Origin of the sequence: Rhizobacter sp. Root1221, from assembly GCF_001425785.1 — a bacterium.
Classification (GTDB): Bacteria; Pseudomonadota; Gammaproteobacteria; order Burkholderiales; family Burkholderiaceae_C; genus Rhizobacter.
In genome coordinates, this window is sequence record NZ_LMDI01000021.1 from 1 (window position 1) to 88605 (window position 88605).

General features: G+C 67.7%; 67 protein-coding genes. 33 read left to right on the plus strand and 34 right to left on the minus strand.

Annotation, left to right across the window (positions count from 1 at the left end):
- Nucleotides 1–114: 114 nt before the first annotated feature.
- The 6 genes from ASC87_RS15825 to rpmH form a co-directional block, all read right to left on the minus strand.
- The gene (locus ASC87_RS15825; protein WP_056663817.1) at nt 115–582 is read right to left on the minus strand and encodes a cyclic nucleotide-binding domain-containing protein; all 468 of its coding nucleotides are present in this window, start codon (nt 580–582) and stop codon (nt 115–117) included.
- 123 nt (nt 583–705) lie between these two features.
- Nucleotides 706–2094 (minus strand): tRNA uridine-5-carboxymethylaminomethyl(34) synthesis GTPase MnmE, encoded by a 1389-nt coding sequence (mnmE, locus tag ASC87_RS15830; protein ID WP_056663820.1) that lies wholly within the window; start codon nt 2092–2094, stop codon nt 706–708.
- A gap of 100 nt (nt 2095–2194) precedes the next feature.
- Nucleotides 2195–3871: a membrane protein insertase YidC gene (gene yidC, locus ASC87_RS15835; protein WP_056663822.1), complete on the minus strand. Its 1677-nt coding sequence runs from the start codon at nt 3869–3871 to the stop codon at nt 2195–2197.
- Complete coding sequence (gene yidD, locus ASC87_RS15840; protein ID WP_056663826.1) at nt 3868–4209, minus strand: membrane protein insertion efficiency factor YidD; 342 nt, start codon at nt 4207–4209, stop codon at nt 3868–3870. The genes yidC and yidD overlap by 4 nt, the downstream gene beginning before the upstream one ends.
- A gap of 19 nt (nt 4210–4228) precedes the next feature.
- Entirely contained in the window at nt 4229–4705 is a 477-nt protein-coding gene (locus ASC87_RS15845; RefSeq protein WP_235582183.1) for a ribonuclease P protein component, read from the minus strand.
- A gap of 46 nt (nt 4706–4751) precedes the next feature.
- A complete protein-coding gene (rpmH, locus tag ASC87_RS15850) occupies nt 4752–4886 on the minus strand; it encodes a 50S ribosomal protein L34 (RefSeq protein WP_047486751.1) in 135 nt (44 codons plus the stop codon).
- A gap of 357 nt (nt 4887–5243) precedes the next feature.
- On the opposite strand from rpmH, the gene dnaA reads away from it, so the two are divergent.
- From dnaA to gyrB, 3 genes are all read left to right on the plus strand, one after another.
- Entirely contained in the window at nt 5244–6659 is a 1416-nt protein-coding gene (gene dnaA / locus ASC87_RS15855) for a chromosomal replication initiator protein DnaA (protein WP_056663830.1), read from the plus strand.
- A 233-nt stretch (nt 6660–6892) separates the two neighbouring features.
- Nucleotides 6893–8008, plus strand: coding sequence for a DNA polymerase III subunit beta (dnaN, locus tag ASC87_RS15860; RefSeq protein WP_056663833.1), 1116 nt, complete (start codon nt 6893–6895; stop codon nt 8006–8008).
- Nucleotides 8009–8101: 93 nt separating this feature from the next.
- Nucleotides 8102–10600: a DNA topoisomerase (ATP-hydrolyzing) subunit B gene (gene gyrB, locus ASC87_RS15865; RefSeq protein ID WP_056663836.1), complete on the plus strand. Its 2499-nt coding sequence runs from the start codon at nt 8102–8104 to the stop codon at nt 10598–10600.
- Between the two features lie 388 nt (nt 10601–10988).
- On the opposite strand, the gene ASC87_RS31910 is transcribed toward gyrB, so the two are convergent.
- Both ASC87_RS31910 and ASC87_RS32755 read right to left on the minus strand, forming a co-directional pair.
- Complete coding sequence (locus ASC87_RS31910) at nt 10989–11363, minus strand: hypothetical protein (RefSeq protein ID WP_157604074.1); 375 nt, start codon at nt 11361–11363, stop codon at nt 10989–10991.
- An 18-nt stretch (nt 11364–11381) separates the two neighbouring features.
- Nucleotides 11382–11807: a hypothetical protein gene (locus ASC87_RS32755; RefSeq protein ID WP_200954367.1), complete on the minus strand. Its 426-nt coding sequence runs from the start codon at nt 11805–11807 to the stop codon at nt 11382–11384.
- Between the two features lie 359 nt (nt 11808–12166).
- Here ASC87_RS32755 and ASC87_RS33250 point away from each other — a divergent pair, with 359 nt between their 5' ends.
- Nucleotides 12167–12337, plus strand: a complete 171-nt coding sequence (locus ASC87_RS33250; protein WP_235582184.1) for a hypothetical protein — start codon at nt 12167–12169, stop codon at nt 12335–12337.
- Nucleotides 12338–12663: 326 nt separating this feature from the next.
- Here ASC87_RS33250 and ASC87_RS15885 read toward each other — a convergent pair whose 3' ends face one another.
- From ASC87_RS15885 to ASC87_RS15915, 7 genes are all read right to left on the minus strand, one after another.
- Entirely contained in the window at nt 12664–14547 is a 1884-nt protein-coding gene (locus tag ASC87_RS15885) for a hypothetical protein (RefSeq protein WP_056663845.1), read from the minus strand.
- On the minus strand, nt 14498–18412 hold the full coding sequence (locus ASC87_RS15890; RefSeq protein ID WP_157604076.1) for a lipopolysaccharide assembly protein LapB: 3915 nt from the start codon (nt 18410–18412) through the stop codon (nt 14498–14500). The genes ASC87_RS15885 and ASC87_RS15890 overlap by 50 nt, the downstream gene beginning before the upstream one ends.
- 847 nt (nt 18413–19259) lie before the next feature.
- On the minus strand, nt 19260–19628 hold the full coding sequence (locus tag ASC87_RS15895; protein WP_056663852.1) for a hypothetical protein: 369 nt from the start codon (nt 19626–19628) through the stop codon (nt 19260–19262).
- A 27-nt stretch (nt 19629–19655) separates the two neighbouring features.
- Nucleotides 19656–20933 (minus strand): TRAP transporter large permease subunit, encoded by a 1278-nt coding sequence (locus ASC87_RS15900; RefSeq protein WP_056663854.1) that lies wholly within the window; start codon nt 20931–20933, stop codon nt 19656–19658.
- Entirely contained in the window at nt 20930–21544 is a 615-nt protein-coding gene (locus tag ASC87_RS15905) for a TRAP transporter small permease (protein WP_056663861.1), read from the minus strand. Before ASC87_RS15905 ends, ASC87_RS15900 begins: the two co-directional genes overlap by 4 nt.
- A gap of 28 nt (nt 21545–21572) precedes the next feature.
- The gene (locus ASC87_RS15910) at nt 21573–22787 is read right to left on the minus strand and encodes a fumarylacetoacetate hydrolase family protein (RefSeq protein WP_056663865.1); all 1215 of its coding nucleotides are present in this window, start codon (nt 22785–22787) and stop codon (nt 21573–21575) included.
- Nucleotides 22788–22838: 51 nt separating this feature from the next.
- A complete protein-coding gene (locus ASC87_RS15915) occupies nt 22839–23858 on the minus strand; it encodes a TRAP transporter substrate-binding protein (RefSeq protein ID WP_056663868.1) in 1020 nt (339 codons plus the stop codon).
- Between the two features lie 147 nt (nt 23859–24005).
- On the opposite strand from ASC87_RS15915, the gene ASC87_RS15920 reads away from it, so the two are divergent.
- From ASC87_RS15920 to ASC87_RS15940, 5 genes are all read left to right on the plus strand, one after another.
- The gene (locus ASC87_RS15920; protein WP_056663990.1) at nt 24006–24989 is read left to right on the plus strand and encodes a LysR family transcriptional regulator; all 984 of its coding nucleotides are present in this window, start codon (nt 24006–24008) and stop codon (nt 24987–24989) included.
- Between the two features lie 535 nt (nt 24990–25524).
- Nucleotides 25525–27270, plus strand: a complete 1746-nt coding sequence (locus tag ASC87_RS15925) for a glycosyl hydrolase family 18 protein (RefSeq protein WP_082568666.1) — start codon at nt 25525–25527, stop codon at nt 27268–27270.
- Nucleotides 27271–27427: 157 nt separating this feature from the next.
- Entirely contained in the window at nt 27428–28501 is a 1074-nt protein-coding gene (locus tag ASC87_RS15930; protein WP_082568667.1) for a PAAR-like domain-containing protein, read from the plus strand.
- Nucleotides 28502–28517: 16 nt separating this feature from the next.
- Nucleotides 28518–29435, plus strand: coding sequence for a hypothetical protein (locus ASC87_RS15935; RefSeq protein ID WP_056663874.1), 918 nt, complete (start codon nt 28518–28520; stop codon nt 29433–29435).
- A 90-nt stretch (nt 29436–29525) separates the two neighbouring features.
- Complete coding sequence (locus ASC87_RS15940) at nt 29526–31496, plus strand: gamma-glutamyltransferase family protein (RefSeq protein ID WP_056663877.1); 1971 nt, start codon at nt 29526–29528, stop codon at nt 31494–31496.
- Between the two features lie 59 nt (nt 31497–31555).
- Here the strand turns inward: ASC87_RS15940 and fusA are convergent, their stop codons facing one another.
- On the minus strand, nt 31556–33619 hold the full coding sequence (gene fusA / locus ASC87_RS15945) for an elongation factor G (RefSeq protein WP_056663879.1): 2064 nt from the start codon (nt 33617–33619) through the stop codon (nt 31556–31558).
- Between the two features lie 280 nt (nt 33620–33899).
- Here fusA and ASC87_RS15950 point away from each other — a divergent pair, with 280 nt between their 5' ends.
- On the plus strand, nt 33900–36047 hold the full coding sequence (locus ASC87_RS15950) for an RICIN domain-containing protein (protein ID WP_056663882.1): 2148 nt from the start codon (nt 33900–33902) through the stop codon (nt 36045–36047).
- On the opposite strand, the gene rtcR is transcribed toward ASC87_RS15950, so the two are convergent.
- Nucleotides 36037–37665 (minus strand): RNA repair transcriptional activator RtcR, encoded by a 1629-nt coding sequence (gene rtcR, locus ASC87_RS15955; protein WP_056663885.1) that lies wholly within the window; start codon nt 37663–37665, stop codon nt 36037–36039. The genes ASC87_RS15950 and rtcR overlap by 11 nt on opposite strands.
- Nucleotides 37666–37865: 200 nt before the next feature.
- Between rtcR and ASC87_RS15960 the strand changes: the two genes are divergently transcribed.
- The 4 genes from ASC87_RS15960 to ASC87_RS15975 all read left to right on the plus strand — a co-directional run bounded on the left by ASC87_RS15960 (nt 37866) and on the right by ASC87_RS15975 (nt 42456).
- A complete protein-coding gene (locus ASC87_RS15960) occupies nt 37866–39440 on the plus strand; it encodes an RNA-binding protein (RefSeq protein ID WP_056663999.1) in 1575 nt (524 codons plus the stop codon).
- Nucleotides 39441–39825: 385 nt separating this feature from the next.
- Nucleotides 39826–41052: an RtcB family protein gene (locus ASC87_RS15965; protein ID WP_056664002.1), complete on the plus strand. Its 1227-nt coding sequence runs from the start codon at nt 39826–39828 to the stop codon at nt 41050–41052.
- 36 nt (nt 41053–41088) lie between these two features.
- Nucleotides 41089–42123: an RNA 3'-terminal phosphate cyclase gene (rtcA, locus tag ASC87_RS15970; protein WP_056663888.1), complete on the plus strand. Its 1035-nt coding sequence runs from the start codon at nt 41089–41091 to the stop codon at nt 42121–42123.
- A gap of 12 nt (nt 42124–42135) precedes the next feature.
- Entirely contained in the window at nt 42136–42456 is a 321-nt protein-coding gene (locus tag ASC87_RS15975; protein ID WP_056663890.1) for a nucleotide pyrophosphohydrolase, read from the plus strand.
- Here the strand turns inward: ASC87_RS15975 and ASC87_RS15980 are convergent.
- Together ASC87_RS15980 and ASC87_RS15985 are read right to left on the minus strand one after the other, a co-directional pair.
- A complete protein-coding gene (locus tag ASC87_RS15980; RefSeq protein ID WP_200954369.1) occupies nt 42446–43276 on the minus strand; it encodes an oxaloacetate decarboxylase in 831 nt (276 codons plus the stop codon). The two genes, ASC87_RS15975 and ASC87_RS15980, sit on opposite strands and share 11 nt — an antisense overlap.
- Before the next feature lie 19 nt (nt 43277–43295).
- On the minus strand, nt 43296–43892 hold the full coding sequence (locus ASC87_RS15985) for a GNAT family N-acetyltransferase (protein WP_056663894.1): 597 nt from the start codon (nt 43890–43892) through the stop codon (nt 43296–43298).
- Between the two features lie 96 nt (nt 43893–43988).
- Between ASC87_RS15985 and ASC87_RS15990 the strand changes: the two genes are divergently transcribed.
- Nucleotides 43989–45473 carry a PLP-dependent aminotransferase family protein gene (locus tag ASC87_RS15990; protein ID WP_056663897.1) on the plus strand — a complete coding sequence of 495 codons (1485 nt, stop codon included), beginning with the start codon at nt 43989–43991 and terminating at the stop codon, nt 45471–45473.
- A gap of 201 nt (nt 45474–45674) precedes the next feature.
- The gene (locus ASC87_RS15995; RefSeq protein WP_235582185.1) at nt 45675–47786 is read left to right on the plus strand and encodes a hypothetical protein; all 2112 of its coding nucleotides are present in this window, start codon (nt 45675–45677) and stop codon (nt 47784–47786) included.
- Between the two features lie 24 nt (nt 47787–47810).
- Here the strand turns inward: ASC87_RS15995 and rbsD are convergent, their stop codons facing one another.
- The 6 genes from rbsD to ASC87_RS16025 are packed head-to-tail and all read right to left on the minus strand — an operon-like array spanning nt 47811 to nt 53696.
- Nucleotides 47811–48206, minus strand: a complete 396-nt coding sequence (rbsD, locus tag ASC87_RS16000) for a D-ribose pyranase (RefSeq protein ID WP_056663901.1) — start codon at nt 48204–48206, stop codon at nt 47811–47813.
- Nucleotides 48203–49114, minus strand: a complete 912-nt coding sequence (rbsK, locus tag ASC87_RS16005) for a ribokinase (protein ID WP_056663904.1) — start codon at nt 49112–49114, stop codon at nt 48203–48205. Before rbsK ends, rbsD begins: the two co-directional genes overlap by 4 nt.
- Nucleotides 49111–50133 (minus strand): LacI family DNA-binding transcriptional regulator, encoded by a 1023-nt coding sequence (locus ASC87_RS16010; protein WP_056663907.1) that lies wholly within the window; start codon nt 50131–50133, stop codon nt 49111–49113. Before ASC87_RS16010 ends, rbsK begins: the two co-directional genes overlap by 4 nt.
- Before the next feature lie 40 nt (nt 50134–50173).
- Complete coding sequence (locus ASC87_RS16015) at nt 50174–51196, minus strand: ABC transporter permease (RefSeq protein WP_056663910.1); 1023 nt, start codon at nt 51194–51196, stop codon at nt 50174–50176.
- A 6-nt stretch (nt 51197–51202) separates the two neighbouring features.
- Nucleotides 51203–52747, minus strand: coding sequence for a sugar ABC transporter ATP-binding protein (locus ASC87_RS16020; RefSeq protein ID WP_056663913.1), 1545 nt, complete (start codon nt 52745–52747; stop codon nt 51203–51205).
- A 7-nt stretch (nt 52748–52754) separates the two neighbouring features.
- Nucleotides 52755–53696, minus strand: coding sequence for a sugar ABC transporter substrate-binding protein (locus ASC87_RS16025; RefSeq protein WP_157604077.1), 942 nt, complete (start codon nt 53694–53696; stop codon nt 52755–52757).
- Nucleotides 53697–54018: 322 nt separating this feature from the next.
- Here ASC87_RS16025 and queE point away from each other — a divergent pair, with 322 nt between their 5' ends.
- From queE to ASC87_RS16045, 4 genes are all read left to right on the plus strand, one after another.
- Nucleotides 54019–54657 (plus strand): 7-carboxy-7-deazaguanine synthase, encoded by a 639-nt coding sequence (gene queE, locus ASC87_RS16030; protein ID WP_056663917.1) that lies wholly within the window; start codon nt 54019–54021, stop codon nt 54655–54657.
- Nucleotides 54654–55034: a 6-carboxytetrahydropterin synthase gene (locus tag ASC87_RS16035; RefSeq protein WP_056663920.1), complete on the plus strand. Its 381-nt coding sequence runs from the start codon at nt 54654–54656 to the stop codon at nt 55032–55034. The genes queE and ASC87_RS16035 overlap by 4 nt, the downstream gene beginning before the upstream one ends.
- Nucleotides 55035–55137: 103 nt before the next feature.
- A complete protein-coding gene (locus ASC87_RS16040; RefSeq protein ID WP_056663923.1) occupies nt 55138–55515 on the plus strand; it encodes a hypothetical protein in 378 nt (125 codons plus the stop codon).
- Entirely contained in the window at nt 55512–55961 is a 450-nt protein-coding gene (locus tag ASC87_RS16045; RefSeq protein ID WP_056663925.1) for a DUF2846 domain-containing protein, read from the plus strand. Before ASC87_RS16040 ends, ASC87_RS16045 begins: the two co-directional genes overlap by 4 nt.
- A gap of 42 nt (nt 55962–56003) precedes the next feature.
- On the opposite strand, the gene ASC87_RS16050 is transcribed toward ASC87_RS16045, so the two are convergent.
- Nucleotides 56004–57524, minus strand: a complete 1521-nt coding sequence (locus ASC87_RS16050; RefSeq protein ID WP_200954370.1) for a CoA-acylating methylmalonate-semialdehyde dehydrogenase — start codon at nt 57522–57524, stop codon at nt 56004–56006.
- A 110-nt stretch (nt 57525–57634) separates the two neighbouring features.
- Between ASC87_RS16050 and ASC87_RS16055 the strand changes: the two genes are divergently transcribed.
- Nucleotides 57635–58570 carry a LysR family transcriptional regulator gene (locus ASC87_RS16055; RefSeq protein ID WP_056663928.1) on the plus strand — a complete coding sequence of 312 codons (936 nt, stop codon included), beginning with the start codon at nt 57635–57637 and terminating at the stop codon, nt 58568–58570.
- Here the strand turns inward: ASC87_RS16055 and ASC87_RS31915 are convergent.
- The 5 genes from ASC87_RS31915 to ASC87_RS16080 are packed head-to-tail and all read right to left on the minus strand — an operon-like array spanning nt 58524 to nt 62143.
- Entirely contained in the window at nt 58524–58937 is a 414-nt protein-coding gene (locus ASC87_RS31915) for a hypothetical protein (RefSeq protein WP_157604078.1), read from the minus strand. The genes ASC87_RS16055 and ASC87_RS31915 overlap by 47 nt on opposite strands.
- Before the next feature lie 12 nt (nt 58938–58949).
- The gene (locus ASC87_RS16065; RefSeq protein ID WP_056663935.1) at nt 58950–59699 is read right to left on the minus strand and encodes a thioredoxin family protein; all 750 of its coding nucleotides are present in this window, start codon (nt 59697–59699) and stop codon (nt 58950–58952) included.
- Between the two features lie 28 nt (nt 59700–59727).
- Complete coding sequence (locus tag ASC87_RS16070) at nt 59728–61074, minus strand: SDR family oxidoreductase (RefSeq protein WP_082568669.1); 1347 nt, start codon at nt 61072–61074, stop codon at nt 59728–59730.
- Nucleotides 61071–61532, minus strand: a complete 462-nt coding sequence (locus ASC87_RS16075) for a thiol-disulfide oxidoreductase DCC family protein (protein WP_056663940.1) — start codon at nt 61530–61532, stop codon at nt 61071–61073. The genes ASC87_RS16070 and ASC87_RS16075 overlap by 4 nt, the downstream gene beginning before the upstream one ends.
- A gap of 59 nt (nt 61533–61591) precedes the next feature.
- Nucleotides 61592–62143, minus strand: coding sequence for a GbsR/MarR family transcriptional regulator (locus tag ASC87_RS16080; RefSeq protein ID WP_056663942.1), 552 nt, complete (start codon nt 62141–62143; stop codon nt 61592–61594).
- A gap of 157 nt (nt 62144–62300) precedes the next feature.
- Between ASC87_RS16080 and ASC87_RS16085 the strand changes: the two genes are divergently transcribed.
- The 7 genes from ASC87_RS16085 to ASC87_RS16115 all read left to right on the plus strand — a co-directional run bounded on the left by ASC87_RS16085 (nt 62301) and on the right by ASC87_RS16115 (nt 80949).
- Nucleotides 62301–63020, plus strand: a complete 720-nt coding sequence (locus tag ASC87_RS16085) for a response regulator transcription factor (RefSeq protein ID WP_056663944.1) — start codon at nt 62301–62303, stop codon at nt 63018–63020.
- Nucleotides 63017–64651, plus strand: a complete 1635-nt coding sequence (locus ASC87_RS16090) for a FecR domain-containing protein (RefSeq protein WP_056663946.1) — start codon at nt 63017–63019, stop codon at nt 64649–64651. The genes ASC87_RS16085 and ASC87_RS16090 overlap by 4 nt, the downstream gene beginning before the upstream one ends.
- Entirely contained in the window at nt 64651–66945 is a 2295-nt protein-coding gene (locus tag ASC87_RS16095) for a CHASE2 domain-containing protein (RefSeq protein ID WP_056663949.1), read from the plus strand. Before ASC87_RS16090 ends, ASC87_RS16095 begins: the two co-directional genes overlap by 1 nt.
- A gap of 202 nt (nt 66946–67147) precedes the next feature.
- On the plus strand, nt 67148–74980 hold the full coding sequence (locus ASC87_RS16100; protein ID WP_157604079.1) for an SdrD B-like domain-containing protein: 7833 nt from the start codon (nt 67148–67150) through the stop codon (nt 74978–74980).
- A gap of 12 nt (nt 74981–74992) precedes the next feature.
- A complete protein-coding gene (locus tag ASC87_RS16105) occupies nt 74993–79210 on the plus strand; it encodes an OmpA family protein (RefSeq protein ID WP_056663957.1) in 4218 nt (1405 codons plus the stop codon).
- A 17-nt stretch (nt 79211–79227) separates the two neighbouring features.
- A complete protein-coding gene (aqpZ, locus tag ASC87_RS16110; protein ID WP_056663960.1) occupies nt 79228–79932 on the plus strand; it encodes an aquaporin Z in 705 nt (234 codons plus the stop codon).
- Between the two features lie 96 nt (nt 79933–80028).
- A complete protein-coding gene (locus ASC87_RS16115; protein ID WP_162255170.1) occupies nt 80029–80949 on the plus strand; it encodes a LysR family transcriptional regulator in 921 nt (306 codons plus the stop codon).
- Here ASC87_RS16115 and eutC read toward each other — a convergent pair.
- Genes eutC through eat form a run of 3 tightly spaced genes read right to left on the minus strand, consistent with a single transcriptional unit; the run spans nt 80938 to nt 84477 of the window.
- Nucleotides 80938–81687, minus strand: coding sequence for an ethanolamine ammonia-lyase subunit EutC (eutC, locus tag ASC87_RS16120; RefSeq protein WP_056663966.1), 750 nt, complete (start codon nt 81685–81687; stop codon nt 80938–80940). The two genes, ASC87_RS16115 and eutC, sit on opposite strands and share 12 nt — an antisense overlap.
- A complete protein-coding gene (locus ASC87_RS16125) occupies nt 81684–83090 on the minus strand; it encodes an ethanolamine ammonia-lyase subunit EutB (RefSeq protein ID WP_056663967.1) in 1407 nt (468 codons plus the stop codon). Before ASC87_RS16125 ends, eutC begins: the two co-directional genes overlap by 4 nt.
- Before the next feature lie 16 nt (nt 83091–83106).
- Nucleotides 83107–84477, minus strand: coding sequence for an ethanolamine permease (gene eat / locus ASC87_RS16130; protein WP_056663968.1), 1371 nt, complete (start codon nt 84475–84477; stop codon nt 83107–83109).
- Between the two features lie 266 nt (nt 84478–84743).
- Here eat and ASC87_RS16135 point away from each other — a divergent pair, with 266 nt between their 5' ends.
- From ASC87_RS16135 to ASC87_RS16155, 5 genes are read left to right on the plus strand one after another with little or no spacing between them, the layout of a single operon-like run.
- Entirely contained in the window at nt 84744–85526 is a 783-nt protein-coding gene (locus ASC87_RS16135; protein WP_235582186.1) for a GntR family transcriptional regulator, read from the plus strand.
- On the plus strand, nt 85523–86326 hold the full coding sequence (locus ASC87_RS16140) for a transporter substrate-binding domain-containing protein (RefSeq protein WP_056663973.1): 804 nt from the start codon (nt 85523–85525) through the stop codon (nt 86324–86326). The genes ASC87_RS16135 and ASC87_RS16140 overlap by 4 nt, the downstream gene beginning before the upstream one ends.
- Nucleotides 86327–86346: 20 nt before the next feature.
- On the plus strand, nt 86347–87006 hold the full coding sequence (locus ASC87_RS16145; protein WP_056663976.1) for an amino acid ABC transporter permease: 660 nt from the start codon (nt 86347–86349) through the stop codon (nt 87004–87006).
- A 10-nt stretch (nt 87007–87016) separates the two neighbouring features.
- On the plus strand, nt 87017–87667 hold the full coding sequence (locus ASC87_RS16150) for an amino acid ABC transporter permease (RefSeq protein ID WP_056663979.1): 651 nt from the start codon (nt 87017–87019) through the stop codon (nt 87665–87667).
- The gene (locus ASC87_RS16155; protein ID WP_056663982.1) at nt 87654–88436 is read left to right on the plus strand and encodes an amino acid ABC transporter ATP-binding protein; all 783 of its coding nucleotides are present in this window, start codon (nt 87654–87656) and stop codon (nt 88434–88436) included. Before ASC87_RS16150 ends, ASC87_RS16155 begins: the two co-directional genes overlap by 14 nt.
- Nucleotides 88437–88605 lie beyond the last annotated feature (169 nt).

Here is an 88605-nt window from a genome sequence, read left to right on the forward strand (position 1 = left end):
CTTCAAAGTCCGGATGTACGGGTGCAACTCTCTTCCTGCCAGCCAGACCATGCCAACAAAGTGCTTGCGAAACAGGGGCGTCCATGTACGGGATGACGCGAGGCTGCGCCCGCGTCAGCTGATCGGCATCTGCTTCGTGAGGTTGGCCCGCATGCGGGCAGCCATCACGCCGCCGGCGGCGCGCACGATCTCCAAGGCCAGGCCCGGCGAGCGCTGGGCCAGCTCTTCCAGGCGCGGGCCGCGCAGGGCCCACACGATGCACGGGGTCATGGCTTCCACGTTCGCGGTGCGCGGGCCGTCGATGAACATGCCGGGTTCACCCACCACCGAACCGGGGCGCAGGATGGCCACGCGGCTGCTGCCCGGAGGGCCGCCGGTCATGAACACCTGCAGCGAACCGCGGCCCAGGAAGTACATGCTGCGGTCGGTGTCGCCCTGCTTGATCAGCAAGTCGCCGCTGCGAATCTCGTGTTGGGTGAGGTACGGGCCGATGATTCGCCACTGCTCCAGGTTGAGCCGCGCGCGGAAGGCGTCTTCCGTGTTGAGCGTCTGGATGGCCTGGACCAGTTCGGAAAATTCCATGGTGGGGAAACCTGAAGTGAGGGGTCGATTATCGGCAGGGGGTGACACGGGCACAACGGGGTAGGCCACGCAAGGCACCACTCGTCCAGGGGATACCTGCACGTGTCCGTCACGGCGCACGTGTCATTTGCCGATGCAGAACCGGCTGAAGATTTCACCGAGCAGGTCATCAGGCGTGAACTGCCCGGTGATCTCGGACAACGCATCGTGCCCCAGTCGGAGCTCTTCCGCCAGCAGGTCGAGCGCCGGGTCGTCGCTGCCCAGCAGCGACTGGGCCGTGTGCAGGTGGGTCTGCGTGCGCTGCAGCGCCGTCACGTGCCGCGCCCGCGCGATGAACACGCCCTCGGGTTGCGCGTGCCAGCCGGCCAGCTCGAGCAGGGTGCTACGAAGCCGGTCGAGGCCGCTGCCCGTTTGCGCGGAGATCACCACGTGCCGGCCCGCCACCTCGCCGCTGCGCGGCGGCGCCGCCGCATCCCGCTTGTTGAACACGTGCACCAGCCGGTCGGGTGACGGCAGCAGGGCCAGCAGGCGCTCCGCGATGAGATCATCACCCACGTCGTAGCTGAACTCGCCCACACGCGTGAGGTCGTGCAGGAACAGCACCGCATCCGCCCGTTCGATCGCATCCCAGCTGCGCGCGATGCCGATGCGTTCCACCTCGTCGTTCGCTTCGCGCAGCCCCGCGGTGTCGGTCACGTGCACCGGGATGCCCTGGATCTGGATGGTCTCGCTCACCTTGTCGCGTGTGGTGCCCGGCACCGGCGTCACGATGGCCAGCTCGGCCCCCGCCAGCGCGTTGAGCAGCGAACTCTTGCCCACGTTGGGTTGCCCGGCCAGCACCACCTGCATGCCCTCGCGCAACAACGCGCCTTGCCGGGCCCGCTCCAGCACCGCCGCCACCGCGGTGGCGATGGTGTCGAGCTGCCCGCGGGCGTCGGCCTTCTGGAGGAAGTCGATGTCCTCCTCGGGGAAATCGAGCGTGGCCTCGACCAGCATGCGCAACTTCACGAGGGCATCGCGAAGGCCATGCACCTCGTGCGAAAACACGCCGGTCAACGACCGGCCTGCCGACCGCGCGGCTGCTTCGGTGTTGGCATCGATCAGGTCGCTGACGGCCTCGGCCTGGGCCAGGTCCATCTTGTCGTTCAGGAACGCGCGTTGCGTGAACTCACCCGGCTCGGCAAGCCGCAACCCCGTGCCGCGCCCCGCCTCGAGGCACCGCGCGAGCAGCAGCTGCAACACGACCGGGCCACCGTGGGCCTGCAATTCGAGCACGTCCTCGCCCGTGTACGAGTGCGGGCCCGGGAAGTACAGCGCGATGCCGTGGTCGATGGGTTGGCCCGAGGCGTCCGCAAACGGCAGGTAGCTCGCATGGCGGGCTTTCAGCACCTGGCCGCACACCGCGGCCATCACCGCCGACACATCGCGTCCCGACACCCGCACGATGCCCACCGCGCCGCGCCCTGCAGCGGTAGCGATGGCAACGATGGGATCGGCGTGACGGGACAACATGGGTGCGATTGTCGAACAGTTGGGCCCCAAACGCACGAAGGGCCCCGGGTGTTGCCCGGGGCCCTTCGCATTGGCGCAACGCCAGTGAGCGGTCAGCCGGCTACTTGTTCAAGCCCAGCTGCCGGTTGATCAGGTACTGCTGCGCGATCGACAGGATGTTGTTCGTCAGCCAGTACAGCACGAGGCCGGCCGGGAAGAAGAAGAACATCACCGAGAATACGAGCGGCATGATCCACATCATCTTGGCCTGCACCGGATCCGGCGGCGTGGGGTTCAGCCAGGTCTGCAGCAGGCTGGTGGCGGTCATCAGCAGCGGCAGGATGAAGAACGGGTCCTTCGCGGAGAGGTCGGTGATCCAGCCGATCCACGGGGCATTGCGCATCTCCACGCTCGACAGCAGCACCCAGTACAGCGCGATGAAGAACGGCATCTGCACGAGGATGGGCAGGCAACCGCCGATCGGGTTCACACCCTCCTCGCGGTAGATCTTCATCATCTGCTGCTGCAGTTCCTGAGGCTTGTCCTTCAGGCGTTCGCGCAGTTCCATGATGCGCGGGTTCACGGCCTTCATCTTGCCCATCGAGCGGTAGGCATAGGCGTTGAGCCAGTAGAACGCCGCCTTCAGCACCACGACCAGCGCCACGATGGCCCAGCCCCAGTTGCCCAGGAACTTGTGCAGCTGCGTCAGCAGCCAGAACAGCGGCCGGGACAACACGGCGAACATGCCGTAGTCCTTGACCAGGTCGAGGCCCGGCGCCAGCGCCGACAGCTTGTTCTCTTCCTGCGGGCCCACGAACAGGCGCGCGTCGAGCGTCTTCGTGGTGTTGGGTGCGATGCTGCCGAGCGGCACCACCATCGACACCGCGTACAGGTTCTCGCCCACCTTCTCGGTGCGGAACTCGCGCTGTTCCTTGCCGTCCAGCAACCACGCGGTGGCGAAGTAATGCTGCACCATGGCAACCCAACCGTTGTCGGCCGTCTTGTCGTGCTCGGCCTTGCCCTTTTCGATGTCCTTGAAGTCGATCTTGTGGAACTTCGAGGCGTCGGTATAGATGGCCGGGCCCGTGAACGTGAAGTAGAAGCTCGACTCGCCCGGGGGCGGGCTGCCGTCACGCAGCAGGCGCAGGTACAGCTGCGGGCTCACCGCCTCGGCCGACGTGTTGCGCACCTCGTGCTTCACGCCCACCACGTAGTCACCACGCTTGAACGTGTAGGTCTTGACCAGCTGCACACCGCCCACGGCCGGCGATTCGAACTTCACCTGCAGCTCGTTCTGGCCTTCCTTCAGCGACGTGTCGCCCGGCACCCGCGTCATCACGGTGAAGTGGTTGGGCAGCGCCTGCGCGCCGCTCGACGGGATCAGTCCGGTCTGGGCGAGGTACACGCGGGTGGCGGGCGTGTTGTCGAACACGACCACGTTCTTCTTCGGGTCGAACGGGTCGGCCTGCAGCAGCAGTTCGGTGTGGTTCACCGACGCGCCGTTGCCGTCGATCGTGACCTTCAGCAGATCGGTGGTGACAACGACCTTCTCGGCCGGTGCCGCCACGGTGGCGGCAACCGGCACCGCACCGGCTGCGGGCACGCCGGACGCACCCACGCTGGCCGGTGCCGGCAGGGCCCCCGGGGCGCTGCCAGCTGCCGGGGCCGAAGCCACCGTGGGCGCAGGCGCCGGGCTGAACATCGACGGGTTCCCGTTGTGCTTTTGCCAGCCGTCCCAGATCAGGACGAGCGACATCGAAAACACCACCCACAGCAGGGTGCGGCGAATATCGGTCATGGACGAGTCTTCTCGGGGTAAGTGAAAGGGGAGGAATCGGAGCGCAGTGTGGCGTCGTCAGGTGACGGCTTGCCCACCCAGCGTGTGAACAGGCGGGGCGCGTGTGCCGGCACGGGATCGTGTCCACCACGGCACCACGGGTGGCAGCGCGCGAGGCGGTGCACCGTCAGGTAACTGCCGGCCACCGCGCCATGGTCCTGCAGGGCCTGCAGCGAATAGGCGCTGCAACTGGGCGTGAAGCGGCACACACTGCCGATCCACGCACTGAGGAACAGCCGGTAGCCCTTGACCAGCAGGATCAACAGCCGCTGCGGGGCGTGGAACAACCAGGCACGCATGGCGGCAAAGGGCAGGGGATCAGCCGCGGGCGCGACGAGCCGCGTGGGCCATCACGACCCCGAGCTCTTCGGCCGCAGCCGCACACAGCGCGTCGGATGACGCGCTGGGAAACAACTTGCGATCGAAGCCCGTGCGCAGGCGCACCACCCACAAGCCGCACGGCAGACCCGACGGGTCGACCGACTGGGCCTGGTCGCGCACGGCGCGGTGGATCTGGCGCTTGAGCAACGTGCGGGTGACGGCACGCCGGGCATGCCGTTTTGGCACCACGGTGCCCACCCAGAGACCGGCTGGCGGCGATTCATCCACAAGGGAGGTCACCGTTGGCGTGGCCCCTGTTGACAAGTCAGCCGGATCGGCGGCCTTGCGGCGCGGTGCCACGGGCACGCTCGGGACGCTGGCCAGGTAATGCACGGCAAAGTGAGCGCTGCGTGCGCGGGTGGGTGTACCCAGGACACGTTCGAAATCGACGGCCCGAAGGATCCGACCGATCACGGCACCAACCGAAGGCGGCCGGGCACGGCGCTCGCCTGCGTCAGCCTCAGACGGCCAGGCGCTTGCGGCCCTTGGCGCGGCGTGCGTTGATGACGGCACGGCCACCGCGGGTCTTCATGCGCACGAGGAAACCATGGGTGCGGGCGCGGCGGGTCTTCGAGGCTTGGTAGGTACGTTTCATGATGGATCTCTGCTTGGAAAGGCCGTCGGTCGCGCACGCGGCAAGCGTGCTGAACTAACTCGTGGCCAAGGGCCCCTCGAGCGCTGCCAGGCAAATTGCGCACAGATCTTGCGCGCGCCCTGCTGAACGCCCCTCCCACGCACCAGCACGAAGCCAAGGCGAGCGAGAAGAGCCGATAGGCCTTCGGGAAACCCACTATTACACCGTAAACCTCCTTCAAAGTCAAAGACTTGCACCACACCCCATGCCTTTCCCGGCGTCGAACCCTGTGAGAAAAACTGTGGATAACCCTGCGGAAAAGAGCCCCGGACGACGTAGAATCCGGCCGCTCCAAGAAAAGTTTTCCACAACCACGACATGAGCGCCGACCTGTGGCAGCGCGGCTGCGAGCGACTCGCCGCCGAACTGCCCGAACAACAATTCAACACCTGGATCCGCCCCCTGCCGGCGGCCAGCGTCACCGATGCCGGGCCCGAAGGCGCCGTGGCCTCGCTGCGGGTGCCCAACCGCTTCAAGCTCGACTGGATCCGCAACCAGTACGCCAGCCGCATCGAGGCGGTGCTGACCGAACTCGCCGGCAAACCCGTGCGGCTCGACCTCTCGCTCGCCCCGCGCGACATGCCGCCGCCCATGCGGCACGCCGAACCCCAGCGAGCCGACGCCCCGGCCCCGGTCATCCACCTCCTCAACAACGGCCCCCGCGATGGCGTGGCTCCCGGCCGCTCGCGTCCCGACGCGCCCCCGTCGCTGCCGCGCCACCGCCTGAACCCGGTGCTGACGTTCGACACGCTGGTGGCCGGCCGCGCCAACCAGATGGCCCGCACCGCCGCGCTGCACGTGGCCGGTGCCCCGGGGCAGATGTACAACCCGCTGTTCATCTACGGCGGCGTGGGCCTCGGCAAGACCCACCTCGTGCATGCCGTGGGCAACGCCCTGCTGGCCGACCGGGCCGACGCCCGCGTGCTGTACCTGCACGCCGAGCAGTTCATCACCGACGTGGTGAAGAACTACCAGCGCAAGACGTTCGACGAACTGAAGGCCAAGTACCACCAGCTCGACCTGCTGCTCATCGATGACGTGCAGTTCTTTGCCGGCAAGGAGCGCACCCAGGAGGAGTTCTTCAACGCCTTTGAAGCGCTGCTGGCCAAGAAGGCCCACATCATCATGACCAGCGACACCTACCCCAAGGGGCTGGTGGACATCGACGAGCGGCTCACCTCCCGCTTCGACGCCGGCCTGACCGTGGCCATCGAACCGCCCGAGCTCGAGATGCGCGTGGCCATCCTCATGCGCAAGGCCGATGCCGAAGGCACCCAGATGCCGGAGGACGTGGCCTTCTTCGTGGCCAAGAACGTGCGCGCCAACGTGCGCGAGCTGGAAGGTGCGCTGCGCAAGATCCTCGCGTACTCGCGCTTCTCGCTGAAGGACATCAACATCCAGCTCGCCCGCGAAGCGCTGAAGGACTTGCTGTCCATCCAGAACCGCCAGGTCGGGGTCGAGAACATCCAGAAGACCGTCGCCGATTTCTACAAGATCAAGGTCGCCGACATGTACAGCAAGAAGCGGCCGGCCAGCATCGCCCGCCCGCGCCAGATCGCCATGTACCTCGCGAAGGAAATGACCCAGAAGAGCCTGCCCGAGATCGGCGAGCTGTTCGGGGGGCGCGATCACACCACGGTGCTGCATGCCGTGCGCAAGATCGCGGGAGAGCGCCAGAAGAACTCCGAACTGAACCAGCAGTTGCATGTGCTGGAACAGACCTTGAAAGGCTGACCACAGGGAATGGCAGACTGTCAAACAACAACGCTGGGGACAACTTCGGAACAACTCCGTACTTGTCCACAGGTTTTGGCGGTTCTGGAAAGTTGTGGGTCGCGAGTCCCGCGAAACCATGCCTTCCGCCCACAAGGTTTGAAGTGAGCTAAGCGGTTGATAGAAAAGAAGAAAATGACGTTCTCCACAGAAAACGTCCGACTCTACTAAGACGACTAAATTAAGAGGTTGACATGATTGTCTTAAAAGCAGCGCAAGAAAAAGTGCTCAGCGCTCTGCAAGCGGTGTCCGGGATCGTCGAACGCCGGCACACCTTGCCGATCCTGGCCAACGTGCTGATTCGCAAGACGGGGAGCCAGATCGAGCTCACCACCAGTGACCTCGAGATCCAGGTGCGCACCACGGTCGAGCTCGACGGGGACGCATCGAACTTCTCCACCACGGTCGGTTCGCGCAAGATGATCGACATCCTTCGGGCGTTGCCGTCGGACCAGGTCGTCACGCTGAGCGCCGCGCAGAACAAGCTCACGCTGCAAGGCGGCAAGAGCCGCTTCACGCTGCAGACCCTGCCCAGCGACGATTTCCCGCTGGTGCAGGAGGCGGCCGACTTCGGCCCGATGTTCAGCGTGCCGCAGAAGACGCTGAAGCAGCTCATCAACCAGGTACACTTCGCGATGGCGGTGCATGACATCCGCTACTACCTGAACGGCATCCTGTTCGTCGCCGAAGGCAAGAACCTCGCGCTCGTGGCCACCGACGGGCACCGGTTGGCACTTGCCCAGGCCACGCTCGACACCGAAATCCCGAAGCAGGAAGTCATCCTGCCGCGCAAGACGGTGCTCGAACTGCTTCGCCTGCTGAACGACGACAAGGATGGCGACAGTGCCATCGAGATGCGTTTTGCCGGCAACCAGGCCAAGTTCACGTTCAGCGGCATGGAGTTCGTGACGAAGCTGGTCGAAGGCAAGTTCCCCGACTACAACCGCGTGATCCCGAAGAACCACCGCAACAGCTTCGTGCTGGGCCGGGCCCCGTTGCTCTCGAGCCTGCAGCGCGCAGCCATCCTGACCAGCGACAAGTTCAAGGGCGTGCGTGTCAACATCGAACCCGGCGTGCTGCGCATCGCGTCGAGCAACGCCGAACAGGAAGAAGCGAAGGAAGAACTCGAGATCGACTACGGTGGCGACGCCATCGAGATCGGTTTCAACGTGACCTACCTGATGGACGCGTTGTCCAACATGAGCGTCGAGATGGTCAAGCTCGAACTCCAGGACACCAACTCGAGCGTGCTGATCACGGTGCCCGAACAGGCCGGGTTCAAGTACGTGGTGATGCCGATGCGCATCTGAGTGCCATCCCGCTGCCATTGATTCGACAAGACACCGGCGGACCGCCCTTCGGTCCTCCCGGTGTCGGATCCATTTCCAAGAGACACTAGCGCCATGAGCGACGACGACACCAACAAGTCCCAGGAACATGCCAACGCCAGCGCCGCTTACGGCGAAGGCAGCATCCAGATCCTCGAAGGCCTGGAAGCCGTGCGCAAACGCCCCGGCATGTACATCGGCGACACCTCCGACGGTACCGGCTTGCACCACCTCGTCTTCGAGGTGGTCGACAACTCGATCGACGAGGCACTGGCCGGGCATTGCGACGACATCGTCGTCACCATCCACAGCGACAACTCCATCAGCGTCGTCGACAACGGGCGGGGCATCCCCACCGGCGTCAAGATGGACGACAAGCACGAGCCCAAGCGCAGTGCCGCCGAGATCGCGCTCACCGAGCTGCACGCCGGTGGCAAGTTCAACCAGAACAGCTACAAGGTGTCGGGCGGCCTGCACGGCGTGGGCGTGAGCTGCGTCAACGGCCTGAGCAAGTGGCTTCGCCTCACGGTGCGCCGCGATGGCAAGGTGCACTTCCTCGAGTTCAAGCAAGGCATTCCCCAGGACCGCCTGCTGGAGCAGCGCGGCGGTTTCGAGGTGTCCCCGATGAAGATCATCGGCGACACCGAAAAGCGCGGCACCGAGGTGCACTTCCTGCCCGACCTCGAGATCTTCTCGAACATCGACTTCCACTACGAGATCCTCAGCAAGCGCCTGCGCGAACTGAGCTTCCTGAACAACGGCGTGAAGATCCGCCTCGTGGACGAGCGCAACAACCGCGAGGAAAACTTCGCGTTCGCTGGCGGCGTGAAGGGCTTCGTCGATTTCATCAACACCGGCAAGAAAACCCTGAACCCCACGGTGTTCTCGGCCACCGGCGAAAAGATGAGCGACCAGGGCACGCTGATTACCGCCGAGGTGGCCATGCAGTGGAACGACGGCTACTCCGAGAGCGTGCTGTGTTTCACCAACAACATCCCGCAGCGTGACGGTGGCACCCACCTGACCGGCCTGCGTGCCGCGATGACCCGTGTCATCAACAAGTACATCGAAGAGAACGACTACGCCAAGAAGGCGAAGGTCGAGGTCACCGGCGACGACATGCGCGAAGGCCTGTGCTGCGTGCTGAGCGTGAAGGTGCCCGAGCCCAAGTTCAGCAGCCAGACGAAGGACAAGCTCGTCAGCAGCGAAGTGCGGGGCCCGGTGGAAGACGTGGTCAGCAAGGCCCTCACCGACTACCTGCTCGAGAACCCCAACGACGCGAAGATCATCTGCTCGAAGATCGTCGATGCGTCACGTGCCCGCGAAGCCGCGCGCAAGGCCCGCGAGATGACCCGCCGCAAAGGCGTGCTCGACGGCATGGGCCTGCCGGGCAAGCTGGCCGACTGCCAGGAGAAGGATCCCGCGCTCTGCGAGATCTACATCGTGGAGGGTGACTCCGCCGGTGGTTCCGCCAAGCAGGGCCGTGACCGCAAGTTCCAGGCGATCCTGCCGCTGCGCGGCAAGATCCTGAACGTGGAGCGAGCCCGTTTCGAGCGCCTGCTCACCAGCAACGAAATCCTCACGCTGATCACCGCGCTTGGCACCAGCATCGGCAAGGAAGAGTTCAACCCCGACAAGCTGCGTTACCACCGCATCATCATCATGACCGACGCGGACGTCGACGGCGCGCACATCCGCACGCTGCTGCTGACGTTCTTCTACCGCCAGATGCCCGAGATCGTCGAGCGTGGCCACATCTACATCGCCCAGCCGCCGCTCTACAAGGTGAAGCTCGGCAAGGAAGAGCAGTACCTGAAGGACGGCACCGAACTCGATGCCTACCTGCTCAAGGTGGCCTTGAAGGACGCCAAGCTCGACACCGGCGTCAACGGCCGCGTGCTGGCCGGCGAGGAACTCGAGCAGCAGGCCCGCCTGTACGTCACCGCCAACAACGTCGTCGACCGCCTCAGCGCGTGGATGGACATCGAGGCCCTGCGTGCCATGGCCAACGGCCTCGTGCTCAACCTCGACACCCTCGAAGCCGCCGAAACCTCGGCCACCGACCTGAAGGCCGCGTTGCACAACGCCGAGGTCACCGCCGAGTTCGACGCGCGCACCGACAAGCACATCCTGCGCATCAGCCGCATGCACCACGGCAACGTGAAGAGCAGCATCATCAACGCCGACTTCGTGCACGGCGCCGACTACGAGGCCCTGAGCACCGCTGGCACCACCTTCAAGGGCCTGGTGAGCGCGGACGCGGTCATCAAGCGTGGCGAAGGCGAAAAGCAGAAGGAAGCCCGCGTGGGCGACTTCCGCCAGGCCATGGCCTGGCTCATCACCCAGGCCGAAAACGCCGTGGGCCGCCAGCGCTACAAGGGCCTTGGCGAGATGAACCCCGAGCAGCTGTGGGAAACCACCATGGACCCCACCGTGCGGCGTTTGCTGCGGGTGCAGATCGACGACGCCATCGAAGCCGATCGGGTGTTCACGATGCTGATGGGCGATGAGGTGGAGCCTCGGCGCGAATTCATTGAGGCGAATGCGTTGAGGGCGGCGAACATCGACGCTTGATGATGGTGGAATTGAGAGGGCCGGGAATCTGGCGGACCGGAGCGAAAGCGCTGGCCCAGTTTTCGGGATCTCGTTGGACTTTCTCTGAACTGCGCGACGCGGCGGTCTACCGCAAGGAACTCTACGCCCATGAGGCGTTGGTCCTTAAGCCCTTGGCCGACGCCAAGGTCAGGGCGTACGCGGGGATGGGCTTCTTGGCTCGAGCGCGGGCACTGCTGTCGCCTCCCGAGGTGACGGCGGCCATCCCAGCGGCCCCTGTAAAGCCGAAGCCCGTTCGGCAGTCTCAAGTGCAGCCGGAGAACGCAGCCTGATCTAGCGTCGGCTACGCGGCGGACGTCGCCTGCCATACAGCGCATGGGGCTGCCGGAAGGCGCCCCACTCCTTCTGTCTATCGAGTCGAACCGGCCTTCAAGCGCCGTTGAATCAGTGCATTGAGCCCGGACGTGATGCTCGATGAGGGATCATCTGCACACCATTTGTCGAGCCACGCGGTGTACGTTTCCAAGTCAACAGCGAGGTTCGTTTCCCTTCCGGGTTTCGTGTACGCCGCGCTGTATCCAGCGAAGTAGCCGGCGGCCCATTGCTGGAACATCGGTGTCATCGTTTCTGGATCGGACTTCCTGTAGGCGAGATAGCGGCCGCATTCAAACGTCCCTACCCCGTTCAGGCTGACGGTGGAGACCTTGCCTGCAGTCGCATCGATGGCGGTGCCGAGCAGTGATCCACAAACCAGGACAAGTCCGACGGATTTCATCTTCAGCATTTGTTCTGCCAATGGGTGTCAGAGAAAGAAGCTCACACGCTTCGGAGTGGCATCGTAGATCTGCTTAGCCTTCGTCAGATCGATTTTGTGCGCGCCGTGCGGGGTCACGGTTAGGAACTGCCTGATCTCCGCGGGGGCGAACGAGAAGGTCTTTGGGAGCTTCAAACTCCGCTTCGCATTGCCATCTGACGCGTTGCAGGGGTCACACATCACTGTGGGTTGAAAACGCGGCGTCAAAGACCGGTCGCAGTCGATCTCGTGATCGTGGTGCTCATGCAGTCCGGTGTGCCATCCCCAGAACGGTTCGCATCCGCCAGGCGTTCGCTTCACCCATCTGAGAATCTGAAATTTGCTTCGACCGCAGCCAGGACAAGTCCAGTTGGGCCCGACCTTGGCCCACAGCTGATGGCAGTGCGCTCCGGTGAAGCCGGCGAAGTCTTCCATCGTCGGAACTCTTGGTGTCCCCATGTCGTTCGGTCTCCCCTCGAGCGAGGTTGCAGCAGCATTAGACTTCCGCACTCGAAACTCGTCCTGCTTGTATGCGCCTTCTCTTCACCGCATCCACTGTCGCGATCTTGGTGGGCTGTGCTACGGCCCCCACTGGACCGGATGGTAGCGAATTGACGCTCGTCGACGCTGGACTCCCGCCTAAGGGCGCTCTCGAGCTGGTCAAGGCACAGCTTGAGACTCGCTTGAAGGATCCGGAATCAGCGCGTGTCAAACTGGTTGGCAACCCTCGGCCCGTTGTCTTCGCCAAGACGTCATTTCATCCCGGCGGCGCCGGGTGGGAAATCTGTGCGAGCGTGAACGCCAAGAACAGTTTCGGTGCGTACACCGGCTACAAGAACGTCTTCCTCCTGTGGAACAGCGGGTGGACGGTGATGTACATCGACGGCGACGTTGGCAGCGCATACTGCAACGAGAACAACAACTTCCGGCTGCTCAAAGGTGACCGGCAGATCGTTGCCGAATAGGCAAATCGCACGACGTCTGTGATCGACGATCGACCTAAGCAACTACGGTGGGACCCAACCCTTCATTCCTGAAGTCCAGGCGTTCATGCGCGCCTTGGACCATGATGGCTTCGATGTACAGTGACGGCGCCAGGCGAAAGCGAGTCCCAGACCGCGGATCCGCTCACACGCAAGAGGCTTGTCGATGCGCGCCTCAAGCAGGGGGAGTTCCGTACGGCACTGCTTGAAGCCTTCCACAGAAAGTGCGCTGTCACAGGGCTGCCGGTGACTCAGATGCTGATTGCCTCTCACATCGTCGGCTTCGAGCCTCTCCTCCGGGCACCACACTATGCGAGTGCAGATCGCGCGATGTGCGCAGGACGCAGCCAAGACTGTTCACCAAGTCGGGTGAACCTCTCCATGAGTTCGCAGTGCTCCGCGAGAGATGCACATGCATCGCCGCGAGGCAGCTCGTACGCAAGTCCGATGAGTTGTTCGAGCAGCCATGATCTACTTGCCTGCGCGTCCCTATACGCAGCTGCGGCGGTGCAGAGCGTTGCCCAGGCACCATGCGCGAGTGACCACGTTGAAATCTGTGCAGCGCCCTCCCGAACCTTTCGCGCAAGCGCGTTGGCCATGCCGTCCGACCCTTGCGCAACAGCGACCAACGCAGCCATACGAAGGGTCGTGAAGTCGTCGGCGGTTTGGCAGACCTTCAATGAACCGATCGCGTCGCCGAGGGTTCTGGTTTTCTGATCCTCAAACTTGATCAGGCGGGCCAGAAGAAGCAATGCATTCCACGTGTTGGCAGACACGCCATTGATCGAGGCATCGGCCATTACCTCATCGATGAGGGTTTCGGCGGCGCTTCTGAACGGAGAGTCGCTCGACGGATCACTTCGTCCTTGCAAAAGGTCCGGAAGCCCGCTCCAGACGCGCAGCAAATCAGCAGACAACTCCAGCTCGTGCTGGCCCAAGTCAGGAAGAGGTTCGCCACTCTCGCTCGAATCATCGATTAGGGTACGTGCTAGGCCAACCGCAAACAATTCACCAAGCCGAGCATGCTCCATATTCGGAAGATGGAGTGGGTCGGTCTGGAGGTCGAACATGTCGATCACGTCTCCGGCCAAAGGAAGCTGTGATTCAAGCCAAGTAGTAAAGCCCTTTGGATCCAGCTGCTCGAACGAGACTTGGTCTAGGAGGATGTGCGCGTGAGCCCACGCTGCCAGCCTACGCCAATAGGCTGGGCGGCTCCATGTCTCGGTATCGGTATTCAGGCAATGCAAAGTCGCGCGGTAAAGGCGCGAGAAAAGCGCCGACTCGGGGCGTCGCCGTTGGTCGGCGCCAGCTCGTCGGACGATCTCCGTGAAAGCGTCCAGTGCCTCGCGCTCAAAGCGCTGATCCGATCGGCGCGATGTCGCTGCAGCAACAACACCAACTGCCGCCAACGGACTTCCTAGGTTCGGAGTGCGCGTCTTCAGCAACTCAAGAAGCACATCATCGGAGAGTGCGCTGATGACACGTGCAACGTCAATCGACGGGCCACTGTACGCCGCCAAGGTACAGCGCCATCCCCATTCGCTGTCGCGTTCGAGGACCTCGGACAGATGCGGCAGCAAGACTTCACCGAAGTATCGGTCGGCCGTCACGCCATCGCGCGCTGCTCCGACCAGGCACTCGAAGTAGCCTCGACCAGACGGAATCAAGTCTTTGATCCACACGCTTTGATTCGTCAGGCTCCGACGAACCCTCTGCAGTCGAATGGAGGGGATGTCGTCTAGCTCGCGATGGAACTGGGCGAACTCGGCGTCAGACAGAGGGCCACGTTCCAACTTCTCATACCAGGCTTGAGCATCTATTGGCCCTGGTCGCAACCCCTCCAGAATCGATCTCAGTCCGGATTTCCGTGCCGCTGCGTCCGCGCAGAGAAGAAGTAGATCGCGATAGATGACGAGGGGCCCGTCTTCGGAGCGGAGTGCTACGCCGTCTTCCCTCTGAGTGAGCTTCCAGCTCGACGCTCCGTTTTCGGTGGCGATGGCCTGCTCTACGCCGAGCACGGCCCCCACTAGCGCCCTTCGCACATCCTTGTGAAGCAAAAACTCCGTGCCATGGTGACTGCCTCCGTACATCGCCGCCGCCTGAGCAATGTCCGGACGCTCGCAAAGTCTGTCTGCTACGGACTCAGGCGGCAGCCGTAGGGCCTGTCGCATCGCGATCGTGGTCAATTCCATTGATTACCTTCTTTGCTTGAACCAGGAACGTATCCGCCATGGCGGATACGGTCCGATCGATGACGACGGTTTTGGCTGGCTGAAGCGCATCAAGAACCATGCGCTCTGTCCAATCACGCTGAGCATCGCGCCGCTCCTCTGACGAGCTCAATGGAAGGAGTCCAACGCTCGTTCTAGCAGCCATGATTGAAAGCGCGGCGGTGACATCGCCACGCACTGCTGCGCCGATCTCGCTTGCCGATGGCATCACGTGGCTGACAAGCCAGCTGCACTTCGCAACCGCATCGGGTATCGGGATGCTTTCGTCCAGCCACAGCGCGCGAATGGTAAGGGCTGCGGTGCGCCACAACGCATCCGAGAACACGAAGTCGTCGGGCGACCTGAAGAGTTCGAGCGAACGAAGGCGGGCCAAGTACTCCCTCAGCCCACGGAGATGCGCAGTTTCTTGAACTTTGCCATCGCTTAATACGTTCGATCGACCCAAGATCGATAGCAGCTGAGCTTCGTCGACGGGAACGAAGTACAAGCACCACGACCGAAGCTTGTGCATGTCCTCGTAGAAATCAGCAATCGAAATGGTGCCGTCTGCAACGAGCGCATTCAGTAGATCTATGCTGCAGAGCAACGGAACCGTCGAGCCGGACGCATTCTCTACATGCGCCGCCCCATTAAGCGCTCGATCATCAATCGCAATTGCGTCCGCCTGCGTCGGGTGCGCGAAGAGATCGTGCAGCGTCGCCGCCTGCGGCCCGAGCGAGTGGTCCTCGTTTGAACTGTTCGTCTCCTGGAGCTTGAGCTTGCCGCTGGAGAGATGACGACGCAACTCGATTCTCAGATCGTCAATGAACTCTTGAACTGGCTCCAACGACGCAGAAGAGTCCGTCGTTTGCTTCCATAGTTCTACTGCGTTGGGATGTACCCACACGGCTCGTGCCGCGGTTATCAGTGCCTGAAGGATATTGGCACGATGCAGCGCCTCGGCCGCTCCGATGTTGAGGAACACTTCACCCGGTGAAGTCGTGCTTGTGGGCGTAGGTGAATCGGCTTGTCTCAATGACTGCAGAGCGTCTGCGTACGCACCATCGCTGATGATCCCCATGTGGTGCAACATCCAGGCGATCGACTCGGGTCCGACAACGCGGCTCTGCATTTCGCCCAGGTCGACGACAACATCCATGTAGGAGTTGACGTCAAAAACCGATCCAAGGTGCACAAACAGTCCATCACGGCTCACGGCGGCAGAAAGGAGTGCCGCGCCTTCGTCGCCCATCGATGCAGACAGAGGTGTTGGTGGGGGCGGGTCGATGCTCTTCACCGAGCCCATGTTGACCAAACGCAGCAGCGCACGAGCTTCAGTCACCTTCGACGGCTGGTGAAAGCGGCTCCGTTGGTTCTCCTCCAGAAGCGCGAGGAACAGACCTGACGGAACGACTACACAATCAAGCAGACCGAACACCGCGCCCAGGCGGTCTAACCGATGGAGGACGATCAGCGTTGTGATGTCGAACGCGACAAAGCGAATCTGTCCTAGTTGGGCTGGTTGCCTCCTTCCGCTTCGAAAGGGCACTGGCCGCCTCTTGCGCGCGTCACCCTGCTCAGCATTCTCCATCGGGACGGCTACCAGCATGTGCATCAACGTCGTGTTGAGTGCAGCCGCGGCGAGGTGGAGCGGAAGGCTACCCGAGCGAAGATCTTCATTCCGCTTAGCCAACGTCTCGTGTTGGGACGCAAGCATCTCCACGGTCTGACGGAATGTGAAGGACTGGATCGACGTTGATCTGTCCCGGGCTTGCATCGCACCCTGCAAGAACACGCTGCCCGCTGCCTCACGCCCCAGTCGGACCGAAACCACATAAGCGCCCAACAGGATGTCTGGATTGTCCGGGGCCTTCGCCACCGCCTGCCTTAGAAGGTCGACTGCGTGCTCCGTGTCCGACAGACTGACCACGTTGGCCATCGTCAGCAGCGTTGACGAATGAAACGCAGCCTGGTGCCTGATCGTGCGTTCGGAGATGGATGAAAACCTCGACCAATCACCGGACTGGATTGCCAAGTTCATGTCCAGAGAAATGACCTCGGGTCCGTCGCTCGTTCGAACCAGGTCGTCGACAATGACTTGAGCTTCAAGACATCGACCGAGCGCGAAGAGGTTCCAAGCCTCTTCCAACCGGAACGCGTCGTCCTCGTCCGGCAGGTGTACTGACTCAATGAAAGCGCTGATTTCGCGAGGTGGTCTGGATGCTTTCCTCAAGCAACGCAGGTGATGAATCGCGTTGACAATTCTGGGTTCGCGAGTGAATAGTTGACCCGAAAACTCGACAAGGTCACCCCACCGCTCAGCCCTCGTGAATGCAACGACGAGGTTGTGTAGGTCTCCGAGTTCGTCGGTCTCCCGAAACAGCTTGAGCGCTTGCTCTGAAGGGTCACTGCCGCGGCGATCGGCCAGCATCAATCTGAATCGCCGCAACTCGGCCTCGTCCAGATCGGCACTCAAGTCCGCCAGCAGGTGTTCGGCTTGTTCGAGGTCCCCGATGGCGATATTGGCCGTCAGGCATATGTGAACCACTGCCGAGGGAATCATTGCCTTCCTCAGCTCGTTCCACTGAGATCGGGCGAAGAGAAGTAGGTCCTGGTGCGCCCCACTAACTTTGAGAAGAAGCAGTTTGGCAACGCGTTCGTCAGAGGAAAGTCCACCGGCAACCTCCCGCCGAGCCAGATGCCGGGCGAGAGGCTCCGGGTCGAATTCAACCTCCGACAAGAAGCAAAGCTCTACCAAGTCGATCGCCTGGAGGGGATCCTTCATTGCAACTTGAATGCGGGTGATCTCTTGGGCCCTCATCGTGGGACTCGAAAGCCGAAGCGCAGCCAACCAGAGTTCCGCACCCTCAGAGCCTTGCCGGCAATGAAGCCGTCGAAAGTTCTCGGCCGCTTGGGTGAAAAGTTGAAGCGCTTCCTCACGAGCGACGGGTGTCCGCGAAGAATCCACAGTTCCGAGGAGCACGAGACGATGGCCCGCATCGAGAACCGCGCGGTGTCGCTCCTTCGGTATGAGCTCCAGCGCTACCAATACCGCCCTGAGATGGCTGAGGGCCGGCGCCGCTTGATACTGGTCGGTAGAGAGCGCCGTCAAATGCGCGAGCGCTTCTTGGTACCTTTCCCACCGTGTGAGCGCCTGCGCCGCATTAAACCACCCGGTAGCGGTGAACGCGCGAATTCCGAGCGACCTCACTCCCTCAAGATACTGCCGGGCGGCAGCTTCGCGCTTGTTGTTGAGAAGCAGGGCAAAAAGAATCGTGCGCGACTCTGCCGTGCCTAGTGTGTCCAAGGCGCCCAGGGCCTGATCTAACTTGCCAGTTGCCGCATCCAAGAATGCGCGAGGGATGGTCTCCACATCGTGGCCGAGTTCTTCGAGCTGACGCAGCGCAGCTTGAGCCTCGTCGACTTTTCCATGAGCCGCGTAGAGGCGAATCGCCCAGTTCAGTGCCGTGATGCGAGTTCTCGTAGAAGCAAGGCCGAGGCGCTGCTCGTTTGGCAAACCTGTTAGCAAGTCCCCTAAGGCCTGCAGCGTGGGCTCGCCTACGAGGTGTCGGCGCTCGATGATCTTTGTCAGTTCGCGATCGGCCGTCTCCTCTGACAGCAGCTCGGCAGCTTTGAGGCGTGACCCTTGATCAATCTTCTCAGTGATCTCGGAGATTCCAGCTTGAAGCATCGCGGCTGTACCGCCGTCCTTGATCTGGCTCACCTGCCCGCTGTAAATGGCCCCCAGTGCTCGATCAATCACGGGCACTGCATGTCTCGCATCCTCACCGGATACGTTCGAGTAGAGGTCGCAGAGGCGTGAACGGATCTGGGAATCCACGTCCATGCCCGCGAGTTGCCGCCTATTCGCTTTTGCTAGTAGTTCCCTTACTTCCTGGATGCTAAGGAACTCTTGCACGTGAGGCCGCCGTAGCACCTCGTCCTGGACGAATGGGCCCATTGAACTAGCAACCCGGTTCCCTTTCGGTCCCACCCAGGAAGTCGCTGCGAGACGCTCCACCGTCTCCTCAGCCATGCGTTGATGCAGCGGCGACTGCGTGCGGTCTGGAGTTCTAACCGCGCTTCGCTCCGCTCGAACACGCTTGGCGAAGGGGAACACCACCCGGAGGACGGACAGGGCAGCTTTTCCCACCATCGCAAGTAACGACATCGTTCCTCCCAATTTGTTGAGGGAATGTTACGGGATGGAGCTATGGTGATGTCCCAGATCTGAGCGATCGAGGCCGGCTTCAGCTCGGTCCACACGGCTTGGTTGAAGAGCAATCGCGCGACACCAACCGCTTGTGACACCCGATGCGGGTTTCGCAACCTTCTGCTTCTGCGAGAATGTCCAGCGCTATCGGCATCAGGCCTGAGGATGTCCAATGAGTTCGAAGAAGCGTCCGTTAAGGAGCTACGAAAAAAGTTGGACGAGCGTTGACGCTCCGAGACCATCGATCCACTGAGCTCGAAGTCCTCTCAAATCCGCAGGGCGCCAAGCCGGTTCTTCACGAGCCCAGTCGCGCCGGCATTTCGCTGCCACGGCGAGCCGCGTCATCACGTTGGTGCCCGCGGCGCCCATGCGCTGGACGACCACCCGGTCACGAACACGCCAGTGATCCGCAGCGGTCACCGTCCACCACGCGGGCGCCCTGCCCGGTGCCGACCTGCCGGTCGGCGCGTGTCCGGACGGATCATCGGCACTGCATGCCTGCCGGCAGCAGGTGCCAGATGACAACCACGTCGCGCATGTCGACGACGCCGACCTGATCCAGGTCCGCGTTGCGGAGGACGCCGGCTTCACCCGCGCGCCTCCCGAGCGAAGCCGTCGCAGCCCACACATCGCTGCACGTCAGCTCGGCGTCGCCGTCCACGTCGCCCGGCACGTACGGCTCGATGTCGTTCGCATACAGCTTGACAGCCTTGCTCTCCTCCGGACTGCCCGCCTGCATGGCGACGAACCCGCCGACTGATCCTTGCCGCTGACTGATGGCGTTGCCGACGTCCCTGCTCGGCGTGTTGCCGTCCGCCACTTCCTTCAGGACGTCATGCTTCGTCCCCATCGGTTGGAAATGGCCCGGGCCGGGACGTCAGTAGAACCAGCGCAGCGGCACCAGCACCGTCTGCGGAAAGATGACCATGATGAACATCACCGTCACCTGGGCGACCATGAACGGCAGGACTCCCCGCGTGACCTCGTCCATCTTCATGCGGCCGACGCCGGCCACCACGTTGAGGATGGTGCCCACCGGCGGCGTGATGAGGCCGATGGAGTTGTTGATGATGAACAGCACGCCGAAGTAGACGGGGTCGATGCCGGCCGCCTTGACCAACGGCATCAGCACCGGCGTCATGATGAGGATGGTGGGCGTCATGTCCATGGCGGTGCCCACGAGCATCACCAGCAGCATGATGGCGATCAGCAGCAGCGTCGGGCTGTCGAGCAGCGGGCGAAGGAGGTCCACCATCTGCGCGGGCAGGTCGGCCACCGTGACCAGCCAGGCCGAGACCATGGCCGAAGCCACCAGGAACATCACCACCGCCGTGGTACGGGCCGCCGTGACAAAGATGCGCAACAGCGCCCGCAGCTCCAGCTCGCGGTAGACCACCGTGGTGACGAACAACGCGTAGACGGCGGCAACGACCGCCGCTTCGGTGGGCGTGAACACGCCCATGCGCAGGCCCACCAGGATGAACATCGGCAGCATCAGCGCCCACACCGATTCGCGTGCCGCGGTCCAGACTTCGGCGCGCGTCTTGCGTTGAGGGGGTGCGAGTGCCTCCTTGCGGCCGACCCACCACCAGGTGAACGCCAGGCCGAGGCCGATCATGATGCCGGGGAAGATGCCGGCGATGAACAGCTTGCTGATCGACACGTTGGCGGCGACGCCGAAGATGACGAAACCGATGCTCGGCGGAATGATGGGACCGATGACGCCCGACGCCGCGATCAGTCCGCCCGACACCTCCTTCTTGTGTCCGGCCTTGATCATCATGGGCAGCAGCAGTGCCGTCAGCGCAGCGGCGTCGGCCACGGCCGATCCCGACAACGCCGACAGCAGGCACGCCGCGAGGATCACGACGTAGCCCAGGCCGCCCTTGACGTGACCGATGAGTGCCAGCGCAAAGTTGACGATGCGCTGCGACAACCCGCCGACGTTCATGATCTCGCCGGCCAGCATGAAGAAGGGCACGGCCAGCAGCGGGAAACTGTCGGCACCGTTGATGAAGTTCTGCGCCAGGATCTGCGCGTCGAACAGGTCCAGGTGCCACATGAGCGCCACGCCGCTGGCCAGCAGGGCGTACGCGATGGGAATGCCCAGCGCCATCGCACCCAGGAGGCTGCCGAGGAAGATGAAGACGGTCATGAACGGGTGCGACCGGGGACGCCGCTGGAAGGGTGCGCGTGTGGCGGGCCCCGCTGCGCGTCGCCCTGCGCCAACTCGGCCTGCAGCGTTTCGAACTCGGCCTGCTCCTCTGATTCCTTGACCCTCACGAGGTCGCTCTCCTGGACGTGGCCGGTCAGCAGGCGCGTGAGCTGCAAGAGCAGCAGGATGCCCGCGCAGGCCGAGAAGACCACGCCCGATGCGTAGAAGATGGACATCGGTGCGCCCGTCACCGGCGCTGCCACGTCGTGATTGATGCGGGCCTGTTGCCAGCTGCCGTCGAGGAACAGCCACGTCACGTACAGCATGAGCAGGTGGCCCAGCGCCAGGCAGGCCTTCTTGCCGGCCACTGGCAGGCGCGACACCAGCATGTCGGTGCCCAGGTGCCCACCTTCCTTCATCGCCACCACGGCTCCCAGGAAACACAGCCAGACGAACAGCCAGCGCGAGACTTCCTCGCTGACCGCGATGCCGGAGTTGAAGGCATAACGCAGCACGACATTGCCGAACACCAGCACCACCATCACGGCGAGTGCGGCGGCGATCAGCAGCTCGATGGCGCGACAGAAGCGCTCGATGATGGCGTCGATCATGGCGCTGTACCGGTGACGTGGCCGGCGGTCACAGCGGGGTCCCTTGCAGCAGGCCGCGTTCGGCCAGGTTGCCCATGAAGGCGCGCAGGCCGAACTGCCAGGGCGGCGCGGCTTCGCAATGCGTCACCCGGTTCTGCAGGCTGCCGAGCCAGTGGCTGTGGATGGTGACCACGTCACCCAGCTTGTGGGTGAAGCCGCCGCCGGGCTCGTCGCGGTCTTCGGTGGGTGCGAAGAGCGTGCCGAGGAACAGCATGAAGCCGTCGGGATACTGGTGCGAGGCCAGCGTCTGCGCCACCAGGTCGAGCGGGTCGCGGCTGATGCTGGCCATGGTGTTGATGCCGCGCAACGTGAACCCGTCGTCGCCGGTGACCTGCAAATGCACGGTCTCCCGGCGCAGCGGGTCCAGGCCGAAGTGGCCGTCGAACAATCGGATGAAGGGGCCGATGGCGCAGGACGCGTTGTTGTCCTTGGCCTTGCCCAGCAACAGCGCGCTGCGGCCTTCGATGTCGCGCAGGTTGACGTCGTTGCCCAGCGTGGCGCCGACGATGTCACCACGGCTGTTGACGGCCAGCACCACCTCCGGCTCGGGGTTGTTCCAGGCCGAATCGGCGCGGATGCCGATGTCCTGGCCATGCCCGACGGAGGCCAGCACGGGCGACTTGGTGAAGACCTCGGCATCGGGCCCGATGCCGACCTCCAGGTAGGGCGACCACAGGTTCTTCTGCTGCAGCAGGCGCTTCAGCGCCGCCGCCTCGTCGGAGCCGGGCCGGAGGTCGGAGAGGCTGGGGCCGATCAAGGCCGTGACCTGGCTGCGCAACCCTTGCGCCCGGGTCGCGTCGCCGCCCGCCTGCTCCTCGATCACGCGTTCGATCATGCTGGCGGCGAAGGTCACGCCGGCGGCCTTGACGACCTGCAGGTCGCAGGGCGCCAGCAGCCAGGGCACCTCGGGGTCCCGACCGTCGGCCTTGCTGTTGTCCAGCAGCGCGTCGATGGTGCACAGGAACTCGCCGGCCACCGAACGCACCGCTTGCGCCGGCTCGTCGACGTCGAGCAGCGTGCTCATGGTGGCGAAGTGCCTGCTCAGGTCGAACACACCATCAGGGCGAAGCACCACCACGGCCGGGCCAGCCGGCGTGCCGGCGCGCCAGGCACGGCCCACCAGCGTGCCGGCCAAGCCGTCTTGCGGCAGCACCGGGTGCAGGCCATCGGTTCGCCCGGGCGGGGCCGTCGTTGTCGCAGTCATTCGGGGTTCCTCGGGCGTTGTCAGTGGTTGTGGCGTGGCGCGTGGAGCGAACTACTTCCGGGTCGTCGTGCCGCCCCGCAGCTTCGCCAACTCGCCGTTCAATTCGGCGGTCGTGTCCTCGCCGAACTCCTTGCCGAACTTGGCCAGCACCGGCTGCAGCTTGCTGCGCATCTTGGCCTGTTCGGCCGCCGGCAATTCGGTGATCTGCATGCCGGCCTTCTTCAGGTCGGCCAAGGCGGTCTCGGAGAACCCCCGGATGGTTTTGCGTTCATGCAGGGTGGCTTCGCGCGCCGCGTCCTGCACGATCTTCTGTTCCTCTGCCGACAGGCCGTCCCAGGTCTTCTTGGACATCAGCAGCACCCATGCGCTGTACATGTGCCGGGACATCACCATGTGCTTCTGCACTTCGTAGAACTTGCTGGCCAGGATGGTGGCCGCCGGGTTCTCCTGCCCATCCACAGCCGCCTGCTCCATCGCCGTGTACAGCTCCGTGAAGGGCATGGGCGTGGCGTTGGCACCCAGGGCGTTGAAGGTGTCCAGGAACAGCGGGCTCTGGATGACGCGCAGCTTCAGGCCGCTCAGGTCTTCGGCGCGCAGCACAGGGCGGCGCGAGTTGGTGACGTGGCGGAAGCCGTTCTCCCAGAAGCCCAGGCCGATCAGGCCTTTGTCCGGCAGCGTGGCCAGCAGCTTCTGCCCGAAAGGCCCGTCCAGCACCGCATCGGCTTCCTTCTCGTTGTCGAAGGTCAAGGGCAGGTTGAGGACGCCGAAGGGCTTGACCAGCGACACCAGCGTGGAGCTGTCGGGAATGGTCATCTCCAGCGTCCCGCCCCGCAGCGCGGAGGTCATGCTGATGTCATTGCCGAGCGAGCCGCTGGTGTAGACCCGCGCCACCAGCTTGCCGCCGCTCTTGGCCGCCAACTGGTCGGCGAAGTACTTCAGCGCCTTCGCCTGAGGATGGTCTTCGCTGAGGCCGGTGCCGACCTTGAACACACGTTCCTTGATCTGCGCAGAAACGGGTCCGGCCAGTGCGGCCAGCAGTGCAGCGGCCAGGCCAAGTGATCTCATTTGCATGATGTCTCCGGAAGGGTGAGGTGCGGGCGGCGGCCACCGTGGCCCTCGCGCCGGCCCTCTGCGAGGGCGTTCTTGGTGGAGCGAAGGCTAGGTGAGCCCCCTAGCACGGTCCACTGACTTTTTCGCTAGCATCCATTCCAAATGCTGATGAGTTCGGACAAGCCTTCTGGGAAACCCTTGGTGCTGGCGCAAGTCTCGCGACTGCGTTTCCGGCACCTGCAGTTCCTCGACATCCTGGGAATGACGCGCAACCTGAGGCTGACCGCCGAGCAGATGCACATCACTCAGCCGGCGGCCACCAAGGTGTTGATGGACATCGAGGAGATGCTGGAAGCGCGGCTGTTCGATCGCCTGCCCCGCGGCATGCGGCCAAATGAGCTGGGACTCTTCACCTTGAGTTATGCCCACGCGGCGTTGGACGGCCATCGCAAGTTCGTGGATGAGTTCAGCACGCTGAAGCAGGGGGGCCACGGTCATGTGACGATCGGCGCCATCTCGGGCTCGGCAGCGCACCTCCTGATTGCCGCGGTGGCCGAGCTCCAGCGCCTGCGGCCGCTGCTGGTGGTGAAGGTGCTCGAACAGAGCAGCGACCAGCTGATCGTGTGGCTGGCGGAACGCAAGATTGACGTGATGATCGGCCGTTTCACCGACGACGCTCAGCGCGACCAGTTCCAGTACGAAAAACTCGCCGGAGAAGGGTTGCAGGTCACTGCCGGCGTGCACCATCCGCTGCGGGGATCGAACGCGCCCGGGCTGCTGGAACTGTCACGCTGGCCTTGGATTCTGTACCCGACCTCCACGGCGTTGCGCAAGGTGTCCGACGACATCTTCAGCAGCACCGGCCTCTCGCTCACCTCGGGCATTGTCGAAACGCCATCGTTCCTCTTTGCGCTGGAACTGATGCAAAGCACCCACATGCTGTCGCTCCAGCCCGCCGCGCTGGTCGACAAGTATGTGCGGCGCGGGCTCCTCACGCGCATCGCGGCCGAACTCCCCGACCGCATGCCCGACTTCGGCCTGATCACGCTGCAAGGCGAGCCCCCCGGCACCGGCGCGCAGGCTTTCATCGACGTGATCCGCACCTTGGCCAACCAAGCGGTCGACACGGTTCACGAGGCCACGGGCGCCTGACGCGAGTGCCGGGCCAGGCTCGGACGGTCCCCACATTGGTTCCAAAGTGGTTGTGCATAAAGCGCCAACGTCAGCCCACCAGTTCGTTGACACTGCGCGATTTTGCCCGGGTTGAAGCGGAATCCTTACCTGGCGTTACGTCGAAAATCAGGGTTTCCCCGATATGAACACTGAGTTACTGGTATCTACATTCAATACCACTACGGGTTCACTCGAACGGGCGACCTCCTAGCCGTAGCGGGCCCGCCGTTCACGCCCGCGGACCTCCGCCATTGCGAGGAAACCGCCTTGCTTGCAGACCCGATCGGTGTGATTTCCACCTGCCCCAGCGACGTGCCCCCGGCGCGTGCTGCCCGCGCGAACCGCTGCGTTGCCACGCCGGGTTCCCTCCGCGACCGCGGGGCCCACGGGCCACCCAGCTGACGCGCCGTCGCGCCTTTCCGTCGAGCCCGACAGACTGCGCCTCGCTGCACGGTCGGGCCGCGCGCATCCCGTTTCCTTCCCGCTACCTCGACCCCGAAACCAGGATTTCTCCATGACCTCACGACTTCGATGGACGGCACTGGCCGTCGCCCTGATGGGCGGCAGTGCCTTCGCCTATGACTGCACCAACGTGCCCGACTGGAACGCCGGCGCCGTCTACACGGCCAACATGCTGGCCAAGCAGGGCAACCAGGCCTACCAGGCCAAGTGGTGGACACGGAACAACGCGCCCACGACGAACGCCGGCCAGTGGGAGGTGTGGAAGCCGCTCGGCGCCTGCACCACGACCGGCGCCGACACCACGCCACCGAGCGTTCCGGCAGGGCTTGTGGCCAGCCATGCCACGACCAACCGCATCACGCTCAACTGGACCGCCTCCACCGACACAGGCAGCGGCATCGCCGGCTACGAGGTGGTGCGCAGTGGCACGCTGATCGCCTCGCCCACCGGCACCAGCCACACGGACACGGGCCTCGCGGCGAACAGGTCCTACAGCTACCAGGTGCGGGCGAAGGACAAGGCCGGCAACACCTCGGTGCTGAGCCCCATGCTCGTGACCGGCACGACCACATCGGCCGGCGGCAGCAAGACGCTGCTGGGCTACTTCACCCAATGGGGCATCTATGGCCGCAACTACCAGGTCAAGGACATCGACACGAGCGGCTCGGCGGCGCAGCTCACGCACATCAACTACGCCTTCGGCAATGTGCGCGACAACCGCTGCGAGGTGGGTGTCACGGTGGCGAGCAACCCGGACACCGGCGCCGGTGGCGATGCCTTCGCCGACTACAGCAAGTCGTTCACTGCAGCACAGGCGGTCGACGGCGTGGCCGACATCTGGGACCAGCCGCTGCGTGGCAACTGGAACCAGCTGAAGAAGCTCAAGGCCAAGCACCCGAAGCTCAAGGTGCTGATCTCGCTGGGCGGCTGGACGTGGTCGCGCGGCTTCTCGAGCGCGGCGCGGCCCGAGAACCGCGTGGCGTTCGTGAAAAGCTGCGTCGATGCGTACATCTTGGGTGACTTGCCTGTCACCGACTACGCCGGTGGCACGGGGGCTGCGGCCGGGGTGTTCGATGGCATCGACCTCGACTGGGAATACCCCGTGGCTTGCGGCCTCACCTGCGGCGTGCCGGAGGACAAGGAGAACTTCACCGCACTGCTCGCCGAGTTCCGCAAGCAGCTCGACGCTGCGCGCCCGGGCCTGTTGCTGACCATCGCCACGGGCGCCGGGGTCGACAAGATCCGGTTGATCGAGCCGGAGAAGTTCCACCCGTACCTCGACTTCATCAACGTGATGACCTACGACTTCCACGGCGGGTGGGAGGCTACGACCAACTTCCATTCGGCACTGTTCGGCGCCACCGCCGATCCGTCCACCGGTGACGTCAAGTCCTACAACACCCATGCCGCGATGCAAGCCTTCGTCGCCAAGGGCGTGCCGGCTGCCAAGCTGAACGTCGGCATCGGCTTCTACGGGCGCGGCTGGACGAACGTGCCGAGCGGCAATAGCGGCCTGTACCAGAGTGGCACCGCCGCGCCAGGCACCTACGAGGCCGGGGTCGAGGACTACAAGGTGCTGAAGGCCCTGGCCGGCTACACGAGCCATGTCGACCACCAGAGCCGCGGGCAGTGGATCTACAACGGCACCACCTTCTGGACCTTCGACACGCCAGCGCAGGTCGCAGAGAAGATGCACTACGTGAAGGCCAGGGGCTTCGGCGGCGCCTTCTTCTGGGAGTTCAGTGGTGACGACGCCCAGGGTTCGCTGGCCAAGGCCATGGGGGCCGGCCTGAGGTAACACGGCCGTTTCAACGGCATGGGGGACCGGGGCGCGCTGCGCCCCGGTCCCATTCTTGCGCCGGCCGCTTACGACCGCCACAGCTGCGACAGTCGATTCGACGGCGTCGCTTCGAAGCGTTCGCAGCGGCTGCGTGTCCGCAGGCGAGGGATATGAGATGGCGAACCAAGTATTCGCAAATGGCATGGAGGTTTCGTGCAAGGCGGCAGCGGGCAAGTCCATCTGCGCTTTCCCGGACGTGTGCTTTACACCCCCGCTGACTCCTGCAACTCCTCCGGGGGTGCCGATCCCCTACCCGAATACCGGCCTCGCGAGCGACACGATGGATGGATCCACCACCGTCAAGATCTCGAAGCGAGAGGTCATGCTCAAGAACAAGAGCTACTTCAAGAAGAGCACGGGCGACGAGGCGGGCAGTGCGCCCAAGAAGGGCCTGGTCACAGCGAAGAACACAGGCAAGGTGTATTTCAATGCCTGGTCAATGAACGTCCGTGTGGAAGGCGAGAATGTGGTGCGCGCTTTGGACTTGATGACGCACAACCATGGATCGTTCCCTGGCAACACACCCACCTGGCCCTACATCGATGAGACGTCCATCGCCGCGGAAACCGGGCCGTGCAGCGACGAGATCAAGGCTGAAAAGGGTGCCTGCGCGGACTGCAATCCTCACGGTGACGGTGATCCATGTGCAAGCAAACCGTGCCAGGCAGCGAGAAAGTGCAGCTTGGCTGCGTTCGCCCCCCGCAAGACCGATCTGCCCAACACGCAGCGCTGCTGCGACGACACCACCGGCCACCATGTGATTCCGCTCGGTGAATTCTGCCTACCCCGCTCGCAGAGCGGTGGCCGTCGGGGCCAGGCGCCCCTGAACGACGATGTCAGCGGCTACGACGGCAACCTTGCCCCCACCATCTGCGTTGAAGGTTCCGATCACAAGCCGGGGCCTGATGGCCAACTCAAGGAGCACGGCCTTGTGGGCAGTGCCTACATTCGCGAGCGGCTCAAGAAGGGCATCAAGAACAAGCAGACCGGCGTCAAGTATTCGGACCTGCGCGATTGCGGAACTGCCTCGGTGTCGAAGATCTTTGGCCAGTGCTCGGAAGGGTGCACGAAGGCTCAGCTCGACAACTACCATGTGACGCAGGCCAAGATTCCGGAATCCGAGCCCGTGTGCTGGGCGAGCCAGCAAAGCGACTACGGCCCCAAGCCGTCCAGTGTCGAATCCGTTTGAGAGCCACGACAGAGACATGAACTTTCCCAGCATTCCAGAGGAGGACCGCGTTTTCCTCATCGACGCGGTCGCGACCTCCGACACCAGCCTCGTCACAAGTGCCGGCTATGCCGCCGCGCCCGATGCAGCGTCGTCGCGCATCTACCTGAACTTCGGCGACTGGTGGGGCGCGCACGAAGTCTCGGACGACTTCATCGTTTCGGTCGCGTTCCAAGATGGCATGCTGTTTGCCGTTGGCAAGAATGGTCTGGTGAAGTTCGTCGGGCAGCCTGGCCAGGCATTTACTCGTGAATCCGTCAAAGGCAAATTCCGAGACTTTGTCATCGACGCGTGCGAGGCTAGAGGCCATCTCACCAAGGTGCGCGCCACGCCCTCCGGATTCCTTGCCTGCGGCTGGGGAGGACAGTTGTACCGGCTCGGTGCTGATGCCTGGACTTCACTCACGGGAAACAACGATGACTTCAGCGACGTCGATTTCCTGGACATCGATGGCACCGATACCGGCGAGTTGTATGCCGTGGGCCTCGGGGGAACGGTGCTGCATTTCGACGGCCAGAAGTGGGAAGCCGAGGACATGCCGACGAACCGGCACTTCTACGCCGTTCGGTGTCTCACCGACGGCAATGTACTGGTGGCCGGGGCTCAAGGGGCGCTTTACATGGGGCGTCACAGCCTGTGGCAGGAGATTCCCGCCGACCTTGACGGAAACTTCTGGGCCATTGAAGAGTTCCGCGGCGCGGCCTACCTCTCGTACGCAGATCGCCAGCTGTTTCGCCTGGCGTCCGCCAAGCTCGGTGAAGTCACGCTTGCATCGACGGATCGCACCAACAGGCTGAGCGCCGGCCCGTCGATGCTGTTGTCTTGTGGATCCAATGTGCTCCTGCGCTTCGACGGCAGCGCATGGGATCAGATCGATTGCCCTGACATGAAATGAGCCTGGTGGCCGCGGCCATGTCCGAATGGCACGCGCCTTGCGAAGCAAGCGACCGACCGATGGCTTTCAACCCGTCCTGGAGATGAATCGATGAGTACACGACTTCGCATGCGGCACGCCGCCAGTGCATTCCTTGTCCTGGCAGTCCTCGGCGCTTGCGGCGGCGGCGGCGATCCGGCACCGGCGCCAGTCGCGGACACGAGTTGCCAGGCCGGCACGAGCGATGGCTCGGTCGCTGTCGGCTCCGGACTGCCCGGCGACCCGGCCGCACCCGAGCCGGCCTCGGGCTACCGCACGGGCTACAAGCCGGTCTATGCCAAGAGCTACATGGTCGTCACCGCGAACCCGCTGGCCAGCAAGGCCGGTTGCGACGTGCTGAAGGCGGGCGGCACCGCGGCCGACGCGGCGGTCGCCGTGCAGATGGTGCTGGGCCTCGTCGAGCCGCAATCCAGCGGGCTCGGCGGGGGCGCCTTCATGCTGTATTACGACGCGGCCTCGAAAACGGTCCAGGCCTACGACGGCCGCGAGACGGCGCCTGCCACCGCGACAGAGAACTACCTGCGCTGGATCGACGACACCGCCGACCAGACCACACCAGTGCCGAGCGCACGCGCGAGCGGCCGGTCGATCGGGGTGCCCGGCGCCGTGCGCATGCTCGGCCTCGCCCACCAGGATCACGGCAAGCTGGCATGGAAGGACTTGTTCGCCCCCGGCATCAGGCTCGCGACCGATGGCTTCGCGATCAGCGGCCGCATGGCCGCCGCCATCGCCGGGTCCCGCAGCAACTTCCTCCGCAACGCCGAAGCCACTGCCACCTACCTGAATGCGGACCTGACGGCCAAGCCCATCGGCACCGTGCTCAAGATCCCGGCCTACGCGCAGACGCTGACGGCCCTGGCAAACGGGGGTGCCGACGCGTTGTACACGGGTGCGATCGCGCAAGCCATCGTCGACGAGGCGTCGGTCACCGCCGGCGCCGACGGCAGCGTGATCACGCCGGGCAAGCTCACGCTGGCTGACGTGGCGGCTTACGAGTCGAAGAAGCGCGAAGCGATCTGCACCACCTATCGGGCGTACTGGGTGTGTGGCATGCCGGCGCCGTCGTCCGGCGGCATGACCGTGGCCTCCACGCTCGGCGTGCTCGAGAACTTCAACCTCGCGCTGTACAAGCCGACCGCACTCGACCTCGAGGGTGGCCGGCCGCAGGTGCTGGGCGTGCACCTGGTCAGCGAGGCAGAGCGGCTCGCGTACGCGGACCGCGACACGTACATCGCGGACACCGACTTCGTTCCGCTGCCGGGCGGTTCGCCCGCCGCGCTGCTGGACAAGACCTACCTGCGGGGCCGCGCCGACCTGATCAGCTTCTCGACCAGCATGGGCACCGCGCAGCCCGGCGTGTTCGGCGCCACCGCGATGGGCGTCGACCGCACCCCCGAGAGCGGCACGACGCACATGACCATCGTCGACAAGGACGGCAACGTGGTGGTGATGACGACGACGGTCGAGAGCAGCTTCGGCTCGTACCACATGACGCAGGGTTTCTTCCTCAACAACCAGCTCACCGACTTCTCGGCCGCACCGGCCGACGCAACGGGTGCCCCGATCGCGAACCGCGTGCAGGCCGGCAAGCGTCCGCGCAGTTCGATGGCGCCGACCCTGGTGTTCAAGATCGCTGCCGACGGCAGCAAGGGCGACTTCGTGATGGGTACCGGGTCGCCGGGCGGCAGCACGATCATCCAGTACGTCGTGAAGACGCTGGTGGGCACCCTGGACTGGGGGCTCGACGCGCAACAGGCCATCAACCTCGTGGACTTCGGTGCGTCCAACAGCCCGAGCACCTCGATCGGCGGCGAGCATCCCAACGTGGACATCACGAACAGCGGCAACAACGATCCGCTGATCACCGGGCTGCGCGCGATGGGCCACACGGTTTCGACCAATGCCCAGTCCAGCGGCATCGGCACCGTCATGCGCACCGGGACCGGCAGCTCAGCGACTTGGGTGGGTGGTGCGGATCCGCGCCGGGAAGGGATCGTGCTGGGCGATACGGTCACGCCCTGATGGTTCTCGGCAGGGCCGGCGAAGGCCGCCGGCCCTGCCGCTTCGTTGAAGCCCGCCCTTCAGTCCTCGTCCCTCACCTTGTACTGATTCGCCAGCAGCGCCTGCTGGTTGGGCGGCACCGGGTCGTAGTGGCTCAGCTGCAGCGTGTAGCGCCCGTCGCCGCCGGTCAGGCCGTTCAGCTGCGTCTGGTACGTCACCAGTTCGGCCAGCGGGGCCTCGCCGTTGACGACGATGCTGCCGTCGATCAGGGTCTGCGTGCCGCTGATCTGGCCGCGCCGGGACGACAGGTCGCCGGTGATGTCACCCAGGCTGGACTCCCGCGCGGTGATCTCCACCTTCACGATGGGCTCGAGCACGATGGGGCGGGCGTTCTGCACGGCGTCGATGCAGGCCTTGCGCCCCGCGACCACGAAGGCGATTTCCTTGGAGTCGACGCTGTGGTGCTTGCCGTCGACCACGGTCACGCGCAGGTCGTGCACGGGGTAACCCGCCAGCACACCGGCGTCCAGCGCTTGCCGCACGCCCTTCTCGACCGCGGGGATGAACTGCCCGGGGATGGCCCCACCCTTCACCGCGTCGACGAACTGGAAGCCTTCGCCGCGCTGCAGCGGTTCCACACGCAGGAACACTTCTCCGAACTGTCCTGCGCCACCGGTCTGCTTCTTGTGGCGGTGGTGGCCTTCGGCCGGCGCGGTGACCGTCTCGCGGTAGGCGATGCGCGGCGGCTGCGTGACCACGTCGCAGTGGTGCACGTCCTTCATCCGGTCGATCAACGTGCGCAGGTGGAGCTCGCCCAGGCCGTAGACGATGGTCTCGTTGGTGGTGGTGACGTGCGCCAGGCGCAGGCAGGGATCCTCGTCGACGAGCTTCTGCAGGATCTCCCACACCCGCTGCTCGTCGCCGCGCCGTTTGGGTGCTACCGCCAGGCCGTGGACCGGCACCGGAAGCGGCATGGGCGCGAGGTGCAGGTGGTCGTCTTCGGCCGCATCGTGCAACACCGAATCGAAGCGGATGTCATCGACCTTGGCCACCGCGCACAGGTCGCCCGGCACGGCACGCGGCACCTCCACATGGTCCTTGCCTTGCAGCATGAACAGGTGGCCCACCTTGAACGGCCTGCGCCCGTCGCCGATGTAGAGCTGGCTGTCGCGGGTGACGGTGCCCTGGTGGATCCGGAACACACCCATCTTGCCCACGTAGGGGTCGTTGGTGACCTTGAACACGTGGGCGATGACGTGGCGGTCCGGGTCGGGCAGCGCCTGAATGGGCCGCGCGGCGTCGCCTTCTCCCTTGAGGAACTGCGGCGGGTTGCCCTCGGTGGGGTTCGGCAGCAGGCGCTCGATCACGTCGAGCAGCTCACCCACACCCGCGCCGGTGCGCGACGACACGAAGCAGATGGGCACCAGGTGCCCCTCTCGCAGCGCCTGCTCGAGCGGCGCATGCAGTTCGCGCGGGTCCACGTCACCGTCGTTCAGGTAGCGGTCCACGAACACGGGGTCCACCTCCACGACTTGTTCGACCAGCGCGCGGTGCGCCTGCTCCACCGAGGCGTACTGCGTGGGGCGCGACGGGTCGTCGGTGGTGTTGAAAAAGCAGTCGACCACCGAAGACCCGTCGGGCGTGGGCAGGTTCAGCGGCAGGCACTCCTTGCCGAACGCCGCCTGCAACTGAAGCACCAGCGCGCCGGCCTCGGTGTCCTGCCCGTCGATCTTGTTGACGACGATCAGGCGGCACAGCCCGCGCTGGCCGGCCCAGTCCATCATCCGCAGGGTCGTCTGCTCGATGCCGGACTGGGCGTTGACCACGATCGCCGCGGTGTCCACCGCTTCGAGCGCCGACAACGCATGGCCGGTGAAGTCAGGGTACCCCGGGGTGTCGATCAGGTGGATGAACGCCTCGCCATGGGTGAAGTGCGTGAGCGAAGCCTGCAGCGAGTGCAGCAGGCGCCGCTCCATCGGGTCGTGGTCGGACACGGTGGTGCCGCGTTCCACCGAACCCGGCGTGCCGATGGTGCCGGTGCGTGCGAGCAGGGCCTCCACCAGGCTCGTCTTGCCTGACGCCGTCTGGCCCACGAGGGCCAGCGTGCGGATGCGGGCGATGCCCTGATGGTTGGAACTCGACATGCCGACGACCTCCGAGCGCGATGCGCAACAGAACGGGAAGGATCAGGATCGAGTCCTCGCGCGGCGTGCGCGCCGCGGCGGGGGCTACGAGTCGTAGCGTACGAGATCGGCGGCCGCAGGGCAACGCGAGGTTTTTCCGGGTCGGTCCCCCTGCGCCCGGGTAACAAACGTTTCGGTGCTCTGGCTCCGCACAACCGTGCGATAGAGTGCCGGCACCGCCGAATCGTTCAAGGCTTCACGCTCGGCTCCGTCAATGCAGAAACCTTCAGGGGAAATCGGTATGCGTGAGTTCGTGATGCCCACGTGGGCGGCGGTGTTCGGGCTCTCTGCGCTGTGCCTCGCGGCATCTCCGGCCAGCGCCGCGACCATCCAGGGCGGTGCAACCTCCACGATCGTTGGCGTGAATGCAGGGCTGTGCCTGGGGGTCAAGGGCGCCAGTGCGGCACCCGGCGCCCTGCTGCAAAGCCAGAACTGCAGCGGCAGTGACTTCCAGTCCTGGAAGTTCGTCAAGGACTCGGCCGGCTACTTCGAGCTGGTCAACGCGGGCAGTGGCCTGTGCATCGATGTCACGGGCGGCTCGTCGGCCAATGGCACCAACCTGCAGCAGTGGAACTGCAGCGGGGCGAACCACCAGAAGTGGAACCTGTCCGACCAGGGGGCAGGGCAGTTCGCCATCATCTCCAGATACAACGGGCTTGCCCTCGAAGTCTTCGATGCCAGCACCACCAACGGGGCGCGTGTGGTGCAGTGGACGTGGGCGGGCGGCAGCCATCAGAAATGGACCGTCCCGGCCGCGACCGGCTCGGGCGGCGCCGGGCCGGCCAGCGGCGCGGTCATCACGCTCAAAGGGGTGCAGGCTGGCCACTGCGTGGGCGTGAAGGGGGCGAGCGCCGCGAGCGGCACCGCACTGCAAAGCCAGGCGTGCAGCGGCGCCACCTTCCAGCAATGGAAGGCGCTGAAAGACGCCGCGGGCGACTACGAACTGGTCAACGCGGGCAGTGGCCTGTGCATGGACGTCCCGGGTGCTTCGTCGGCCAACGGCGCGGCGATCCAGCAGTGGGGTTGCGGGGGTGGCGCCTGGCAGAAGTGGCAGTTCCACGACGACCAGGCCGGGCACACGTACATCACGTCGAAGTCGAGCGGCCTGGCCCTCGACGTGGCCCAGGCCAGCACGGCCGACGGCGCGGCCATCATCCAGTGGCCCTACCGGGGCGGTGCGAACCAGCAGTGGGTCGCCACCGCCGCCAGTGGCGGCAGCACGCCGCCCGCCGCGGGCGGCCCCATCGGGTTCGGCGCCGCCACCACCGGGGGCAAAGGGGGCGCTGTGGTGACCGTCACGACGACGGAGCAGTTGTCGAAAGCCCTGTGTGCAACCACCAGCAACAGCGTGTGCACCGACACCACGCCCCGCATCATCCGCGTCTCCGGCCTCATCGATTTCCGCGGCACGGAAGGCAACCAGACCAGCCTCGGCTGCACGTACTCGCACAACAACTGCGCGGTCAACGGCAAGTCGGAACGCATCCTCAATTTCTCGAGCTACTGCTCGGGCCGGGCCACCTACAACATCACCTACGACGCCGCTGGCAAGACGCCGCTGCTGGTGGGATCGAACAAGACGCTGATCGGGGTGGGGGCGGGGTCGGGCATCAAGGGCAAGGGGCTGATGCTCAAGGGCGGCGTCTCGAACGTCATCGTGCGCAACCTGTCGATCACCGACATCAACGACGGCGTGATCTGGGCCGGCGACGCCATCACCCTCGACAACGCCAGCAAGGTGTGGATCGACCACAACCGCATCGCCCGCATCGGGCGCCAGATGATCGTGACCGGCTGGGGCACGGCGCAGCAGGTGACCATCTCCGACAACGACTTCGACGGTACCTCCGACTACGGCCACTACTGCAATGGCAAACACTACTGGGTGATGCTGCTGGTGGCCGAGAACCAGACCATCACGCTGTCGGGCAACCGCATCCACAACACCTCCGGGCGGTCTCCCGAGGTGGGCAAGCAGTCGACGGCCGCGAGCGGGGGCATCGTGCACGTGGTGAACAACCACTACGACGGCAACTACTACATGGGCCTGGGCGCCAGCGACGATGCGGTGACGCTGGTGGAAGGCAACTACTTCGCCAAGGGCGAGTACTTCTTCCCCATCTTCTCCAACGCCACCACCAACAAGATCTTCGCACCCATCGACAGCAACATCGCGTCGGCCAACAACACCTGCGTGTCGGTGCTGGGGCGCAACTGCGCGAGCAACTACGACACGAACTCGCCGAAGGACTTCATCCTGAACCCGGCGGCGATGACCACGATCCAGACGTCGAGTGCCGCCGTCCAGGCCATCAAGTCGGTCACGCCCCGCGCGTACGCCAACGTGCCGGGCCGGGCGGTGGGTCCGCAGGCCGGCCTCACGGAGTGAACGGTGCGGTGGCGGACCCCGCCACCGCCGCCCAGGTCAGCCCGAACTTGAGCAGGTACTTGCGCAAGCGGTCGGCGTCGTTGACGACGGACCGTTGCATGCGAGAGCGGTCGAAGAGCTGCCGGCCAGCCTCGGACAGGGTTCCCGCGGCGCGGCACACCCGGATCACCGCGTCCAGTTGCAGGCGGTCGAACTGGTCCAGCGACGCCGCGGTCTCCGCGCTGAGCAGGTCGTCGAGCGCGATCTCCGTGGCGGCTGGCGCCACCACCCCCGCCCGCTGCCACAACCAGTTCAACCGCTGGATCTCCGCATCCACGAGTGCGGTGGAGATGCGCCCCCCATCGGCCAGCGTGGCCAACCGGGTGACGCTGGCCGACAGGTCGCGGAAGTTGCCGCTCCACGGCGCGTTCGCCGACCTGGCGAACTGCAGGTAACGCGCCTTGGCCTCGGCGTTGAAGCGCACGGCACGCCCGGTCTCGGCGGCTTGCCGCGTGAGCAGGTGCTCGACGTTGGGTTCGATGTCTTCCGGCCGTTGGGCCAGACCGGGCAGCGTGTAGGACCACAGGTTGATGCGGGCGAACAGGTCGTCGCGAAAGCGGCCCTGGGCCACGTCGATGCGCAGGTCGCGGTTGGTGCCGGCGATCAGCTGGAAGTCGCTGCTGACCTCGCGGTCGCTGCCCATCGGCAGGAACCGTTTTTCTTCCACGGCCTTGAGCAGCATGGCCTGTTCGTCGAGGCCCAGTTCACCGATCTCGTCCAGGAACAACACGCCTTGGTGGGCCGTGCGCAGCAGGCCGGGGCGGTCGGTCACCGCGCCAGTGAAGGCGCCCTTCTTGTGGCCGAACAGCGTGGACGCGGCACCGTCGCCCCGCAGCGTGGCGCAGTTCACCTCGACGAAGTCGCCATCGACCTGGTGGCGCGACTTCTTCAGGTCGAACATGCGCCGCGCCAGGTGCGACTTGCCCGCACCCGTGGGGCCCGTCAGCAGGATGGGCGCGTGCGACCGCACGGCCACCCGTTCGATCTCCTCGATCAAGGCGTTGAAGCGCTTGTTGCGCGTGGGGATGCCACTCTTGAGGAACTCCAGTGCCTCGGCGTGCGCCTGGCTGAACCGCTGCGCGAGCACGTCGTAGCGCGACAGGTCCAGGTCGATCAGCGTGTAGCTGCCGGGGTTGCCCTGCGCCTGTTTTTTCGGCGGTGCGGTCTGCAACAGCACACCGGGGATGAACCGGGACTCCACCATCAGGAACATGCAGATCTGCGCGACGTGGGTGCCGGTGGTGATGTGCGCCCAGTACTGCTCGTGCGCCGGGTCGAACCGGTAGCCGCGCGACCAGTCGTACAGCGCGGCGTACACCTCGCCGAAGTCCCACGGGTCGGTGATGTCCATCGGGATGAGGTTCACCACGGTGTCGGGTGACACGCTGGCGATGTCGCGCAGCATCACCTGCGCCAGCGCCTCGTGGCGCGTGGGGTAGAGCAGCTCGATCCGGTGGATCAGGGTGTCCTCGTGCTGCACGAGCGAGATCGTGGGGCGCCACTTCTCCCAGCGGCCCGGCCCCATGCCGGCGTCCAGCTGCGTGCCCATGAAACCGATGACGATGTTCTGCTTGGCCATATCCATCAAGCTAATGAGACTAGCCATCATTCTAGTAATCAACGAACCGTGCCTTCGCGAAATTCTTCGAGAATGGGGTCCGTTGGCGAAATATCCATTTGGAATCAACAGGTTATGTCGTGCTTCCGTGTGAGATCAAAGCACTGGCACACCCTTTGCAAAAGAGAAGGCACAAGTTGAATGCAAAGGAGAACAACATCATGGTCAACACCACCCTCTTCCAGACGCTCAAGGGCGCCTTCCTGCCCGCGGCCACTGCGCGCAATGCCGCCGGTGCCCCGGCCCATGCGTTCACCCCCTGCCACCAGCTGGCGCAGCTCGCGGCCACCGGTTGCCTGTCGCGCACCTTCTACGCCAACGCCGAAGACCAGCTGGTCCAGGTGACGGCGCTCGCCCAGGCGGTGGATGCCACGTTCGTGGCGAAGACCGCGGTGCATGCGCGTGAGGCCGGTCACATGAAGGACATGCCCGCGTTGCTGGCAGCCACGCTGGCGGTGCGCGACGTGGCGCTGCTGGCCCAGGTGTTCCCGCGTGTGGTGGACAACGGCAAGATGTTGCGCAACTTCGTGCAGATCGTGCGCAGCGGTGCCGTGGGGCGCAAGTCGCTGGGCTCGCGTCCGAAGAAGCTCGTGCAGCACTGGTTGCTGGCGGCCACCGAAAAGCAGCTGCTGAACGCCGCGGTAGGCAACACGCCGTCGCTGGCCGACGTGGTGAAGATGGTGCACCCGAAGCCCGCCGAAGCCTGGCGTGCGGCCTGGTTCGCCTGGCTCATCGGCAAGCCCGTGGACGAGGCGGCCCTGCCGCCGCTGACGCAGGCGTTCGAACGGTTCAAGCGCGACAGCGCCGCCGGTGGGGTGGGCGAGGTGCCCGGCGTGCCGTTCCAGATGCTGACCGCCTTGCCGCTGAACGCCGCCCAGTGGGCGCAGATCGCGCGCACGGGGTCGTGGCAGATGGTGCGCCAGAACCTGAACACGTTCGCCCGCCAAGGGGTGTTCGCGATCCCCGGCATGGCCGAGACCGTGGCCGCCAAGCTGCGTGACCCGCAGGCCGTGGCGAAAGCGCGGGTGATGCCGTACCAGCTGATGGCCGCGTTCAAGGCCACGGGCGACGGCGTGCCCGCGGTGATCGGCGAGGCGCTGCAGGACGCCATGGAGCTGTCGGTGGCCAACGTGCCGGCGTTCGGCGGCCGGGTGGTGGTGTGCCCTGACGTGTCGGGTTCGATGGGTTCGGCCGTGACGGGGCACCGTGGTTCCGCGACGTCCACCGTGCGGTGCATCGACGTGGCCGCCCTGGTGGCCGCGGCGGTGTTGCGGCAGAACCGCCTGGCGCGTGTGCTGCCATTCGAACGGGACGTGGTGAAGCTGTCGTTGAATGCCCGCGACTCGGTGATGACCAATGCCCAGGCACTGGCCAGCATCGGTGGGGGTGGCACCAACTGCAGCGCGCCGCTGGCCTTGTTGAACCGCGAACGGGCGTTGGTGGACCTGGTGATCCTGGTCTCCGACAACGAATCGTGGATCGACGCCAACCGGTCGGGTGCGACGCAGACCGAGCGCGAATGGGCGGTGTTGAAGCAACGCAACCCGCACGCGCGCCTGGTGTGCATCGACATCCAGCCGAACGCGACCACCCAGGCTTTGGAGCAGCCCGACGTGATGAACGTGGGCGGGTTCTCCGACGCGGTGTTCACGATGGTGGCGAACTTCGTGGCAGGCAAGATGGACGCCGGACACTGGGTGGGCGGGATCGACAAGGTCTCGCTCGTGCCCCAGTAGCGGCGATTGAGCAGGAACAACCGATCACCGGTGTGTGGCGAATGCAGAAGGGACTACATCCAGCGTCTCCTCGAACCCTTGTCGCCACCCGCCGGGGTCACCCGATGAATTGATTTCGCGCGAATGCAGGCAGGACTACATGGTGAGCCGTGGGGTTCGAACCCCCAGCCGGCCAACCGGTCAGGCAACGTCTTGCCAATCTTGTCGCGCAACCTTTGTGATGCCCTGCTGCGAATGCAGGTGGAACTACAGACTCTTAATCTCGTGGTCGCGGGTTCGAGTCCCGCCGGTCCCAAGTCAGGGGGACCGTAGCTCAGTGGTAGAGCACGACGTTTCACCCCTCCTTGTCGCAGCAAGGCATCGCTCTTTTTTGGAGAAGAACAACATGACGAACCAGAACTACAACGTGGAAGAGATCGCCGGCGGTGTGCCGGTGAAGATGTGGACGAAGGGCGTGCCCGTCGAGCCTGAAGCCCGGGCGCAGCTGGCCAATGCGGCCCGCCTGCCCATCGTGTTCAAGCACGTGGCGGCGATGCCTGACGTGCACCTGGGCATCGGCGCCACCGTCGGCTCCGTGATCCCCACGCTGAAGGCCATCATCCCGGCGGCCGTGGGCGTGGACATCGGCTGCGGGATGATGGCGGCCAAGACCACGCTGCGTGCCGAGGACCTGCCCGACAACCTGGGCCCGCTGCGCGCGGCGATCGAAAAGGCCGTGCCGCACGGCTCCACCCCGCGCCACCGTGGCCGCGACACCGGCAGCTGGGAGAACCCGCCCGCGCTGGTGGACCAGGCCTGGGCCACCCTCGTGGACGAATTCGACGCGTTGTGCGAACTGCACCCGCGCCTGAAAAACACGAACAACCGCAAGCACCTGGGAACGCTCGGCACCGGGAACCACTTCATCGAGGTGTGCCTCGACGAGGAAGGCGCCGTGTGGTTCATGTTGCACTCGGGTTCGCGTGGCGTGGGCAATGCCATCGGCACGCACTTCATCGAACTCGCCAAGAAGGATGCGGAACTTCACCAGCGCAACCTGCCCGACAAGGACCTGGCCTACTTCGAGGAAGGTGCGCAGTACTTCGGTGATTACGTTCGCGGGGTGGGTTGGGCCCAGCGTTTTGCCATGCGCAACCGCGAGGTGATGATGGCCAACCTGATTGCCACGGTGCGCCAGGTGATCACGAAGCCGTTCGAATCGCACATCGAGGCGGTGAACTGCCACCACAACTACGTGCAGCAGGAGCGCCACTTCGGGGAAGACGTGTTCGTGACCCGCAAGGGTGCCGTGAGCGCCAAGCGCGGTGAGCTGGGCATCATCCCGGGCAGCATGGGCGCGCGCAGCTACATCGTGCGCGGCCTCGGCAACCCCGAGAGCTTCGAGAGCTGCAGCCACGGCGCGGGCCGCGTGATGAGCCGCACCAAGGCGAAGAAGCTCTTCACCGTGGACGACCAGATCCAGGCCACTGCCGGGGTGGAGTGCCGCAAGGATGCCGACGTGATCGACGAGATCCCGATGGCCTACAAGGACATCGATGCGGTGATGGCTGCGCAGCGCGACCTGGTGGAAGTGGTGCATACCTTGAAGCAGGTGGTGTGCGTGAAGGGATGACCCTTCACCCGCCGACAGAAGAAGAGAAACAACAACATGATCGAGATCGATGGATCCGCCGGTGAGGGCGGCGGGCAGATCCTGCGCACGTCGCTGGCCCTGTCCATGTGCACGGGCCAGCCCTTTTCGCTGACGCGCATCCGCGCCGGGCGCGCCAAGCCGGGCCTGATGCGCCAGCACCTGACGTGCGTGACGGCCGCGGCCGAGGTGTGCGGTGCCCGTGTGCTGGGCGCCGAGATGAACTCGCAGTCGTTGACCTTCGAACCGGGGCCGGTGCGGGCGGGCGACTACCGCTTCAACGTGGGCACGGCGGGCAGCTGCACGCTGGTGTTGCAGACCGTCTGGCCCGCCTTGCTGCTGGCAGGCGCCCCCAGCCGGCTGACGCTCGGCGGGGGCACGCACAACCCGATGGCGCCCCCGTTCCATTTCCTGGCGCGTTGTGTCGTGCCGCTGATGCGCAAGCTGGGTGCCAACGCCGACCTGACGCTGCGCCGCCTGGGGTTCTACCCCGCCGGGGGAGGCGAGATCGACGTGACGGTGTGGCCTGCCGCGCACACGCTGGCGCCGTTCGACGTGCTCGAACGGGGGCCGAAGGTCGATGCCCATGCCGAGTGCCTCGCGCCTGCGCTGCCGCGCTCGGTGGCGCAGCGCGAGTTGCAGCACGTGGGGGCCGCCATGGGTTGGCCGCCGGCGCAGTTGCGCGAGGTGCCCGTTCGCCAGAACGAGGGGCCCGGCAACGCGCTGATGGCGACCTTGGTGCACGAACACGTCACCGAGGTGTTCACGCAGTTCGGTGAAAAGGGTGTCAGCGCCGAACGGGTGGCAAAACACCTGGTGCGCGAGGTGCGTGAGTACCAGGCAAGCGACGCCGCCCTCGGGCCGCACCTGGCGGATCAATGGGCGTTGCCGCTGGCGCTGGCTGTTTGGCAGCGCGGGGGATCGGCAGCCTACACCTGCACGGCGTTGACCCCCCACACCACCACCAACTTCGACGTGATTGCGCGGTTCCTGCCGGTGCGGTTCACCACCGCGCCACGGGGGGCAGGGTGGCTGGTGACGGCACACGGGTAGGATCCGGACACCATGCCCCAGTCCCTCCCCGAACTCGCCCAACGCCTGCAACAGTTCGCCGACGAACGCCACTGGGCGCCGTTCCATTCACCCAAGAACCTGGCGTCGGCGCTGGTGGTGGAGGCCGCTGAGCTGCTGGAACATTTCCAGTGGCTCACCGAAGACCAGAGCCGACAGCTCGGGGCCGGCCAGAAGCAGGCGGTGGCCCACGAGATGGCCGACGTGCTGCTCTACCTGGTGCAGCTGTCCACCGCCCTCGGCGTGGACCTGATGGCCGCGGCCGACGACAAGATGGTGCTCAACGCGCTGAAGTACCCGCCGGTCAGCCGCTGAACACGGCGTTGATGGCCTGGCCCGGCGCGGCGTCGGCGAAGCCGTCGAACCGGCCGTCTTCCGCGAGGGTCTTGGCCGCACGCATGAAACCGCCCCAGGCCGCACGCGCCAGCGCACCCCCCACGCTCACGCGGCGCACACCCAGTGCGGCGATGTCGGCGAGGGTGAGCGGGCTGGCCGAACCCACCAGCAGGTTCACCGGTTTCGGCGCCACCGCGGCCACCACGGCGGCGATTTCCTCGCGCGTGCGGATGCCGGGGGCGTAGAGGCAGTCGGCACCGGCCTCGGCGTAGGCTTTGAGGCGCTGGATCGTGTCGTCGAGGTCGGGCCGGCCCACGAAGAAGTTCTCGGCGCGCCCCACGAGCAGCGTGTCACCGCCCGCGGCATCGATGGCGCGGCGTGCGGCACGCAGGCGAGCCACGGCCTCGTCGAGCGGGCGGACGGGGTTGGCGGGGTCGCCGGTGGCGTCCTCGATCGACAACCCGGCCACGCCGGTCTCGATGGCCAGGCGCACGCTCTCGGCTACGCCTTGCGGGTCGGCCGCGAAACCGCTTTCGAAGTCGGCGTTCACCGGCAGGTGGGTGGCGCTGACCATCGTGCGCAGGTGGGCCAGCACGGTCTCGCGGTCCAGGTGGCCGTCGGGTTGGCCCAGCGACCAGGCGAAGCCGGCGCTGGTGGTGGCCAGGGCCTGGAAGCCAAGGCCTTGCAGGTAGCGGGCGCTGCCGGCATCCCACGGGTTCGGGATCACGAAACAACCGGACTGGTGGAGCTGCTTGAACGCTTGCCGGCGTGCGGCCACGGTCGAGGGGGACAGGGTCATGGGAATCTCCGGAACGAGGTCAGGCGCGGGGCTTGTCGAGCTGCCACTGCAGGTGGGTGCGGACGGCCGGCCATTCGTCCTGCGTGATGCTGTAGACACACGTGTCGCGCAGTGTGCCGTTGGCCAGGCGCTGGTGGTTGCGCAACACCCCGTCGAGGCGGGCGCCGAGCCGCTCGATGGCGCGGCGGCTCTGGTGGTTCAGGAAGTGGGTGCGAAACTCGACGGCGATGGCCCCGCGTTCGAACGCGTGGGCGAGCAGCAGCAGTTTGCACTGGGTGTTGAACGGGCTGCGCTGTACCCGCGCGGCCGTCCAGGTGGAACCGATCTCGGCGCGCTGGTTCACCGGGTCGATGTTCATGTAGGTCGTCATGCCCACCACGCGGCCGTCGGCGTCGCGGGTGGTGAACGGCACCATCGAGCCGGTGCGTTGCAGGCCCAGCCGGCGGGCGATTTCGGCGTGCATCGTGGCCGGGCTCGGCACGGTGGTGTACCAGAGCTTCCACAGTTCACCGTCGCCGGTGGCGGCGGCGAGTTCCGTTTCGTGCTCGGGGGTGAGCGGTTCGAGTGATGCGTACGGGCCGGCCAGGCGCACCGGTGAAAGCCACGGGGAGGTCATGCGATTTCCTGTCGAAGGGCGGGGAGATGCGTTAAGGTAGCCGCCGCGTGGTCCCAGGAAAAGTGCCACGATCCAAGCTTCTGATGGTGCCACGCGATGCCCCAACCCCTCGCCGACGATTCCCTGGTGTTGATCGATGCCCCTCTGGACAAGGCGGGCGCACCGCTGCAGCGACAACTGCACGACCGGCTGAAGCAGGCCATCCTCGCGGGGCGTGTCACCCCGGGCAGCCGCTTGCCGGGGTCGCGTGTGCTGTCCGACGCGCTGTCGATCTCCCGCAACACCGTGACGGCCGTGTACGAACTGCTGGTGGCCGAGGGGTACGTGCAGTCCGACCGGCAGGGCACGCGGGTGGCGGCGCTGTCGCGTCCGCCGCTGCGGGTTGGCCGGGATGAACCCGCCGCCCCCGGCGTGGCCTCTCGCCTGTCGAACATCCGCACCATGGTGTCGCGCGGGCACACCACCGCGGCGCTGCGGCCCGGCGTACCGGCGCTCGCCCAGTTCCCGCTGGCCACCTGGCGGCGGGCGGTCGACCGCGCCATCCAGCAGGCCGGCCCGGCCGGGCTCGGCTACGGCGACCCGTTCGGCGCACCCGCGCTGCGCGCCGCCATCGCGCGCCACCTGGGCCTGTCGCGCGGGGTGCGCTGCACGCCGGCGCAGGTCGTGATCACCGAAGGGGCGCAGGAGGCCGTGGCGCTGTGCGCCAGGATGCTGACCAATCCCGGCGACACGGCGTGGATCGAAGAACCGGGGTACCGTGGTGCGAAGGCGGCGATGCATGCCGCAGACCTGCACATCGTGCCGAAGCGGGTGGACGCCGAGGGCCTGGCCACCGGCGATGCGGACTGGGCCGCCCGCCCGCCGCGGCTCATCTACACGACGCCGTCGCACCAGTACCCGGCGGGTGCCGTGCTGTCGGTGCCTCGGCGCCTGGCGTTGATCGCGAAGGCGCGGCAGCACGGTGCGTGGATCATCGAGGACGACTACGACAGCGAGTTCCGGCACGCAGGGGAGTCCATCGCCGCGATGCAGGGCCTCGTCGACCATGCCCCGGTGCTGTACCTGGGCACCTTCAGCAAGACGATGTTCCCGTCGTTGCGTGTGGGTTTCATGGTGGTGCCCGAGGTGCTGCTGGCCCCGCTGTCACCACCGTTGAAGGAACTGCTCCGCGGCGGGCACCTGCACGAACAGCTGGCGCTGGCGGCCTTCATCGACAGCGGTGAATTCGGCCGGCACCTGGGCCGCATGCGGCGCCTGTACCGCGACCGGCAGCGGGGCCTGCGCGATGCGCTGACCCGCCACTTCAAGGTACCCCACACCCTCGAGGGCGGCCACTCGGGCATGCACCTGACGGTGCGGCTGGCCCCGCGGTTCCCGGACACGGCCATCGTCGAGGCCGCGGGCCGATACGGTATTTCGCCGGTGGCGCTGTCGGGCTTCGCGCTGCGCCCCTTGCCGGAAGACAACGGCCTCGTGCTCGGGTATGGCAACACCCCGGTCGAGTTGTACGAGCCGCTGGTCAAGCGCCTGTCGCAACTGGTTCGGGCGGCCGAGACACCCGCACACAAAACCGGCCCCTAGAACAGGGTAACTCCCGATCCGTGGCGCTTCTCACGGAGTGGAATCGGTTCCATGATGTCGGTCCGGCGGCAACCGCTGCCGGAACCAGAGAGGCATCCCGCCCGTTCGCGCACCCCGCGGATGGCGGGGTGCGGGCGCGCGCGACCCGGCGCGTTTCCGATCCGAACGCCCGACGAGGCGTCCAACCGAAGGACACAACCCATGATCCGATCGACTTCGACAACCGCCGGCCGCGCCTCGCGCGGCACCGGTCCCAGCCGTCTTGCCGCCTGGTGGTGGCTGAGCGCGGCCCTGGTGGGCAGCCTCGCGCTGCCGGCCCACGCGGCCGACTACACCGATGGCGTGGCCGTCTCCGGCAACACGGCCACGCTGTGGTTCAAGAGCACGGTGAACACCACGTGGGTGGACGCCCACTACACCGTCAACGGCGGCGGCCAGGCCAACGTGCGCATGGGCTACTCGGCCGCGAACGCTCGCTACGAGCAGCCCATCACGGTGGCCACGGGCAACGTGCTGACCTACTGGTTCACCTACAACAACGGCAACCCCGCCTACGACACGGCATCGAAGTCATACACCGTGGGCGGTGACACCACCAACCCGCCGCCCACCGGCAGCACACTGCCCACATCGGACACCCCCGACTTCGGGCCGCATGTGTCGGTGTTCGATCCGGGCACCCCGATCGCCACCATCCAGTCGAAGCTGGACGCCGCGTTCAACGCCCAGCTGCTCAGCCCCACCGCGCAGTTCGGTGCGCAGCGCGACACCTTCTTCTTCAAGCCGGGCCGCTACAACGGCGTGTACGCGAACCTGGGTTTCTACACGGCCATCGTCGGGCTGGGCCAGAACCCTGACGACGTGACGCTGCAGGGCACCCTCAACGTCGACAGCGGCTGGAACCATGGCGACGTGTCCAACGCGACGCAGAACTTCTGGCGCTCCGCCGAAAACGTGGCGCTGATCCCGGCCGGTGGCACCAACCGCTGGGCCGTGTCGCAGGCCGCGCCGATGCGCCGCATCCACATCATCGGCAACCTGCACCTCGGACCGTCCAACCAGGGCGACGGGCAGGGGTACTCGAGCGGCGGCTACCTCGCCGACAGCAAGGTCGACGGTTCCATCTCGTCGGGCTCGCAGCAGCAGTGGTACACCCGCGACAGCAGCATCGGCGTCTGGTACGACGGTGTGTGGAACATGGTGTTCTCCGGCGTGACCGGTGCACCGCCCAACGCCTTCCCCACGCCCCCGCACACCACGCTGGCCACCACCCCGGTCTCGCGTGAGAAGCCGTACCTGTACGTCGACGGCGCGGGCAAGTACCGCGTGTTCGTGCCGGCGCTGCGCACCAACGCGTCGGGCGCCAGCTGGGCCAACGGCGCTACCGCCGGCACGTCCATCCCGATGAGCCAGTTCTACGTGGCCAGGCCGGGTGACGCGGCAGCGCGCCTCAACACCGCGCTGGCCCAGGGCCTGAACCTGTTCTTCACCCCCGGCACCTACCACCTCGAGGACACGGTGCGTGTCACGCGCGCCAACACCGTGGTGCTCGGCATCGGGTTCCCGACGCTGGTGCCCGACAGCGGTGTCAACGCGATGTCGGTGGCCGACGTGGATGGCGTGAAGATCGCCGGCCTGCTGTTCGACGCCGGCACCGTGAACAGCCAGGCGCTGCTCACCGTGGGCCCGGCCGGTTCGTCGGCCAACCACGCCGCCAACCCCACCACGATCCAGGACGTGTACTTCCGCATCGGCGGGGCGGTGGCGGGCAAGGCCACCAACAGCCTGATCGTCAACAGCCACCACACCCTCATCGACCACATCTGGGCCTGGCGCGCCGACCACGGCAGCTTCCCCACCGGTTGGACGGTGAACCCTGCCGACACCGGCGTGGTCGTCAACGGCAACAACGTGCTGGCCACCGGCCTGTTCGTCGAGCACTACCAGAAGTACCAGGTGATCTGGAACGGCCAGGACGGCAAGACGATCTTCTTCCAGAGCGAGATGCCGTACGACCCGCCGAACCAGGTTACGTGGCGCAGCGACGCACTCGGGTATGCCGCCTACAAAGTGGCCGATTCGGTGACGTCACACGAAGCCTGGGGTGCAGGGGCCTATTGCTACTTCAACATCAACCCGTCGATCCACGCGGGCCGTGGCTTCGAGGTGCCGGCCGTGCCGGGCGTGCGCCTGCACAGCGCGTTCACCGTGTCGCTCGGGGGCGTTGGCGTGATCGACCACGTGGTGAACGACACCGGCGGTGCGGCACAAGGTGTGTCGACCGTGCCGGTCAACATCGTCCACTTCCCCTGATCGCCTTTCGTTCTTGTCCCGGTGTCAGAACACCACGCCAGCGTGGAGGATCACGTTGGCGTACGGTGAAAACTCGCCCGTGCGCACGATGGCCCGCGCGCTCCGGGTGAGTTCCTTGAACGTGGGGTGGTCCACCTGGGACAGCGGGATGCCGTCGAGGCGCCCGCGCAACGCCGCCGCCAGTGCGGGGCTACGCGCCTGCAGTTCGCTGGCGTGCACGGCATGCTCCACCTGCAGTTCGGCGAGCACCGCGTCCAGCACCTGCTCGAACGACGGCACGCCTCGAGCCACGGCGAGGTCGATGCAGCGGGTACCGGCCGGCACCGGCAAGCCTGCGTCGGCAATGACCAGCGCATCGCCATGGCCCATCGTGGCGATCAGGTGCGACAGTTCTCCGTGGAGCAAGGCGGTCTTTTTCATGGGGATCCCAGTTCGTCGCGGCGGGGCATGCCACCCGTGGCCCCCGCACGCGTGACACTCAGCGAGGCGGCCCGCTGGGCGTAGGCCACCGCGCGGGCCAGGTCGGCACCTTCGCAGCGGGCGGCGGCGTAGGCACCGATGAAGGTGTCGCCGGCACCGGTGGTGTCCACCACCCGGGCGGCCGTTGGTGCGGGCACGTGCCGCGCGAGCCCGTCGGCCGCGACGTAGGCGCCATCGGCGCCCAGGGTCACGATGACGGTGCGCGGCCCCAGCGCGCGCAGCCGGCCTGCCGCCACGGCGGCATCGAACGGCGTGCCGTCGGGCCACGCGGCCAGCACGGCGGCTTCGGTTTCGTTGGGCACCAGCACGTCCACCTGCGCCAGCACGTCGGCCGGCAGGGCCTGGGCAGGCGCGGGGTTCAGCAGCACCGGCACACCGGCGGCATGGGCGATGGCGATGGCATGCCGCACCACGGCCAGCGGGGACTCCAGCTGGCACACGAACAGCGCAGCGCCTTCAATCAACGCGGCGGCGGCGTCCACCTGGGCGGTGTCGAGCAGGGCGTTGGCGCCGGCGGCCAGCGCGATGCAGTTCTGCCCGGCCCCGTCCACCAGGATCATCGCGACCCCGGTGGGGGTGCCCGCCATCGTGTGCAGGTGGGTGGTGTCGATGCCCTCGGCCGCGAGCACCGCGCGAGCCGTGCGGCCGAAGTCGTCGTCGCCCACGCAGCCGATGAAGGCCACCGGTGCCCCGAGGCGCGCGGCGGCCACCGCCTGGTTCGCGCCCTTGCCACCGGGCAGCGTCTGGAAGTCCTGCCCGTGCACGGTCTGCCCCGGCTGCGGCAGTGCCGCACACCGCAGCACCAGGTCCACGTTGACACTGCCGAGCACCACCACACCGCCGCTCATCGCGCCGCCTCCGGACACGGGCCGGACGACTGGCGCACCAGCAGCTTTGGTTGAAGGATGGTGCGTTGCAGCGCGCGGCCCGGGTTCGCGATGCGCTCGAGCAGCAGCTGCGCGGCGAGCTGGCCGGTCTGGTGCTTGGGCTGCACCACGCTCGTGAGCGGCGGGTTGCTGTGCGCGGCAAGCGCGATGTCGTCGAAACCCACCACCGACACGTCGCCAGGAATGCGCAGCCCGCGGGACGCTGCCGCACAGATGGCGCCGATGGCCATCAGGTCGTTCGACGCGAACACCGCGCTGGGGCGGCGTGCGGTGTGGGGCATCTCCAGCAGCGAGGTCATGGCCGCGTGGCCTCCGGCGCTGGTGAAGTCGGCGCTGCGCAGCAGGCGGTCGTCCACCGTCAGCCCCGCCTCGGCGAGCGCCCGGCGGTAGCCCTGCACCCGCTCGCGGGCCGACGACAGCCCCTGCGGGCCCGCGATGCACGCGATGCGCCGGTGGCCGAGCTGGATCAGGTGTTGCGTGGCGAGGAAGCCGCCAGCCTCGTGGTTGACTTCCACCAGGTCCGCGGCCAGGTCGTCGATCTCGCGGTCCACCACCACCTGCGGCATGCGGGCGGCGCGCAGCGTGTCGAGCAGCTCCACGTCGCTGCCGGAGGACAGCACGATCAGGCCGTCCACCTGCTTCTCGGTGAGCAGCCGCACGTAGTTGCTCTGCTTGATGGGGTCGTCGTCCGAGTTGCAGAGGATGACGTTGAACCCGGCTTCGTAGAACGTGTCCTCGATGCCGCGGATGATCTCCGCGAAGTACGGGTTCGAGCTGTTCGGGATCATCATCCCGATCGTGTGCGTGCGGTTGCTCTTCAGGCTGCGCGCCAGCGCGCTCGGCACGTACCGCAGCGCCGCGATGGCGGCCTGCACGCGCTCGCGGGTGGCTTCGCTGACGAACCGGGTGTCGTTGATGACGTGGGACACGGTGGCCACCGAGACCTGTGCGTGCTGGGCCACGTCCTTGATGGTGCTCATCGCTTGCTCGGTTCCGTTCGGGGGTGGGGAGAGGCGCGCATCAGTCGGCCGCGCGGGTCAGGCGTGCACGGTACACGTCGAGCACGACGGCGAGGATGATGACAAAACCGGTGACCATCTGCCGCAGGAAGTCGCTCATGCCGATCAGGATCAGCCCGTTGGCGAGCACCCCGATGATGCAGGCGCCCAGCAGCGTGCCGATGATCGACCCGCGCCCGCCGCTCAGGCTGGTGCCGCCGATGATCACCGCCGCGATGGCATTCAGCTCGAAGCCGATGCCGGAGATGGGGCTCGCGATGGTGAGCCGGGTCATGTAGATGACCGCCCCCACACCCACCGCTGCGCCGCAGATCACGAACGCGGCGATCTTGTACGCCCGCACGTTGTGGCCCGCCAGGCGCACGGCCTCCTCGTTGTTGCCGATGGCGTAGATGAGCCGGCCGAACACGGTGCGGTTCAGCACGAACCAGCCGATGGCCACCAAGGCGAGCGCCACGAGGAAGATGGCCGGTGCGCCGAACACCGAGGCACTGCCGAAGTCGTTGAAGGCATCGGGGAACTCGTAGATGGACCGCGCCTGCGTCCACTGCAGTGCCGCGCCCCGGGCGATGTTGAGCATGCCCAGCGTGACGATGAACGACGGGATGGCCCAGTACGCCGAGATGGCCCCGTTGGCGAGGCCGCACAGCGCGCCCACGGCCACGCTGGCCAGCAGCGCGAGGGCGATGGCCGCGCCCACGTCGAGCCCCTCGGCCTTCAGCACCGTGCCCGCCACCACCGCGCAGAACGCCATCACCGACCCCACCGACAGGTCGATGCCGCCGATCAGGATCACGAAAGTCATGCCCACCGCGAGGATCACGTTGATCGAGATCTGCGTGAAGATGTTCGTGATGTTGTTGGACGTCAGGAAGATGGGCGACAGCATCGCGAACACCGCGACGAGGCACACGAGGGCCACGCCAATGCCGGCTTCGCGCAACACGGTGCGGGTGCGGTGGCGCAACGAGGCGGGGGGCGGTGCCGCGCTTGCCAGCGAGGGGGTTGGGGTGGGGGTGTTCATGGGGGTTCAGCCTGTGGCGGTTTCGCGGGCGGCGGCCCGTGTGTATTCCTGGTAGGCCATCGCGAGGATGGCCTCTTCGTCGAATTGCTGGCGCGGCACCTCGCCGGTGATCACGCCGCGGCTCATCACCAGCAAGCGGTCGCACAGGCCCATCAGCTCACGCAGGTCGGACGACACGACCAGCACGGCGAGGCCGCGGGCCGCCATGCGTTCGAGCAGCGCATGGATCTCGGCCTTGGCGCCCACGTCCACGCCACGTGTCGGTTCGTCGAGGATCAGCACCTTCGGGTCGCGCAGCAGCCATTTGCCGAGCACCACCTTCTGCTGGTTGCCACCCGAGAGTTCACGCACGGGCTGGTCGATGGACGCGAGCCGCACCTGCAGGTCCGCCACGAGCCGGCGCGACACCTCGGCCTCGGCGCCCGCCTGCATCAGGCCCGAGCGCGAGACGGCGCCGAGGTGAGCGAGCGACAGGTTTGCGCGGATCGGCATGTCGAGGATCAGGCCCTCGTCCTTGCGGTTCTCGGTCAGCAGGCAAATGCCCTCGGCGAGCGCGTCCCGCGGGCTGCCGATGGACACCGGGCGGCCATCGCGGAACACCTGGCCGGCCACGACCGGGTCGGCACCGAAGAGGGCGCGCACGGTTTCGGTCCGGCCCGAACCGACGAGGCCCGCGAGGCCCACGATCTCGCCGTACCGCACGTCGAACGACAGCGGGGCCGTGCCCCGCTGGCCGCGAAAGCGAAGGCCGTCGACCCGCAGTGCCGGCGCGCGCGTGCTGTCGAGCACCGGCGGCTGGCGCACCGCCCGCTCCGCCAGGTCGCGCCCCACCATCAGGCGCACCAGCTCGTCGGGCGTGGTGTCGGCCATCGCCTGCGTGGCCACCTTGCGGCCGTTGCGCAACACGGTGACCCGGTCGCACACCTCGAACAGCTCCTGCAGGTGGTGGGACACGAACACCACCGTCACGCCGCGGTCGCGCAGCTGGCGGATCAGTGTCAGCAGCCGGTCGGTTTCGCGGGGCGTGAGCGTGGCCGTGGGTTCGTCCATGATGACGATGCGGCTGTCGCCCGACAGCGCCTTGGCGATCTCGATCAGCTGCCGCTGCGCCATGCCCAGCGTGGCCACCAGCGTGGACGGTGCCAGGTCGTCCAGCCCCACCAGCGAGAGCAGTTCCGCGGCGCGCCGGTGCAGCGCGCCGCGGTCGAGCAACCCGAACCGGTGGCGTGGCAGGTGTTCGAACAGCAGGTTCTCGGCCACCGAGAGCTGGTCGAGCATGTGCAGTTCCTGGTGCACCACGCGGATGCCGGCGCGCATCGCGTCGAGCGGGCTGTGCGGCGCGTACGGCGCGCCGAACAGGGCCATGTGGCCCGCGTCCGCCTGGTCAGCGCCACACAGGATCTTGATCAGGCTCGACTTGCCCGCGCCGTTTTCCCCGGCGAGGGCATGCACCTCGCCGCGCTGCAGCACCAGGTCGACGCCGTCGAGCGCGACCACGCCGGGGTGCCGGCGCGTGAGGCCGTGCAGGGCGAGGGCCGGGGTGCCGTTCATGGCCGTGTCACTTCAGGTTCTTGGCGGTGACGAGTTCGATCGGGGTCTTGACCCAACCCTTCAGCGGCTGCTTGTCCTTGCGGGACTTGATGCCGTAGTCGATCGCGTTGGCGGCCATCTCGCTGCCGAACTGGTCCACCGTGGCGAGCACCTTGCCCTGCTTGATCAGCGGCCGGATGGCGGGGATGTTGTCGAACCCCACCACCTTGATCTTGCCCGTCTTGCCGGCCGCGTCGATGGCCTTGGCCACACCCACGGCCATCGAGTCGTTGGCCACCATCACGCCCTGGATGTCCGGGTGGGCGGTGAGGATGTTGGTGAACACCGCGTTGGCCTCTTCCGTCTCCCAGTGGGCGGTCTGCGAGGCCACCACCTGCAGCTTGCCGGCCTTCGCGGCATCCTCGAAACCGAGCTTGCGCTGCGTGGCGTTGTCGGCGCCGGGGTTGCCTTCGATGATCACGATCTTGGCGCCCGGGCCCAGGGCCTTGGCCAGCTCGTCGCCGGCCATCTTGGCGCCGGCGCGGTTGTCGGGGCCCACGAACGCGAGGTCGAGGCCGGCCTTCTTCAGCGCGGCCGGGTCGAGCGCCACGTCGAAGTTCACCACGGTGATGCCGGCCTTCAGCGCCTTGGCCACCGGCGCCACCATGGCGCGGGAGTCGGCCGGGGCGATCACGATCACGTCGTACTTCTGCGTGATGAAGTTCTCGACCGCGGCGGTCTGGGCGTCGAAGTCGGTCTCGGACTGCATGCCCACCGCCTTCAGCTCGAAGTCGCCGCGCTTCTTCTCGTGGGCGAGGGCCCCCTCGGTCATGTTCTTGAAGAACTCGTTGGCCAGGGACTTCATCACCAGGCCGACCCGCGGCTTGGCGGCCTGGGCTTGGGCGAGCGGGGTCAGCAGGGCAAGGGCGGCGGCCAACGCGGCGGCGCGGCGGGTGAATCGGATCGTCATGTCGTTTTCTCCTCGTGGCTGGATCGTCGTGGCCGGACGGCGAGACGACGCTGGCCGGCAGATGCAAACGTTTGCGTAAACGTTTACGTCGGACCGTATTTCAGGGCACTGGACGAAAATGGAGAAGAGGGATTACCCGGACCTGGCGGCCTTCCCGGAGAAAGTCGGGGTGCGCCGTGGCGTTCGACCACGACCGGGCTGGCGCGGTGCCAGACCCCGGTCGGTACCGGCAAGGCAGCAGGGCCGGGTAAAATGCGAGGTTGGCCAGACCTGCAACGCAGGCAGCTTCACGCCCGTTCCAGTTCAGCCCTCCTGTTCCACCATGGCCACGTACAGCGTCAAGGAAATCTTCTACACCCTGCAAGGCGAGGGCGCCAACGCCGGGCGCCCCGCGGTGTTCTGCCGCTTCGCCGGCTGCAACCTGTGGACCGGCCGCGAGGCCGACCGCGCCAATGCCACGTGCCGCTTCTGCGACACCGACTTCGTCGGCACCGACGGGGTGGGGGGCGGCAAGTTCGCCGGCGCCCAGGCGCTCGCCGACCGCATCGCGTCGTTCTGGCCCGATCCGTCCCATGCCAACCGCTTTGTCGTGCTGACCGGCGGGGAACCGTTGCTGCAGGTGGACCCGGTGTTGCTCGACGCGCTGCACGGCCATGGGTTCACCATCGCGATGGAAACCAACGGCACCTTGCCCGCGCCCGACGGCATCGACTGGCTGTGCGTGAGCCCGAAGGCCGGCGCCGACTGGGTGCAGCGCCGCGGCAGCGAACTGAAGGTGGTGTGGCCCCAGCCGGGCCTCGACCTCGACGTGCTGGAGCAGGCCGACTTCACGCACCGCTACCTGCAACCCATGGACGGCCCGCTGCAGGCCCGCCACATCGAACTGTGCATCGCCCAGTGCCTCGCGCGGCCTGCGTGGCGGCTGAGCCTGCAGACACACAAGGTCACGGGCATCCGATGAGCTACGAGGTTTCGCAGCGGTTCTACTTCGAGGCCGCCCACACGCTCGACCGCCAGGTGGACGCGGCCGGCAGCCGGCGCATCCACGGCCACACGTACCTGGCCGAGGTGACGGTGGCGGGCCAACCCGACCCGGCCACCGGCATGGTGGTGGACCTGGGCCTGCTGCGCCGCCACATCCAGACCGTGCGCGACGCGCTCGACCACGCGATGCTCGACGACGTGCCGGACCTGGGCCCGGCCACGCTCGAGAACCTGTGCGCCTACATCGCCCGCGGGCTGCGCGACGTGCGCCCGTCGGTGGCCGCCGTGCGGATCTCCCGCGAGGCCAGCGGGGACAGCTGCCTGTTGCGCGTCGACCCCACCGAGACGATGTGACCTGGGCGCCACACCCCCCGCGCCGCCATCGAACCGAGGGGTGAATTCAGGCAACATGGCGCCCGCGGCCGATGGGGTTGGCCGGACCTCTGGAGAGCTTCCCATGCGCCTGCGTCACACCCTTTCCCTGTTGCCCTTCCTGCTGTCGGCCTGCGCGCCCATGGTGGTCAGCGCGCCTGCGACGCTGGCGCCAGCCACGACCGCTGCGTCGTTCCAGGTGAAGGCGCCGCTCGCATTCAAGCTCCCCACCGGCTACTCGCGTGAACTGCCCGCAGGCAGCCGCTGGCAAGCGGTAGGCCGCTTGCCGGAAGGGGTGGTCTACCGCCCGCTGAACACGGTCTTCACCATCGAAGGCCGCCAGGTCCACGAAGCGCAACTGGTCATCGACAAGTCCCAGCTCGTGGGCTTTTATCTGCCGGCCGAAGGCCGGTATTCCTCACTGGACAGTCCGATCCAGCTATCACTGGGAGAACCACAATGAAACGCACGTTCCTGAAACTCGCGGCCGCCGTCGCTGTCGCCGCAGTGTTGTCCGGTTGCGCCACTGGCGTGAAATACCAGGACATGGCCAACACGATTCCGGCGGTCAAGCCGAACCAGGGCCGGGTCTACTTCCTCCGTTCGTCGTCGATGGTGGGGGCCGCGATCCAGCCCGAGATCCGCCTGGACGGCCAGGTCGTCGGGGAGTCGAAGCCGGGCGGCTTCTTCTTCGTCGACAAGGCCCCGGGCAACTACCTCGCTTCCACCTCGACCGAAACCGAGAAGACGCTGAGCTTCACGCTGGCCGCCGGTGAAACCAAGTACGTGCGCACGTCACCCAGCTTCGGCCTGCTGGTGGGCCGCATCGTCGTGGAACTCGAGACGCCGGACAAGGCCCAGGCCGAACTGCCGTCCCTGAGCTTCACCGGCACCCCGGCTTCGAAGTAAGCCCTTCGTGCCATTCCCGTCCGCGCGTGAGCGCGGGCGGGGTCACTTGGCCGTGGGCATCGTGAACTCGGCTCCCTTGGCGGTGCTCTCGGGCCACCGCTGCATCACCGACTTCTGCTTCGTGTAGAAGCGCACCCCTTCCTCGCCGTAGGCATGGGTGTCGCCGAACAGGCTGCGCTTCCAGCCGCCGAAACCGTGCCACGCCATCGGCACCGGGATGGGCACGTTGATGCCCACCATGCCCACCTGGATGCGCCGCGCGAACTCGCGGGCGATGTTGCCGTCGCGGGTGTAGCAGGCCACGCCGTTGCCGAACTCGTGGTCGTTGACGAGTTGCACGGCTTCGGCGAAGTCCTTCGCGCGCACACACGACAGCACGGGGCCGAAGATTTCCTCGCGGTAGATGCGCATGGACGGGGTCACGTGGTCGAACAGCGTGCCACCCGTGAAGAACCCGTCCTCGTGGCCCGGCACCTTCAGGCCGCGGCCGTCCACCACCAGCGTGGCGCCTTCTTCCACGCCGAGGGCGATGTACCCCTCGATGCGTTCCAGCGCCTGGCGGGTCACGATGGGGCCCATCTCGGCGTCGAGTTCCATGCCGTTCTTCACCTTCAGCGCGCGCGCACGTTCGGCGATCAGCGGCACGATCTTGTCGGCCACGTCACCCACGAGCACCGCCACGCTGATGGCCATGCACCGTTCGCCGGCCGAGCCGTAGCCGGCGCCGATCAGCGCGTCCACGGCCTGGTCGAGGTCGGCGTCGGGCATCACCACCATGTGGTTCTTCGCCCCGCCGAGGGCCTGCACCCGCTTGCCGAAATGCGCGCAGCGTTCGTGGATGTAGTGGGCAATGGGCGTGGAGCCCACGAAGCTCACGGCCTTCACGTCGGAGTGTTCGATCAGCGCGTCCACCGCCACCTTGTCGCCCTGGACCACGTTGAACACGCCATCGGGCAGGCCGGCCTCGCGCAGCAGTTCGGCCATGAACAATGACGCCGACGGGTCGCGTTCGCTCGGCTTCAGGATGAACGTGTTGCCCGCGGCGAGCGCCATCGGGAACATCCAGCACGGCACCATGCACGGGAAGTTGAACGGCGTGATGCCGGCCACCACGCCGAGCGGCTGGCGCAGCGTCCAGTTGTCGATGCCGGTGCTGACCTGGTCGGTGTAGTCGCCCTTGAGCAGCTGGGGGATGCCGCATGCGAACTCGATGATGTCGATGCCGCGGGCCACCTCGCCCTGGGCGTCGGTGAACACCTTGCCGTGTTCGGCGGTGATCATCGCGGCGAGGGTGTCGCGGTGCTCGTTCATCAGCGCGAGGAACCGGTTCAGCACACGGGCGCGGCGGATGGGCGGGGTGTCGGCCCACGCGGGGAACGCGGCCTGGGCCGCCGCCACGGCGGCGTTCACTTCGGTCACGTCGGCCAGGGCCACCTGGCGGGCCACTGCACCCGTGGCCGGGTTGTAGACGGCCTGGCGCCGCCCGCTGGTGCCGGCAGCCGGGCGCCCCCCCACGTGGTGGCCGATCTCGGCGGTGGCGGTGAAGGATTCGATGGCGCCCATGGTGTGCTCCGGGTGGGTTTGCGGCTGGAGCGTCCAGTCTAGGCACCGGGCCGGGTGCTTCCAAGCGCTGATCGCTGGATTCTCTGTTCGGAATACTTAACAATCAGCGCATGAAGAACAAAAAGATCGACGCGTTGTGGGTGCATGTCCACAGCCTCGGCGTGCTGGCCACGATGGGCACGTACACCGCCGCCGCCCAACGCCTGGGGGTCAGCAAGGCTGCCATGAGCCAGCGCATCAGCGAGCTCGAACAAGCGGCCGGCGTGGCCCTGGTGCGGCGCACCACCCGCAGCGTGCGGCTCACCGAAGCGGGCCAGCAGCTGGTGGATGCCACCCGGGCGTCGTTTGCCGACATCGAACGCAGTTTCTCCGGCGTGAAGGACCTGGCCGGCGCGCCGCGCGGTGTGTTGAGGGTGACCGCGCCGGTGGCACTCGGGCGCCAGGAGATCGTGCCACTGATCCCGGCGTTCCTGCGGCAGTACCCCGAGGTGCGTGTGGAGCTGGACCTGTCGGACCGCCTCACGTCGCTGGCGCAGGAGGGCTTCGACCTGGCGATCCGCCACGTCACCACCGTGCCCGACACCCACGTCGCGTGGACGCTGTGCCCCACCCAGTCGTGGCTGGTGGCCTCGCGCGGCTACCTGCGCCGCCGCGGTGTGCCGTCGTCACCGGAGGATCTCGCACAACACGACTGCCTGCACTACCTGCGCTCCGGCGATTCGCCGAGCTGGAGCTTCGAGCCAGCCAAGGGCCGGGGCGGGCGGGTGGGGGTGCCGGTGCACGGTGTGTTCGCGGCCAACAACAGCGAGGTGTTGCGCGAAGCGGCGCTCGGCGGTGCCGGCATCGCGCTGCTGCCCGACTTCAGCGCACACCGCGACGTGCGTGCGGGCCGGCTGGTGGTGGTGTTGCCGGCGTGGCGCCCGGTGGGCGCGTTCGGTGACCACCTGCATGCCATCCGCCCCTACAGCCCGCACGTGCCGCGCACGGTGCAGGTGTTTGTCACGGCATTGCGGGAGGGGCTCTCAAAGGGTTTCCCGATGGCCTGACACCCATCGGCAGGGCCGCGGCCAGCACCATGCCCGCCCACATCGCGATCACCAGCGCCGTGGCGGGCGCCAACCCGGTGGCGCGTGCCAGCAGCGGCGTGAGCCAGCCCGCCAGCACCATCGAGGCCAGCATCAGCAGCGCGCAGCCCAACCGCTGGCTGAACCGGCCGGGCCCCAACAGCGAGGCAGCGCTCATCAACGCGTGAGATGCGGGCATGGCCGCCCAGTGCCGGGTGACGGACCGCAGTGGCGACGAGGTGTCGCCACACCAGGCCAACAGCACGGTGAGCGGTGCCTCGCGCGTGTCGATGCACAGGCCGGCCGCCGCGCCGGCCACGCAGGCCGCCAGCATCGCGGAACGCTTCACGGCGGGCTCCGGTCAACCGCAGCAGGGAGCCTTGGCCTTCGGCGTGTCCTCGTAGGCGTCGTGCCGGCACACCCAGTCCATGGGTTGGCCGTCGGCGGTCTTTTCGTTGCGGCCTTTCGGGGTGCGGTCGAGCATCATGTTGGCGACCAGCAGGTCTTCGGCGCCGCGCGCGTACGACGAGTACGTGTGGAAGATGTCGCCGCGGTTGTCCTTGAAGAACACGCTGACGCCGTGGGCGTCTTCACCCCACGGCTGGATGGTGTGGTAGTTGTAGTCCACCTGGCCCGACGCCACCTGCTCCGGTGTGAACGACACACCGAAGTCGTAGTTGAACGGGCTGCCGGCCGACGACACCCAGCGGATGTCCCAGCCCATGCGCTGCTGGTAGCGGCGGATGTCGTCGAGCGGTGCCCGCGACACCATCACGACACTCACGTCGTGGTGTTCGAGGTGCAGCACCGCTCCTTCGATCTGGTCGGCCAGGAACGAGCAGCCGACGCAGCCTTCGGCCTGGCCGGGTGCCAGCATGAAGTGGTAGACGAACAGCTGGCTGTTGCGGCCGAACAGGTCACCGAGCATCTGTCGGCCGTCAGGGGTGTCGAACGCGTACGCGGTGTCCACTTTCACCCATGGCAGCGCGCGGCGTTCCTCGTTGAGCCGGTCGCGCATGCGGGTGAACTCCTTCTCGTGCACGAGGTGGCCCTGGCGGGCAGCGAGCCAGTCGGTGCGGGAGACAACGGGGTGGTGGGTGGCGTCATTCATCGGGGCTCCATGATTGAAAACCGATGAGTTAAGTGTTGACCTTCCGACCGAGGTTGTCAAGCCGACCCCACGCGGGTGTCGGGATGCGCGCCGGCGTCTCGCGGTGGCCCAGCCACAGCACCACGATGGCCCCGAGCACGGGCAGGTTCTTCACGAGCGGGCCGCAGTGGTCGATCGTCAGTTCGGGCATGTGGAACGCGGCGGTGGCGGTGTAACCCACCACGGCACCACACTGCACCGCGTACACCCAGGGCGACGGGCGCCACAGCAGCACCAGCCCCAGGCCGGTGTTCAGCGTGCACGAGCCGATCAGGGCCACGGTGCCCGCATCGCCGGCGAACCCGCAACGGGCCAGCAGTGTCATCACCCCCGAGTCCTGTTGCAGCAGGATGCTGACCAGCGCGGTGTAGATCCACATGAAGGCGAGGGCGCCGCGCAGCAGCCAGGCCACCGCGGGGCTCAGCACCACGCGCAGGTCGACGAGCGGCTCGGGTGCGGTGGTGGCAAGCCCGTGGGCCAGCGTGCTGGGCGTGCGGCCCAGCAGCACGGCCATCGCATTGCCCGCGGGCACGAGGCCACGGCCCAGCAACCGGATCGTGTCGCGGCAGAACACCCGCTGCGGCAGCGCTTCGGCGAGCCAGGCGCCGAAGGCCATCAGCGGCATCGGCACCGGCAGCCACACGGCGCCGCCGAGGCCGAGCGCGGCGCGGTAGCTGGCGAGCATCTCGCGGTAGGTGACGGTGTCGCCGCCACCGAGTTCGAACACCCCGCGCACCGGTTCATCGCGTTCCACCAGCCGCACGATGGCCTCGGCGAGTTCGTAGACGTGGATCGGTTGCAGCCGTTGGCCGCCGAGGCCGGGCAGGCTCACGACCGGCAGGCTCGCGAGGGTGGCAAACAGCGCCGCGCTCTGGCTGCCGGGGCCGTACACGAGCGACGGCCTCACCACGGCCCCGTCGACCGCGGTGGCGGCGAGGGCCTCCTCGGCGAGGAGCTTGCTGTGCAGGTAGGGCGTGGCCAGGCTCCCGGCGTCGTCACCCACCCCGAGGGCCGACACCTGCACCACCCGGACGACCCCGGCGATGGCAGCGCCGCGGAACAACTCGGCCGGGCCGGCGGTGTGCACCCGCTCGAACGTCTGGCCCTGCGTGGGCATCAGGATGCCCACGCAGTTGACCACCGCGTCGACGTGCCGGTCGCGCAGGCGCCGTGCCCACGCGGTGGGCGGCACCGGCACCATGAAGTCGATGGGCATCGTGTGGCGCGCCTCTTCGAGACCGCGTGCCCCTTCGACGACCTGGTGGCCGCGCGACCGCAGCGCCCTCGACACCGCACGCCCCACACACCCGCTGGCCCCGCAGACGAGCACCCTCATGACCTGTCCTCCCTGGTGGATTCGATGGCACAGGCGCCGGCACGGCAACGGGCCATGCGGGCCTGCAGGCGGCGCGCACGCACCGCGTGGATCAGCGGCGCCGTGGCCCGCGAGATGGGCCGGCGGTAGCGCGCGAAGAGCCGGTAGGCCACGTCGAACAGCGGCCGCACCGGGGCGAAGCCGGTGGGGCGCATCACCCAGCCCAGCCCCACGGCGGCGTACGCGCCGCGCAGCGTCTCGAGTCCCACGGTGACCGCGCCATCGGCCCACACACCATGGATCTCGGCGTCGAGTGCGGCGTGGGTGGTGCCCCAGGCCGCGGCGTCGAAGCCGGGCTGCCCGATGTCGACGAACGCGAGGTGGCCCGCGGTGTTGCGGTCGCGCAGGTGGTCCATCTCCAGCGCACACACCGGGCAGGCCGCGTCGTAGAGCAGGGTGAGCGGGTAGGCGGATCGCATGAGTTTCTCCAGTAATTTCTGTCGAGAGAGAAATGGTTGGGCAAAAAAAAGCGGGGCGGTCAGGCCCCCGCGGCCGTGTCTTCCGCCGGGGTGCGCCCGAGCAGCTTCTTGATCTTGGCGCCGAGCTTGAGCACCTTGGTCAGCGTCTGGGTGTCGAGCCGCAGCATCTCGTCGCTCCAGAGGGTGAGGGTGTCGAGCAGCTCCAGGGTTTCCTGCATGCGGCGCTTGGCCTCGGCCGGGTCCTTCGCGATGGCGGGGTCGGCGAGCAACTCGCGCAGCACTTCCATCGTGGGGGCGATCTCGCGGCGCTGGCGTTCCTTCACGATGGTGCGGAACAGCTCCCACACCTGCCTGGAGGTTTCGAAGTGGTCGCGGCGGTCGCCGGCGACGTGCACGAGCTTCACCAGGCTCCAGCTCTGCAGCTCGCGGATGCTGTTGCTGACGTTGGAGCGGGCCACCTTCAGCGTGTCGGCGATTTCCTCGGCGTGCATGGGCCGGCCGGTGATGTAGAGCAGCGCATGGATCTGGGAGACGGTGCGGTTGACACCCCAGCGGGTGCCCATTTCGCCCCAGTGCAGCACGAACCGGGAAAGGGTGGGAGAGAGGTCCATGGCGCGATCCTCCCCCCGTCATTCATTTCTGTCAAGACAGAAATGTGTGTCGATTGCCGGATGACTGTCACGGACCTGGGCGAAAATGCGCGGCCTTTTCTTCCCTGCAGTTCCTCAACGTGGCGGCCGCCGGCTGCCTTCAAGGTTTGGTTCACGCATGCGCATCGCTGCACTCGACGACGATCCGTCGCAACTGGATCTGGTGCAACGCACCGTCCGGGCCATTGGCCACGACTGCACCCCCTTTGAGCATGGCGAGGCGCTGCTGCGCGCCTTGCGGCGCGACACGTTCGACCTGCTGATCGTCGACTGGCAACTGCCCGACCTGCCCGGCATCGAGGTCGTGCGCTGGGCGCGGCAGCACCTCGCGCACCGCCTGCCCATCGTGTTCGTGACGAACCGTGGCGACGAACGCGACATCGTCGAGGGCCTGGTGAGCGGCGCGGACGACTACATGGTCAAGCCGATCCGCGTGCACGAGTTGATGGCCCGCGTGAACGCGCTGCTGCGCCGCAGCTACCCCAGCCACGACAACGCCGTCACGCAGCACGGCGGCTTCTGCTTCGACACGGCGGCACGCACCGTCACGTACGACGGCGAACCGATCGAGCTGAAGCAGAAGGAGTACGACCTGGCCCGCTGCCTGTTCAACCACCTCGGGCGCTTGCTGTCGCGGGCCCACCTGCTCGAGGCGGTGTGGGGTGTCGGTGTCGACCTGCCGTCCCGCAGCCTCGACACCCACGTGTCGTCGCTGCGCGTGAAGCTCAACCTGCGCCCGGCGAGGGGCTTTCGCCTGACCGCGGTGTACGGCCAGGGGTACCGGCTCGAAGCCGTGACCGATCTGGAAACCACGCCGTTGCCGGAGGCCGCGTCGTGAGCCGCACGCCCTGGTTGCTGGCCCTCGCCTTCTCCGCGCCGGCCTGGGCTGCGGCCGAAGACACCGTGCCATACCGCGTGCAACGCGGCGACACACTTTACGGCGTGGCCGAGCGGCTGCTCGAACGGCCGGCCGACTGGGCCGAACTCGCGCGGCTCAACCGCGTGCGGGACCCGAACCGCCTCTCGCCGGGCCGCGAGTTGCGCCTGCCCGTGGCCCGCCTGCGCGGGGTCGAACAACCCGCGGTGGTGGTTTACGTGCGGGGCACCGTCACGGTCGTGATGGCGCCCGGCACGGGGCCGAAAGCGCTGGCCGCCGGCGACGTTCTCGGCGAACGTGCCACCGTCACCGTGGGCACGGCCAGCTTCGCCACCTTGCGCCTGCATGACGGATCGGTGCTGCACGTGCAGGCCGGCACGGTGGTGTCGCTGCAACGGCTCCGCGCGAAACCGGGCGGTGAACGCCGCGAGACGGTGATGCAGCTCGACAAGGGCCGCGTCGATTCCACCGTCACGCCGCAGCCGACGGGTTCGCGTTTCGATGTACGCACGCCGCTGGCCGTCACCGGCGTGCGTGGTACCCGCTTCGGTGTGACGGTGGGCGACGGTGGGCGCCGGGTGTTGTCGGACGTGGTCGAAGGCCGCGTGGCGGTGTCGGTGGAAGGCCTCGCCGAGACGGCTGTCCCTGCGGGCGAGGGCGCGGTGATGTCGGCGGCGTCGCGCACGCCCGTCGTGCGGCCGCTGTTGCCGGCCCCGGGCATCACCACCCCGCTCGTCGAACGCCTGCCGTTTGCCGTGCCGGTGGCGGCGGTGGACGGCGCCGTGGCCTACCGCGTCCAGCTGGCCGAGGACGACGCGTTCACCCGCGTGCGGGTCAGTGCGGAAACGCCGCTGCCCATCGAGACTGCCGACCTCCCGGACGGCACTTACATGCTCAGCGTGCGGGCCGTGGACCGTGATGGCCTGCTCGGCGCGGAGACCGTGGCCCCGCTGCGGGTCAAGACAACGCCGGTGCCCCCCCTCGCGCAGTTCCCCGCGGCCCACCAGGTGGCCGGCCCCGGCCCGCTCGACCTGCGCTGCACCGACGTGCCGGGTGCGGCGTTCTACCGCATGGAAGTGCTGCGTCTGGACGGGGTGGTCGTTCGCCAGGATTCACCGGCCGATCGCTGCGTGTTCCGCATCGACGTCACCGAACCGGGCGACTACCGCTGGCGCGTGGCCACCGTGATCCGCGCCGGCGACGGCAGCGACGACCGCGGCCCGTTCAGCGACCCGAGCGTGTTCACGATCGTGCCGGCGCCGGTGGCGCCCGAACCGGTCGTCGACGGCGCCGACGGCACGGCGATCCACTGGCAGGGCGCTGCGGGGGAGCGGTATGAGCTGCAGGTGGCCGAGGACCTCGCGTTCACGCGGATCGTGGTGCAGTCGGAGCTGACCGAACCATCCGCCCGGCTCGATCTGCCGTCGGGTTGCGAGCCGCACTACCTGCGGCTCAAGACATTGCGTGCCGATGGCTTGCGCTCGGCGTTCTCCGCGCCGCGGCGGGTGGGATCGGCGGGCGGGTTGTGCACGTCGGATGGCGCGCCGGTGGCCGCGGGTGCCGGCGGGCGGGTCGACACGCCGGTGCCCTGATGCGGGCTGCGCCGTGGCTCGCACGGTGGGGCCTCTTCTGGCTCGTGGCGGTGGGCGTGGCCTTGGCGTGGGGATACGCGAACGGCCCGAGCCGGATCGAGGCGGCCTTCATGGACCACCTGAGCGCGATGGACGGCCGGCCAGCGCCGGCGGACATCGTGATCGTCGCGATCGATGACCGCAGCATCGCCGAACTGGGCCGCTGGCCATGGCGGCGGCGCGTGCACGCCGACCTGATCGACCGGCTCCACGCGGCCGGGCCTCGCGCGATCGGCCTGGACCTGATCCTGACAGAACCCGACGCCGCCCACCCCGACGACGACACCCGGCTGGCCGCCGCCATCGCGCGCGCCGGCCACGTCGTGCTGCCGTTGCACATGGAACGCCTCGGCGCGGCCGGCCCCCGCGCCGCGTTGCCCGTGCCCGCGCTGGCCGGCGCGGCGGCCGCACTCGGCCACATCCATGTCGAGCTGGGGCGTGATGGCGTCGCGCGCAGCGTGTTCCTGCGCGAGGGGACCGCCGGGCAGGCATGGGACCACTGGGCACTCGCGCTGCTGAAGGCCGGCGGCGAAGCCCCGCCGGTCGAACGCTGGCCCGGTGTGCGCCGGCCGCCGGGCGATGTGCAGGCCGGCGCGTGGTGGCGTGACTACTGGATGCAGGTCCCGTTCGCCGGGCCGCCCGGGCACGTGCAGCGTGTGTCGTACGTGGACGTGCTCGACGGCCGCGTGCCGGTGGACGTGCTGCGCGGCCGCTACGTGCTCGTGGGCGCCACCGCGGCGGGCCTGGGTGACGTCTACCTGACCCCGATGGCGAGCGAGGACCAGCTGATGCCCGGGGTCGAGGTCACCGCCAACGTGCTCGACGCGCTGCACCGCGGCCTCGACATGCGCCGCGCGACGCCGTGGCAGAACGCATTGTTCACCGCGTTGCCGGTGGTGCTTGCCATGATGGGGCTGTATCACCTGCGGCCACGCTGGGCCTTCGGCACGGCGATCTCACTGATGGCGGCGGTCTACGCGGGGGCGTGGGCGGCATTGCGGTTTGCCGGCGTGCAGTTCGCGCCGCTGGCTGCGCTCGGTTGCCTCACGCTCGTGTACCCGCTTTGGAGCTGGTTGCGCATCGAAGCGGCGGTGGCCTACCTGGCCGAAGAAGTGCGGCAGCTGCAGGCCCACGACAAGCTGCTGGCCGCCCTGCCGGTGCGCCTGCCGCGCGGCGGCGACGAACTCGACCGGCGCATGCGGGCGATGGCGAGCGCCGTGGAACAACTGCGGGGCCTGCAGCAGTTCGTGCATGAAAGCCTCGATCACCTGGCCGATCCGGTGCTCGTGTCCGACCGCGGGGGCCTCGTGCTTCTCGCGAACGCGGCGGCGGTGCGTTACTTCGGCATGCCGGCGGACGCACTCGTGGATGCGCCGGTCGACCTGCTGCTCGAGGGCCGGATCTTCCCGCTCGACGGCCGGCCCCTGCCGCCGGTGGGGGGTGATCGCGATGCGGAATGGCCCGCACGCGACCGCGACCAGCGTGACCTGCTGGTCAAGTGGACCCCGCGCCGCGACCCGAACGGCGCAGTGTCCGGCTGGATCGTCACGCTCGTGGACATCTCCACCGTGCAGCAGGCGCAGCGCCTGCGCGAGGAGGCGCTGCGGTTCATCTCCCACGACATGCGGGCGCCGCAGTCGTCGATCCTGACGCTGCTCGAACTGCACCGGCTGGACCGGCGGCCCGCCGAACCCGCGCTGTTCGAACGCATCGCCGGCCACGCCCACCGAACGCTGGCGCTGGCCGACGACTTCGTGCACCTGGCCCGCGCGCAGTCCGATCACTACGTCTTCAGCCTGGTGGATCTGGCCGATGTGGTGGCTGATGCGGCCGACCGGCTGTGGGACCAGGCACGTGCCCGGGGCGTCGACCTGGTCACCGACCTCGGCGAGGCGCCGTGCGAGCTGCATGCCGACCGTGACGCGCTCACCCGTGCCGTCGCGAACCTCGTCGACAACGCGCTGAAGTACGGGCGTGACGGCGGGCGTGTCACGTGTTCGCTCGTGGTGGCCGGCGGGCACGCCACCATCGCGGTGCGCGACGAGGGCGCCGGCATCCCGCCCGCGCACCAGGCCGTGCTGTTCGAGCCCTTCCACCGCCGCGGCGAGACGACCGGGCGTGCCGGGGGCGCGGGCCTGGGCCTCGCGTTCGTGCGGGCCGTGGTGGTTCGCCACCAAGGCACCGTCGAGGTGGTCAGCGAACCCGGCCAGGGTGCGGAGTTCCGCATGTGCCTGCCCTTGTCTCCCACCTTCTGACCCGTCGCGCGCCTGCGGCGTGACGTCCTCACGCCGCACTGTCAACGATTGTCAACTCGCTGGTCCTTGTTGACGCCGCTCCCTAGAGTTCGCGGCTTCGAAGGGACGGCATATGACACACGTGGTCGGGTGGAACCTCGCGCAGCGGATCGGTCGCGCGGGTTGGAACGCAGTTCGGGGGCATGGCGCGAGACTGGCACTGGTGCCTTTGCTCGGCCTCTCGCTGCTCGGCGCGGCGCAGGCGCAGCTCATCATCTCGGACCTGCCGGACACCCCGGACCCGGTGGCGGCCGGCGGCACCGTGACGTACGCGGTGCGGGTGGCGGAGACCAACGGGTCGCCGGTCTCCGGCGGTGCGTTTTCGTTCAGCGTGCCGGCCTCGGGCGTGTATGCCGGCACCGGCACCTTGCCGGCGGGCGTGTCGTGCACCGGCATGACGGTCGGCCAGGCCGGCCCGGGCCTGCTGTCGTGCACCGGCATCACGCTGGGCGCCAACGGCCAGGCCGACGTGCCGCTGCGCGTGCGTTCCACCGTGCAGGGCACGATGTCGGTCACGGCCACGCCCACCCCGGGTGGCCCGGCGCAGACCGAACTGACCACCGTCAACGCGGGTGCCGACCTGGCGCTTGCGATCAACGGCGCCACCAGCGTGGCCGCGGGCAGCACGCAGACCTACCAGCTCGTTGTCACGAACCAGGGCCCGGACACCTCGCCCGCCTCGACACTGACCTACAGCGTGCCGAGCGGCTTCGTGCCGTCCTCCACGCCTGCCGGCTGTTCCATTGCCGGTGGCACGATGACCTGTTCGCTCGGATCCATCGCCAACGGTGCGAGCCGTTCGGTGTCGGTCACGGGCACGGTTTCGGCCGGCGGTGGTTCCGCCGTCACGCACGCGGCCGACGTGGCCGCGGGCGGTGGCGTGGGCGATGGCGTGGCCGCCGACAACACGCGCACGCTCGACACCGCGGTGACCCCGGGCAGCGCGATCTCGGTCACGAAGAGCAAGTCGGTGGCCGACCCGGTTGCCACCGGCAGCTTGTTCAACTTCCTGCTCGCCACCCGCTACAGCGGCGACTACCCGGTCGGCGTGCAGGTGAGCGATCCGCTGCCCGCGAACTTCTGTTTCGCCGGTGGCTCGACCACGTACACCTCGAACGGCTGGACCTGCACCGCCTCGAGCAGTTGCCCCAGCACCGGCGCCACGCTCACCTGCACGCGCGGCGGCAGTGGCGCGGCCGGCCACAACGTGGCCCTCGGCAGCATCGCGATTCCCGTGCGCGCCGAGACCACCGGTTCCGGCGTGCTCAACACCGCGACCATCTCGGCGCCCGGTGTCACGAGCCACAACCACGCGGTCGCCACCACGGTGATCGACCCCGTCTCCGATTTCGAGGCCCACAAGACCAAGAGCTGGCCGCAGTCGAGCGTGCCGGCCAATACCCCGTTCACGTATTCGATCTGGGCCCGCAACCTCGGCCCCACGGCGTTCCCGTCCACCGGGGTCGTGACCCTTGTCGACACCGTGCCGGCCGGCCTGCAGGTCGATGGTGTCGCACCCGGCGCGAACTTCACGTGCGTGTCGAGCGGCGGAGGGGCCTATCCGCAGGCCGGGCCCGTGACGATCACGTGTTCGAGCAGCAACGCGGCCGTCGCGGTGGGCGCGAACACGGCCACGAGCGTCATCACGGCCCGTGCCACCAGCACCGGCGCGCTGCTGACGAACCAGATGTGCGTGTCCGCGAGTGGCGGCCCGGTCGACGACCAGTCCGGCAACAACTGCGCGGGTGTCGGCGTCACGCCGCAACCGCCGGCGGAGCAGGCAGACGTGTCCGTGCTGAAGCGGGTCGTGGGCCTCGGCGATGCGGCCGGCAACCGGCAACTGGCCGGCCTGCCTGTCACGTGGGAGATCGAAGTGGTCAACGCGGGTCCGGCCACCGCCACGAACGTGGACGTGACCGACGTCTTCAACGACGTGTTCAACGCGAGTGCCGCGGACTACAGCTTGTCGACCACCCCCGGCGCCGGTACGTGGGCCTCGTGCGCGCTGACCCCCGGCGCGGGGCGGGTGTCGCTCGACACCTGCCGGATCGCATCCGTGCCGGTGTGCACGCCCGGAACCGATTGCCCGAAAGTGTCGGTGACGGTGCGCCACTTCGGCAACGGCACCTCTGCGTCCAACGACTTCCAGGTGGACAACGCGGCCTTCGCGCTGACACAGGACCAGGGCGACGCCACGCTCGGCAACAACACCTCGTCCACGGCGCGGGCGTACTTCCAGGCGCGCACGGACGTGGCCGTCACCAAGTCGGACAACCCCGATCCCGTGCCCGCCGGCCAGTTGCTCACGTACACGATCACCGCGTCGAACCCGTCGGCCACCAGCGGCAGCGCGGCCTACGACGTCTCGATCACCGATACCTTGCCCGAAGGCGTGGTGTTCCTGTCGGCCACGGCCACGAATGGCAGTTGCTCCGTGACACCGGGCGCCGGCGTGGCGACCACGCCCGCCAACAAGACGCTGACCTGCGGCTGGACCTCGATCGCCCGCGGCGCGCAGCAGACCGTCACCGTGCGTGTGCGCCCCCTGGCCGTGCTCAGCGTGGCGGGTGGCGGCAGCGGCAGCATCAGCAACACGGTGGCCGTGTCGACCTCGACCCCGGAGATCGCCGGGGGCGCCGCGAACAACAGCCACACGGAGGCGACCACGGTGTCGTCACCGGTGTACGACCTGCTCGTCAACAAGACCGACGACGCGGACCCGGTCAACGTCGGCGACGACGTGACCTACACGCTGACCGCCACGAACAACCGGCCGTCCACCGCCGAGGGCGTGCGGCTGACCGACACGCTGCCGAGCGGCACCGGCGCACCCACGTTCGTCGAGGTGGTCACGCCGCTGCCGGCGGGTGTCACGTGCGATACGAGCGGGGTCACCGCGGGCAACGCGGGCGGAAGCATCGTCTGCGCGATCACGCGCCTGGGCGGCACGGGTTCGGGCGCCACCGGCGAGACCACCACGGTCGTGGTGCAGGTCAAGCTCAAGGGCGCCGAGAAGGGGCAATACACGAACTCGGCCGGCATCGCGCTGACCGATCCGGCGCTCAACGCCCTCGACGTGCTGCCGGGCAACAACACCGCCAGCCAGCCCACCACGTTCCGCTACAAGGCCGACGTGCAGGCCGTGGCCAAGCGCGCGGTGCAGCCGGGCACGGCCACCCCGATCACCACGGTGTCGTCGACCCAGGCGTTCGACTGGCTGGTGGACGTGCGCAACAACGGCCCGCAGGAGGCCGAGACCACCACGTTCACCGACACGCTGCCGGCAGGCCTCCAGATCGCCGCGGCACCCACGTTCACCGTCACCGCGGGCACCTTCACGCCGGTGGCGCCTGCCTGCGTGGGCGCCGTGGGCGCCACGGTGGTGAGCTGCACGATCGCCAGCATGCCGCAGGACGGCACGGCCACCGTGCGCATCCCGGTGCGTTTCGCCGGTACGCCGGCCCAAGGCACCGTGATCACGAACACCGCGTCCATCGTCACCACCGGTTCCGGTGATGTCAACGGTGGCGCGAGCTCGACCGGCGGCAACAACTTCAACAGTGGCAGCGTGACGGTGCAGACCCCGTCGGTGGGTGGCCGCGTGTTCCACGACCTGAACGGCAACGGCGCGTTCGACGCGGGCGAACCCGGCATCGCGACCGCCATCACGCTGACGGGCACCGACAACTTCGGCCAGCCGGTGTCGCTGAGCGGCACGAGCGATGGCACGACCGGGCTTTTCACCTTCCCGGTGGCCCCCGGCACGTACACGCTGACCGAAACCCAACCCGCCACGTACCTGCCCGGCCTCACGCGCGCCGGTGCGGTGTCGGGCGCCGGCAGCACGGCGGGCACGGTGCCCACCGTGGGTGCCGGGGTCACCACCGGCCCCAACGGGTCGAACGCGAACGTGGTGGCCGGCATCGTGCTGGGCACCGCGGGCCAGTCCACCGCGAACCTGTTCGGTGAAGTGCGCGCCGCGTCCATCGCCGGGCGCGTGTACCACGATGCCGACTACAGCGGCGTGGCCGCCCCGGGTGAAGCGGGCCTCGCGGGTGTGGCGATCGACCTCACCGGCACGGATCTGTTCGGCAACCCCGTGGCGCTGTCGGCCACCACGGCCGCCGCCACGGGCGACTACACCTTCGCGAACCTGCTGCCCGGCACCTACGCGGTGGCCGAACCCGTGCAACCGGCAGGCTACGCCGATGGCGCGGAACGTGCGGGCACGGCTGGCGGCAGCACCGCGGTGAACGACCGCGTGGGCGGCATCGCGCTCCGCTCGGGCGCGGCCGCCACCGGCTACGACTTCGGCGAACAACGCGCGAAGGTGCCGGTGCACGTGTTCGAGGACGGCAACAACGACGGCGTGCCGCAGTCTGGCGAAGCCGGCATCCCCGGTGTCGTGCTGCACCTGACGGGCACGGATGCCAGCGGCCAGGCGATCGACATCGTCGCCACGCCGGTGGCTGGCCAGCCGGGCCACTTCGAGTTCCTGGACGTGCCCCCCTCGGGCGCGGGCGGCTACACGCTGACCGAAACGCAGCCGGCCACCTACGCGCCCGGCAAGGCCAACGCCAACGGCAACCCGGGCACCGTGCTGCCGGGTGGCAACACCATCACCGGCGTGACCGTGGGCGTGGTGCCCGCCACCGGCACCTACCTGTTCGGCGAGCTGACCAGCGGCCAGGTGCGCGGCCGCACGTTCTACGACCGCGACGGCAACGGACAACTCGGCGCCGGTGAACCGGGCCTTGCAGGCACGGCCATCGTGCTGACGGGCACCGACGACAACGGCAACGCCGTCTCGCGCGCCACCGTGGCGGATGCGAACGGCGAGTACGTGTTCGACAACGTTGCGCCGGGCACGTACGCGCTGGTCGAGACGCGCCCCGCGGGTTACCTGCCGGGCCTCACGACGGCCGGCACGGTGACCGGCGCGGGCTCGGTGCCCGGCACGGTGCCCGCCTCGGGTGCGGGTGTCACCGTGGGGCCGAACGGCTCCAATGCGAACCGCATCGACGGCATCCGCCTCGGTGCGCCGGGCGCGAGCTCGAGCAACAACCACTTCACTTCCGTGCGCGCCGCGAGCCTCGCGGGCTCCGTGTTCGCCGACGTGGCGCCGGCCAATGGTGCCCGCGATGCGGCGGAACCCGGGATGCCCGGCGTGTCCGTGACGGTGGGCGGCACCGATCTGTTCGGCAATGCCGTCAGCGTGGCGCTGGTCACTGACAGCGATGGCCGCTTCCTGGCGCAGAACCTGCTGCCGGGCACGTACCGCCTCGACGAGGTGCAGCCGGCCGACGTGACCGACGGCCCCGAGGTGCTCGGCACCGTGGGCGGCGCTCCGCGCGGCACGGCCAATCCGGCCGGTGCCAACGACCGCTTCGATGCGATCGTGCTGGCGTCGGAAGACGAGGGCACGGGCTATCACTTCGGCGAACGGGGTGGCCAGCTCGCGGGCCGCGTGTTCGCGGACCGCAACAACAATGGCCGCCAGGACACCGGTGAACCCGGCATCCCCGGCGTGGCGCTGACCCTGGCAGGCCGCACGAGCGGCGGGGCTCCCGTGTCGGTGACCGTGACCACGGATGCCGATGGCGCCTACCGCTTCGACGGCCTGCTGCCGTCCGATGCCACCGGCTACACGATCACCGAGACCCAGCCGGCCACCTACGCCGACGGCCTCGACACGGCTGGCCGCGTGGGCGGCACCGTGCTCGGCACCGCGGGCAACGACACCATCACCGGCATCGTCTACACCGGCGGCAACGGCGACGGCTACACGTTCGGCGAACGTGGCGCCTCGCTCGCGGGCTCGGTGTACAACGACGCCAACACGAATGGCACACGCGACCCGGGTGACCTCCCGCTGGCCGGCGTGACGGTGACCCTCACCGGCACCGACAACACGGGCACTCCGGTGACCCGCACGGCCACGACCACGGCGGGTGGCACCTACCGCTTCGACGACCTGCCGCTGCCCGACGGCAACGGCTACACCCTCACGCAGACGCAGCCCGCCGGCTATGACAACGGCGGTGAACACCCGGGCACGCTCGGGGGCACGGTGCCCGGCCCGAACCGCATCCAGGTGCCGGTGACCGTTCCAGGCGCGCAAGGCACGGGGTATGACTTCAGCGAACGCGCGCAGGCGCCGTCGAGCGTGACCGGCTCCGTCTGGCGCGACGCCGACCACGACCGCCTGCTGGCGGGCGGCGAACCGCTGGTGAGCGGCTGGACCGTCGAACTGCTCGGGTGCACCGACGGCGCGGCCGCGTGCGCGCAGGGCGACCTGGTGGTGCGCCACACGGTGACCACCGGGGCCGATGGGGCCTACCGTTTCGACAACGTGGTGCCGGGCGGATACACGGTGCGCTTTCGCACGCCGGCAGGCCAGGTGGTAGGCGGGGTGTGGCCTACCGACCCGGTGCAAAACGGCGCGGGCGGGGCCAACCCGACAGTGCCGGGCGCCGCGCCGCGCGCCGCGATCCCGCTCACCGTGACGGCGGGCGTGGCCATCGTGCAGCAGGATCTCCCGCTCGACCCGAGCGGCATCGTCTACGACAGCCTGAGCGGCCAGCCGGTGGCTGGCGTCGTGGTGACGATCACCGGCCCGGCCGGGTTCGACGCGGCCGCCCACCTGCTGGGTGGCAACGCGAGCGTGACGACCCCTGGCGAGGGCCTGTACCAGTTCTTCCTGTTGCCGGGTGCGCCCGCGGGCGACTACACGCTCGCGGTGACGCCGCCGTCGGGTTACGTGAACTCGTTGACGTACCCGCCGGCCGCCGGCCCGCTGAACGCGCTCACCTGCAGCGCGCCGTCGGGCCCGGTGGACACGACGCCGGCCGACCCGTGCGTGGTGTCGGCCGTCATGCCGGCTCCCGGTGCGGCCCCTGCGTACTTCACCACGATCTTCATTCCCGCGGCCGGTGCGCAGAACGTGGTCAACAACCACCTGCCCATCGATCCGCAGGGGACGGGCACCGTGATCGAGCTTCGCAAGACCACGTCGAAGCTGACCGTTCGCAAGGGCGAGTTGGTGCCGTACGCGATCACCGCCCGCAACACCCGTGCTGTGGCGCTCGGCAACGTGGTGCTCACCGACACGCTGCCCCCGGGCTTCAAGTACGTGGCCGGTTCGCTGACTGTGCAACGCCTGCCGGGCGGCGTGGTCACGCCCGTGGTGCCGCGTGTCGACGGCCGCCGGCTGACGATCCCGGCGCGCGACTTCGCCGCCAGCGAAACCCAGCGCTTTGCGATGGTGCTCGGCGTGGGCAGCGGCGTGGGGGAGGGCGAGTACGTGAACCAGGTGGTGGCCACGCAGGGAGAACAAGGTCCGGCGCTGTCGGGTGTGGCGACAGCCCGCGTGCGGGTCGTGCCGGACGCACTCTTCGATTGCACCGACGTGGTCGGCAAGGTCTACGACGACAAGAACGCGAACGGCTACCAGGATGACGGCGAACCGGGGCTCGCGAACGTGCGGATCGCCACCGTCAACGGCCTGCTCGTGACCACCGACGCCGACGGCCGCTTCCACATCGCCTGCGCGGCGGTGCCCAAGGACGGCACCGGCAGCAACCTCGTGCTCAAGCTCGACGAGCGCACGTTGCCGTCCGGCTACCGCGTGACCAGCGAGAACCCGGCCGCCGAACGCGTGACCCGCGGCAAGCTCGTGAAGGTGAACTTCGGCGCCACGGTGCACCGCGTGGTGCGCCTCGACCTGACGGCCGATGCGTTCGACGGTGGGGTGCTGAAGCCCGCGCTCGAGGGGCAGCTGGACCGTGTGATGGCGGCACTCGAGGCGCGGCCATCGATCCTTCGCCTGGCCTACCGCGCCGACGCCGGCGAACCCGCGGCGACTGGCGACGAGCGCATCGGCGCGCTGACCCGCACGCTGCGCGACCGCTGGCGCCAGCACGGCGCCGCGCGGGGCCGGACGCTGTTCAACCTGGACATCGAGGTCGAGCGTGTGCCGGCCTCCGTCACCCGCTGACGGAGGACTGCCATGCACCACCACCCCGACGCATTCACCCTCTTCGAGCGCTTCTGCATGAACCGACCTTTTCGACGTGCCGCGCTGTCGAGCGCGGCGGCAGCCGCCTGCCTCACGCTGGGCGCCGCCGTGGCCCAACCCGCCGACACCTGCGCCGCGGATGCGCGCGGCCGCTTCAGCGACCGCTGCGAGCCCGACCGGCGCGCGGTGGAAATCGACGGCACCGACCGCGTGCCCGAAACCTCCGAACGGGAACTGCCGAAACTCACGTTCCTGCTCGGGGACGACCGCTCGGTGACCGAAACCCGCGTCACCGTTCCGGCGCGCACCGTGCCCGGCACGCCCGTGGAGCGCACCGACACGCACACGCCGCGTTTCGATTCCGGCGAGGACCTGCTCAAGCCCGCCGACCGCGCGCGGCTCGACGCGATCGTCGCGCAGGTGAAGGGCCGCGAACAGCTGCGCTTCGAGATCGTGGGCCACACCGACGTGCAGCGCATCAGCCCACGCCTGCGACCGCGCTTTCCCGACAACCAGGCGCTCGGCCTCGGCCGCGCCCAGCAGGTGGGCCGCTACCTGACCGCGCAGCTCGGGCTGCCGGACACCGCGTTCACCGCGCAGTCGCGTGGCCCGGACGAACCCGTGGCCACGCCGCGCGAGAACACCGCGAACTGGCCCGCCAACCGGCGGGTCGAGGTGCGGGTGTACTGGCGCGATCCCGTCGTGCCGGCCGTGGCGCCCGCGCCTGCCGTGGTCGCCCAGGTCGACCCGACCGAGTGCCACATGCTGACGCCGTACGCCGGCACCGACGGCCCGCTGCGTTTGACGATCGACGGCAAGCCCGAGGTGGGTGCCGATTCGTCGAGCGCGGACCGCCAGCGGTGCATCGACGTGCGCCTCGAGCATGACCACCTGCGCCTGCAGTACGACAGCCTGTCGCAACCCCGCCGGCTCAACGCCGCGGCCTGGCCCACGACCGTGGTGCCCGGCGACACGGTGCAGTTCCTCGGCTACAGCAACTACCGGCTGTTCGCGCGCCGGGCCGAGCTGCGCGTGTTCGTGGCGGACGACACGCTGCAGCCGCGGTTGCTGGCCGCCGTGCGGCTTCGCGCCGACTGGCGAGCCACCTGGGAGGTGCCCGCGGACCTGACCGAACGCAAGCTCTTCTACCGCGTGCGCGTCTACGACGCGGACGGCCGCTTCGACGAAACCGGCGACTTCACGCTGACCGTCGCGGGCCAGCGCCCCCCGTCGGACGTGCCCGCAACGGACGGCGCCGCCGAACGGCAACTGATGACCGCTTACGGCGACAGCCGCATTGCGATCGCGAACATCCCGATCCAGGGCGGCACGGTGACGGCCAGCGGCGACGGCATCCGCACGGGGCAGACGGTGCGTGCGCTGGGCTTCGACGTGCCGGTGGATCCGCAGGGCCGGTTCGTGTTCCAGCAACTGGTGCCGCGCCGTGTGCAGACCGGCGAGATCGCGGTGGCCGACCTGGACGGCACCGCGCGCGTGTACCGCCGTGACTTCGAGATCCCGAAGCAGGACTGGTTCGTCGTGGGCCAGGCCGATGTCACGGTGGGCCGCAACCACGTCGACGGCCCGGCGGCCCTCGTCACGCAAGACACGAACCGGCAACGCGGGGACACCTGGGCCGAAGGGCGCTTCGCCTTCTACGGAAAGGGGCTGCTCGACGATCGCTGGACACTGACCGGCAGCGTCGACACCGAAGAGCGCCCGTTCAACGAACTGCTGCGCAACCTCGACCGCAAGGATGCCACGTCGCTCTTTCGCCGGCTCGACCCGGCCGATTCGTGGGCCACGTTCGGCGACGATTCGACCAGCATCGACGACGCCCCCACGCAGGGCCGCATCTACCTCAAGGTGGACGATGGCCGCTCGCATGCGATGTGGGGCAACTTCAAGCTGAACCTCGACGACACGCAGCTCGCGCAGGTGAGCCGAGGCCTCTACGGCGCCCATGGCCGGTACGTGGGCGACACGTCCACCGATGCAGGCGATGCGCGCCTGCGCGCCGACGTGTACGCCGCCGAGCCGGGTTCGCTCGCGGCGCGCGAGGAGTTCCGCGGCACGGGCGGGTCGTTGTACTACCTGCGCCACCAGGACCTGACCCGCGGTGCCGAGAAGGTGTTCGTCGAAGTGCGCGACCGCGATTCCGGCCTCGTGCTGTCGCGCCGCCAGCTCGTGCCATCGTCCGACTACGAGATCGACTACCTGCAGGGCCGGGTGCTGCTCGCCTCGCCGCTCGCGAGCCTGGCCGACGACAGCAGCCTCGTGCGCGCCGGAGGCCTCGCCGGTTTGCCGGCCTACCTCGTGGTGGACTACGAGTACGTGCCGTTCGTGAGCTCGCTCGACACCCTCGCCACCGGCGGGCGCGTGGCGTGGTGGGCCACCGATGCGGTGCGGGTGGGCGTGACCGCGTCGCGCCAGAAGCAGACCGGTGGCGACCAGCGGCTGGGAGGCGTCGATGTCACGGTGCGCCAGAGCGACACCCGCTGGGTGAAGGCCGAAGTGGCCCGCAGCGAGGGCCCGGGCACCGGGCAGTTGACCTCCAGCGATGGCGGGTTCGCGTTCGACGGACAGGCGCTCGGCACCGACGTGAAGGCGAACGCCTGGCGCGTCGAGGGCCAGACCGACGTGGCCGGCACGGGCCGGGTCGGCGCCTATGCGCAGCACCGCGACGCGGGCTTCTCGGGCCCGGGTCAGCTCGCGGCGAACGAGACGCAGCAGGCGGGCGTCAGCGCCGCGCTGCCGGTGGGCGAACGCACCGAGTTGCGCGTGAAGGCCGATCGCCGCGACGAGACCAACGGCTTCGACACCGACGCCGCCGAGGTGCAGTTGGGCCACACACTGAGCCCGCAGTGGAAACTCGGTGCCACGGTGCGCCACGACAGCAAACGCACGGATGCGCTGGTCACGAACCCGCTGCTGCCGTCGAACGCGGTGGTGCAGGGCGAGCGCACCGACGCGGCCTTGCAGGCCGAGTACACGGGTGCTGGCTGGAGCGGCTACGTGTTCGGGCAGCAGACCGTGGGCCGCACCGGCTCGCGCCGCAGCAACGACCGGGGCGGCGTGGGCGGCCGCTACCGGGTCTCCGACAAGTTCGCGGTGAACGGCGAGGCTTCGGGTGGTGATGGCGGCCTCGCCGGCAAGGCGGGCGCCGAGTACCAGTACGACGACCGGTCGAGCGTGTACACGACGTACGTTCTCGACACGGGCCGCACCGACGAGAACGTCACCGGCCGGGGCGGCAGCCTCGTCAGCGGCGTGAAGTCGCGCGTGGCCGACGGCTTGAACGTCTACACCGAACACCGTCACACGACGGGTCAGCAACCGGGCCTCACGCACGCGTATGGCGTGCAGTACGCGCCCGATCCGCGCTGGACGTTCGGCGCGTCGTTCGAGAACGGCCGCATCGGGTCCGAGACGCTCGGCGAACTCGATCGCGAGGCCGCGGCGCTGACCGCCGGCTACTCGTCCGACACCGTGCGCTACAGCGGCGGCGCCGAGTACCGCACCGACCGCAGCCGCACCGAGGAGCGGCGCAGCTGGCTGCTCAAGAACGCGATCAGCGTGAAGGCGGACCGGGACAGCCGCTGGATCGGCAAGCTCAACTGGGCCGACAGCAACAGCAGCACCGGCGCACTCGCCGCCGCGAAGTACACCGAGGCCGTGGCCGGCTACGCATTCCGCCCCGTCGCGAACGACCGGTTCAACGTGCTGTTGAAGTACACCTACCTGTACGACCTGTCGTCGCCGGGCCAGGTGCTCGCCACCGAGGCCACGCAGGCCGCCGTGTCGACGACGGGCATCGATTACCAGCAGCGCAGCCATGTCGCGGCGATCGATGCCACGTACGACCTCACCGAACGCTGGACCGTGGGTGGCAAGTACGCGCGCCGCACCGGCGAGCTGCGCGCGAGCCGCGATGACAGCGCGCCGTGGTTCCGCAGCACCGCCGACCTGATGGTGCTCCGCATCGACTGGAAGGTGTTGCGCCGCTGGGATGCGCTCGCCGAGGTGCGCTCGCTGCGTGCCCGCGAACTGGGCGACCGGCGCGACGGCCTGCTGACGGCCGGCTACTACCACGTCAACGAGAACTTCAAGGTGGGGGTGGGCTACAACTTCACCGACTTCTCGGACGACCTGACGGACCTCAGCTACCGCAGCCGCGGCTGGTTCCTCAACATGCTCGGCAAATTCTGAACCCCCGGAGAGACTCCATGAATATCAAGACCCTCAGCGCCGAATTCATCGGCACCTTCTGGCTCGTGCTCGGCGGCTGCGGCAGCGCCGTGCTCGCGGCTTCGTTTCCCGGCGGCGGCATCGGCCTGCTCGGTGTGTCGCTCGCGTTCGGGCTCACCGTGCTGACCGCCGCGGCGGCCGTCGGCCACGTGTCGGGCGCCCACCTGAACCCGGCGGTGTCGGTGGGCCTGTGGGCGGCCGGCCGGTTTCCCGCCTCGCGCCTCGTGCCGTACATCGCCGTGCAGGTGGCCGGCGGGGTGGCGGCGGGTGCCGTGCTGTACCTCGTCGCCAGCGGCAAGGCATCGTTCGACGTGGCGGCCGGCTTCGCCGCCAACGGTTACGGCGAGCATTCCCCGGGCGGCTATTCACTCGTGGCCGCACTGGTCACCGAGCTGGTGCTGACCGCGATGTTCCTGTTCGTGATCCTCGGGGCCACGTCGGGCCGCGCGTCGGCGGGTCTCGCGCCGGTGGCGATCGGCCTCGCGCTGACGCTCGTGCACCTGATCAGCATCCCGGTGACGAACACGTCGGTCAATCCGGCCCGCAGCACCGGCGTGGCGTTGTTCGCCGGCGGCTGGGCGTTGTCGCAGCTGTGGCTCTTCTGGGTGGCGCCGCTCGCGGGCGGCTTGCTCGGTGCGGGCCTGTACCGGATCGTGCAGGGACGCGACGGCGACGACGCGTGAGCTGATCGCGGGAATGCGGTCGGGAGGCGCGGTCCTCGTGTGTCCCGACAAAAACGAAGTCGGCGCGGCTGGGCCACAATGCCGGCTCGCATGGCCATGGACCGACTTCGCACCCTCACGCTCTTCAAGGCCGTCGCCGAGATGGGCAGCTTCATCAACGCTGCCGACGCACTGGACGTCTCGGCGTCGGTCGTGTCGCGTGCGGTGGCCGAGTTCGAGTCGCAGCTCGAGGTGCGGCTCTTCGAACGCTCCACCCGGCATGTGGCGCTGACAGCCGAGGGCCGGGTGGTGCTCGAGCAGGTCATCCACGTGCTCGACGCCTACGACGAACTGATGAACGCAGGCAGGAGCGGCGGCGCCGACGTCGCCGGCCACGTGCGCCTGACCGCCCCGGCGTCGTTCGTGTGGGCGGTCAGCCCGGCGGTGTCGGCGTTCATCGCGCAGCATCCGAAGGTGATGATCGACCTGCAGCTGCGCGACACCCCGGGCGACCTGGTGCAGGAGGGCATCGACCTCGCGATGCGCATCGCGTGGGACCTGCCCGACACCCTCATCGCCCGGCGCATTGGCCAGGCCCGGCTCGGTGTGTTCGCGTCACCCGCGTACCTGGCGCGCAAGGGCACGCCGATGCACCCGGCCGACATCGTGTCGCACGACTGCCTGCGCTACACCGGCTTGGGCCGCCCCGTGCCTTGGGCGTTCGAGCATCGCCACACGAACGAACAGGTGGTGCCCACCGCCACGGGCATGCTGATGACCAACAGCGGCGAGGCGTTGATGTCCGCCGCGGTGCACGGTTCCGGCCTCGTGCTGCTGCCGTACTTCCTGGTCGCGCCCTTGCTGCGCACCGGGGCGCTCCAGCCGGTGCTCGCGGATTGGCGCGCGCCCGACCTCGGTGTGTACCTGACTTACGCCTCGCGCCGCAACCAGCCACAACGCGTGCGCGTGCTGATCGACTGGCTGGCCCGGTACTTCGAGGCCGCGCCGTTCGATCCCGAGGAACCGTCAACCGCCTGACAGCGCCAGGTGGCTCAGGTCCTTGAGGTTCACCCCGGTGAGCCGCAGCCGCAGCGCCTCGTTGCACAACCACACCAACCGGCGTGCGGCGTCCGGGTAGGGCAGGCCCTCGGGGCGCACGTTGGAGATGCAGTTGCGTTCGGCGTCGTGGCGGCCGGTGCGCGGGTCCCATGTCAGGTAGATGCCCAGGCTGTCGGGTGAGCTGAGGCCGGGGCGTTCACCGATCAGCACGGCCACGAGCCGTGCGCGCAACCGCTCGCCCACCGGGTCGCCGAGGGCCACGCGGGCCTGCTCGGCCACCACGACCGGGCCGATGCGCCACGCCGCCGGGGCCAGCGCACGCACGGCCTGGAGCAGTGGCACCACGTGCCGGCTGGTGGCCAGCGACGACAGGCCGTCGGCGGCCACGAACACGAGGTCGGGTGGGGCGCCGTCGGTGGCCAGCGCGGCGGCGGAGGCTTCGTCCAGGCGGCGGCCCAGGTCGGGGCGCAGCAGGTACGTGGCGCGGTCGGGGGCAGCGCTGTGCACCCGCACCGAGGGCCAGCCCGCCGCGTCCAGCTGGCCGCACAACGCCGCGGCGTCGAGCGGCAGGTGCACCGCGTCGCGCGCGAGCGCGTGGGCCGCGCCGAATTTCAGCACCTCGCGGGTGGGCAGGCTCGCGCCGGTGCGGCCGAGCGCCACGCGCGCGGCGGTGAGGCTGCGCAGCCCGTGCCAGGGGTCCGGGGTGACGTCGTTCATGCCGGCAGCCTCGCGGCCCCCAGGTGTTCGATCAGCCGGTGGGTGCCCGACACCGGGCGGATGCGGCCGGCGGGGTCGGTGATCTCCATCTTGAGCAGCCACGCCTCGAACTCGGGGGCACGCCGCAGGCCGAGCACCTCGCGCAGGTACAACGCGTCGTGGAACGATGTGCTCTGGTAGTTCAGCATGATGTCGTCGGCCCCTGGCACCCCCATCAGGAACGTGAGCCCGGCGGTGGCGAGCAGCGTCATCAGCGTGTCCATGTCGTCCGAATCGGCCTCGGCGTGGTTCGTGTAGCAGACGTCGCAGCCGAGCGGCAGGCCCATCAGCTTGCCGCAGAAGTGGTCCTCCAGGCCGGCACGGATGATCTGCTTGCCGTCGTACAGGTACTCGGGGCCGATGAACCCCACCACCGTGTTGCTGAGCAGCGGCGCGAACGCCCGCGCCACCGCGTAGGCCCGCGCCTCGCACGTCTGCTGGTCCACGCCGTGGTGGGCGTTCGCGGACAGCGCCGAACCCTGGCCCGTCTCGAAGTACATCACGTTGGCGGTGGCCGGGTCGCCCACGGTGGCGCGCCGCAGCGACAACGCGGCCTCGTGCGCCTCCTTCAGCACGGCCAGGTCGATGCCGAACGACGTGTTCGCCTGCTGCGTGCCGGCCACCGACTGGAACACCAGGTCCACCGGGGCACCGCGTTCGATGGCCTGGATGGTGTTGGTCACGTGGGTCAGCACGCACGATTGCGTGGGAATGCCGAAGCGGCCGATCACGTCGTCCATCAGGTGCCACAGGTCGATCAGCGCGGGCAGGCTGTCGGTGGCCGGGTTGATGCCGATCACCGCGTCGCCCGCCCCGTACAGCAGCCCGTCGAGCGTGGACACGGCGATGCCGCGCGGGTCGTCGGTGGGGTGGTTGGGCTGCAGGCGCACCGACAACCGGCCCGGCAGGCCGATGGTGTTGCGGAACCGCGTGACGACGTGGCACTTGCGTGCCACGAGGATCAGGTCCTGGTTGCGCATCAGCTTGCTGACCGCCGCCGCCATCTCGGGGGTGATGCCGGCGTGCAGGCGGGCCAGCACCTCGGGCGTGGCGGCGTCCGACAGCAGCCAGTCGCGCAGGCCGCCCACGGTGAGGTGGGCCACGGGCGCGAACGCCGCGCGGTCGTGGGTGTCGATGATCAGCCGCGTGACTTCGTCGGCCTCGTACGGCACCAGCGCCTCGTCGAGGAACCGCTGCAGCGGCACGTCGGCCAGGCACAGCCGGGCCGCCAGGCGCTCGGCCGCGGTGCCCGCCGCGATGCCGGCCAGGGCATCGCCCGAGCGCATGGGCGTGGCCTTGGCCATCACCTCCTTCAGGCCGCTGAAGGAGAACGACTGGGCGCCGACACGTTCGCGGTAGCTCATGGGCAGGGGGGGTGGGTCATCCGCTCACCGGCAGGGCGGCGGCCGCGGCCTCGCGGCGGACCCGCCCGCCACGCATGAACACAACATACGCCAATCCCATCAGCCCGGCAAACACGGCGGCCAGCAGCAGGTTGTAGACCACCATGGCCACGAGGCACCCGCACGCGAGCACGAGCGCGATGGCGGGGAACACCGGGTACCCGATGGCCGGGAACGGGCGCTCCAGGTTCGGCTCCTTGCGGCGCAGCGCGAACAGGCTGAGCATCGACACGATGTACATCACGATGGCACCGAACACCGACATCGTGACGATGTTGGCCGTGAGCGTCTGGCCGCCGAACGAGAACACCTCGTCGCTGAAGATGGCCGCGATGCCGATCACCCCACCGGCCAGCACGGCGCGGTGGGGTGTGCCGAACCGCGGGTGGATGGCGGCGAGCCACGACGGCAGGTAGGCCGCGCGCGACAGCGCGAAGATCTGCCGCGAGTAGCCGAGGATGATGCCGTGGAACGACGCCACGAGCCCGAAGAGCCCGATCCACACCAGCATGTGCAGCCACGTGCTGTCGTTGCCCACCACCGCCTTCATGGCCTGCGGCAGCGGGTCGTTGATGTTGGCGAGCTGCCGCCAGTCGCCCACGCCGCCCGCGAACACCATCACCCCGATGGCCAGCAGCACCAGCGTGATGATCCCGGCGATGTACGCGATGGGGATGGTGCGGCGCGGGTCCTTGGCTTCCTCGGCCGCCATGGCCACCCCCTCGATCGCGAGGAAAAACCAGATGGCGAACGGGATGGCGGCGAACATGCCGGCCACCGCGGTGCTGCTGAACGTGTCCTGCCCGGCCCAGCCGTGGGCCACGAAGTTCGCGGCCGAGAACCCGGGGGCCACCACGCCCATGAACACGAGCAGCTCGGCGATGGCGAGCACCGTCACGATCAGCTCGAACGTGGCCGCCGTGCGCACACCCACGATGTTGAGTGTCATGAAGATCACATAGGCGCCGATGGCAAAGGCCTTCGGGTGCACGCCGGGGAACTGCACCTGCAGGTAGGCGCCGATCGCCATCGCGATGGCCGGTGGCGCGAACAGGAACTCGACCAGCGTGGCGAACCCGGCGATGAACCCGCCCGTGGGCCCGAAGGCCCGGCTCGCGTACGCGAACGGCCCTCCCGCGTTCGGGATCGCGGTGGTCAACTCGGTGAAGCTGAAGATGAAGGTGGTGTACATCGCGGCCACCACGATGGCGGTGACCATGAAGCCGAGCGTGCCGGCCGAGTTCCAGCCGTAGCTCCAGCCGAAGTACTCGCCCGAGATGACGAGGCCCACCGCGAGGCCCCACAGGTGCCACGCATTCAGCGTGGGTTTCAGGTGACCGGCTTGCATGGGAAGCTCCTATCGCAAAGAGGATGGGGAGAGAACTGCAGTGGCGCGGGGGGAAGTGGCAATTTCCGTGCCTTGGCCCGCGCCCCGCTTCGGGTCACCGGAAGCGGTCTTCGCCGGTTCGGGCCCGGCCCTTGCATACAAGCGTTTGCCCCCTTGCGGACCCGATGCCTTATGGGTTCAATGCCACAAATTGGGGCATTTCGCGGTCCTGAATGCCTCGTTCTGGCGCACAGGCCTTGTATACAACCAATCCATGCACAAACCGGGTGCCCGACCTCAACAAGCCCCAACACATCGCGGATCGCATCGTTGATTCGATCCTCGCCCGCAAGCTGGCGCCCGGCGCACGGCTGGGTGAGCAGCCGCTGGCCGACCTGTTTGGCGTGAGCCGCACCATCGTCCGTGAGGCGCTCGCCCGGCTGGCGGCCCGTGGCATGGTCGAGGTGAATTCGCGCCGCGGCTGGTTCGTGGTGCAGCCGTCGCCGGAGGATGCCCGCGACGCGTTCGCCGCCCGCCAGGTCATCGAAGTGGGCCTGCTGCAGGCCAGCGGCGACCGGCTCGATGCAGCCGCGCTGCGCCGCCTGCAGAAGCACGTGGCGCAGGAGCGCGCCGCCGTGCGCGCGGCCGATGCCGGTGAACGCAGCTTCCTGCTCGGTGACTTCCACGTGTGCCTGGCCGAGTGCGCCGGCAACACCACGCTCGCCGACATCCTGCGCGACCTCACGGCGCGCACCACGCTGATCGCCACGCTGTACCAGTCGCCCCACGAGGCAGCGGCGTCGTGCGAGGAACACGCCGAGATCGTTGCCGCGCTCGAGCGGGGCGATGCCCCGCTGGCCGTCGAATTGATGCGGCGCCACATCGCCGGCGTGGCCGCCCACCTGAGCCCGGACACCCCGGCCGACCCGCTCGCGTCGTTGCGCACCGCGTTGGCGCCGGTGGGTCCGTCGGCACAAGCCTTGCATACAACGGTTGCCAAGAAAACCGCGCCGCGCAAGCGGCGGTTGTTCACTCCCCTGATCCCCACCACGTCCCCGCTGGAGAAATGACGATGAGCCAACGCACCTTCCTGAAGTTCCTGGGCCTGCTGGCCACCGTTCCGCTGATGTTCGGCGCCTCTGCCACGATGGCGCAGACCGCGCTCGACGACGTGCTGGCCAAGAAGGTGCTCACGGTGGCCATCCCCACCGACTACCCGCCGTACGGTTTCGTGGGCACCGACCTGAAGCCGCAAGGGCTCGACATCGACATGGCCCTGCTGATCGGCGCGAAGCTGGGCGTGAAGGTGGAGCTGGTGCCCGTCACCAGCGCCAACCGCATCCCGTACCTGCAGACCAAGAAGGCCGACCTGGTGATCTCCACGCTCGGCAAGAACCCGGACCGCGAGAAGGTGATCGACTTCACGTCGTCGTACTCCCCGTTCTTCCAGGCCGTGTTCGGCCCGAAGACGCTGGCGGTCAAGACCGCGGCCGACCTGGCCGGCAAGAGCGTGGGCGTGACCCGCGGTGCGATGGAAGACCAGGAACTGGGCAAGATCGCGCCGGCCGGCGTGGACGTCAAGCGCTTCGAGGACAACAACGTGACCGTCTCGGCCTACGTGTCGGGCCAGACCCAGCTGATCGCCACTGGCGCGTCGGTGGCCGGCGCGATGATGGCCAAGAACCCGCAGCTCGGCACCGAGTTCAAGCTGCTGCTGAAGGACTCGCCGAACTTCATCGGCGTGGCCAAGGGTGAGGACAAACTTCGCGCGAAGGTCAACGAGATCATCGCCGAGGCCAAGAAGGCCGGCGACCTCGACAAGATGGCCACCAAGTGGCTCGGCCGCCCGGCCGGCGACCTGCCCCTGTGACCTGAGCGGGCGGACGCGACATGATCGCCTTCGACTTCCCCGCGGTGTTGACCGAGTGGCCCATGCTGCTGAAGGGCGCCGCGCTCACGCTGGGCCTCACGGCGGTGTCCGCCACCATCGGCCTCGCCGTCGGCGTGGCCTGCGCGTGGGCGCGCACTTACGGCGGCCCCGCGTTGCGCTTCATGGTGGGGGCGTACGTGGAGGCCATCCGCAACACCCCGTTCATCGTGCAGCTCTTCTTCCTGTTCTTCGGCTTGCCGAGCCTCGGCGTGAAGCTGACGCCGGAGCTGGCCTCCGTGCTCGCGATGGTGATCAACCTGGGCGCGTACGCCGCGGAGATCGTGCGGGCCGGCATCAGCGGCACGCCCCGCGGGCAGATCGAGGCCGCGCAGAGCCTGGCGCTGAGCGCGGCGCAGGTGTTCACCCGCGTGGTGCTTCCGCCTGCGCTGAAGCGGGTGTGGCCGGCGCTCGTCAGCCAGATCGTCATCGTGATGCTCGGGTCGGCGGTGTGCAGCCAGGTGTCCACGCAGGAACTGTCGTACGCGGCGAACCTGATCCAGTCGCGCAACTTCCGCGCGTTTGAATCGTTCATCGTGGCCACCGCGATCTACCTGGTGCTGTCGGTGGGGGTGCGCCACCTGCTGAACTGGGCCGGGCCGCGTTTCATCTTCGGCCGATAGGAGCGCCGCCATGGTCGATTTTTCGATGTGGGACATCGTGCGCAACCTGCTCCAGGCCGTGCGCTGGACTGTGTTGCTGTCGCTGATCGCGTTCGTGGGGGGCGGCCTGATCGGGTTGTCGCTGCTCGTGGTCCGCATCGCCCGCTGGCGTGGGGCCGAGATGTTCGTGGGTGCCTACGTGCAGCTCTTCCAGGGCACGCCGCTGCTGATGCAGCTGTTCCTCGCCTACTTCGGCCTCGCGCTCGTCGGGCTCAACGTGTCCGCGTGGACGGCCGCCGCGCTCGCGCTCACGCTCTACAGCAGTGCGTACCTTACCGAGATCTGGCGCGGCTGCGTCAACGCAGTGCCCAAGGGCCAGTGGGAGGCGTCCAGCGCGCTGGCCCTGACCCTGGGCGAGCAGCTGCGCCACGTGATCGGCCCGCAGGCACTCAAGGTGGCCGTGCCCCCCACCGTGGGCTTCGGCGTGCAGATCATCAAGGGCACGGCGCTCGCGTCCGTCATCGGGTTCGTGGAACTGACGAAGGCGGGCACGATGATCGCCAACGCCACGTTCCGCCCATTCACCGTCTACGCCTGCGTGGCGCTGATGTACTTCGTGCTGTGTTTCCCGGTGTCGTACTGGGCCCGCACCCTCGAGAGGAAACTCCATGGCCATCGTTGAAGAACGCGCGGCAGCGGCCGCCGCCACCCGGACCCCGGGCATCGTCGAGATCAAGGGGCTGCGCAAGCGCTTCGGCACGAACGAGGTGCTCAAGGGCATCGACCTGTCCGTCAAGCGCGGCGAGGTCATTGCCATCATCGGCAAGAGCGGTTCGGGCAAGAGCACGCTGCTGCGCTGCGTGAACGGCCTCGAAGTCTTCGACGAAGGCTCGCTCAGCGTGGACGGGCAACCGCTGCTGCATGGCAACGTGCCGGCCATGCGGGCGCTGCGCCAGGACGTGGGCATGATCTTCCAGGGCTTCAACCTGTTCCCGCACCTGAGCGTGGGGCGCAACGTGATGCTGGCGCCGTCGCTCGTGAAAAAGCGCCCCGCGGCCACCGGGGTCGAGCAGGCCAAGCGCCTGCTCGACCGCGTGGGCCTGGCCGAGAAGTTCGACGCCCAGCCCGATCAGTTGTCGGGCGGCCAGCAGCAGCGCGTGGCCATCGCCCGCGCGCTGGCGATGGAACCCGCCGTGTTGTTGTGCGACGAGATCACGTCGGCACTCGACCCCGAACTCGTGGGCGAGGTGCTGCGGGTGGTGGAGTCGCTGGCTGACGAAGGCATGACCCTGATGATGGTCACGCACGAGATGAACTTCGCCCGCAAGGTGAGCGACCGCGTCGTGTTCATGCACGCCGGCCGCATCCACGAAATCGGGCCGCCGGCCGAGCTGTTCGGGGCACCGCAGACGCCGGAGCTCAAGCAGTTCCTGTCCTCTGTCCACGGCTGATTGCCCCGTCATCCGTCTTTTGTCATCCCGGCGCAGGCCCACTGCTGTCCGGGGAAAATCTCGGTCATCCCGGCGAACGCCCACTACTGTCCGGAATAAATTGGACCGAGGTCACGTAAGTTGTTGCGAGCACTCGCTGTTTGGGATAAATCCCAGAGCGCCAACTCAA

Excerpts from the sequence above, each read along its gene's own strand:
- ASC87_RS15940 (WP_056663877.1), top strand. The coding sequence starts at position 29,526 with ATGAGTACACGACTTCGCATGCGGCACGCCGCCAGTGCATTCCTTGTC.
- ASC87_RS32755 (WP_200954367.1), bottom strand. The coding sequence starts at position 11,807 with ATGGAAGACTTCGCCGGCTTCACCGGAGCGCACTGCCATCAGCTGTGG.
- fusA (WP_056663879.1), bottom strand. The coding sequence starts at position 33,619 with ATGTCGAGTTCCAACCATCAGGGCATCGCCCGCATCCGCACGCTGGCC.
- dnaA (WP_056663830.1), top strand. The coding sequence starts at position 5,244 with ATGAGCGCCGACCTGTGGCAGCGCGGCTGCGAGCGACTCGCCGCCGAA.
- ASC87_RS16095 (WP_056663949.1), top strand. The coding sequence starts at position 64,651 with ATGCGGGCTGCGCCGTGGCTCGCACGGTGGGGCCTCTTCTGGCTCGTG.
- ASC87_RS16105 (WP_056663957.1), top strand. The coding sequence starts at position 74,993 with ATGCACCACCACCCCGACGCATTCACCCTCTTCGAGCGCTTCTGCATG.
- ASC87_RS15935 (WP_056663874.1), top strand. The coding sequence starts at position 28,518 with ATGAACTTTCCCAGCATTCCAGAGGAGGACCGCGTTTTCCTCATCGAC.
- queE (WP_056663917.1), top strand. The coding sequence starts at position 54,019 with ATGGCCACGTACAGCGTCAAGGAAATCTTCTACACCCTGCAAGGCGAG.
- ASC87_RS16085 (WP_056663944.1), top strand. The coding sequence starts at position 62,301 with ATGCGCATCGCTGCACTCGACGACGATCCGTCGCAACTGGATCTGGTG.
- ASC87_RS15900 (WP_056663854.1), bottom strand. The coding sequence starts at position 20,933 with ATGACCGTCTTCATCTTCCTCGGCAGCCTCCTGGGTGCGATGGCGCTG.
- ASC87_RS16015 (WP_056663910.1), bottom strand. The coding sequence starts at position 51,196 with ATGAACACCCCCACCCCAACCCCCTCGCTGGCAAGCGCGGCACCGCCC.
- ASC87_RS16050 (WP_200954370.1), bottom strand. The coding sequence starts at position 57,524 with ATGGGCGCCATCGAATCCTTCACCGCCACCGCCGAGATCGGCCACCAC.
- ASC87_RS15825 (WP_056663817.1), bottom strand. The coding sequence starts at position 582 with ATGGAATTTTCCGAACTGGTCCAGGCCATCCAGACGCTCAACACGGAA.
- ASC87_RS15910 (WP_056663865.1), bottom strand. The coding sequence starts at position 22,787 with ATGACTGCGACAACGACGGCCCCGCCCGGGCGAACCGATGGCCTGCAC.
- ASC87_RS15980 (WP_200954369.1), bottom strand. The coding sequence starts at position 43,276 with ATGACCCTGTCCCCCTCGACCGTGGCCGCACGCCGGCAAGCGTTCAAG.
- ASC87_RS15965 (WP_056664002.1), top strand. The coding sequence starts at position 39,826 with ATGACGAACCAGAACTACAACGTGGAAGAGATCGCCGGCGGTGTGCCG.
- ASC87_RS15975 (WP_056663890.1), top strand. The coding sequence starts at position 42,136 with ATGCCCCAGTCCCTCCCCGAACTCGCCCAACGCCTGCAACAGTTCGCC.
- ASC87_RS16025 (WP_157604077.1), bottom strand. The coding sequence starts at position 53,696 with ATGACGATCCGATTCACCCGCCGCGCCGCCGCGTTGGCCGCCGCCCTT.
- ASC87_RS15960 (WP_056663999.1), top strand. The coding sequence starts at position 37,866 with ATGGTCAACACCACCCTCTTCCAGACGCTCAAGGGCGCCTTCCTGCCC.
- ASC87_RS16070 (WP_082568669.1), bottom strand. The coding sequence starts at position 61,074 with ATGAGGGTGCTCGTCTGCGGGGCCAGCGGGTGTGTGGGGCGTGCGGTG.
- ASC87_RS15885 (WP_056663845.1), bottom strand. The coding sequence starts at position 14,547 with ATGGAATTGACCACGATCGCGATGCGACAGGCCCTACGGCTGCCGCCT.
- yidD (WP_056663826.1), bottom strand. The coding sequence starts at position 4,209 with ATGCGTGCCTGGTTGTTCCACGCCCCGCAGCGGCTGTTGATCCTGCTG.
- ASC87_RS15925 (WP_082568666.1), top strand. The coding sequence starts at position 25,525 with ATGACCTCACGACTTCGATGGACGGCACTGGCCGTCGCCCTGATGGGC.
- gyrB (WP_056663836.1), top strand. The coding sequence starts at position 8,102 with ATGAGCGACGACGACACCAACAAGTCCCAGGAACATGCCAACGCCAGC.
- aqpZ (WP_056663960.1), top strand. The coding sequence starts at position 79,228 with ATGAATATCAAGACCCTCAGCGCCGAATTCATCGGCACCTTCTGGCTC.
- eutC (WP_056663966.1), bottom strand. The coding sequence starts at position 81,687 with ATGAACGACGTCACCCCGGACCCCTGGCACGGGCTGCGCAGCCTCACC.
- rtcR (WP_056663885.1), bottom strand. The coding sequence starts at position 37,665 with ATGGCCAAGCAGAACATCGTCATCGGTTTCATGGGCACGCAGCTGGAC.
- ASC87_RS16035 (WP_056663920.1), top strand. The coding sequence starts at position 54,654 with ATGAGCTACGAGGTTTCGCAGCGGTTCTACTTCGAGGCCGCCCACACG.
- dnaN (WP_056663833.1), top strand. The coding sequence starts at position 6,893 with ATGATTGTCTTAAAAGCAGCGCAAGAAAAAGTGCTCAGCGCTCTGCAA.
- ASC87_RS16055 (WP_056663928.1), top strand. The coding sequence starts at position 57,635 with ATGAAGAACAAAAAGATCGACGCGTTGTGGGTGCATGTCCACAGCCTC.
- ASC87_RS16075 (WP_056663940.1), bottom strand. The coding sequence starts at position 61,532 with ATGCGATCCGCCTACCCGCTCACCCTGCTCTACGACGCGGCCTGCCCG.
- rpmH (WP_047486751.1), bottom strand. The coding sequence starts at position 4,886 with ATGAAACGTACCTACCAAGCCTCGAAGACCCGCCGCGCCCGCACCCAT.
- rbsK (WP_056663904.1), bottom strand. The coding sequence starts at position 49,114 with ATGAGCGGCGGTGTGGTGGTGCTCGGCAGTGTCAACGTGGACCTGGTG.
- ASC87_RS15995 (WP_235582185.1), top strand. The coding sequence starts at position 45,675 with ATGATCCGATCGACTTCGACAACCGCCGGCCGCGCCTCGCGCGGCACC.
- eat (WP_056663968.1), bottom strand. The coding sequence starts at position 84,477 with ATGCAAGCCGGTCACCTGAAACCCACGCTGAATGCGTGGCACCTGTGG.
- rbsD (WP_056663901.1), bottom strand. The coding sequence starts at position 48,206 with ATGAAAAAGACCGCCTTGCTCCACGGAGAACTGTCGCACCTGATCGCC.
- mnmE (WP_056663820.1), bottom strand. The coding sequence starts at position 2,094 with ATGTTGTCCCGTCACGCCGATCCCATCGTTGCCATCGCTACCGCTGCA.
- ASC87_RS16115 (WP_162255170.1), top strand. The coding sequence starts at position 80,029 with ATGGACCGACTTCGCACCCTCACGCTCTTCAAGGCCGTCGCCGAGATG.
- ASC87_RS16125 (WP_056663967.1), bottom strand. The coding sequence starts at position 83,090 with ATGAGCTACCGCGAACGTGTCGGCGCCCAGTCGTTCTCCTTCAGCGGC.
- ASC87_RS16155 (WP_056663982.1), top strand. The coding sequence starts at position 87,654 with ATGGCCATCGTTGAAGAACGCGCGGCAGCGGCCGCCGCCACCCGGACC.
- ASC87_RS15905 (WP_056663861.1), bottom strand. The coding sequence starts at position 21,544 with ATGATCGACGCCATCATCGAGCGCTTCTGTCGCGCCATCGAGCTGCTG.
- ASC87_RS16140 (WP_056663973.1), top strand. The coding sequence starts at position 85,523 with ATGACGATGAGCCAACGCACCTTCCTGAAGTTCCTGGGCCTGCTGGCC.
- ASC87_RS15890 (WP_157604076.1), bottom strand. The coding sequence starts at position 18,412 with ATGGACGTGGATTCCCAGATCCGTTCACGCCTCTGCGACCTCTACTCG.
- ASC87_RS16145 (WP_056663976.1), top strand. The coding sequence starts at position 86,347 with ATGATCGCCTTCGACTTCCCCGCGGTGTTGACCGAGTGGCCCATGCTG.
- ASC87_RS16080 (WP_056663942.1), bottom strand. The coding sequence starts at position 62,143 with ATGGACCTCTCTCCCACCCTTTCCCGGTTCGTGCTGCACTGGGGCGAA.
- ASC87_RS15990 (WP_056663897.1), top strand. The coding sequence starts at position 43,989 with ATGCCCCAACCCCTCGCCGACGATTCCCTGGTGTTGATCGATGCCCCT.
- ASC87_RS16150 (WP_056663979.1), top strand. The coding sequence starts at position 87,017 with ATGGTCGATTTTTCGATGTGGGACATCGTGCGCAACCTGCTCCAGGCC.
- ASC87_RS15930 (WP_082568667.1), top strand. The coding sequence starts at position 27,428 with ATGGCGAACCAAGTATTCGCAAATGGCATGGAGGTTTCGTGCAAGGCG.
- rtcA (WP_056663888.1), top strand. The coding sequence starts at position 41,089 with ATGATCGAGATCGATGGATCCGCCGGTGAGGGCGGCGGGCAGATCCTG.
- ASC87_RS16045 (WP_056663925.1), top strand. The coding sequence starts at position 55,512 with ATGAAACGCACGTTCCTGAAACTCGCGGCCGCCGTCGCTGTCGCCGCA.
- ASC87_RS16020 (WP_056663913.1), bottom strand. The coding sequence starts at position 52,747 with ATGAACGGCACCCCGGCCCTCGCCCTGCACGGCCTCACGCGCCGGCAC.
- ASC87_RS15985 (WP_056663894.1), bottom strand. The coding sequence starts at position 43,892 with ATGACCTCCCCGTGGCTTTCACCGGTGCGCCTGGCCGGCCCGTACGCA.
- ASC87_RS31910 (WP_157604074.1), bottom strand. The coding sequence starts at position 11,363 with ATGCTGAAGATGAAATCCGTCGGACTTGTCCTGGTTTGTGGATCACTG.
- ASC87_RS15950 (WP_056663882.1), top strand. The coding sequence starts at position 33,900 with ATGCGTGAGTTCGTGATGCCCACGTGGGCGGCGGTGTTCGGGCTCTCT.
- ASC87_RS15915 (WP_056663868.1), bottom strand. The coding sequence starts at position 23,858 with ATGCAAATGAGATCACTTGGCCTGGCCGCTGCACTGCTGGCCGCACTG.
- ASC87_RS15920 (WP_056663990.1), top strand. The coding sequence starts at position 24,006 with ATGAGTTCGGACAAGCCTTCTGGGAAACCCTTGGTGCTGGCGCAAGTC.
- ASC87_RS15895 (WP_056663852.1), bottom strand. The coding sequence starts at position 19,628 with ATGGGGACGAAGCATGACGTCCTGAAGGAAGTGGCGGACGGCAACACG.
- ASC87_RS16040 (WP_056663923.1), top strand. The coding sequence starts at position 55,138 with ATGCGCCTGCGTCACACCCTTTCCCTGTTGCCCTTCCTGCTGTCGGCC.
- ASC87_RS16010 (WP_056663907.1), bottom strand. The coding sequence starts at position 50,133 with ATGAGCACCATCAAGGACGTGGCCCAGCACGCACAGGTCTCGGTGGCC.
- yidC (WP_056663822.1), bottom strand. The coding sequence starts at position 3,871 with ATGACCGATATTCGCCGCACCCTGCTGTGGGTGGTGTTTTCGATGTCG.
- ASC87_RS16065 (WP_056663935.1), bottom strand. The coding sequence starts at position 59,699 with ATGAATGACGCCACCCACCACCCCGTTGTCTCCCGCACCGACTGGCTC.